The organism is Vibrio sp. 1727, from assembly GCF_033344415.1.
Classification (GTDB): Bacteria; Pseudomonadota; Gammaproteobacteria; order Enterobacterales; family Vibrionaceae; genus Vibrio; species Vibrio alginolyticus.
This window is the reverse complement of sequence record NZ_JAWPOT010000005.1, coordinates 1-97,588: the sequence shown is the minus strand read 5'-3', so window position 1 is coordinate 97,588 and position 97,588 is coordinate 1. Positions and strand designations below refer to the sequence as shown.

74 protein-coding genes and 2 tRNA genes are annotated in these 97,588 nt (G+C 45.1%); 41 read left to right on the top strand and 35 right to left on the bottom strand.

The window, feature by feature from the left end:
- Positions 1-444: 444 nt before the first annotated feature.
- The 8 genes from yacG to nadC all read right to left on the bottom strand — a co-directional run bounded on the left by yacG (position 445) and on the right by nadC (position 7,659).
- A complete protein-coding gene (gene yacG / locus R8O10_RS07420) occupies positions 445-639 on the bottom strand; it encodes a DNA gyrase inhibitor YacG (RefSeq protein WP_017635922.1) in 195 nt (64 codons plus the stop codon).
- Positions 640-797: 158 nt separating this feature from the next.
- Positions 798-1,538 (bottom strand): cell division protein ZapD, encoded by a 741-nt coding sequence (gene zapD / locus R8O10_RS07415; RefSeq protein ID WP_005373086.1) that lies wholly within the window; start codon positions 1,536-1,538, stop codon positions 798-800.
- A gap of 27 nt (positions 1,539-1,565) precedes the next feature.
- Complete coding sequence (coaE, locus tag R8O10_RS07410; RefSeq protein ID WP_137282357.1) at positions 1,566-2,180, bottom strand: dephospho-CoA kinase; 615 nt, start codon at positions 2,178-2,180, stop codon at positions 1,566-1,568.
- Complete coding sequence (locus R8O10_RS07405) at positions 2,181-3,050, bottom strand: prepilin peptidase (RefSeq protein WP_137282356.1); 870 nt, start codon at positions 3,048-3,050, stop codon at positions 2,181-2,183.
- Between the two features lie 64 nt (positions 3,051-3,114).
- Positions 3,115-4,338: a type II secretion system F family protein gene (locus R8O10_RS07400; protein ID WP_239938376.1), complete on the bottom strand. Its 1,224-nt coding sequence runs from the start codon at positions 4,336-4,338 to the stop codon at positions 3,115-3,117.
- 23 nt (positions 4,339-4,361) lie between these two features.
- Positions 4,362-6,047, bottom strand: coding sequence for a type IV-A pilus assembly ATPase PilB (pilB, locus tag R8O10_RS07395; protein WP_318191261.1), 1,686 nt, complete (start codon positions 6,045-6,047; stop codon positions 4,362-4,364).
- A gap of 3 nt (positions 6,048-6,050) precedes the next feature.
- Positions 6,051-6,509, bottom strand: a complete 459-nt coding sequence (locus R8O10_RS07390) for a pilin (protein WP_047102657.1) — start codon at positions 6,507-6,509, stop codon at positions 6,051-6,053.
- 262 nt (positions 6,510-6,771) lie between these two features.
- On the bottom strand, positions 6,772-7,659 hold the full coding sequence (gene nadC / locus R8O10_RS07385) for a carboxylating nicotinate-nucleotide diphosphorylase (RefSeq protein WP_005379983.1): 888 nt from the start codon (positions 7,657-7,659) through the stop codon (positions 6,772-6,774).
- Positions 7,660-7,751: 92 nt separating this feature from the next.
- Here nadC and ampD point away from each other — a divergent pair, with 92 nt between their 5' ends.
- The 5 genes from ampD to lpdA all read left to right on the top strand — a co-directional run bounded on the left by ampD (position 7,752) and on the right by lpdA (position 15,795).
- Positions 7,752-8,303 (top strand): 1,6-anhydro-N-acetylmuramyl-L-alanine amidase AmpD, encoded by a 552-nt coding sequence (gene ampD / locus R8O10_RS07380; RefSeq protein WP_318191260.1) that lies wholly within the window; start codon positions 7,752-7,754, stop codon positions 8,301-8,303.
- Between the two features lie 405 nt (positions 8,304-8,708).
- The gene (gene pdhR, locus R8O10_RS07375) at positions 8,709-9,476 is read left to right on the top strand and encodes a pyruvate dehydrogenase complex transcriptional repressor PdhR (RefSeq protein ID WP_005379989.1); all 768 of its coding nucleotides are present in this window, start codon (positions 8,709-8,711) and stop codon (positions 9,474-9,476) included.
- A 48-nt stretch (positions 9,477-9,524) separates the two neighbouring features.
- Positions 9,525-12,188 (top strand): pyruvate dehydrogenase (acetyl-transferring), homodimeric type, encoded by a 2,664-nt coding sequence (gene aceE, locus R8O10_RS07370; RefSeq protein ID WP_005386612.1) that lies wholly within the window; start codon positions 9,525-9,527, stop codon positions 12,186-12,188.
- Positions 12,189-12,207: 19 nt separating this feature from the next.
- Positions 12,208-14,100, top strand: coding sequence for a pyruvate dehydrogenase complex dihydrolipoyllysine-residue acetyltransferase (gene aceF / locus R8O10_RS07365; protein ID WP_222716602.1), 1,893 nt, complete (start codon positions 12,208-12,210; stop codon positions 14,098-14,100).
- Positions 14,101-14,367: 267 nt separating this feature from the next.
- Positions 14,368-15,795 (top strand): dihydrolipoyl dehydrogenase, encoded by a 1,428-nt coding sequence (gene lpdA, locus R8O10_RS07360; RefSeq protein ID WP_005379993.1) that lies wholly within the window; start codon positions 14,368-14,370, stop codon positions 15,793-15,795.
- 144 nt (positions 15,796-15,939) lie between these two features.
- Here lpdA and opaR read toward each other — a convergent pair whose 3' ends face one another.
- Positions 15,940-16,554 carry a transcriptional regulator OpaR gene (opaR, locus tag R8O10_RS07355; protein WP_005379994.1) on the bottom strand — a complete coding sequence of 205 codons (615 nt, stop codon included), beginning with the start codon at positions 16,552-16,554 and terminating at the stop codon, positions 15,940-15,942.
- Positions 16,555-16,873: 319 nt separating this feature from the next.
- On the opposite strand from opaR, the gene hpt reads away from it, so the two are divergent.
- On the top strand, positions 16,874-17,404 hold the full coding sequence (gene hpt, locus R8O10_RS07350) for a hypoxanthine phosphoribosyltransferase (protein ID WP_005379995.1): 531 nt from the start codon (positions 16,874-16,876) through the stop codon (positions 17,402-17,404).
- Positions 17,405-17,479: 75 nt separating this feature from the next.
- Here hpt and can read toward each other — a convergent pair whose 3' ends face one another.
- A complete protein-coding gene (gene can, locus R8O10_RS07345; protein ID WP_005379996.1) occupies positions 17,480-18,148 on the bottom strand; it encodes a carbonate dehydratase in 669 nt (222 codons plus the stop codon).
- A gap of 281 nt (positions 18,149-18,429) precedes the next feature.
- On the opposite strand from can, the gene R8O10_RS07340 reads away from it, so the two are divergent.
- The 4 genes from R8O10_RS07340 to R8O10_RS07325 all read left to right on the top strand — a co-directional run bounded on the left by R8O10_RS07340 (position 18,430) and on the right by R8O10_RS07325 (position 23,096).
- On the top strand, positions 18,430-20,100 hold the full coding sequence (locus R8O10_RS07340; RefSeq protein WP_005379997.1) for a SulP family inorganic anion transporter: 1,671 nt from the start codon (positions 18,430-18,432) through the stop codon (positions 20,098-20,100).
- A 250-nt stretch (positions 20,101-20,350) separates the two neighbouring features.
- The gene (locus R8O10_RS07335; RefSeq protein ID WP_005380000.1) at positions 20,351-21,268 is read left to right on the top strand and encodes an ABC transporter ATP-binding protein; all 918 of its coding nucleotides are present in this window, start codon (positions 20,351-20,353) and stop codon (positions 21,266-21,268) included.
- Positions 21,269-22,039 (top strand): ABC transporter permease, encoded by a 771-nt coding sequence (locus tag R8O10_RS07330; protein WP_005386598.1) that lies wholly within the window; start codon positions 21,269-21,271, stop codon positions 22,037-22,039.
- A gap of 127 nt (positions 22,040-22,166) precedes the next feature.
- On the top strand, positions 22,167-23,096 hold the full coding sequence (locus tag R8O10_RS07325) for a Kdo(2)-lipid IV(A) acyltransferase (RefSeq protein WP_053304122.1): 930 nt from the start codon (positions 22,167-22,169) through the stop codon (positions 23,094-23,096).
- 53 nt (positions 23,097-23,149) lie between these two features.
- Here the strand turns inward: R8O10_RS07325 and panC are convergent, their stop codons facing one another.
- From panC to sfsA, 7 genes are all read right to left on the bottom strand, one after another.
- A complete protein-coding gene (gene panC / locus R8O10_RS07320; RefSeq protein WP_065274834.1) occupies positions 23,150-24,055 on the bottom strand; it encodes a pantoate--beta-alanine ligase in 906 nt (301 codons plus the stop codon).
- Positions 24,056-24,066: 11 nt separating this feature from the next.
- The gene (panB, locus tag R8O10_RS07315; RefSeq protein ID WP_054574817.1) at positions 24,067-24,861 is read right to left on the bottom strand and encodes a 3-methyl-2-oxobutanoate hydroxymethyltransferase; all 795 of its coding nucleotides are present in this window, start codon (positions 24,859-24,861) and stop codon (positions 24,067-24,069) included.
- 24 nt (positions 24,862-24,885) lie between these two features.
- Positions 24,886-25,371, bottom strand: a complete 486-nt coding sequence (gene folK / locus R8O10_RS07310; RefSeq protein WP_017635910.1) for a 2-amino-4-hydroxy-6-hydroxymethyldihydropteridine diphosphokinase — start codon at positions 25,369-25,371, stop codon at positions 24,886-24,888.
- The gene (gene pcnB / locus R8O10_RS07305) at positions 25,368-26,735 is read right to left on the bottom strand and encodes a polynucleotide adenylyltransferase PcnB (protein WP_005386589.1); all 1,368 of its coding nucleotides are present in this window, start codon (positions 26,733-26,735) and stop codon (positions 25,368-25,370) included. The genes folK and pcnB overlap by 4 nt, the downstream gene beginning before the upstream one ends.
- Before the next feature lie 102 nt (positions 26,736-26,837).
- Entirely contained in the window at positions 26,838-27,701 is an 864-nt protein-coding gene (gene gluQRS / locus R8O10_RS07300) for a tRNA glutamyl-Q(34) synthetase GluQRS (protein ID WP_047102653.1), read from the bottom strand.
- A 95-nt stretch (positions 27,702-27,796) separates the two neighbouring features.
- Positions 27,797-28,243, bottom strand: a complete 447-nt coding sequence (dksA, locus tag R8O10_RS07295) for an RNA polymerase-binding protein DksA (RefSeq protein ID WP_005386584.1) — start codon at positions 28,241-28,243, stop codon at positions 27,797-27,799.
- Between the two features lie 136 nt (positions 28,244-28,379).
- Positions 28,380-29,096 carry a DNA/RNA nuclease SfsA gene (gene sfsA / locus R8O10_RS07290; RefSeq protein ID WP_017635909.1) on the bottom strand — a complete coding sequence of 239 codons (717 nt, stop codon included), beginning with the start codon at positions 29,094-29,096 and terminating at the stop codon, positions 28,380-28,382.
- Between the two features lie 66 nt (positions 29,097-29,162).
- Between sfsA and hrpB the strand changes: the two genes are divergently transcribed.
- The 10 genes from hrpB to R8O10_RS07240 all read left to right on the top strand — a co-directional run bounded on the left by hrpB (position 29,163) and on the right by R8O10_RS07240 (position 45,489).
- A complete protein-coding gene (hrpB, locus tag R8O10_RS07285; protein WP_318191259.1) occupies positions 29,163-31,631 on the top strand; it encodes an ATP-dependent helicase HrpB in 2,469 nt (822 codons plus the stop codon).
- A complete protein-coding gene (gene mrcB, locus R8O10_RS07280; RefSeq protein WP_005380020.1) occupies positions 31,624-33,996 on the top strand; it encodes a penicillin-binding protein 1B in 2,373 nt (790 codons plus the stop codon). Before hrpB ends, mrcB begins: the two co-directional genes overlap by 8 nt.
- 122 nt (positions 33,997-34,118) lie before the next feature.
- A complete protein-coding gene (locus R8O10_RS07275) occupies positions 34,119-36,449 on the top strand; it encodes a patatin-like phospholipase family protein (RefSeq protein WP_047102650.1) in 2,331 nt (776 codons plus the stop codon).
- A 268-nt stretch (positions 36,450-36,717) separates the two neighbouring features.
- Positions 36,718-39,315, top strand: a complete 2,598-nt coding sequence (acnB, locus tag R8O10_RS07270; protein WP_005380009.1) for a bifunctional aconitate hydratase 2/2-methylisocitrate dehydratase — start codon at positions 36,718-36,720, stop codon at positions 39,313-39,315.
- 99 nt (positions 39,316-39,414) lie between these two features.
- Positions 39,415-39,783 (top strand): YacL family protein, encoded by a 369-nt coding sequence (locus tag R8O10_RS07265; protein ID WP_182016242.1) that lies wholly within the window; start codon positions 39,415-39,417, stop codon positions 39,781-39,783.
- Between the two features lie 188 nt (positions 39,784-39,971).
- Positions 39,972-40,310 carry a P-II family nitrogen regulator gene (locus R8O10_RS07260; RefSeq protein ID WP_005386570.1) on the top strand — a complete coding sequence of 113 codons (339 nt, stop codon included), beginning with the start codon at positions 39,972-39,974 and terminating at the stop codon, positions 40,308-40,310.
- Between the two features lie 27 nt (positions 40,311-40,337).
- Entirely contained in the window at positions 40,338-41,567 is a 1,230-nt protein-coding gene (locus R8O10_RS07255; RefSeq protein WP_318191258.1) for an ammonium transporter, read from the top strand.
- A 152-nt stretch (positions 41,568-41,719) separates the two neighbouring features.
- Positions 41,720-42,733 carry a Fe(3+) ABC transporter substrate-binding protein gene (locus R8O10_RS07250; protein ID WP_005386566.1) on the top strand — a complete coding sequence of 338 codons (1,014 nt, stop codon included), beginning with the start codon at positions 41,720-41,722 and terminating at the stop codon, positions 42,731-42,733.
- A 99-nt stretch (positions 42,734-42,832) separates the two neighbouring features.
- Entirely contained in the window at positions 42,833-44,458 is a 1,626-nt protein-coding gene (locus R8O10_RS07245; protein WP_318191257.1) for an iron ABC transporter permease, read from the top strand.
- Entirely contained in the window at positions 44,458-45,489 is a 1,032-nt protein-coding gene (locus tag R8O10_RS07240) for an ABC transporter ATP-binding protein (RefSeq protein WP_318191256.1), read from the top strand. Before R8O10_RS07245 ends, R8O10_RS07240 begins: the two co-directional genes overlap by 1 nt.
- A gap of 157 nt (positions 45,490-45,646) precedes the next feature.
- Here the strand turns inward: R8O10_RS07240 and R8O10_RS07235 are convergent, their stop codons facing one another.
- From R8O10_RS07235 to hemL, 14 genes are all read right to left on the bottom strand, one after another.
- Positions 45,647-47,059: a phosphoglucomutase/phosphomannomutase family protein gene (locus R8O10_RS07235; protein WP_318191255.1), complete on the bottom strand. Its 1,413-nt coding sequence runs from the start codon at positions 47,057-47,059 to the stop codon at positions 45,647-45,649.
- A 125-nt stretch (positions 47,060-47,184) separates the two neighbouring features.
- Positions 47,185-49,593 (bottom strand): GH36-type glycosyl hydrolase domain-containing protein, encoded by a 2,409-nt coding sequence (locus R8O10_RS07230; RefSeq protein WP_318191254.1) that lies wholly within the window; start codon positions 49,591-49,593, stop codon positions 47,185-47,187.
- A gap of 84 nt (positions 49,594-49,677) precedes the next feature.
- Positions 49,678-51,597: a beta-N-acetylhexosaminidase gene (locus tag R8O10_RS07225; RefSeq protein ID WP_318191253.1), complete on the bottom strand. Its 1,920-nt coding sequence runs from the start codon at positions 51,595-51,597 to the stop codon at positions 49,678-49,680.
- A gap of 8 nt (positions 51,598-51,605) precedes the next feature.
- Positions 51,606-52,496 carry an N-acetylglucosamine kinase gene (locus R8O10_RS07220; RefSeq protein WP_005380046.1) on the bottom strand — a complete coding sequence of 297 codons (891 nt, stop codon included), beginning with the start codon at positions 52,494-52,496 and terminating at the stop codon, positions 51,606-51,608.
- 2 nt (positions 52,497-52,498) lie between these two features.
- Positions 52,499-54,238: a glycoside hydrolase family 9 protein gene (locus tag R8O10_RS07215; RefSeq protein WP_171343196.1), complete on the bottom strand. Its 1,740-nt coding sequence runs from the start codon at positions 54,236-54,238 to the stop codon at positions 52,499-52,501.
- A gap of 63 nt (positions 54,239-54,301) precedes the next feature.
- On the bottom strand, positions 54,302-55,297 hold the full coding sequence (locus R8O10_RS07210) for an ABC transporter ATP-binding protein (protein WP_054579087.1): 996 nt from the start codon (positions 55,295-55,297) through the stop codon (positions 54,302-54,304).
- A gap of 47 nt (positions 55,298-55,344) precedes the next feature.
- Positions 55,345-56,328, bottom strand: coding sequence for an ABC transporter ATP-binding protein (locus R8O10_RS07205; RefSeq protein ID WP_005386550.1), 984 nt, complete (start codon positions 56,326-56,328; stop codon positions 55,345-55,347).
- A gap of 2 nt (positions 56,329-56,330) precedes the next feature.
- Complete coding sequence (locus R8O10_RS07200; protein ID WP_047102642.1) at positions 56,331-57,356, bottom strand: ABC transporter permease; 1,026 nt, start codon at positions 57,354-57,356, stop codon at positions 56,331-56,333.
- A gap of 2 nt (positions 57,357-57,358) precedes the next feature.
- On the bottom strand, positions 57,359-58,345 hold the full coding sequence (locus tag R8O10_RS07195) for an ABC transporter permease (RefSeq protein WP_005380038.1): 987 nt from the start codon (positions 58,343-58,345) through the stop codon (positions 57,359-57,361).
- A 170-nt stretch (positions 58,346-58,515) separates the two neighbouring features.
- A complete protein-coding gene (locus tag R8O10_RS07190) occupies positions 58,516-60,198 on the bottom strand; it encodes an ABC transporter substrate-binding protein (RefSeq protein ID WP_005380037.1) in 1,683 nt (560 codons plus the stop codon).
- Positions 60,199-60,980: 782 nt separating this feature from the next.
- Positions 60,981-64,367 (bottom strand): response regulator, encoded by a 3,387-nt coding sequence (locus R8O10_RS07185; RefSeq protein ID WP_318191252.1) that lies wholly within the window; start codon positions 64,365-64,367, stop codon positions 60,981-60,983.
- Between the two features lie 226 nt (positions 64,368-64,593).
- Positions 64,594-65,619, bottom strand: a complete 1,026-nt coding sequence (rsmC, locus tag R8O10_RS07180; protein ID WP_132936916.1) for a 16S rRNA (guanine(1207)-N(2))-methyltransferase RsmC — start codon at positions 65,617-65,619, stop codon at positions 64,594-64,596.
- 76 nt (positions 65,620-65,695) lie between these two features.
- A complete protein-coding gene (locus R8O10_RS07175) occupies positions 65,696-66,781 on the bottom strand; it encodes an AI-2E family transporter (RefSeq protein WP_031779035.1) in 1,086 nt (361 codons plus the stop codon).
- 345 nt (positions 66,782-67,126) lie between these two features.
- Entirely contained in the window at positions 67,127-68,422 is a 1,296-nt protein-coding gene (gene hemL / locus R8O10_RS07170; protein WP_318191251.1) for a glutamate-1-semialdehyde 2,1-aminomutase, read from the bottom strand.
- Positions 68,423-68,668: 246 nt separating this feature from the next.
- Here hemL and erpA point away from each other — a divergent pair, with 246 nt between their 5' ends.
- From erpA to vmeK, 3 genes are all read left to right on the top strand, one after another.
- Entirely contained in the window at positions 68,669-69,010 is a 342-nt protein-coding gene (gene erpA, locus R8O10_RS07165; RefSeq protein ID WP_005380031.1) for an iron-sulfur cluster insertion protein ErpA, read from the top strand.
- Positions 69,011-69,115: 105 nt separating this feature from the next.
- Entirely contained in the window at positions 69,116-70,231 is a 1,116-nt protein-coding gene (locus tag R8O10_RS07160; protein ID WP_104979666.1) for an efflux RND transporter periplasmic adaptor subunit, read from the top strand.
- A 9-nt stretch (positions 70,232-70,240) separates the two neighbouring features.
- Complete coding sequence (gene vmeK, locus R8O10_RS07155; RefSeq protein ID WP_318191250.1) at positions 70,241-73,345, top strand: multidrug efflux RND transporter permease subunit VmeK; 3,105 nt, start codon at positions 70,241-70,243, stop codon at positions 73,343-73,345.
- 64 nt (positions 73,346-73,409) lie between these two features.
- Here the strand turns inward: vmeK and R8O10_RS07150 are convergent, their stop codons facing one another.
- Positions 73,410-74,702, bottom strand: a complete 1,293-nt coding sequence (locus R8O10_RS07150; protein ID WP_005386530.1) for a peptidoglycan DD-metalloendopeptidase family protein — start codon at positions 74,700-74,702, stop codon at positions 73,410-73,412.
- 130 nt (positions 74,703-74,832) lie between these two features.
- On the opposite strand from R8O10_RS07150, the gene tyrS reads away from it, so the two are divergent.
- Together tyrS and R8O10_RS07140 are read left to right on the top strand one after the other, a co-directional pair.
- On the top strand, positions 74,833-76,020 hold the full coding sequence (tyrS, locus tag R8O10_RS07145; RefSeq protein WP_017820416.1) for a tyrosine--tRNA ligase: 1,188 nt from the start codon (positions 74,833-74,835) through the stop codon (positions 76,018-76,020).
- Between the two features lie 418 nt (positions 76,021-76,438).
- Entirely contained in the window at positions 76,439-77,284 is an 846-nt protein-coding gene (locus tag R8O10_RS07140) for a magnesium transporter (RefSeq protein WP_005380062.1), read from the top strand.
- Here R8O10_RS07140 and dacB read toward each other — a convergent pair.
- Positions 77,263-78,684 (bottom strand): serine-type D-Ala-D-Ala carboxypeptidase, encoded by a 1,422-nt coding sequence (gene dacB / locus R8O10_RS07135; protein WP_017820417.1) that lies wholly within the window; start codon positions 78,682-78,684, stop codon positions 77,263-77,265. The genes R8O10_RS07140 and dacB overlap by 22 nt on opposite strands.
- 186 nt (positions 78,685-78,870) lie before the next feature.
- Positions 78,871-79,893 carry a porin gene (locus R8O10_RS07130; protein ID WP_005380064.1) on the bottom strand — a complete coding sequence of 341 codons (1,023 nt, stop codon included), beginning with the start codon at positions 79,891-79,893 and terminating at the stop codon, positions 78,871-78,873.
- A gap of 546 nt (positions 79,894-80,439) precedes the next feature.
- Here R8O10_RS07130 and greA point away from each other — a divergent pair.
- Positions 80,440-80,913: a transcription elongation factor GreA gene (gene greA, locus R8O10_RS07125; protein WP_005380065.1), complete on the top strand. Its 474-nt coding sequence runs from the start codon at positions 80,440-80,442 to the stop codon at positions 80,911-80,913.
- An 84-nt stretch (positions 80,914-80,997) separates the two neighbouring features.
- Here the strand turns inward: greA and yhbY are convergent, their stop codons facing one another.
- Positions 80,998-81,294 (bottom strand): ribosome assembly RNA-binding protein YhbY, encoded by a 297-nt coding sequence (gene yhbY, locus R8O10_RS07120; RefSeq protein WP_005380066.1) that lies wholly within the window; start codon positions 81,292-81,294, stop codon positions 80,998-81,000.
- A gap of 138 nt (positions 81,295-81,432) precedes the next feature.
- Here yhbY and rlmE point away from each other — a divergent pair, with 138 nt between their 5' ends.
- From rlmE to nlpI, 15 genes are all read left to right on the top strand, one after another.
- The gene (rlmE, locus tag R8O10_RS07115) at positions 81,433-82,062 is read left to right on the top strand and encodes a 23S rRNA (uridine(2552)-2'-O)-methyltransferase RlmE (RefSeq protein WP_213907273.1); all 630 of its coding nucleotides are present in this window, start codon (positions 81,433-81,435) and stop codon (positions 82,060-82,062) included.
- A 108-nt stretch (positions 82,063-82,170) separates the two neighbouring features.
- Positions 82,171-84,144 carry an ATP-dependent zinc metalloprotease FtsH gene (gene ftsH / locus R8O10_RS07110; RefSeq protein ID WP_017635895.1) on the top strand — a complete coding sequence of 658 codons (1,974 nt, stop codon included), beginning with the start codon at positions 82,171-82,173 and terminating at the stop codon, positions 84,142-84,144.
- A 52-nt stretch (positions 84,145-84,196) separates the two neighbouring features.
- The gene (folP, locus tag R8O10_RS07105; protein ID WP_017820419.1) at positions 84,197-85,027 is read left to right on the top strand and encodes a dihydropteroate synthase; all 831 of its coding nucleotides are present in this window, start codon (positions 84,197-84,199) and stop codon (positions 85,025-85,027) included.
- A 19-nt stretch (positions 85,028-85,046) separates the two neighbouring features.
- The gene (gene glmM / locus R8O10_RS07100) at positions 85,047-86,387 is read left to right on the top strand and encodes a phosphoglucosamine mutase (RefSeq protein WP_005388992.1); all 1,341 of its coding nucleotides are present in this window, start codon (positions 85,047-85,049) and stop codon (positions 86,385-86,387) included.
- Between the two features lie 220 nt (positions 86,388-86,607).
- Complete coding sequence (gene secG, locus R8O10_RS07095) at positions 86,608-86,946, top strand: preprotein translocase subunit SecG (protein ID WP_005380080.1); 339 nt, start codon at positions 86,608-86,610, stop codon at positions 86,944-86,946.
- Between the two features lie 16 nt (positions 86,947-86,962).
- Positions 86,963-87,046 (top strand) — tRNA-Leu (locus tag R8O10_RS07090).
- A gap of 56 nt (positions 87,047-87,102) precedes the next feature.
- Positions 87,103-87,179: transfer RNA gene (locus tag R8O10_RS07085), tRNA-Met, on the top strand.
- 225 nt (positions 87,180-87,404) lie between these two features.
- Positions 87,405-87,860: a ribosome maturation factor RimP gene (gene rimP, locus R8O10_RS07080; RefSeq protein WP_005386424.1), complete on the top strand. Its 456-nt coding sequence runs from the start codon at positions 87,405-87,407 to the stop codon at positions 87,858-87,860.
- Positions 87,861-87,896: 36 nt separating this feature from the next.
- The gene (gene nusA, locus R8O10_RS07075) at positions 87,897-89,384 is read left to right on the top strand and encodes a transcription termination factor NusA (protein ID WP_005380084.1); all 1,488 of its coding nucleotides are present in this window, start codon (positions 87,897-87,899) and stop codon (positions 89,382-89,384) included.
- A gap of 22 nt (positions 89,385-89,406) precedes the next feature.
- Positions 89,407-92,118, top strand: coding sequence for a translation initiation factor IF-2 (gene infB / locus R8O10_RS07070; protein ID WP_005380086.1), 2,712 nt, complete (start codon positions 89,407-89,409; stop codon positions 92,116-92,118).
- A 114-nt stretch (positions 92,119-92,232) separates the two neighbouring features.
- Entirely contained in the window at positions 92,233-92,628 is a 396-nt protein-coding gene (rbfA, locus tag R8O10_RS07065) for a 30S ribosome-binding factor RbfA (RefSeq protein ID WP_005380087.1), read from the top strand.
- Positions 92,628-93,581 carry a tRNA pseudouridine(55) synthase TruB gene (gene truB / locus R8O10_RS07060; RefSeq protein ID WP_017820421.1) on the top strand — a complete coding sequence of 318 codons (954 nt, stop codon included), beginning with the start codon at positions 92,628-92,630 and terminating at the stop codon, positions 93,579-93,581. The genes rbfA and truB overlap by 1 nt, the downstream gene beginning before the upstream one ends.
- Before the next feature lie 141 nt (positions 93,582-93,722).
- Positions 93,723-93,992, top strand: a complete 270-nt coding sequence (gene rpsO / locus R8O10_RS07055) for a 30S ribosomal protein S15 (protein WP_005380094.1) — start codon at positions 93,723-93,725, stop codon at positions 93,990-93,992.
- Between the two features lie 292 nt (positions 93,993-94,284).
- Positions 94,285-96,420: a polyribonucleotide nucleotidyltransferase gene (gene pnp, locus R8O10_RS07050; RefSeq protein ID WP_054574827.1), complete on the top strand. Its 2,136-nt coding sequence runs from the start codon at positions 94,285-94,287 to the stop codon at positions 96,418-96,420.
- A 178-nt stretch (positions 96,421-96,598) separates the two neighbouring features.
- A complete protein-coding gene (gene nlpI / locus R8O10_RS07045) occupies positions 96,599-97,516 on the top strand; it encodes a lipoprotein NlpI (RefSeq protein ID WP_318191249.1) in 918 nt (305 codons plus the stop codon).
- Positions 97,517-97,588: the final 72 nt, after the last annotated feature.

Here is a 97,588-nt window from a genome sequence, read left to right as displayed (position 1 = left end):
GAGTACCGTGGTTAAAATTCGTCATTCTGGACAGCGACGAAGGAGCGTGATTCAGAATCTACTAGTCGAGCATGCAATTGTTTACGTTGTTAGCTTCATCCTTGCTATGAGTAGATTCCTGATGCCGCTATGGCTCCTCGGAATGACAGGAAATGATGGTCAAAGATTATAGAGTACCGTGGTTAAAATTCGTCATTCTGGACAGCGACGAAGGAGCGTGATTCAGAATCTACTAGTCGAGCATGCAAGTGTTTAAGTTGTTAGCTTCATCCTTACTGTGAGTAGATTCCTGATGTCGCTATGGCTCCTCGGAATGACGGAAAATGATGGTCAAAGATTATATAGCACCGAGGTTCAAATTCGTCATTCTGGACAGCGACGAAGGAGCGTGATTCAGATTCCCCAAGAAGGAACCTAGGGTATTCCTTTACCCTAGGTCTCAATTTAATACTGGTCTTCAGACCAACCATCACTATCGGACATATCGGGTGCTCCTGGGATGGTGTTTTCTTCATCTGCCCATTCACCAAAATCAATCATTTGGCATTGTTTACTGCAGAAAGGGCGATGAGGACTTTGTTCTCCCCATTCTACGTCGGCGCCACATTGTGGACATTGAACGATGGTAACTTTAGACATAGTTGAGCGTCCCATTACTAATTGGTGTTAAAGGGTAGTATACCTAAACGAATTAAAGATGGCTTATTCAACGCGCTATTGCTGCTACGAAATTTTATCAAATATAAGCGCAATAAAGCGTTGAATTTTAGATTATGGAGGCGAGGCGTAGTGTCGTCTTAGCTGCACACAGCAAGTTCAAATTCAATATCTTGTGTGCACGCTTGACCGTTTTCAAACGACATAAACTTGATCGCAAAGCGGTTTTTATGGCCTGAAATCATAGGATACACGCCATATTCCATTGGGATGTGAAGTCTTAGAATGTTGGCTTCATCAGCGTCACTTTGGAAGAAACCTGCACGACCGATTTGAGCTTTGAAATGTCCGGTCTCTCTAGTGAGCTTTAACCATAACGAAAGCGCATCAGATAAGGGCTTTAAGCTTGCTTGCCACTGTTGTGCATCACGCTTTTTACGTTCAATAGGTAGATGAAGCCAGTAGTGTAATGCTGGCAGATCAAAACAGCATGAACCACCCGGTAGATTAAAGCGTTGACGGATAGAGCTTAGGAAGCGATCTTCTTTTAATGCTTGGCCAAAACGTTCAGCACCCATTAGTTGGCTATGAACGACATCTATCTCTTGTAGTAGGGTATTTAATGCGTCTTGATCGACACCATCAACATTGAGCCAATGGCGGTACGACAGCCGCTGCTTCTCAAGATCTTTAGCCAGTTCACTTTTCAGTTGGATTTGTTCGAAGATCTCAACCATATCGAATAACGCACGGAAAAACAGTTGATACTGATGATTTTCGCTAAACCCAGAGGCCAAGTGAGCCTGACGCAGCAGAGACTCTACTCTTAGATAAATACGAGTTTTCTCATTTAACGGATGTTCAAATTTGTGCGTGGTCATCGACATAAGCCTTTGTGAGTTTCGTTCCTATTTTCGCAGATTTTTCTTACACATGGCTAGGTACTTTTCGTGCAAATCTGTGATTTGAAGCAAAAGATCAGGGTCACTTGGATTATTCTTAACCACATCGTCTGCAAGCGCGAGCCTTTGCTCTCTTGATGCTTGAGAGGCAAGGATGGCGCGAACTTGATCTTCACTCACATTGTCTCGTTTCATCGTGCGAGATATCTGTGTATTCGGTTCTACATCGACGACAAGAACGCGATCACACAAACTATCTAGCTTGTTTTCTACGAGCAACGGCACCACAAGTAACGCATACTCTGAAGTGACTTGCTGCAAATCTTCGATCATCTTTTCACGAATTATCGGGTGCAACAGTGCGTTGAGCCATGCTTTTTCATCTGAATTCGAAAAGATTTTTTCTCTCAGCTTTGCGCGATCTAAAGTTTGGTTTTCACGAACTATATCGTGACCAAAATGTTCAATAATCGCGTTTAGGCCGGGAGTACCTGGCTCGACAACTTCTCTTGCTACAATGTCGGCATCGACGATATCGATTTTAAATTGTTGTTTGAACAGATTCGCGACGGTTGTTTTTCCACTAGCGATACCACCTGTTAAACCAATAACCAAAGCCATTTACACTCCTAGAACTGAAGTAAAGTACCAGTTTAAAATCTGGTCGCCCCAAATTAAGCTTATCCAACCAGCAATTGCTAAGTAAGGACCGAAAGGGAAAGCTTTTTCAATTCCCTGCTTTTGCAAGCGTAGTTGAATGATGCCAAATACGATGCCAACCACAGAAGAAAGTAGAATGATCATCGGCAGTGACTGCCAACCTAGCCAAGCTCCTAGTGCCGCTAGTAGTTTAAAATCACCATACCCCATTCCTTCTTTACCAGTAAGTAACTTAAAGCCCCAGTAAACGGACCAGAGACATAGGTAACCAGCAATAGCACCAATGACAGAATCTTGTAGAGTAACAGGACTTATTTCGACTAATGCTAAGGCAATGCCAGCCCAAGTTAATGGTAATGTTAATTGGTCAGGTAACAACATAGTATCGAGATCGATAAATGTTGCAGCGATTAAGATAAAAGTGAAAAAGAGTAGTGCAACGGTAAAGTAACTAAAACCAAAGTGGTAAGCGACAAAGCCTGAGCAGAATGCAGTGAGCAGTTCAATCAGTGGATAGCGTGTGCTAATGGTTGTCTGACAGTTGTGACATTTGCCTTTTAAAAGCAGCCAGCTAATCACAGGAATGTTGTCGCGAATACGTATCGGTGTTGCGCATTTCTGGCAGGAGGAGCGTGGGACGCTCAAGGTCAGCACTTCTTTAGGAGGTTCTATTTTGTATTCAGGAAATGACTCGGCACATTCGCGTCGCCATTCTAGTTCCATGATTTTAGGTAGTCGATAAATAACCACATTGAGGAAGCTACCCACGATAAGACCGAAGATGGTGGCAAACACAACGAATAGCCAAGGGTAGTACTGGAATACTTCCATATTTGTCTCTTGAGCGATGAGTGAAATCAGCAAGATGCTGTTTTAAAGGAGTTAACAGCTCATTCTAGCCCAATACACTCATTAAGTTAAAGATTGGCAAGTACATTGCTGTCACTAATCCGCCAACAACGATACCTAAAAATACGATAATTAGTGGCTCTAGAATTTTACTAAGGTTGTCGACGGTGTTGTCGACTTCAAACTCGTAGATCGTTGCAACTTTATTGAGCATATCGTCAAGTCGACCAGACTCTTCACCGATCATGACCATTTGTAACACTAATTCAGGGAACACATTACAGTTACGCATGGCAACATACATTGGCATACCTGCGGCGGTATCACGGTAAACTTCTTCTATGGCGAGTTGATAGTGTAAGTTTCCTGAGGTTTTTGATGTGGTTTTTAAACTGGTTAGAATTGGAATACCCGCTGTAAAGCTTGTGGCGAGTGTTCGACTAAATTTGGCGATAGCGGCTTTTGATAATACAGGCCCAAGGACCGGAAATTTAAGCACAGAGCGGTTGAGCATTAAGCGAAAAGAATCTGAACGCTTAGAGAGGATTCTCACCGAAATGAATAAACTAATGGAGCCTAGTGCGATAAACGGACTCCAGTTTTGTGTCCAGGCGGAAAGATCTAATACTTGCCTGGTAAACCACGGTAAGTCAGCACCAAAACCAACAAACATTTTTTCAAACTCGGGAATGACTTTGGTGAGCATGATAAACGACACGCCTAACGCTACTAGAACTACCATGGCTGGGTAGATCAGTGCTTTGATCACTTTCGCACGGAGTTGTTCATTTTTTTCTCGGTAGGTGGCTAAGCGCTCGAACACTTCTGCTAAGTTACCGGATTGCTCACCTGTGGCGATAAGATCGGTATAGAGTGGGTCAAAGTGTTCACTTGCAGTGCGCATGGCTTTTGACATGGGCGTCCCCGCTTCAACGGCGCGTGTCACGCTCATCAAAATGGATTTCATCTCTGCTTTTTTATGATTTTCTGAGACCAATTTTAAAGCCTGAACTAAGGGTACACCGGTTATCAACATCGTCGAAATCTGACGGGTAAACACCGTGATGTCTCTGCCTTTCACGCGATGGCTGAGTTTAGTGAGAAACGAGATACTGCTTTTCTTTAACTTCTTGATCTTGATGTGCTGTGCGTCTAGACGCTCGCGTACTTCAATTTCTGTCATCGCGAGGGTTTGTCCAGACGTCTTTTTGCCAGAACTGTTGATGCCTTTCCAGCGGAAGTTTTTAAGTTGTGGTGTAGTGCTTTTCATGGATGTGACTGCTGATTAAAGGATTAAAAATAAAGTACGCGCTGTAGTTCACTAAAACTTGTGATCCCTTGTTTGAGTTTTTCTATGCCCGACATTTGTAACGTGCTCATACCATTTGCGATGGCGAGTTTTTCTAGTTCATGTACCGACGCGCCTTTAATAAGCGCTTCGGAAAGAAATTCATCAAAGCGCATCACTTCATAAATCCCCGTTCGGCCGGAATAACCATGGGTACACTCATTGCATCCATCGGGATTGGCTTTAAAAATGTTGTCGCTTGCTTGAATTCCGAGATGTTGTAGCTGAACGGTAAGCTCTTGTGATTGTTTGCAGTGCGAGCACAGTTTACGGGCTAAGCGCTGGGCAATAATCAAACTAAGGGATGAGGCCAAGTTAAAGCTTTCTACGCCCATGTTTGATAAACGAATAACCGTTTCAGCCGCAGAATTGGTATGCAAGGTTGAAAGTACTAAGTGACCGGTTTGCGATGCTTTTATGGCGATTTCCGCAGTGTCTAAGTCACGAATCTCACCGACCATGACCACATCCGGGTCTTGACGTAAGAAAGAGCGCAGGGCTTCGGCAAAACCAAAACCAATCTTAGGCTGAACTTGAACTTGGTTAATGCCCGATAAGTTAATTTCTACTGGGTCTTCTGCCGTGGAAATGTTGATTTCTGGTTTATTGAGAATACTCAGCCCAGTGTACAGAGAAACGGTTTTCCCGCTCCCAGTTGGGCCTGTCATCAGAATCATGCCTTGTGGGCGACGCAGCGCATCCAAGTACAATTGTTTTTGTTGTTCGCTATAACCAAGCTTGTCGATATCCAATGACGCAGAGCTGCTGTCGAGCAGTCGTAGTACAATTTTCTCTCCAAATAGAGTAGGCAGCGTGGATACACGCATATCAATTGCGGTGTCTTGATTCAACTTGAGCTTAATACGCCCATCTTGTGGTAAACGTCGCTCTGCAATATCAAGCTTAGAGAGGATTTTGATACGAGCGGATAAGCGGCGACTCAAGTGGCTTGGTGGCTGCTGTGTTTCAATTAAGATGCCATCACAGCGTAGGCGCACGCGGTACATCTTTTCATAAGGTTCAAAGTGGATATCGGATGCGCCTTTGCGCACAGCGTCCAACAGAATTTGGTTTATGTAACGGCTAACAGGAGACTCATCTTGGCTCAAGTCTTCAATGTTGTCGATTTCATCTGCGCCCACATCAACCAGGTTGGCTAATTCTTCTTGGTTGATCTCTTTTAGCCCAGACTTTTCTTGCCCAAGTGCGCGGCCATATAAGCGCCGAATCGCAGCGGTCAGCTCGCGAAAATCAGCGAGAACAAGTTCTACTTGCAATCCTGTCGCAAAACGAAAGTCATCTTCTGCTTGTTGGTTCGTGGGGTCGGCAACCGCTAATAATAACGTTGAAGGCGTACGTTGGAGTGGGAGTGCGTTATGCCGAGTGATTAATTCACGTAGACCTAGTTGTTGACAAAGCGAAGCGTACTCGTACTGAGATAACTCGGGCTGATTTAAACCAAAGAGAGAGCTTAAGTGATCAGCGAGTTCGCTTGATGTAAATAATCCAGAACTGAGTAAAGCTTCCGGCATCGAAATGCCAGAAGCTTTGACTTGCTCAAGTAACGATTCTTCTTGGGAAAAGGTGAGTAATCCGACCTGACGAAGAATTGTTGAGAGGTTACTTTGCACGTATTATGCACCAGTGCATGTTTTAGGTAACAATTGTTCAACTGCAGGAATGTCTGATGTACAAGCCCATGCACCTGTATTTGAAGTTCTAGTAAGAACAACGGTATGGCCCGCAACAAGTGTACTAGCATCGTTTCCGGCAGCATCAAAAGTGAATGTTACAGTTCCCGCATCGACGTTCGTGGTATCCTGAGCAAATGCTACGGTACCTAAAGGCATTACAGGTACACCTAGCGCTGTTTCTTGGCCAGCAGCTGGGAATTGTCCTGTTTCTACAGTAAATGCTTCAACATTTGTTTTAGCTCCAGTCAGAGTTGCTAATACCGATGCCACTTCACTTTTCGCAACGTACTTTTGATATTGAGGAAGTGCAATTGCCGCTAAAACACCAATAACGGCCACCACAATCATTAATTCAATCAGAGTAAAACCCTGTTGTTTTTTCTGTTTACTGTTTTTCATTTTTAACCCTTTCCTAAAAATTAATAATGCTCTTGCATTGGCGAAAGATTATGGAGAGTTAAGGTGGGTTGAAAATGGGGAAGGGATGGGCTCTCGAGTGAGATAAAACTCTTTGGTGAAAAGTTGCATATCGCATGCAGAGTTTTGCGAGTAGTACTATTTTTTTAGTGGATAAAAAGAAAGGGCCAATTGGCCCTTTTAAATGATGAGTTACTCACAACTCACTGAGTTAGTTGAAGTAATTGAGATTGTGTTGCTTTTATTATTTGAAGCGCATCGAAAGATCCATCGCTTTTAGATGCTTAGTCAACGCGCCTACCGAAATGTAATCGACACCGGTTTCTGCGTATTCTGCGATGGTCTCTAGCGTAATGTTGCCGGAGTTCTCTAAAGCGGCACGACCTGCGTTAATCGCTACGGCTTCACGCATCATTTCTTTTGTGAAGTTATCGAGCATGATGATGTCGGCACCAGCCTCTATCGCTTGTTTCAACTCTTCTAAGCTTTCCGTTTCGACTTCTACCGGTTTGCCTGGGTTAAGCTCTTTCGCTTTTTGGATGGCTTGAGTGATGCCACCACAAGCAATAATGTGGTTTTCTTTAATGAGGTAAGCGTCGAACACGCCGATGCGATGGTTAAAGCCTCCACCACACGTCACGGCGTATTTTAGTGCGCTACGCAGACCAGGAATGGTTTTGCGTGTGTCGAGTAGACGACACTCAGTATGCGCGATTTTTTCAGCGTACTCTGCGGTAACTGTTGCGCAGCCAGACAGCGTTTGGATGAAGTTCATTGCGTTACGCTCACCAGTCAACAAGTCACGAGCAGGGCCTGTCAGCGTGCAAAGGGTTTGGTTAGGTTCGACTTTATCGCCGTCCTTTACGTGCCATTCAATGCTGACCTTGCCACCGAGCTGTTTAAAAACTTCATCAGCCCATGCTTGACCACAGAACACACCATGCTCACGAGTAATAATCGTTGCGGTATTAACCGCATCGGCAGGGATCAAAGATGCAGTAATGTCGTTATCTGCGTCGACACTGCCACCTAGATCTTCTTTTAAGGTATCAGCGACAGAGCGAGTGATCTCTAAAGGGAGTTGTTGTTTAAGGTATTCTAGGCGTTCTTGAATGTTGTGTGTGTTCTTCATCGCAAATCTTGTCTTGAAAGGGAGATGGCAACGAATGATACTCTCCGGTGTCAATAATTTCAGCAGTTAATTTGCAAAGTAGAGAGGTTGATATGCGCCCAATTATCGAGAATGGCTGGCTGACACAAGCAAAGCATGTTCCGTCACCATTTTTTGATGCCCGCTCTGATATAAACGACATCTCTCTGCTGGTGGTACACAATATCAGTTTGCCTCCTGGGCAGTTTGGTGGACCATATATAGAGGACTTCTTCACTGGCAAGCTAGATCCAAGTGAACATCCATTTTTTGAAGTTATTCACAAAATGGGCGTTTCTGCACATTGCTTGATTAAGAGAAACGGCGAGGTTGTTCAATTTGTTTCTTTTCTCGATAGAGCATGGCATGCCGGTCAATCCAGTTTCGCAGGCAGGGAGCGTTGTAATGACTATTCCATTGGTATCGAGCTTGAAGGGACAGAATTTACTGCCTACACAGAAGCGCAATATCAATCACTTGCAGAGATCACTGAGGTGATTATGCAGTCTTATCCTCAAATCACCCCGCAACGAATTACCGGTCATCAATATATTGCGCCCTTGAGAAAAAGCGATCCTGGTCTAAGCTTTGATTGGGTGAAATATAGACTGCTTATACAGCGTTGATTTGTAGCGAAAGTGTAAATTCAAAAAAGCGAAATAAATAAGGCATACGATCAGGTATGCCTTTTTTTGATACCAGAAATATTAATGATTGTTAAAAGTTAACTACATTTTTACGCTCGTATATGCCGTTTTGGTGAATAAATAGACTGATAATTTTGTCATTTTCTGTATTTCTTTTCCAAAACTGCTAGCACGTCGACTTCCCATTTGTATGCTTTATGTAATTGGTCATACCAATTCTATTGCTGTTTTAACAGTCGATTGTTATCAGAGTGTTGGAAGTAAGCTCGTTCTATGATTTAGGTCAATTTTCGGCTGGACAGTGGCGTTTTAATTATGTTAATTTCTGCACCAACTTAAAATTGGTATTACCAATTACCTGCAAGAGTAGAAGAACAATAAATTATGGCTTATCAAAGGATTCGTCAGCCAAAACTCTCTGATGTTATAGAACAAGAGTTAGAAAGGTTGATAGTGGAAGGAACATTGTCTCCGGGGCAACAACTGCCTCCAGAGCGTGAACTGGCAAAACAGTTCGATGTGTCTCGTCCTTCAGTCCGAGAGGCCATTCAACGCTTGGAAGCGAAGCGTTTGTTGACTCGTCGCCAAGGTGGCGGAACATTCGTAAGTGAGAATATCTGGAAGAGCTTTTCAGATCCCTTGTTGAATTTGTTGTCTAGTCATTCTGAAACCCAGCTTGATGTGCTTGAGTCTCGTCATGCGATGGAAGGAATTTCAGCCTACTTTGCAGCTTTACGTGGTACCGAAGAAGATTTTGCGCGTATTCAAGGTTGCCTTGAGCGCATTAGCCAAGAGCAAGCAAACAACGATATCGAAGCTGAATCTGCGGAAGTAATGCAATTTTTGATCGCTTTGACAGAAGCCGCGCACAACGTGGTTTTGTTGCACATTGTTCGAAGCTTAGCACCTTTGCTTGAGCAAAATATTCTACAAAATTTTAAATTACTACGTCGCCGCCCAGAAGCGGTCGAGAAAGTCAGTAAACACCGAGCCAATATCGTGGATGCGATTGTTTCTGGTCAGCCTGAAAAGGCGCGAGAAATGTCCCACTCGCACTTGGCTTACATCGAAGAAACATTGTTGGATTTGACTCGAGAAGAGTCTCGACGAGAGCGTTCTCTACGTCGAATTCAGCAGGGTAATGACTCGTAAGAGCGTTACTTAAATAAGTAGATCCAACCAACAGAAGGATAGATCGCCATGTCTGATATGAAGCATGACGTAGATGCACTGGAAACTCAAGAATGGCTACAAGCGCTTGAGTCAGTTGTACGTGAAGAAGGTCTAGAGCGTGCTCAATTCCTATTAGAGCAAGTTCTAGATAAAGCACGTCTAGACGGTGTTGATATGCCAACAGGTATCACAACTAACTACATCAACACGATTCCTGCAGACCAAGAACCAGCATACCCAGGTGACACAACACTTGAGCGTCGTATTCGCTCAATTATTCGTTGGAACGCTATCATGATCGTTCTACGTGCATCTAAGAAAGACCTAGAGCTAGGCGGCCACATGGCGTCTTTCCAGTCTTCTGCTGCGTTCTACGAGACATGTTTCAACCACTTCTTCCGTGCGCCAAACGAGAAGGATGGTGGCGACCTAGTTTACTACCAAGGTCACATTTCACCAGGTATCTACTCACGTGCATTCGTTGAAGGTCGTCTAACTGAAGAGCAGCTAGACAACTTCCGTCAAGAAGTAGACGGAAAAGGTATTCCTTCATACCCGCACCCTAAACTGATGCCTGAATTCTGGCAGTTCCCGACAGTATCGATGGGCCTAGGTCCAATCGCTTCTATCTACCAAGCTCGTTTCCTTAAGTACCTAGAAGGCCGTGGTCTTAAAGATACTTCAGAGCAGCGCGTTTACGCGTTCCTAGGTGACGGTGAGATGGATGAGCCAGAATCACGTGGTGCTATCTCTTTCGCTGCGCGTGAGAAACTAGACAACCTATGCTTCCTAATCAACTGTAACCTACAGCGTCTAGATGGCCCTGTAATGGGTAACGGTAAGATCATTCAAGAACTTGAAGGTCTGTTCAAAGGTGCTGGTTGGAACGTAGTGAAGGTAATCTGGGGTAACAACTGGGATTCACTACTAGCTAAAGATACGACTGGTAAGCTTCTACAGCTTATGAATGAAACGATCGACGGCGACTACCAAACATTCAAATCAAAAGATGGCGCGTACGTACGTGAGCACTTCTTTGGTAAGTACCCAGAGACAGCTGCACTTGTTGCTGACATGACTGATGACGAAATCTTCGCACTTAAGCGTGGTGGTCACGAGTCTTCTAAGCTATACGCGGCATACAAAAACGCGGCAGAAACTAAAGGTCGTCCAACAGTAATCCTAGCTAAGACTGTTAAAGGTTACGGCATGGGTGAAGCGGCTGAAGGTAAGAACATCGCGCACCAAGTTAAGAAGATGGACATGACTCACGTACTACACCTACGTGACCGTCTAGGTCTTCAAGACATCCTAACTGACGAAGCAGTGAAAGAACTTCCGTACCTGAAACTTGAAGAAGGTTCAAAAGAGTACGAATACCTACACGCTCGTCGTAAAGCGCTACACGGCTACACGCCACAGCGTCTACCAAAATTCACTCAAGAATTCATCGTTCCTGAGCTAGAAGAATTCAAGCCACTACTAGAAGAACAGAAGCGTGATATCTCTTCTACTATGGCATTCGTACGTGCACTAAACGTTCTACTTAAGAACAAGAACATTGGTAAGAACATCGTTCCTATCATTGCTGACGAAGCACGTACATTCGGTATGGAAGGTCTGTTCCGTCAAATCGGTATCTACAACCCGCACGGTCAAACTTACACACCAGAAGACCGTGGCGTTGTTTCTTACTACAAAGAAGCGACTTCAGGTCAGGTTCTACAAGAAGGTATCAACGAGCTAGGTGCTATGTCTTCATGGGTTGCTGCTGCGACTTCATACTCGACAAACGACCTACCAATGATCCCGTTCTACATCTACTACTCAATGTTCGGCTTCCAACGTGTTGGCGACATGGCGTGGATGGCTGGTGACCAACAAGCACGTGGTTTCCTACTAGGTGCAACTGCGGGTCGTACAACGTTGAACGGTGAAGGTCTACAGCACGAAGACGGCCACTCGCACATTTTGGCGGGTACGGTTCCTAACTGTATTTCTTACGACCCAACATTCGCGTACGAAGTAGCAGTAATCATGCAAGACGGTATCCGTCGCATGTACGGTCCAGAACAAGAAAACGTGTTCTACTACCTAACGCTAATGAACGAAAACTACGCAATGCCAGCAATGCCAGAAGGCGCTGAAGAAGGCATCCGTAAAGGTATCTACAAGCTAGAAACTTACACGGGCGACAAAGCGAAAGTTCAGCTAATGAGCTCTGGTACTATCATGAATGAAGTACGTAAAGCAGCTCAAATCCTAAGCGAAGATTACGGTGTTGCTTCTGATGTTTACTCTGTAACGTCATTCAACGAACTAACTCGCGATGGCCAAGATGCAGAGCGTTTCAACATGCTTCACCCAGAAGCGGAAGCGAAAGTACCTTACATCCAAACAGTAATGGGTACTGAACCTGCTATCGCAGCAACTGACTACATGAAGAACTACGCAGAGCAGGTTCGTGCATACATTCCTGCTGAGTCTTTCAAAGTTCTTGGTACTGATGGCTTCGGTCGTTCAGACAGCCGTGAAAACCTACGTCGTCACTTCGAAGTGAACGCAGGTTACGTAGTAGTAGCAGCGCTAACTGAACTAGCGAAACGTGGCGAAGTTGAGAAATCTGTAGTTGCAGAAGCAATTAAGAAATTCGACATCGACACAGAGAAAACAAACCCGCTATACGCTTAATTAAGAAGGTAGATAAGAAATGGCAATCGAAATTAATGTACCAGACATCGGTGCGGATGAGGTTGAAGTTACTGAGATTCTTGTAAGCGTTGGCGACAAGGTTGAAGAAGAGCAATCTCTGATCACAGTTGAAGGCGATAAAGCTTCTATGGAAGTTCCTGCTTCTCAAGCGGGTATCGTTAAAGAAATCAAAGTTGCAGAAGGCGACAAGGTTTCTACTGGTTCTCTAATCATGATTTTCGAAGCCGAGGGTGCAGCTGACGCTGCACCTGCTCCTGCGGCAGAAGCAGCTCCAGCAGCAGCTCCAGCTCCAGCAGCAGCGGCAGAACTAAAAGAAGTTCACGTACCAGACATCGGTGGTGATGAAGTAGAAGTTACTGAAATCATGGTTGCCGTTGGCGACAGCATCGAAGAAGAGCAATCTCTTCTAACTGTTGAAGGCGACAAAGCTTCTATGGAAGTTCCAGCGCCATTCGCAGGTACTCTAAAAGAGATCAAAGTTGCAGCAGGCGATAAAGTATCGACTGGCTCACTTATCATGGTATTCGAAACAGCAGGTTCAGGCGCTCCAGCAGCACCAGTGGCAGATGAAGCTCCTGCGGCAGCAGCTCCAGCAGCGTCTGCGGCAAAAGAAGTGAACGTTCCAGATATCGGCGGCGACGAAGTTGAAGTTACTGAGATCATGGTTGCGGTTGGCGACACAGTGGAAGAAGAGCAATCTCTAATCACTGTTGAAGGTGACAAAGCTTCTATGGAAGTTCCTGCACCATTCGCTGGCACAGTTAAAGAAATCAAGATTGCAGCTGGCGACAAAGTGTCTACTGGCTCACTAATCATGGTATTCGAAGTGGCGGGTGCAGCACCTGCTCCTGCATCAGCTCCAGCTCAAGCGGCAGCACCTGCAGCTCCGGCTCCTAAAGCAGAAGCTCCAGCGGCAGCAGCTCCAGCAGCGACTGGCGATTTCAAAGAAAACGATGAGTACGCTCACGCGTCTCCAGTTGTTCGTCGTCTAGCGCGTGAATTTGGCGTTAATCTTTCTAAGGTTAAAGGTTCTGGTCGTAAGAGCCGTATCCTAAAAGAAGACGTTCAAGCTTACGTGAAAGATGCGCTTAAGCGTCTTGAGTCTGGCGCAGGTGCAGCAGCATCTGGCAAAGGCGACGGCGCGGCTCTTGGTCTACTACCATGGCCAAAAGTGGACTTCAGCAAGTTTGGTGAGACAGAAGTTCAACCGCTATCTCGCATTAAGAAGATCTCTGGCGCAAACCTACACCGTAACTGGGTAATGATCCCGCACGTTACACAGTGGGATAACGCAGACATCACGGCTCTTGAAGCATTCCGTAAAGAGCAAAACGCGATTGAAGCGAAGAAAGACACTGGCATGAAGATCACACCACTTGTGTTCATCATGAAAGCGGTAGCTAAAGCGCTTGAAGCGTTCCCAGCGTTCAACTCTTCTCTATCAGAAGACGGTGAGAGCCTAATTCTGAAGAAATACGTGAATGTTGGTATCGCGGTAGATACACCAAACGGTCTAGTTGTTCCTGTATTTAAAGACGTGAACAAGAAAGGCATCTACGAGCTATCTGAAGAGCTAATGGCGGTTTCTAAGAAAGCACGTGCTGGTAAGCTAACTGCGGCTGACATGCAAGGTGGCTGTTTCACTATCTCTAGCCTAGGCGGTATCGGCGGTACAGCGTTTACTCCAATCGTAAACGCACCAGAAGTTGGTATCCTAGGTGTGTCTAAGTCAGAAATGAAACCGGTATGGAACGGTAAAGAGTTCGAACCGCGTCTACAACTTCCACTGTCTCTATCATACGACCACCGTGTGATCGATGGTGCTGAAGGTGCGCGCTTCATCACTTACCTAAACTCATGTCTATCTGACATTCGTCGTCTAGTTCTGTAATAGAAATTAGATGAATGAGAGGCGGCAACTTAGCCGCCTCTGCTAATCATAATTACCGACAATTTGGTTATCAGCCTTGCTTCGTTCAGGGTTTTCACAATCGAATTGTTGTCTAGCTCACAGGCTAAATTGATTTACTTTTCACACCATTAACATCTCTGTAAACTGTTAGCGGTCTGAAAATAACTGTTTAAAACAAATCTCTCTTAAACATAAAAAATCGATACCCACTCAGCCTGTTAGGGATAATGACTACAAGAGGTCAAAATGAGCAAAGAAATTAAAGCCCAAGTTGTTGTACTTGGTTCTGGTCCTGCTGGTTACTCCGCTGCATTCCGTTGTGCGGACTTAGGTCTTGAAACTGTACTAGTTGAACGTTACAGCACGCTTGGCGGTGTATGTCTGAACGTGGGTTGTATCCCATCTAAAGCACTGCTTCACGTTTCTAAAGTAATTGAAGAAGCGAAAGCGATGGCTGACCACGGCGTTGTGTTCGGTGAGCCTCAAACAGACATCAGCAAAATCCGCATCTGGAAAGAAAAAGTTGTTAACCAACTAACTGGCGGCCTAAGCGGTATGGCTAAGATGCGTAACGTAACAGTAGTTAACGGTTACGGTAAGTTCACTGGCCCTAACTCTATCCTTGTAGAAGGCGAAGGTGAGCCAACAGTTGTTAACTTTGACAACGCAATCGTTGCGGCTGGTTCTCGTCCAATCAAACTGCCATTTATCCCGCATGAAGACCCACGTATTTGGGACTCTACTGACGCTCTTGAACTAAAAGAAGTGCCAGAAAAACTGCTTATCATGGGCGGTGGTATCATCGGTCTAGAAATGGGTACGGTTTACCACTCTCTAGGTTCTAAAGTTGAAGTTGTTGAAATGTTTGACCAGGTAATTCCTGCAGCAGACAAAGATATCGTGAAAGTATTTACTAAGCGTATCAAAGACAAGTTCAAGCTAATGCTAGAAACGAAAGTAACAGCAGTTGAAGCAAAAGAAGACGGTATCTACGTTTCAATGGAAGGCAAGAAAGCGCCAGCTGAAGCTGAGCGTTACGATGCGGTTCTAGTTGCTATCGGTCGTGTACCAAATGGTAAGCTAATCGACGGTGAAAAAGCGGGTCTAGAAATTGACGAGCGCGGCTTCATCAACGTTGATAAGCAAATGCGTACTAACGTTCCTCACATCTTCGCGATCGGTGATATCGTTGGTCAACCAATGCTTGCTCACAAAGGTGTGCATGAAGGTCACGTAGCTGCTGAAGTTATCTCTGGTAAGAAGCACTACTTCGACCCTAAAGTTATCCCTTCAATTGCGTACACTGAGCCAGAAGTGGCTTGGGTTGGTAAGACTGAAAAAGAAGCGAAAGAAGAAGGCATCAAGTACGAAGTAGCAACATTCCCGTGGGCAGCATCAGGTCGTGCAATCGCATCTGACTGTGCAGATGGTATGACTAAGCTAATCTTCGACAAAGAAACTCACCGCGTAATCGGTGGTGCTATCGTTGGTACTAACGGTGGTGAACTACTTGGTGAAATCGGCCTTGCAATTGAGATGGGCTGTGATGCAGAAGATATCGCTCTGACTATCCACGCTCACCCAACTCTACACGAGTCTGTAGGTCTAGCTGCTGAAGTATTTGAAGGTTCAATCACTGACCTGCCAAACAAAAAAGCAGTTAAGAAGAAGTAAGCTTTTCTGACTGAATAATAGAAGCCGCTGCATTGCAGCGGTTTTTTTATGCTTGTTATATAGAAATATAAATGTGTGCTGATCTGACTGCAGACAATAAAAAGCCCACCAAACGGTGGGCTGACATATATCACGAGTTAAGCTTTAGTGTTCACGGTTGTAAATGCAAAGCATATCTAAGTATGAATTCACTAGATGTTTCAGCTCCGCTTCACCTTTAGCGCGGTTCGCTTGGACAAACAGTGAGTAACAAATACCGTGGAACAGGTTCGCCAAGTGTTCTGAATCGTGCTGGTCACACACTTCGCCACGTTCAATTGCTTTAATGAACATGTTTTGTACCAGCAACTGGTTAGTACGGTTAGTTGAAACAAACAATGGCCATACTTCGTCACGTGTTGAAGCACTCCACTCGAACCATACTTTTAGCCAGTGACAGTCTTGGCTGACAAGCTCAATCATCGCATTAGTAATATTGGCGATGTTTTCACGTGCGTGTAAGTCTAGGTCTATGTTATCCGATAGGAAGTTTGAGAACTGACGTACGACGTGATTGAGAACTTCATCCACCAAGTCTTCGCGTGTAGGGAAGTAGTTAAAAACAGTCGCCACAGAAACTTGAGCAATTTCTGCGATATCTGCGTGACCACCACGACCGATGCCGCGGCGCGCAAATACTTCCAATGCGATTTCCATTAACTGTTGCTTACGCTTAATTGGAGAAAGCCTAGTTCTAGGTCTCTTTGCAATTGAGTCCATATCCATTTTCCTTGCCATTTGAGTTGATATTGGGGGTAACCCCCTAATTGATTATTTTAATAGTTGCTTAAAGCAGTGATGAGTGTAATGGTGCATATGCACAAGGTCAACATCTGTAGAACAATTTATATACAGTAATGTCATTATTATTGATAAATTTAGCTATGAACTTTATAAAACTAAGACCTTCTTCCAAGATTTTTTGGCAACAGGATGCGACTTTCAACCCAATGAACGTGGTGATACACTACACGCCGTAAGATTAGGTGATCGTTTGCGTGCGACTTACCTCAACCCACAAATTTAGATTGAGCACAGTATGAAACATACAATAGAAGTCATGATTTCTGAGCAAGAAGTTCAGGAGCGAGTTCGTGAATTAGGCAAACAAATTACAGAGCGTTATCAAGGTAGTGAAGATCTTGTGTTGGTAGGCTTATTGCGAGGCTCATTTGTATTTATGGCAGACTTGGCACGTGCTATCGAACTGACTCACCAAGTTGATTTTATGACTGCGTCAAGCTACGGCAATACGATGGAAAGCTCACGTGACGTTCGTATCTTGAAAGATTTGGATGATGACATCAAAGGTAAAGATATTCTGCTTGTTGAAGACATCATTGACACTGGTAACACACTAAATAAAATCCGTGAGATTCTTTCGCTACGTGAGCCGAAGTCTATCGCTATTTGTACGCTCCTAGATAAGCCATCTCGTCGTGAAGTGAATGTTCCTGTGGATTGGATTGGTTTCGAAATTCCAGATGAATTTGTCGTTGGGGTGGGTATTGATTACGCGCAGAAATACCGCCACTTACCATACATCGGTAAAGTTGTACCTCAAGAATAATCATTGAGTTCAGCATTAAAAATAAAAAAACGCCCATTTAAGATGGGCGTTTTTTGTTCAACTTTTAGATATGACTTAGCGACAAAGCAGCTTGTTGTCTGTATTTAGAATCGTCGAAAGAGCTTTCTGGTAAGACGCTTCTACGGTTTCCTTAGAGTTAGAACGAATGCCTAAGTACTCTAAGCGACCATCTTCAATTCCGTATACCACACCATGAATTTCAACATCTTGCCCACGCTCCCAAGCGTTTTGCAGGATGGTTGAGTTACCCAAGTTGTACACTTGCTCTGCAACATTAAGCTCGCCTAGTTTATCCGCTCGATCTTGTTGCGGCATTTGATCTAGGTAAGTGCGGTGTTTGAAATAGATATCTCTGATATGTAACAGCCAATTATTAATAAGACCTAGCTTAGGGTTATCAATGGCTGCGTTTACACCACCACATCCATAGTGCCCACAGACAATGATGTGTTTAACCTTAAGAACGTCTACAGCGTACTGGACGACCGATAGACAGTTGAGATCAGTATGGATAACTTGGTTTGCAACATTCCGATGAACAAAGAGTTCACCTGAGTATAGTCCGGTTAGTCGCTCGGCAGGGACGCGGCTATCAGAGCAGCCAATCCAAAGAAAATCAGGCTTTTGACCCTCTGCGAGTTTTGCGAAGTATTCAGGTCGATCAGATTTGATCTCTTGAGACCATTTCGAATTGTTTTCAAATAACTGTTTTATTTCCGGCATTTTGCAAACTACTTCCCTTAAAAGACAAAATCGCTGCCGCTGTTTGTGTGCACATGCAAGCGATCAGTGTTGTAACTATACACAATGTTACAATTTCGATCTCGTTAAATATTCGTCAGATAGGACTCATCTGACTAGTTTTCATTAAGAAAAAAGTAAAATCTGGTGAAACTATTTGTGGTGTGAATTTAGCCTTAATCTATTTATGGTTTAAATTTTCGCCTAGCTCGTTAAAGTAGTGATATTTTACTTTTTAAAATTGAATGCAGGGAAAATCAGCAGTGTTCGGTAGTCGTTTTGAAGATATCAATTTCAAAGGGGATGTGTTTGGCGGGGTAACCACGGCGATTATCTCTCTCCCTCTGGCGTTAGCGTTTGGTGTTGCATCCGGAGCCGGGGCTGAGGCCGGCCTTTGGGGGGCAATAATGGTCGGTTTGTTTGCCTCGTTATTTGGTGGTTCTAATACGTTAATATCAGAACCGACAGGGCCAATGACGGTAATCATGACCGCAGTATTAACCAGTATGATGGCGAAATACCCAGAAACGGGCATGGCTATGACTTTCACAGTTGTCATGATGGCTGGCGCGTTCCAAATCCTATTGGGGACGTTAAAACTGGGTAAATACGTTACCTTGATGCCTTACAGCGTTATTTCTGGGTTTATGTCTGGCATAGGTGTGATTCTTATCATTCTGCAGTTATCGCCTTTGATGGGGCATGCTGCGCCTTCAGGGGGAGTACTCGGAACGTTATCTGCTTTGCCGGAGACCATTTCTAACCTTAAGTTCAGTGAGTTGTTTTTGGGACTACTGACTTTGGGGATTCTTTTTTTCTTCCCTAAGCAATATCGTAAATACGTTCCTGCACAGCTCGTGGCATTGGTCGCGGTGACTTTATTGTCTGTGATTCTCTTTGATACAGAAGATATTCGTCGTATCGGTGAAATTCCTGCTGGGTTACCTTCTCTCGTCGCACCATACATTGACACAGATATGTTTGTCGAGATGGTCATTGATGCATTAGTGCTAGGCACATTAGGTTGTATTGATACTTTGTTAACGGCAGTTATCGGTGACTCATTAACTCGTAAAGAACACGACTCAGATAAAGAGCTGCGAGGTCAAGGGTTAGCTAACATGATCTCAGGCTTGTTTGGTGCGCTGCCGGGGGCGGGGGCTACCATGGGGACGGTAACGAATATCCAAGTTGGGGCTCGTTCGCCATTATCTGGTGTGATTCGTGCACTAATGTTGGCGTTGGTTGTACTGGTTGCTGGCGGGTTAACAGAGCCAATCCCGATGGCTGTGTTAGCAGGCATTGCGGTGTATGTTGGCTTTAACATCCTAGACTGGAGCTTTATTCAGAGGGCACATAAGGTAAGTTTTTCCGGAATGGCGGTGATGTATGGCGTTATGTTGCTTACAGTATTCGTTGATCTTATCGTTGCGGTGGGTTTAGGCGTCTTTATCTCGAACATTATCATCATCGAGCGTTTGAGCCGAGAGCAGGCGCGACAAGTAAAAGCGATCAGCGACGCGGATGAAGATGATGTGCCGCTGACTGACAGCGAGCGTGGCTTGTTGGATCGTGCGAATGGTAAAGTGCTGTTCTTTTATCTTTCCGGTCCGATGATCTTTAGTGTTTCTAAAGCCATTTCACGTCAACACTCTAGTATTTCGGACTATGACGTGATGATTCTCGATCTTACGGATGTACCAATGATTGATGTGACCGTCGGTTTGGCATTAGAGAATGCGATTAAGGATGCTCTCGATGCCAATTGTGCCGTGTATTTATTATGCCCGAATGAGCGAACACGAGAACAGCTAGAGAAATTCCATGTGATTGACCTTGTCCCGGATGAAAATATGTACCAATTCCGTTACGAAGCATTGAATGCGGCGGTGGCACATGTTGAGGCAGACCAGTATCAGCGCATAACGGCGTAATCATTCTGACAGTTAAAAACGCAACAGTTTCCTGTTGCGTTTTTTTATGCTCTATTTTGTCTTACTTAGAGATAACCTTTACGAGGTAAGGGTTATATTTCCAATATTATCGAAAGGTTTATTTGTAATCATCGTTATTCAACGATAAACTGATGGACCTCCAGTACGATACCCAAGGCGATTTTGTAGTAAACCGCTGCTAAATATGAGTCGGTATTAGTAATCACAAACAAACGGCAATCAAGACCTTATGTACGCATTAGAAATTGAACAATTGCGCAAGACGTATGCAGGTGGCTTTGAGGCGTTAAAAGGTATAAGTCTCCAAGTGAAAAAGGGTGACTTCTACGCGCTTCTGGGTCCCAATGGTGCAGGAAAATCGACCACGATTGGCATCATTTCCTCCTTAGTGAATAAAACCTCCGGAACGACGAAAGTTTTCGGTTATGACATTGATACCGACCTCGAATTGGCCAAGCAGAATTTAGGCTTGGTGCCACAGGAGTTCAACTTCAACCAGTTTGAAACCGTTGAGCAAATTGTGATGCAGCAAGCTGGCTATTACGGTGTGTCTAAAGTATTAGCCAAAGAAAGAGCAGAAAAATACCTGAAAAAATTGGATTTATGGGAAAAACGCCAAGAGCGTGCTCGTAACCTATCCGGTGGGATGAAGCGTCGTTTAATGATCGCAAGAGCTTTGATGCACGAGCCGCAGTTACTCATTTTAGATGAACCAACGGCTGGAGTGGATATTGAACTACGCCGCTCAATGTGGGGGTTTCTGAAAGAGATCAACCAAGAGCAAGGAATTACGATTATTTTAACGACACACTACCTAGAAGAAGCGGAGATGCTGTGTCGAAATATCGGCATTATTAATCGTGGTGAGCTGATTGAAAATACCACCATGAAGGCGTTACTAGGTAAGCTAAGCGTCGAGACATTTATCTTGGATATTGAGTCAGAAGTCGAGGTGCCTGAGCTTGAAGGTGTTAATCGACAAAGTATTGTTGATGGCTCTTTAGAGATAGAACTAGATAAAAGCCAAGGATTGAATTCGGTATTCAGTCAGTTAACAGAGCATGGCATTAAAGTTCTCTCAATGCGTAACAAAGCCAACCGACTTGAAGAGTTGTTTGTCAGCATTGTAAGAGAGGGGAGTAATTAAATGTACGGTTTATATTGGACGGCATTTCGCAGCTTGCTGAGCAAAGAAGTTACTCGTTTTACACGTATTTGGGTGCAAACCTTAGTGCCGCCAGCCATTACGATGACGTTGTACTTCATCATTTTCGGCAATCTTATTGGCTCTCGAATTGGTGAGATGAGCGGCTTTAGTTACATGGAGTACATTGTTCCAGGTTTGATCATGATGTCGGTGATCACTAACTCATACTCGAACGTGGCGTCGTCATTCTTTAGTGCAAAGCTACAGAAGAATATTGAAGAACTGCTGGTGGCACCGGTACCAAACTATGTGATTATTGCTGGCTATGTGATGGGCGGCGTGACTCGAGGTTTGTTGGTCGGTGCAATTGTTACTTGTGTGTCACTTTTGTTCGTTGATTTGCAAGTGGAGCACTGGGGCATTATTGTCGCGACTGTCTTCATGACGTCGGTTGTATTTGCTCTCGGTGGCTTGATCAATGCGGTTTACGCAAAAACGTTTGATGATATTTCGATCATCCCTACGTTTGTATTGACTCCTTTAACTTACTTGGGAGGAGTCTTTTATTCGATCAGTCTGCTGCCTGAATTTTGGCAAGGCGTTTCTAAGATCAACCCAATCGTCTACATGGTGAATGCGTTCCGCTACGGCTTTTTAGGTGTCTCGGATGTGGGCATTGTCACTTCATTTAGTGTACTTGCAGTGTTTGTTGTTGCACTGTATGCCATTGCGCATTATCTAGTAACCAAAGGGATTGGGCTAAGAAGCTAAGCCATTCTCATAAAGCAAAGAGCGGCGATTCACGCTGCTCTTTCGCGTGCATAACAATACATACCCATACAATTTTTCGGTTTTTATCATGGTAGGTTTCAATCATTTGTAATAAATGAGTGATCCTATGAATATTGTCCCGCCGCCGCCTTTCTCCTATCAGTTACTTAAGCCCAAATATTGGTCTGTATGGCTGGCATTTGGATCTTTAGCGATTCTTGTTAATGTACTGCCATACGTAGTATTGCGAATCTTAGGTAGAAGCATCGGCTGTATTGCGATGCATGTAATGAAGCGCCGACACAAGATCGCTCTGCGTAATCTCCAGCTGTGTTTCCCTGATTTTACGGATTGGCAATGTAAGGACGTAGTACGAAAAAACTTTCAATATACTGGAATGGCGATCATCGAAACCGGTATCGCTTGGTTTTGGCCAGATTGGCGGATACGTCGGATAACCTCTATTGTTGGAAAAGATCGTTTACTCGCTGAGGAAAAGAATGGACGTGGTGTGTTGGTGGTGTGCAGTCACCATTTAAACTTGGAGATAACCGCTCGTATTTTTAGCCAGTTTGCCCAAGGTTATGGCGTTTATCGCCCAAATTCGAATCCTGCTTATGAGTTTATTCAACATCGAGGTCGAACTCGTTTTGGACATCAAATGATTGATCGAAAAGACGTGAAATCAATGCTCAAAGTTCTGAAGAATGGTCATCGACTTTGGTATTTACCCGACCATGATTATGGCGTTAGCCATTCTGTTTTTGCGCCGTTTTTTGCTGTTGAACAAGCGGCGAGTACCGTCGGGTCTAGTGTTCTCATTGATGCAACAAAGTGCGCGGTTATATCTGGCGTTACAGTGAGTAAAAATCACCATTACACGCTGTACATTGGAAAAGACATTAGCGAGCGTTTCGAGAGACGTAATGCGGTTAAAGCGGCAAGCATCTTGAACCAAGAGCTTGAGAAAATGATAAAACGTGATATTCCAGCGTGGATGTGGCTGCACAAGCGGTTTAAAACTCGCCCTGAAGGGTTAGATTGCGTCTATACGTAGAGTATAAAAAAGGTCGACTAAGAGTCGACCTTTTTACTTTTATGGCTCAGAGCTTACTCTGCGTTCTCTGAGTTTGTATTGTTAGATTCAGCTTCTTCCTTCGTTTCGACAACCATATCTACCGTTTGGTTATCGATAAGACGAGCTTTGCCTAGGAACGCAGACATCAGAATAACAGCTTGTGTCGTTTCTGGTGTGATCACTTGTAATGTACGAGCATCACGAATGAAGATCTCATCAGGGTGCAGACCTGCAGCTCGAAGTTGGTCGCTTGCATCTTCGATGATCGATGCGTAGTCATCGCGGCCACCGCGAATGGCACTACTGATCCAACGCATTGTACGAGCAAGTACAGGAGCGCGTTGACGCTCGTCCAGCGTAAGCAAGCCATTGCGTGAACTCATTGCTAAACCGTCCATTTCACGTACGGTTGGTACACCGATGATTTCAATGTCCATTGCTAGGTCATCAACCATCTTGCGGATAACAGCAAGTTGTTGGAAGTCCTTCTCGCCGAAGCACGCGACATCCGGTTGTACGATGTTAAACAGCTTATTCACAATCGTCGTCACGCCACGGAAATGACCTGGTCGAGACGCGCCTTCGAGAATTGTTGATAGGCCAGGGACATCGACGAAGGTTTGCTTATCCAGACCTTCAGGGTAGATAACTTCTGGTGTTGGCGTAAATACCACATCGACCCCTTCAGAGGTTAACTTGCTTAAGTCTTCCTCTAGCGTGCGTGGGTAATTATTTAAATCGTCAGCACGATCAAACTGCATCGGATTAACAAAGATGCTTACGACAACGATATCAGCGTATTCGCGTGCTTTACGCACTAAAGTTAAGTGGCCTTCGTGAAGGTTGCCCATGGTAGGGACAAACGCCACTTTACGACCTTCACGTTTAAAGGTTTTAAGGTGTTCACGAACTGCTGAGATTTCCGCAAAAGTTTGCATGCATTTATCCTCTAGGCAATGGTATGAGCGTCGTCTGGGAATACACCGTTGGCTACATCTTCAATGTATTTAGTAACGGCTTTGCGCATATCACCTGTTTCAGCAAGAAAGTTTTTGGAGAATTTCGGCATGTAGTTGGCAGAAATACCGAACATATCATGCATCACGAGAATTTGACCATCTGTTACGTTACCTGCACCAATACCGATAACAGGAACGTCAAGCACTTGCGTAATACGTTCAGCAAGCTCAGCTGGTACGCATTCTAGTAAGACGATTTGAGCGCCTGCTTCTTGCAGCGCTAATGCGTCTTTTACCATGCGGTCTGCTTTTTCTTGATCGCGACCTTGGATTTTGTAACCACCAAAAATATTAACAGCTTGAGGAGTTAAACCAAGATGAGCACAAACTGGAACTGATCGTTCAGTGAGCATTTTCACCGTGTCGACAAGCCAGTCACCACCTTCAATTTTTACCATATTGGCACCAGCACGCATCAGTTTAGCCGCACTTTCGCAAGCTTGCTCTGGCGTGGTGTAGCTCATGAATGGCATGTCTGCCATCAACAAACAATTTGGGCTACCAGCACGTACGCAACGAGTATGGTAAGCGATATCATCGACCGTTACTGGCAGAGTATCGTTGTGACCTTGCAAAACCATACCTAGAGAATCACCAACAAGAAGTACTGGCATTTCTTGGCTTTCAAACAGTTGGGCAAAGCTCGCATCATAAGCGGTTGAAGTAGCAAATTTACGACCTTCTTGCTTCCACTTGATTAGGTCGTTGATGGTCATTTTTTTCATGGTTTTATCCTTACTAGGAGTTGGCTATGACTGCCAGATACTGAGGCCGTTTCTATCTACTTGTTCCAGTAGTTCAGAGACCTCGGTCCCATCAGGGAGTTGTAAACTTGGTGCAATTTCCGCAAGAGGGTAGAGTACGAATTCACGCTCTTTCATTCCATAATGAGGAACGATCAGCCTCTCGGAATTAATCACCTCATTGCCATAAAGCACAATGTCGAGGTCCAAGGTTCTTGGTCCCCAGCGTTCGTCTTTACGGACACGCCCTTGTTCTTGCTCTATAGCTTGTGTGCAATTGAGCAATTCAATAGGCGTCAAACTGGTGTTAATAGACACAACCGCATTGATGTAATCCGGTTGGTTTTGTGGCCCCATTGGCGTGCTGCTGTATAGCGAAGAAGCTTGAACAAACTCTGATTTAGGCAGCGTTTTTAATGCTTCAATCGCTTGCTTCGCTTGGCTGACAGGATCCGCCAAGTTACTGCCTACCGCAATGTACGCTGTAATCATGATTTGGGCTTACTCTTTTTCTTGCGATAAGTTTTACGGCGGCGCTGGCCTGTTTTCGGTGATTGACCGTCTAAGTCGGCAGCCATTGCTTGACGCATTTCTCGGCCTGCATTTTGAAAAGTTTCCCACCACTTGGCAAGCTTCTGAGTGTCACCACCTTCAATTTCACCGCGCATTTCAAGAAAATCAAAGCCAGCTCTAAATTTATTGAGCTCCATAAGACGGAATGCACGTTTACCGTTACGTCGTGGAAGACGAAGCTGTAACTGCCAAATCTCGCGAATGGTTGCGGTGTGGCGTCTTGGAATGGCAATTGTGCGAACTTGCTCGTCAAGAATGATGTTGCTCGCTTCCATAATGGCGTCGTAATGGCCTAAGTTGCGCTCTTCCATCAGTTCATCGGCTTTCGCACACAGTGGGTACCACAGCATTGCAGCAAACATAAATGCTGGATTGATGCGTTTCCCATCTTCGATGCGCATGTCGGTAGAATCTAGGACAAGATCCAACATCTGCTCAGTATGAGAGGAGTAATCTTCTGTAAAGTGCGCTGCAATCGTCGGGAATAGTTGCTGGAATAGGTTGTACTCACGCAGTAGGTGGTAGGTTTCTAAGCCATGACCGGATTGCAATAATTTGAGTGACTCTTCAAAAAGACGCGCTGACGGAATGTCACCGAGCAACGGTGCCATGTGTTCGATTGGCGCTGCGGTGTCTTCTTCAATATCAAAGTCTAGTTTTACCGCGAAACGAACCGCACGCAGCATGCGCACAGGGTCTTCACGGTAGCGTGTTTCTGGATCACCAATCAGTCGAATTAGGCGATCTTCTAAATCTTCAATACCACGTGCGTAGTCGTGAATCGAGTAATCTGCGATGTTGTAGTACATCGAGTTAATCGTGAAATCACGGCGCTCAGCATCTTCATCGATGGTGCCGTAGACGTTGTCACGCAGCAGCATACCCTCTTTTGATTGCTGAGAAATGCTCTTATTCTTTTGCTCTTGGTGGTGACCACGGAATGTCGCAACCTCAATGATGTCTCGGCCAAACATAATATGAGCCAAGCGGAAGCGGCGACCAATCAAACGGCAGTTACGAAATAGCTGTTTGATCTGTTCCGGCGTTGCGTTGGTCGCAATGTCAAAATCTTTTGGTTTTTGTCCAAGCAGTAAGTCTCGAACCCCGCCACCCACAAGAAAAGCATCGAAACCAGCACCATTTAGGCGGTACAGTACCTTCAGCGCATTATCACTGATCTGCTTACGCGAAATGTTGTGCTCTTCACGAGTTATTACATTGAGAGCGAGCTCTGGAATTGTGGCAGGTTCGCTTGGTGTATAGTCGTTTGTATTCATGTGCATCTGGCAATAACTGGGTTTAATCCAATCTTGCTTTGGTTAGTTTTATACGCCTCTAGGGCCTAATTTGCGGCTAATGATAGCCTACACAATGCCATTTGAGAATCACGGTGTGATCTCGATCTCTGCTGGAAGCTGTTCCAACCGCCAGTTTTCGCAGCCCCAACGAAGAATATCTTCTATGTTGGCCGCCCTTACGGTTTCAGGTATCTCGAAACCTAAAAATGTCATGGCGCGCAATAGAGTAGGTTTTGGTGTATCTATATCAATAGCCGTCGCGTGATTTTGTTTCGACAATTTATTGCCGTTGTTGTCCATCGCCAATGGTAAATGCAAGTAGCTAACTTCAGGCTGACCAAGTATTTGGTACAGGCTAATTTGACGCCCTGTCGGCTCGATTAAGTCTGCACCTCGCACGACTTCTGTGACGCCTTGGTCGATGTCGTCTAATACTACCGCAAGATTATAAGCAAATAATCCATCTCGACGTTTAATAATGAAATCTTCATTAACGAGTTGCTCTGGAATCGTAATGGTTCCCTGCTTTTGGTCGAGGAAATGAGCGACAGGCTTGGTCATTTTTAGGCGAATCGCGCCGTCTTTCAAGTTTTTATCGCGGCAAGTGCCAGGATAAAAACCGCCATGCTCTTTAATTTGCTTACGAGTACATTGGCAATAATAGGCTTCTCCATTTTCGAGCCATTTGTTTATTTGAGCTTGGTAAAGGTCGTGACGTTCGCTCTGGTATACCACTTCTCCATCCCAATGCAGCTGATAGGCCTTGAGTGCCTCTAGGATAAGTTGCGCTGCACCTGGCATTTCTCTTGGTGGGTCTAAGTCCTCAATACGTACTAACCAAGCTCCGTTTTGTGCTTTCGCTTGAAAATAACTGCCAAGAGCGGCAATCAGTGAACCAAAATGCAGTGGACCAGAAGGAGATGGGGCGAATCGACCTACATAGCGTGTCATGCGTGTATCTCGAATTTAGTAAACAAATAGGGTGCGAAGATAGCCAAAACAAAAAGGGAGCCTGAGCTCCCTTCAACAATCATAATGCTGGGTGATTAACCTTGCATTTGCTTCTCTTTGATTTCTGCAAGTGTTTTACAGTCAATACAAAGGTCAGCGGTTGGACGTGCTTCAAGACGGCGAACGCCAATCTCTACGCCACAAGACTCACAGAAGCCAAAATCGTCTTCTTTGATTTTATCCAAAGTCTTTTCAATCTTCTTGATCAAACGGCGTTCGCGGTCACGGTTACGCAGTTCTAGGCTGAACTCTTCCTCTTGAGAGGCGCGGTCAACTGGATCTGGGAAGTTTGCTGCTTCGTCCTGCATGTGGTGAACAGTACGATCCACTTCAGCTCTTAGCTGGTCGCGCCAAGCTGTTAAGATTTTCGTAAAGTGTTCAACCTGCTCTGGTGACATGTACTCTTCACCAGGTTTTTCCTGATATGGCTCCACGCCGGCAATGGCTAGGATGCCTATCGTTTTCTTCTTTGATTCTGGCATACAGCATCTCCTACTTACACCTAGTCAACTGCTACGCAGTCAATTTAAGGCGGGTATCTATAGCAAAAAGAGGCGGTGCAAGCAAATACTGAATCGCAAAGTTATCGTCAATGTGAAGACGACATCATTTTTTCTCTTAATTGATAAAATCAATAGCGGAAATCAGCTTCATTCCAGTATCGCTCAGTTCAGCTTTGTAGCAGAGAACTTCCACTCCAGCGTCTTGTGCTTGTTTGAGTAATAGTGAATATTTCGCGTCTATATGGTGCGCCGCGGATACTTTTTCAATACCTGAATGTAAAACAGTGAATAAAAGTATGGCTCTACTTCCATTTTGTGCCATTTCTGTGAGCTCTCTCAGGTGTTTTTGTCCCCGAGTCGTGACCGCATCTGGGAAGTATCCTTGTCCAGTAGAGTCGGTCTCATCAAGAAGAGTGACGCTTTTCACTTCTATATAGCACTTTGGCTTGTCGTCTGCGCTGAGCAAGATATCAATTCGGCTATTTTCATTGCCGTATTTCACCTCAGTTTGAAGTGTGTCATAACCACAAAGCTCTGAAATGACATTATTTTCAATAGCCTCTACGGCTAATTGATTGGCACGCGCGGTGTTGATACAAATACGGTGGCCTTGTTCGGTCTCACTCAACTCCCAACTATTGGGGTATTTTCGTTTCGGGTTGTCGGAAGTAGAAAACCAAACCTTGTTTCCGGGCGTTGCACAACCCGTCATTGCACCTGTATTTGCGCAGTGGATTGTACGGATTTCACCAGTATCGAGCTCGATATCGGCAAGAAAGCGTTTATAACGTTTGAGTAGAGTGGCGGACTCTAAAGCGGGTGTGAAATGCATTTGCTTATTTAGACAAAAAATTTTTTATGTACAATGTTGCCATCATTACACCATAAGGTATTTCCTTTGTCACAATTGCCGATTGAAGCCGTGATGCCTGAGTTGCTGACGGCGGTCAAAAATCAACATCAAGTGATCTTAAAAGCGGCGCCTGGTGCCGGTAAGTCGACTTACTTCCCTTTGCAGTTACTCTTAAATCATTCGGTTGCTGGAAAAATCATCATGCTTGAGCCAAGACGACTCGCGGTGCGTAACATTGCCCGTTATCTTGCTGAGCAATTGGGAGAACAAGTTGGTCAACGCGTGGGTTATCGAGTTCGTGGCGAGGCAAAGGTAAGTTCTGCAACGCAGCTGGAGATCGTGACCGAAGGGATCATGACCAGGATGATCCAAACTGACCCTGAACTGGATGGGGTTGATCTACTGATCTTTGATGAGTTTCATGAACGCAGCATTCATGCCGATACCGCTTTGGCATTCAGTTTAGAAGTTCAAGAGGCATTGCGAGACGATCTCAAGCTGGTGGTAATGTCGGCAACGCTTGACCAACAAGCATTACAATCGTTGTTGCCGGAAGCCAGTTACATTGAATCTGAAGGGCGCAGCTTTGATGTGGCAATGCGCTACCAGCCGTTAGGTGTGAACGAGCATTTACCTACGAGTATGGCAAAAACAATAGAAAGTCTTATGAACAAAGAGTCTGGATCTTTGTTAGCTTTCCTACCGGGTGTTGGTGCCATAAAACAAGTTGAAGAGCGGTTGTCTCATTTAGCGGATGATATCGACGTATGCCCACTTTATGGTCAACTGAGCTTTGCAGATCAACAAAAAGCGATTACGCCAGCAGAACAAGGTAAGCGTAAAGTCGTTCTAGCGACCAACATTGCAGAAACTTCACTAACGATTGAAGGCATTCGCCTCGTCGTTGATTCTGGGTTAGAGCGTATTGCCCGCTTTGATTTGAAAAACGGTTTAACACGCTTAGAGCAAACACGCATTGCACAGTCTTCAGCGATTCAGCGTACAGGACGAGCGGGACGAATAGAAGAGGGCATTTGTGTTCGTCTTTATTCTGAAAACCAGTTCAAGCAGCAACCGCTGGTTCCCCAACCCGAAATTTTGCATTCCGATTTAGCTAGTTTAGTTATGGAGCTTGCCTTTTGGGGAGCGAGTGATATCCACGATCTAAAGTGGCTTGATGTTCCAGCTAATGCGTCATTGGAACAAGCGAAGCAGCTATTGGTGTCATTGGGACTACTGACGGAAAAAGGGCAATTAACGTCCGAAGGAAAACAGGCGCATGAACTAGGCGTTGAGCCTCGTGCGGCTGCGATGCTAATTAAAGCGCAATCTTACAGTGATAAGATGTTAAATGCTGCTTTGGCGGCGGTCGCACTGATTGAAGAGCCAGAGAGGAGTGTTACCAATATCGCTCATAGCTTGCATCGTTGGCTTGTTGGTACTCATCCAAAAAAGTCGATGTTGTTCAAGCGTGCTCAATCTCTAGCGTACAAATTGGATACGGTATTTGACCTGAAAGGCGTGGATGAAGATGCATTACCGCTGGTGTTAAGTTTGGCATTTCCAGATCGCATTGCGCAGCAGCGCACAAATCAATTTGGGCGATTTACTTTGGCTAATGGTCATGGTGCAGAATGTCGTCAGGAAGACATGCTAGGTGGCTGTGAGTATTTGGTTGCCGTTGACTTAATGCGTTCTCATTCTAACTCAAGTCAAATTCATTCGGCATGTGAATTGGATGTCAATATATTGCGAACGACCTTTGATACGCTATTTTCGTCTGAAGAAGTAGTGGACTGGGATGAAAAAAGAGGCCGTCTAATAGCTGAGCGACAAACAAAACTCGGTCTGCTGGTCGTTGAACGCGAGCCGTTGCCAAGCCCGGGCAAAGAAAAAATGACACAAGCTTTACTCACGTATGTCCGCCGCCAGGGCTTACAGAGTCTAAACTGGACACCGGCAGCGGAGAGCTTGTTGGCTCGGATTCGTTGTGCGGTGGAATGGTTACCTGAGCAGTCATGGCCAGTGTTTGATGAAGCCAGTTTGCTGGATTCATTAGAGGAGTGGTTAGAACCATACATGACGTCTGTCAGCTCGGTTAAAGACCTGAGCAAGATAAACTTGGTCGAAGCGCTTAATGCTCTATTAGGTTGGCCACTCAATCAACAACTGGATGAATGGTTACCTGAGTATTACCAACTACCCACAGGTTCAAAGAAGCGTATCCGTTACCAATATGGCCACGAGCCGATATTATCGGTGCGTATGCAAGAAGTATTTGGGGAGAGTGGTTCCCCAACGGTGGCTCTTGGCCGCAAGCGTTTGGTGCTTGAACTGCTTTCACCGGCACAACGTCCATTGCAAGTAACGTCGGACTTGGCGGCTTTCTGGAACGGAAGCTACAAAGACGTTCAAAAAGAGATGAAAGGGCGCTACCCAAAACACGTTTGGCCAGATGATCCTGCCAATCATGTAGCAACAACGAAAACAAAAAGACAATTGAATAATGACTGACAGCAAGAAGCCTAGCGCGAAAAAAGCGCCAGCGAAGAAAAGTACAACCAATAAAGGAACCGCAAAACAGACTCGACGTACGCCGAGTAAAAAACCGACTAACGAGAAACGTTCGTGGTTGAAAGTTCTGTGGTCGTTTAGCTGGAAAGCTGGCGTTGCACTTGCCGCTGTTTTGCTGTTTGTTGGGATTTACTTAGATAGTGTGGTGAAAGAACGCTTTGAAGGCCAGCTGTTTGAGCTGCCAACGGTGGTTTATGCCCGTATCTTGAATCTAAGCCCTGGTGAGAATATCACCATCCAAGAACTGCGCAACGAGCTAGATGTGTTGAATTACCGTAAAGTGAGTCAACCTCGTTACCCAGGCGAATATTCCTCTTCTTCCACTCGGATTGAATTGATTCGTCGTCCATTCGAGTTTGCCGATGGTCCCGAGCCGGATCGTCACATTATGCTGCATTTCTCTGATTCCGGCTTGCAACGTATTCAGTCTTTAGAATCTCGAGGAGACCTTGGTTACTTGCGCCTAGAACCGAAGATGTTGGGCATGCTGGAGAAAGACCGTGATGAACAGCGCCTTTTCTTACGTCGTGATCAGTTCCCAGAAATTTTAGTGGATGCGCTGCTTGCGACCGAAGACCGGGATTTTTATCAACATGACGGGGTGTCACCGCTCGCGATTGCACGTGCATTGGTTGCGAACATTAAGGCGGGTCGTACTGTTCAAGGCGGTAGTACGTTGACTCAGCAATTGGCAAAAAACCTATTTTTGACTCGTGATAAAACACTGTGGCGTAAAGTTCGAGAAGCTTATATCGCGCTAATTTTGGATTACCGTTACAGCAAAGATCGTATCTTAGAAGCCTACCTAAACGAAGTGTACCTAGGTCAAAGTGGAGGTGAAGCGATCCACGGGTTTGGCTTGGCGTCGCGTTACTATTTTGGGCAGCCAATTCAGGAGTTGCGAATCGATCAACTGGCGATGTTAGTTGGGATGGTAAAAGGACCGTCTTACTACAACCCAATTCGTTACCCTGAGAGAACGAAAGAGCGTCGTGATCTCGTTCTGCGCCTGTTAATGCAGCAAAACATGTTGACTTCAGAGCAGTATGAACAAGCTGTAAGCCGTCCACTCGATACGCAAAGCAAGCCACGTATTGCGAGCCGTCAGCCAGCTTATTTCCAACAATTGAGTATTGAATTAAAAGAAAAAGTTGGGGAGCGATTTAAGGCAGAGACCGGACTGCGCGTATTTACGTCTCTGGACCCAGTATCGCAAAGCAAAATGGAACAAGCTATCGCGAAAAAGATCCCAGAACTAGCTAAACGGGGTGGTAAAGAGTTAGAAGCCGCAGCTGTGGCCGTTGATCGCCATAGTGGTGAAATCCGTGCGATGGTAGGTGGTAAACGTGTCGGTTATGAAGGCTTTAACCGCGCGCTCAATGCCAGTCGTCCGATTGGTTCTTTGGTGAAACCAGCGATTTACTTAACGGCTCTAGAACAACCGGATAAATACAACCTAGGCACGACGCTACACGACACGCCGTTAAGTCTGAAGAGCAGTAAAGGTAACGTGTGGACGCCGCGCAACTACGATAGAAAATATCGTGGTGATGTGCCACTTTACATTGCTTTAGCGAAATCACTTAACGTACCAACCGTGCGCTTAGGTATGGCACTTGGCATTCCTGAAGTGTCCAATACTTTAGAGCGTTTGGGCGTGAACAAAGACGAAATTCGCCCAGTGCCTTCGATGTTTTTGGGTTCGTTTTCTTTGACGCCATTCGAAGTTGCACAGATGTATCAGACTCTGACGAATTCAGGTAAGCGTGCAAAACTGACCGCTCTGCGCTCAGTCATGGATATGGAAGGTAATGTGCTGTATCAATCCTTGCCTCGTTCATCAAGAGCCGTGGATGAACAAGCTGCATGGCTAACGACCTACGCGATGAAACAAGGGGTTGCTCAAGGCACTGGCCGCTTCTTACAAAGCCAGTTTGGTTGGGCTGCATTGGCAGGAAAAACGGGTACCAGTAATGACAACCGCGATAGTTGGTTTGTCGGTGTTGATGGTCGTGAGGTGACGACAATTTGGCTAGGCCGCGACGATAATAAACCCGTGAATCTAACGGGGTCGAGTGGTGCATTACGAGTGTACGCAGAGTACTTGAAGCAGCGTATTCCTGAGCGCTTAGAGCTCCCATGGCCAAGAGAAATCACCACATTAGGGTTCAAGCCTACATCTGATGGAGGTTTAGAAATGAACTGCCGTAGTGATTACAAACTGCCGGTTTGGGATAAAACCGGTCAGATAAAGCAACAGTGTGAGAAGAAATCAAACTGGTTAAATAGCATATTTGATTGGTAGCATCGCCAAATCAACAACATTAGCTTGTTTATCTGATTAATTCTTAGTACATATTAGGGCGTGTTAGTACAGTACTGCTAGCACGCCCTACTTGATCAGATATTCAATAAAGGAAGAAGTGAATGTTCAAAAAGCTGTTATCAAGCCCATCGGTTCGCAACTTTGCGCTTTGGGTTAGTACCTTTTTGATGATCACTCCTTCTGTTTCCCTCGCAAACTCTCTAACAAAAACGGATGACTTGGAACCTCGACCAAAGGTGGCGGTTGTGCTCGCTGGTGGCGGAGCGAAAGGGGCGGCACACATTGGGGTTTTAAAAGCATTGGAAGAAATGCAGATCCCTGTCGATATTGTGACCGGTACCAGTATGGGCGCCTATGTAGGTGGGCTCTATGCCACGGGGATGAGTGCTGATGAAATTGAGAGTTTTATCTACACCGTCGATTGGGGCAGCGGTTATCGAGATCGTGTTGACCGTAGCCAACGTCGAGTTCGTGACAAAGAGTATGAAGACCGCTATCAAATTAATACCGACCTCGGCTTAAGGTTCGGTGAGGTACGAGCACCAACGGGTGTGGTGCAAGGCCAGAACATGTTGCGAGTATTGCGTGAGACTACAGGGAACTTAGGGCGATTCGATTCTTTTGATGATCTTGCCATTCCTTATCGTTCTGTTGCGACAGATATTCTTGCCTTAGAAGAAGTCGTACTGGGCAATGGTTACCTTGTGGACGCCATGATGGCTAGCATGTCTGTACCAGGAGCGCTTCCTCCCTATAAGCTCAATGGCCATATGCTTGTCGATGGCGGCGTCGTCAATAACATGCCTGTCGATGTGGCTCGCGCCATGGGGGCTGATGTCGTTATTGCCGTCGATATTAGCACCGACTACAAAACCGAAGATGAATTTACGGGGCTGTTTACTGTCGCGGACCAACTCTCTAACTATCTCGTTCGTCGTAGTACACAACAGCAAGTGGACGAGCTTGAACCTCAAGATATCTATATTCGTCCCAATGTGGGCACCATGGAAACCGTCGAGTTCGACAAAATGCCTTGGGCTTTTCAAGCTGGGTACGATATTACCAAGCAATTAAAAGACAAGCTGAAAGAGTTACGCTTGTCCAACGCGGACTATCAAAAATACATCGACCGCAAACAAGAAGTTCGTAAAACTTTGATTTATGGCGATCAGCGTGTGGTTGATGACATTGTGATTGTAAATAACACGCACTACAGCGATGTGTTGCTGACGAATCGTATTGAATTAGAAACCGGACGTCGTATTTCAACGGCCGAAATTGAGAAAGCCGTTGAAAACCTCTACGCGTTAGATCGGTTCGAGCTCATCACTTATCACTTTGAAGAGGTTGATGGTGAGACATTGTTGGTTTTTGATGTTAACGAGAAGTCGTGGGGGCCTAATTATCTCAACTTCCGATTTTTTCTTGAAGATGACTTCGATACAGATAGCCAGTACGGCATAGGGATATCAACCAACTTTACCAACTTGAACTCTCATGGCGCGGAGTTGGCGTTCAACGTAGAAATGGGCACGGATAAGCTGATTGAAGCTGAGTTGTATTCCCCTGTTTTATCTAGCCAAGAACTTTTTGTATCGGGGCGTATTTCCTATGGCAGTGAGAGCCGAAACTTACCTTTAACAGAGCCTCAAGCACCAGATTTAGAGTCAGTAAATGACTTTTTTCCGGTCACTTACGATGATTTTACAACAGAGTTAGCGATAGGTATCCAACCCACATTGTGGCAAGAGCTTCGATTTGGCGCTCGCTACTCAACCGGAGATATTGAGCTTTCTACTTTGGCTTCTGCTGGTAAATTGGATTTTGAACGTCGTGGCCTGTTTGCCAATTATCGCCTAGATACACTCGATGATTTCGCATTTCCGACTCGTGGGCTTTTAGTCGATCTCGAATATTTAGTGTCTCATGATCAAAGTCCTCAAGGCGTTAGCCTTTTAGAAACTGACAAAATTATTGAAGATACCGTTTATGAAATCTCTGCACGATTTAAAGGTGCAGTGAGTCATCAGCGTCATACTTTAGTCGGACATGCTGAATATAGTTTTGTAGAGAGTAAAAACTCATCTTTACCGCTTGATCCCAGAGAGTTGGGCGGCTTTTTAAGCCTATCTGGAATCCCAAGAAATAGCCTGATCGGACAGAACTTATTTTTCAGCAGTTTGGTGTACCGATATAAGTGGTTTGATAATGATTTCGGATTGTTTGAAGCTCCAGTCTACCTGGGCGCATCGGTCGAATATGGCGGTGTTTGGTCTGATAATGATCTGAAACTAAACGAAGCGCCGCTTTACAATGCTGGCTCCATCTTCTTTGGTGTTGACTCACCAATAGGACCAATAATGTTGGCATACGGTCGTACCGAGCAAGATTTGGATGCTGTGTATTTGATCGTAGGAACATCGTTTAATTAATCGGGTATGAGAAAGCAAAAACTTGGCATATTTGGTCAAAATTAGCAGAACTTTAGTCGTAAGTTGCTATGTTGGTCAAAATGATAAGATTTTAATTTAAGGTTAAATTTGCTATTATTTTGCCCACAGTTTGGCCTCTACGGCGCTGTTTCTCAATCATAATTGAATGAAAACAAGGGCAATGGAGAGCCAAGTTTCCAAGGATGTTCACTCCTTTACTTTAACAATAGTAATAATAGAGGAGGAACCGCAATGAGAGGAAAAAGTCGTGCTTGAAGCCTACCGTAAACACGTCGAAGAGCGTGCTGCTGAAGGAGTTGTTCCTAAACCGCTAGACGCAGAACAAGTTGCTGGACTTGTAGAACTTCTGAAAAATCCCCCGCAAGGTGAAGAAGAAGTCATTCTTGACCTACTTGAAAACCGTATCCCTCCAGGTGTTGATGAAGCTGCTTATGTAAAAGCGGGTTTCCTAACAGCAGTAGCAAAAGGTGAAGTTAAATCACCATTAGTGAGTCGTGAAAAAGCGGCTGAACTGCTAGGCACTATGCAAGGTGGTTACAACATCGAACCGCTAGTTGAGCTATTGGATGATGAAGCACTGGCAGAGATCGCAGTAAAAGCGCTGTCTCATACGCTGCTGATGTTTGATGCTTTCTATGACGTAGAAGAGAAAGCGAAAGCAGGCAATGCGCATGCACAGAAAGTACTTCAATCATGGGCTGATGCTGAGTGGTTCCTTTCTAAGCCTAAGCTTGAAGAAAAAGTCACTCTAACCGTATTTAAAGTAACAGGTGAAACGAACACGGATGACCTTTCACCTGCACCTGACGCTTGGTCTCGCCCTGATATCCCAGTACACGCACTGGCGATGCTTAAAAACGAGCGTGAAGGAATAAACCCTGATCAACCGGGTACTATTGGCCCGATCAAGCAAATTGAAGAGTTAAAAGACAAAGGCCATCAATTGGTTTACGTTGGTGATGTTGTTGGTACTGGCTCTTCACGTAAATCTGCAACCAACTCAGTGCTTTGGTTTATGGGTGATGATATCCCTTACGTTCCAAACAAACGAGCTGGTGGGTATGTGCTTGGTGGCAAAATTGCCCCTATCTTCTTTAACACAATGGAAGATGCTGGCGCACTACCAATCGAAGTTGACGTAACTAAGCTCAACATGGGCGATGTTATCGATGTTTACCCATATGAAGGTAAAGTTTGCAACCACGAAACTGGTGAGGTTCTAGCTGAGTTCTCGCTAAAAACAGAAGTACTGATTGATGAAGTTCGTGCTGGTGGTCGTATCCCATTGATCATCGGTCGTGGTTTGACAGACAAAGCGCGTCAATCGCTAGGTCTTGAGCCTTCGGACGTATTCCGCAAACCAGGTGAAATCGCAGATTCTGGCAAGGGTTACACGCTTGCACAGAAAATGGTTGGTAAAGCATGTGGCGTAGAAGGCATCCGTCCTGGAACCTACTGTGAGCCGAAAATGACGACAGTAGGTTCGCAAGATACTACTGGCCCTATGACTCGTGATGAACTTAAAGACTTGGCGTGTCTCGGCTTCTCTGCTGATCTTGTCATGCAGTCTTTCTGTCACACATCGGCTTATCCAAAACCAGTAGACGTTAACACTCACCATACACTTCCGGACTTTATTATGAACCGCGGTGGTGTATCTCTTCGTCCTGGTGACGGTATTATCCACTCATGGCTAAACCGTATGCTACTACCGGATACTGTCGGTACGGGTGGTGACTCACATACTCGTTTCCCTCTGGGTATTTCATTCCCAGCCGGCTCGGGCTTGGTTGCCTTTGCAGCTGCGACAGGCGTTATGCCGCTAGACATGCCAGAGTCAATCTTGGTTCGTTTTAAAGGTGAGATGCAACCGGGTATTACACTGCGTGATCTTGTTCATGCCATCCCTTACTACGCGATTCAGCAAGGTCTACTAACGGTAGAAAAAGCGGGCAAGATCAACGAATTTTCTGGCCGTATCCTTGAGATTGAAGGCTTAGAAACGCTAACGGTTGAGCAAGCATTTGAGCTTTCTGATGCATCTGCAGAGCGTTCGGCGGCAGGTTGTACTGTGAAATTGTCTCAAGAGTCGATCGAAGAGTACTTAAACTCTAACATCGTGATGCTGAAGTGGATGATCTCTGAAGGCTACGGTGATCGCCGTACTATCGAGCGCCGCATTACAGCAATGCAAGAGTGGCTAGCAAACCCTGAGCTGATGCAAGCAGATAAAGACGCTGAATACGCACATGTGATTGAAATCGATATGGCTGAAATCAATGAGCCAGTACTATGTGCACCGAATGACCCAGATGACGCTCGTTTGTTGTCTGAAGTACAAGGCACAGCGATTGATGAAGTGTTCATCGGTTCTTGTATGACGAACATCGGTCACTTCCGCGCAGCAGGTAAATTGCTTGATAAGTTCAATGGCCAGTTAGCAACGCGCCTTTGGGTAGCGCCACCAACAAAGATGGATAAAGACCAACTGATTGAAGAAGGCTACTACGGTATCTTCGGACGTGCAGGGGTTCGTATTGAAACGCCAGGGTGTTCACTTTGTATGGGTAACCAAGCACGTGTTGCAGATAAATCAACAGTAATGTCGACTTCAACGCGTAACTTCCCGAACCGTCTGGGTACTGGTGCGAATGTTTACCTATCGTCAGCTGAGCTAGCTGCAGTAGGTGCAATCCTAGGTAAGATTCCAACCAAAGAAGAATACCTAGAATACGCGAAGCAAATCGACGCTACGGCAACGGATACGTACCGCTACTTGAACTTCCATAAAATGGATCAATACACCAAGAAAGCGGACGAAGTGATCTTCCAAGAACCAGCATAATCAGAAATGCACAATTCAAAAGCACCTCACATGAGGTGCTTTTTTTATGGGAGCAATTCGCTATACTCGCACCAAATTGATACGAAATAGGCAATCTCGGTGGAATTTGAATTCATTCGTAACACGTTGATGGGCGAGTACTACGTAAAATGTAGCATGGGACATGAGATTGTAGGGCGCTGGTTGCAAGAAGAAATTGGCAAAGATCCGATGAAGATTGCACAAGTTGAAAAGCTAATTGAGCGGTCATTTTTAGCGCCTTCTCAGGAGCATAACCTAACAGGCACGGAAATTAGCTTGATGATTCAGGGCGACGAAGTTCTTGTACAAGAAAACGCATTAGCCCATGAATATGATGTCGAGATGGAAAGTGAGTTCGACTTCTACAATGCAGAAAGTACAGCAAGTTGTGGGATAGAGGATTTCATGACACTTATCGAACAATGGAAAGACTTTTTGAACATTTAATGCACAGTTTTGGGTAACTTCTCTGCCGTTGCTTTAAATTTGTGAAAAGGGCGCACCGATATGGTGCGCTCTTTTTGTTTATAGATATGTAAATTGAGGTTAGCTTTTATTATTCAATGACTTAAAAACTTGGCACGTAGATTGGATTATAAGAAGTGTTTCAGGATGAAAGCTTCGGAGATAACTCAATGAAAATAATCAATGCCATTATTAAGCCGTTTAAATTAGACGATGTACGAGAAGCATTGGCTGATGTCGGTATCGAAGGGATGACAGTATCAGAAGTTAAAGGGTTCGGTCGTCAAAAAGGTCACACGGAATTGTACCGCGGTGCAGAGTATCAAGTTGATTTCCTACCAAAGGTGAAAATTGAAATCGCGACTCACGCAGACAATGTAGATCGCGTTGTTGAAGCAATTACAAAAGCTGCGCAAACCGGAAAAATCGGCGACGGTAAAATTTTTGTTTACGATCTGAACCAAGCGGTGCGTATCCGAACTGGCGAAATGGACGCAGAAGCACTTTAAGAATTCAAAGGATTGGAGATACTTATTATGGAATTAGCAACAACAGTAACCGAGTTACGTTACGCACTTGACACCTTTTTCTTCCTCATTTCCGGTGCGTTGGTAATGTGGATGGCAGCAGGCTTTGCGATGCTAGAGGCTGGCCTTGTGCGCTCTAAAAACACAACAGAAATTCTTACGAAGAACATCTGTTTGTACGCCATCGCATGTACGATGTTTCTGATTGTCGGTTATAACATCATGTATGTCGATAATGGAGAAGGAGGCTGGTTACCTTCATTTGGTACGCTAATTGGTACCCAAGGTGAAGGGGCCGACCACTCTTTAGAGTCTGACTTCTTCTTCCAAGTTGTCTTCGTTGCAACTGCCATGTCCGTCGTTTCTGGTGCGGTAGCTGAGCGCATGAAGCTTTGGTCTTTCTTGATTTTCTCTGCGATTTTAACTGCGTTTATCTATCCAATGGAAGGTTACTGGACATGGGGTGGAGGCTTCCTAGCAGAAGCTGGATTTAGTGACTTTGCGGGTTCTGGTATCGTACATATGGCAGGTGCTTCTGCTGCTCTAGCTGGTGTGTTACTGCTTGGCGCGCGTAAGGGTAAGTACGGTAAAAATGGTGAAATTTATCCGATTCCAGGTTCTAACATGCCTTTGGCAACGTTGGGTACTTTTATCCTTTGGTTTGGTTGGTTTGGATTTAACGGTGGCTCTCAGTTGATGGTTTCAGATTTTGAGAATGCGACAGCGGTTGGTCAGATCTTTCTAAACACTAACGCAGCAGCGGCTGCCGGTGCAATTGCGGCGCTATTCGTTTGTAAAACTACTTGGGGTAAAGCCGATTTAACGATGATTCTCAATGGCGCGCTAGCTGGCTTGGTTGCCATCACTGCAGACCCTCTATCGCCATCACCACTGTACGCGGTTGCGATTGGTGCAGTGTCGGGTGCACTAGTTGTATTCAGTATCATTGCTCTAGATAAACTTAAAATTGACGATCCAGTAGGTGCTATCTCAGTTCACGGTGTGTGTGGTTTCTTCGGCCTAATGGTAGTGCCACTGAGCAACGGTGATGCAACGTTTGGTGCACAGCTTTTAGGTGCCGTAGTTATCTTTGCTTGGGTATTTGGTGCCAGCCTAATTGTGTGGGCAATCTTGAAAGCAACCGTTGGGATTCGCGTTACAGAAGATGAAGAAATGGAAGGTATGGACATGCATGATTGTGGTGTTGGTGCTTACCCAGAGTTTGTTACGGTGAAATAATCATTAGCTTGTAATAAATGGTTACACACTTAACACAATAAAACCTGCTCCGATGAGCAGGTTTTTTAATATTCGTCATTGTCTTCTTATTGAACATACATATAATAACGCAACTGATAAACGTTATCATTAGCATGGTAAAGGATTAAACAATGAAAAAACTGCTAACTCTTTCAGCACTAACTTGCGCTACTCTAGCTCCAACAGCAATGGCTGCTGAAGAAGTGAACGTCTACTCTTACCGTCAACCTTTCCTAGTTGAACCTATGTTCAATGAGTTCACTAAAGAAACTGGCATCAAAGTAAACGTAAAATTTGCTAAAAAAGGCTTAGCAGAAAAGCTAGCTCAAGAAGGTGAGTACAGCCCTGCTGACGTTATTCTTACGACAGACATCAGCCGTCTAGCTGAACTGACAAACAAAGGTTTAGTTCAGAAAGTCGATAGCAAAATCATTGAAGAAAACGTACCTGCTCAATACCAAGATAAAGAGAATGAGTGGTTTGCTCTAACTCTACGTTCTCGTAGCGTTTATTCATCACGTGATCGCGTAGGTAAACTAGGCGCAGATTTCAACTACGCAGACTTAGCTAAGCCAGAGTTCAAAGGTAAAATTTGTACTCGTAGCGGTAAGCACCCGTACAACGTTTCTCTAGTTTCAGCAATGATTGCTCACAATGGCGAAGCAGAAACCAAAGAGTGGTTGGAAGGCGTGAAAGCAAACCTTGCTCGCAAACCACAAGGCAACGATCGTGCACAAGTTAAAGCGATCAAAGAAGGCCTATGTGATGTTTCTCTAGGTAACAGCTACTACCTAGGTAAAATGGTTAACGACAAAGAGCAAAAAGCTTGGGCTGATGCAGTTTACATCAACTTCCCTAACCAAGAGACTACAGGCACTCACGTGAATATCTCTGGTATGGCGATGGCGAAGTACTCTCCAAACAAAGACAATGCTGTGAAGCTAATGGAATTCCTAACGGGTGACAAAGCGCAGCAAATGTACGCAGAAGTTAACTATGAGTACCCAGTTAAAGAAGGCGTGAAGCGTTCTGAGCTTGTGGAATCTTGGGGTGACTTTAAAGCAGACAAGCTTTCTCTAGACGATATTGCAGCCAACCACGAAGCGGCAATTAAGCTATTAGACGAAGTGAAATTTGACCTTTAATTCCTTGTGGGGGTATAACAGTACCCCCATTTGATTAAAGGATATGAGATGTATTTGCAACAGCATTTGTATTTCATACAGCCTGGCAGTAATTAGGCGATGAAAGATAAACACTCTTTATGGAAAACCAGTAGTGGGGTAATAACTCTGCTACTGGTTTTGCCGATCTTAGCGATCTTCTACACCGCGATTGGTGAAACGGATGATTTGTTTGCTCATTTAATGGCAACGGTCATGCCGACTTATATTTTTAACACGGTTGCGCTAACTGTTGGCGTAATGGTGCTGTCCTTAATTCTTGGTATTCCAAGCGCTTGGATAATGGCCATGTGTAAACTGCCGACCGAAAAATGGTTGCAGTGGGCATTGGTACTACCTCTTGCAATGCCAGGTTATATCATTGGTTATATTTTTACTGATTGGTTTGATTTTGCAGGCCCGATTCAGATCTTTTTGCGTGATGTAACCGGATGGGGACCTGGCGAGTATTGGTTCCCTGACATTCGTACGTTGCCTGGTGCGACCTTTGTGTTGGCTTTGGTGTTGTATCCTTACGTGTATTTATTGTGCCGGGCTGCGTTTATGGAGCAAAATGTCTCTTTATTGCAAAGCGCGCGTTTGCTCAAGTGCTCTCCATGGGAAAGTTTTTGGCGCATCTCGATGCCGTTAGTAAGACCCTCTATCGCAGTGGGTTTATCATTGGTCGCAATGGAGACCATTGGTGACTTTGGTACGGTAAGTTACTTCGCGGTGAATACGTTAACCACAGCGGTCTACGATACTTGGTTGGGGTACTCTAATCTTAATGCGGCAGCCAAGATTTCTGCCATGATGCTCGTCATTGTAGTACTGCTTCTTAGTGCCGAACGATACAGCCGCCGTAAACAAAAGCTTTTTCAAAGCCAATTTAACAGTCACGAAGATTTTCGTTACGAGTTGACGGGCTGGAAAAAGTGGACCGCACTAGTTTGGTGCTGGGGCTTGGTTTCGGTCGCGTTTATTTTGCCGCTACTACAGCTGATTGATTATGCGATCACTTATTTTGCACAGAGTTGGACCTCAGAGTTTCGTGAATACGCATGGAATAGCTTAGTTGTGTCTGTTATTGCTGCGATTATTGGTGTTGCTGTCGCACTGATCGTTAACTTTACCCATCGAGTCAATGGTAAACGAGAAAGCTTGGCATTTATGCGTCTTTCTTCTATGGGCTATGCAGTACCAGGAACGGTACTAGCCATCGGTGTGATGGTCGCTGTGCTGTTTATGGATCATCGTGTCAACGACGTTGCTAAAGCCATGGAGTGGAGAAGGCCGGGACTTATCTTTTCTGGTTCCATGTTCGCACTAGTATTTGCCATGGTTGTGCGCTTTTCCGCGGTAGCGATTGGTAGTATCGAAAGTAATTTAAATAAAATTTCTCCGTCGTTAGATATGGCATCGCGCACTATGGGTTGTAAGCCCAATGCCATGCTGTGGCGCGTGCACTTTCCGCTGGTTAAGCGCGGTGCACTGATTGCGGCTTTATTAGTGTTTATCGAGTCAATGAAAGAGCTCAATGCGGCTTTGTTACTTCGTCCGTTTAACTTTGAAACACTAGCCACATACGTTTATAACTTCGCCTCGGATGAGCATTTAGAATTGGCCGCTTTACCAGCGGTCCTGTTGGTTCTTGTTGGGTTGATCCCGCTTGTTGTTGTTAACCGTTCACTGGAGCAAAATCACTGATGAGCTGTGCATTATCAATTAAAAACCTAACGTGCCAATATGATGATCAAACCGTACTCGAATCATTGTCTCTTGAGGTAGAACAAGGGCAGATTGTCTGTTTGCTAGGAGCTAGTGGCTGTGGGAAAACAACACTATTAAAGGCCGTTGCGGGATTATTGCCGTTAACGTCAGGCGAAATGAGTCTAAATTGCGTCACAATTGATGATGGGGAAAACTGGTTGCCGCCAGAACAGCGTAATATAGGGATGATTTTCCAAGATTACGCACTTTTTCCTCACTTGACGGTGGAGCAAAACATTGCCTTTGGCTTAAAGCAGTGCTCGACAAAAGAGAAAAATGCCAAAGTTCAAGAGATGTTAGAACTCGTGCATCTTCAAGGTTATGGCGATCGTTATCCTCATCAATTGTCTGGTGGACAGCAGCAGCGTGTTGCGATTGCTCGCTCATTAGCTTACAGCCCAGACTTACTGTTACTGGATGAACCGTTTTCTAATATTGATACGCAAGTTCGCCATGAGTTGATAAGTGAGATCCGTAAGATTTTTAAGGCCCAAGGTGTGACTGCCATTTTTGTTACGCATAGCCGTGAAGAGGCTTTTGCTTTCGCCGATAAAATGGCAGTGATGAACAATGGAGTCGTCGAGCAATATGGCACAGCATCTGAGCTTTACTACCAACCTTCAAGTAAATTTGTCGCTGATTTCTTAGGTGGTGGCAGTTACCTTGCTGCTAAACGAGTTTCGAATTCAGAATATGAAACCCACTTGGGCGTGGTTGAAGCCACGGCTCAACAAGATATTCCAGTACAGGCGGAGTGCTCTTTACTGCTAAGACCGCAGCATGTACAAATTCAATCCGATGAAGATAGTTCGGTAACCGTATTGGAACAGCATTTTATGGGTGATCACTGCCGTTATGTGATTAACGCGAATGGTGACCGTTTGTTAGCTACAGCTTCGCAAGCATTAAATATAGGTGAGTCCGTCGCGGTGAAAATTGAAACGCAAGGCGTCCTGGCATTTGCTTAACGCTCCTGAGTATCTTTGCTATCTCGTTTACGACTTTCCAACATACAATAAAAAAGCCCGGCTGTGGAGCCGGGCAAGTGCTCTTCTCCTGTTGATGAGCGCCTTTTCAGACAGCGTTGACTCTCATCATAGTGCTCGAAGCGGGCACAAGGTTCAGTTATAAAGACAAGAAGTCTTTAAACTGTTGAAGAACACGTTCCGCAGTGTCCTTATCTTGCATCTCTGCAAAAATTCGTAGCAGTGGCTCAGTGCCAGAGAAGCGAGCGATGATCCAACCGCCGTTTTTGAAGTAGACTTTCGCACCATCTTCATAGCTGACTTTTTCGATTTCAAACTCAAACTCAGGCAACTGCTTTTCAACATAAATCTTGTTGAACAGTACGTCTTTTTGCGCTGGTTTGAACTTGCAATCGCCTTCTGCCATGTAGGCATAGCCGTACTTGCCGTAGATTTCATCCAGCAACTCAGACAGCTTCTTGCCGGTTACTGAAATCATTTCTACCAATAGACTTGATGCGAATACGCCGTCTTTACCTTTGATGTGGCCGCGAATGGTTAGGCCGCCAGAGCTTTCCCCGCCAATCAGTGAGTCATCCGCTTCCATTTTGGAGCTGATGTGCTTAAAGCCTACAGGAACCTCAAAGCATTTCTCGCCATGATCTTCGGCGACTTTATCGAGAAGGTGGGTGGTTGCGATGTTACGTACCACGGAGCCTTTCCAGCCTTTGTATTCAAGTAGGTAGTAGTAAAGCAGCAGTAGCACTTCATTTGGATGAATGAAGTTACCTTTTTCGTCGATAATACCAAGACGGTCCGCATCGCCATCAGTACCGATGCCAATATCGTAACCTTGCTCTTTCACTAGGTGCATCAAACGGTAGAGTGTTGCAGCGCTTGGCGAAGGCATTAACCCACCGAAATCTGGGTTTTTGCCATCGTTAATCACATCAACGTCACAGCGGCCGTTGATTAATACGGTTTGCAGTGCGTTTTTCGCGACACCAAACATTGGGTCGATCAAAACACGTAAATTCGCCTTCTTGATCGCTTCGATGTCGATAAAGTCGATGATTGAGTCAACGAATTCGTTCATCGGATTGATGATTTCAATCAGCTTATCTTCAACCGCTTGTTCAAAGTCGACGCTTTTTACATCTTGCGCAGTGAGCGCGTCTATTTGTGATTCGATTTTTTGGGTGATGATTTCATCTGCGTCACGACCGCCTTCAATGAAGACTTTAATGCCGTTGTAATCGGCAGGGTTGTGTGATGCGGTAATACATGCCGAGTATGCGCAGCCCATTTCTTTCGCTTTAAACATTACGATAGGTGTTGGGACAAATTTGTCGATAAAGCTAACCATAATGCCGTTTGCTGCTAGAACTTCAGCGAACCAACGACCTGCTTTATCGGAAAGAAAACGACGGTCATAGCCAATCACAAAACCGCGATCAGCAACCGATTCGTTATTCGTGATGTTTGCAACTGCTTGGGCAACCAAGCGTACGTTATCTTTGGTGAACTCCTCACCGATAAATGCACGCCAACCGCCTGTACCAAATTTGATCATGATTCGATCCTCGATAAGAGCGGCATCCCACCGCCTCTTAAATCTTTGCTAGCGAACCGATGCACACATCAAACTCAAGTGCATCGGATAAATCAAAAGGGGAAAAGCTCTCCCTCAAAAGATGATTAACCTAGAGTAACGATAACTTCGTTTACTGAACCTTCCGCTTGAACTGGTACAGAGGCACCATTCACTGCTTCACCGTTCACAGTAATCGACTTAACGCCTTTGCTTACTAAGTCTGGGTTAACGACTTTGATGTTGTACGTTGCACCTAGCCATTGACGAGTCACTTCGAAACCAGGCCAGTTCGTTGGGATACATGGATCGATAGTTAGGCCATCGAAGCCTGTACGCACACCAAGGATAAAGTTGGTAACAGCGAAGTAAGCCCAGCCAGATGTACCTGTTAACCATGGGTGGTTTGCACGACCGTGGTCTTGGTGGTCACGACCCATGATGAACTGCACATAGGAGTACGGTTCTGCGATACGTTTTTCGATGATGTCGTTCTGGTTGTATGGGTTTAGCGCATCGTAGAACTTCATTGCACGATCACCACGACCCAGTTTCGCTTCAGCTACCCAAGCCCATGGGTTTGGATGCGAGAATATCGCACCGTTCTCTTTTACGCCTTGGTAAACACGAGTTACGAAGCCGATATCATCATTCGGTGTTGCAAAAGATGGTGAGTTTAGGTGGAGGCCGTATTCAGAGAATAGGTTCTCATCGACAGCGTCCATCGCTTTTTCGCCGCGCTCTTGAGATACCGCACCAGAAAGTACCGCAAGTGTGTTTGACTCTAGGTGTACACGACCTTCTTTTTGTTGCGCTGTACCGATCTTTTCGCCGTTTTTCGTTAGGCCACGGATATACCAGCCGCCTTCTTCGTCCCAAAGGTGTGTTTCACACGCTTCACGCACGTTTGCTGCCATCTCGGTGTATTTTTCAACGTCGGCTTCCTTACCTAGGTATTTCGCTAGGTCGATGAACTCCTGCAGTGCCCAGAAATGTAGGAACGACACCATTGAAGATTCGCCGCCACCTAGGTTCAGACAGTCGTTCCAGTCTGCACGCAGACCTTTACAGATACCGGTTTGACCTACGTATTCAGCCGAGAAGTCTAGCGCGGCTTTCATGTGGTCATAAACCGTTGCATCGCCACCGTCGGCGTAAGGGAGCACTTCGTCGAAGAAGCTGTGCTCACCGGTTTCCATCACGTACTTACAGATGGTTGGAACTAGCCATAGGTGATCATCAGAACAGGTGTCTTCGATGCCGTGAATTTTGTCTTCATCAGAAGGTGTTGGAACTACGGTTGGAGATTTAGATGGTTTAACATCCGCTTTTTCTGGATCAAACCAATCTGGATCGAATAGGTGTAGACCGTAGCCCGCTTTTACTTGGCCGCGCAGTAGGTCAACGATACGTTTGCGCGTCATTGCTGGGTTAGCGTGAGGAACTGAGATTGCATCTTGCGCTGTATCGCGGTAACCAAGACCAGTACGGCCTCCCACCTCGATGAATGAAGCAAAGCGAGACCACACCACACACGTTTCCGCTTGGTATAACGTCCAAGCGTTGATCATGGTATCTAGACCTTCGTTTGGTGATTTCACTTGGAACTTGCCACAACGCTCATCCCAGTGTGCTTTGATACCCGCAAATGCGTTGTCGACTTCTGCAAGGTCTTGGTACTTAGCACGCAGACGCTCTCCGTTGCCTTTACCGATACCGAGAATGTAAGCAAAGCGAACTTCTTCACCCGGCTGAATAGTAAATTGCTTATGCAAAGAGCCACAGTGGTTGTAACAAGTTTGCGCTGTATTGAAACACTTACCTTGTTCTACCGCTAACGGGTTTGCTTCGTCACGGTATAGGCCTAGGAAGCTGTCACGTTGGCCGTCGTATGAATCTGGGGCAAATGTTGAAGCTAGGTAGTAGAAGCCTTCGAAATCGTTGGTGTTGTAGTACAGGTCGTACTCGATCACGCCTTCGTTGTAAGCCGTACCTGCCGAGTACAGAGACATCTGATGGTTTTGGTTATCAGATTGAATGTGGCTGAATGAGAACTCAACAAATGAGAATGCACTGATCGTACGTGGTTTGTCAGAGGTGTTTTTAATCACTACATCCCAGATTTCAGCGTCTTCGCCTTTTGGCACGAACAGAGTTTTTGTTGCGGTAATACCGCTGTATTCACATTTGAACTTAGAGTAAGACAAGCCGTGACGAACTTCGTAGTTTGCTTCGTCTAGGCTCTTCGCAACTGGTTGCCAAGAGATTGACCAGTAATCACCTGTCTCATCATCACGCAAGTAAACGTAGTGTCCTGGGCGATCGAATGTCGCATTTGGACGGAATTTAGTAACACGGTTGTATTCTGGAGAGTTGTAGAACGAGTAGCCACCCGCGTTGTGCGAGATAACCGTACAGAACTTCTCAGTACCTAGATAGTTGGTCCATGGTGCTGGTACGTCAGGGCGAGTGATGACGTATTCGCGATTCTCGTTATCGAAATAGCCGTATTTCATTTGTGTCTTTCCTTTTTACGAAGCTGCATCAGCAGCCAAAATTTAAAAACTCTTCAAGCGTGATGTTTCGACATCAGTTTTGTATTACTTCCACGGTTTACGGTAATTCACTCCCTGCAAATCAAGCAGAGGTAGATGGCCTTTCAAGCGTGATAAATAGTCGGTCCAATCTCGGTGTTGTTTGTCTGTCCAACATGCTTCTGCCATTGCAGTTAAACGAGGGAAGAGCATGTAGTCCATGCGAGGTTGGTTATTGATAATTTCGCACCATAATGCTGTTTGAATGCCCCAAATGCGCTTACGTATTGGGTCGTCAGCAGGCACTTCAGCGAGCGGCTCGTAGTTGTAAGCTTTTTCTAGTGGCAGTGGGTTTGCCCAGTCCACGCCCGGTTCTTCAGGTGCGTAGTCTTGGGTCATATCTAGGTAAGTGGTTTGTGCTGGTTGCAGCACCACATCAAAGCCTTGGCGAGCACAGTTCAAGGCCGCTTCTTCGCTTAGCCATGAGTAGATCACCGTATCTTTACTGACTTTGTCGCCGTGTTGAGCTTCTTCCCAGCCCAGCATGCGTTTGCCCAATTTACGAAGTTTGTCTTCGGCATAACGCAAGAAGTGTCCTTGCAAATCTTTGTAGTCGCTGTAACCCAGTTGTTCCATTAGTGCTTGGCATGCTGGGCTTTTTGACCATACGCCGTTAGGTACTTCGTCGGCACCAATATGAACGTAAGGCGCAGGAAAAAGCGCAGAGACTTCTTCTAGCACTTTGTCGATAAATTCATAGCTCCCCGGCAGAGCTGGGTTAATGACGTTGTCGTTGTAATGCTGAATACTGCGGTATTCGGTGGTATCTTCCGCTTCTACCAATAGGTGTGGTAACGACTTGATGGCGGCTCGGCAATGACCAGGTACATCAATTTCAGGAATGATGGTGATGCCGCGTTGCGATGCAAATTCGATAACGTCTTTGATGTCTTCTTGTGTGTAGAAGCCGCCGTAACGTTCATCAAAGTGCGTGTACTGTGGTTCATTGATCTCATCCAATCCGCGCCAAGCACCAATATCGGTCAGTTGAGGCAGTGATTTGATTTCAATTCGCCACCCCTCATCGTCGGTAAGATGCCAATGGAACGTATTGAACTTGTAATGAGCCAGTTGGTTGATCAAGCGTTTGACTTGCTTAACGGAGTGAAAATGACGAGCACAATCCAGCATCATACCGCGGTAACGAAAACGTGGCCTGTCCTTGATTGAACAGCAAACTACTTCCATTGAGTTAGGTTGATCGCCAACTTTGATTAGTTGTAATAACGTTGCACAAGCATGGGTAAAACCAGACGAAGATCCTGCTTCAATTTTGATTGACTCTTCGGCTGCTTTCAGTTTGTAAGCGCCTTCATCCAAGGTTGGGTTGCCTTTGAAGATGAGCTGACTGCCATTGTCTGATGCGAACTCAAATTGGTGAATGCGCTTAAGCTCATCAAGTAGCCATTCTTTAGCTGAATTGGCCAGGCTTGAATAAACCGCGACGCCAGCATGATGATCAAAGCTAAAATAGTGATCGCTGACCTCAATATGGTTTGGTTTTGGCAGCAAGGGCTGTGCATGGGTTAAACTTGCAGGAATCTCACTGCGTTCACGGTATGGTGAAGCTAATACGATAGGCGTGACATCCACTTGTGCGCGCTGTGGGTTTCCATCAACGACAAAGTTGATCATCGCTTCGTTAAAGCCATCCGAGTAATAACGGAATGGGTTCGAACCAATACTGAATTCACAGTAATAGTGATGGTTGGCAGCCAGTACCACCCCTTCTGGCTTAAGTGTGCAAAAACTACCAATTTGAGTCAGTTGACCATTTGAAACGCTGTCTGGAAGAATGTAACGATCGAAAGCGAAAGTTAAGCTCCAGCTGTTTAGGTCTTGGTCGCTCAAGTTATGAAAGGTGAGGCCAAAGCGGCAGTTTTGTTTCTGCTCAGAAAGGACTACGAGATCAACACGATATTCCATATCTACTCCTACGCCGCACTGAGCGAGTAAAGGTTATGTTCTGGTTTGCCAGCAAACATAATTGCGCCTTCAATCGCGTCAAACTGTGGCTCAACAATCCATTGCTGAACTGGTGGTGAAAGCCAACGTACAATGCGTTCAGCTATGCTGCCCATTAAACAAATACGTGTTGCGCCGCGCTTGTTTAATGCCACGAGAAACATTTCTATATCCGCTGCGGTTTGCTTCAGCATTTCAATGGCCAGTGCATCGCCTTGTTCCGCATGTTGGAAAATAGCCGGAGAAAACTGCCCATAATCACGAGGAAGCGCCTGTTTTGACCACGCCACCACGTTGTCGACCTCATTTTCGAAATGCGTCATAACGTGTTGTGCTAGGGGCGTTTTTTCTCTGATGCCATCTTCAGCTAACAAAACTTGCTGAACTAGGCGTAGCCCCATCACTGCACCGCCACCTTGATCCGAAATAGGGAACTCACGACCACCGACAACATGTTGCTCCAATCCGTTAAGGTAGATGCCACAAGAACCGGTTCCCGCAATCATGATTGCGCCATCTTCGCCATTGTGCGCACCAACGCACGCACCGTAAGCATCGGTATTCAGAGTCATACTGGCAAATGGATGAGGAAGAGACATGAAGGCTTGCCAAGATGCTTTGTGCTCTGCGCCAGCAAGGGCTAAGCCGACGTGCATCGACGCGAAATCTTGTTGTGTCAGACCGCCTTGCTCGGTAGCCGAAGTGATGGATTCAAGAATCGAAGCCATTGCTATTTCAGCACCTAGCATGATGTTGGCACTGCCGCTTTTGGCCTCGCCAAGAAAATTACCTTGTGAATCTTTAATCCTGGCTCGACATGACGTGCCGCCACCATCGATACCGACAAAATACATTCCCATGATTATTCTTCCTTCATATTTTTAGAGGTCGCCAACTGAGAAACATGCTGAGCTTGACTCATTATCGCGAGTAAGTACCAAGCGCCATGCGGGATCCATTGTTCGCCCCAGCGCCAGTTTTGTAACACGTCTTCTTTTTGTGCAGGTGGGTTAAATGCAATGTCTTCCTCGTCTTCAAAGCCGCCAGTGATTCCGTTACACACGCCACCTTTTGCGTTGAAGAAACCATATTGAGGGAGGTAATCAGGGTTGTTACGACCATGGCCATCTAGCATGCACATGTCGTATGGGTTTAAGCCTACAACCCAGTTCAATGCATCTTGAGCAAACACAGAAAGTTGTTGCTGTACTTCTTGCGACGCTATATGCGGTTGAGCAAGGTACGCCATGGTCGCGAGTGAGCCCAGTCGAGCATTCTCGCCTTGCCACCAATAGCCGGATTCATTGTTGTGTGCGACAAAAAATGCCTCGCGTTTTGACTCATTTACGCCTTTAACATATTGGCGAGGGTAACCGAATGGGTTGATCACTTTATTCGATATTGTGACCTCAAACTCACACGCTAGGTTGACGATACGTTTTACCGATTCCGCTCGTGCTGAGTCGTCTTCAATTGATAGATATTCGCATAGGGCAATAACTGGTAGACCAGCTTCGGCTGCGTGAAAATATGGACGGCTGCCGTCTTGGTTTGCTGACCAAAAGTGTTGAATCTGCTCATCGCTCATTTGGCGTGCAACTAAACGTTGCGTCCACAAACGGCTCTCTTCCAAGTAGCGAGTTTCTTTGGTTGCTTTAAACAGTTCTACACAAGCCAGTAGCGCACAGTATTCGTCGATAATGTTTTCTTCCCCATCATTGAGGTACTGCGTATTATGCTCTTTTAAGTGCCAGTAACCATTTTCGGCAGCGTTGCGGTATTTTTGTTGATCGTATTCACCGTGAACACTTAAACGCGACGCTGCCGCTAGCGCTGCAATGGCGACACCGCCACCTTGTCGAAAGCCTGCTTGATAGTCGTCAAATTTGTGACCAAGTTGAGTTTCGTACGCGCAAATCTCGCGTTGCGCAGTATCTTTGCTCCACTTGTCAAAGACCGTCATGTAGAAAAAGCCTTTTTCGTTTTGCATACGCACAAGAAAGTCTGCACCGAACAGGGCTTCTTCAATCAGACGTGTACGTGTGAAAGCTGCAATGTCTTCGCTTCCTTCAAGCAATGAAACCCCTTTTAGGATGTTCCAAACCACCATTGGGGTTTGTTGAGGATTCAAATAATTCGCGTATGAAAGGTGACTTAAATACTTGCTAACGTCTCCTGATGCGTCGTACCAGCCGCCGTGTACATCAACCTTTTTATTGGAGTTTAGTACTGGAAGTTGTCGATCTTGTTGATCGAAGATCCCGCCGCAACGTTGCGATTTGAAGTAGTGGATCACATCTGACAAAGTTTGATCCAACAGAATGTGTTCGCCAACGATGAAAGAGGAAGAGCGCGTATCTTCTACTTGCAAGAAATAGTCACCTGACGTTGTGAAAGAGGAAAAGTCGATGAGGTAGAAATAGCCCTGATGCCAGTTCGCCACTTTACCTTGTTCTTCAACCGCAAAAGTTGCCACGGTTTGCTCGCTAGTGGCACAAATCAATTGAGCAGTGTAAGAAGACAAGTGTGGTTGTTCGGTCTGGATAATGGCTTTCTTTGGGCCCAGACGTTCATAACCAATGTGGTTAGTCAGTAGCAGCATTCAATGTCTCCGGGAAACGATAAAAACAGGAATGGGCCAGGCTGAACCTGACCCTCGTTATGATTAATCTTCAAATAAGTAACAGCGGACAAAGTGGTTGTCGGACAGTTGAGTGACGCCCGGTAGTCGTTCGCGACATTTGTCGGTAGCGTGTACACAACGTCCAGCAAATGGACAGCCGACAGATTCTGGTGTCCAAAGTGGGATTTCCCCTTTGTTGCCTTTCAGTTTCTCGTGAATAGACTTCGATGGATCTGGAACCGCAGATACCAACAGTTGCGTATATGGGTGTTGAGGATCGTGAATGATTTCTTCAGTATCGCCCCATTCAACCATGTGACCTACGTACATGACCGCGAGATCTTCAGCAATGTAACGCGCTGTTGCGATGTCGTGAGTGATGTAAAGCAGAGACATTTGTTTCTCGAACTTCATCTCTTCCATCAAGTTCAGAACACCGGCACGGATTGATACATCGAGCATCGATGTTGGCTCATCCGCCAATACCACTTCTGCACCAACTGCGATGTTACGAGCTAGGTTTACACGTTGACGCTGACCGCCAGATAGCTGGTGCGGGAACTTTTGCGCCGTTTCTTTTGGTGGAATAAGACCAACTTGTTCAAGTAGGTCGTACACACGCTCTTCCAGTTCTTTCTTGTTGCTAGGTGAGACCTTTTTGTGGATTAGCAGTGGTCGAGCAATATGGTGGAAGATATTGTGCGTTGGGTTTAGCGAGCCAAACGGGTCTTGCCACACCATTTGTACACCTTCACGGTAGGTCATTAAATCGTGACGAGAGGTGATGTCTTGGATATCACGACCTTTGTATTCAATGATGCCATCGGTTGGTGCGTACATTTTTGCAATCATTTTTGCAGTAGTAGACTTACCTGAACCAGATTCACCTACCACTGACAAGCCGCGGCTCTTGTACATTTTGAAAGAGACGTCGTTGATTGCGCGCATCTTAGATTGTTTGATTGAGTTACTGTTTAAAGGGAAGTCCTTAACGACATTTTTACCCTCAATCAGCAGTTCGCCGAATTGTTTGCTCATAATTCTCTCCAGTGTAATTTTTGTTCTTAGCTAGCGTTTTTTTGTTGTTAAACCTTAGCTTGAGCAATGGTGTCGCCGTACAAATGGCAATTTGAGAGGCGACCTGGTTCAATTTGACGTAATTGGGTTGGTACACGTGTACATGCTTCATGTACGCGGTCGCAACGAGCTTGGAAGCGGCAGCCCTGTGGTACTTCTAGCAAGTTCAACGGGTTACCTGGAATACCAGTCAATTTGGTCTTTGGTCCAGTTAGTGGAGGGAAAGAGCTACCCAAACCTTTGGTGTAAGGGTGGTAAGGACTTTCCAGAATTTGCTTAGAAGGCGCGACTTCAATCAACTCACCTGAGTACATGATGCCGATACGATCCGAGAACTCGACCATCAATGACAAGTCATGTGTGATGAACAGAATTGAGAAACCAAACTCTTCTTTAAGCGCGTAAATTTTTTGTAGAATCTCACGTTGAACTACCACGTCTAGTGCCGTTGTAGGTTCATCCATGATGATCATTTTTGGGTTCAGAGCCAAAGCGATAGCAATAACCAGGCGTTGACGCATACCGCCAGAGAATTGGTGTGGGTAATCGCTTAGTCGGCTAGGGTGGATATCAACGATTTCCAATAGACCTTCAGCGCGTGTTTTTGCTTGAGCGCGAGTCATATTGGTATGACGCATGATGACGTCACAGAACTGCTCTTCCATGGTTAGAACAGGGTTCAAAGCGTTCATCGCACTCTGGAATACCATCGACATTTCACTCCAGCGGAACGCTTGCATGCGATCATCGCTGTACTGAAGGATATCTTCACCGTTGAAGATAACCTCACCACCTGTGATAAACGCTGGCGGCTTATGAAGGCGCATTAGTGAGAAGGCAACAGTGGATTTACCACAGCCAGATTCACCAGCCAGACCGAATACTTCACCGGGTGCAATGTCGAAGCTCACGTTGTTACAGGCGCGGACATCGCCCGCGTCTGTGATGTAGTCTACGCATAGGTTACGGATGGAAATTAGTGGTGCAGTCATGATTATTTATCTCCGCTCCATAGTGCATTTTGTGGTGCCAGTTCAGGCTCACGCTCTTTCTTGTCTTTTGCTGCTAGTTTTTTCCAGCGTTTCATGCCTTTGTGAGAACGAAGTTGAGGGTTCGCAATTTCGTCAACGGCAAAGTTCAACAGAGCAAGACCAGTAACCAGTAATGTTAGGGCAATACAAGGTGCTAGTACTTCCCACCATGCGCCAATCAGCATGGCTGATGAGGTTTGCACGTTGTAAAGCATGATGCCCCAACTGATCGTGTTGGCATCACCCAAACCTAGGAACGAAATGACCGCTTCAGTGTTGATCGCCAGCATTACTGAGCCAATGAAGCTCGCACCGACAATTGGGATAAGGTTTGGTAAAATCTCAACAAAGATGATGCGGAATGAAGACTCTCCCAATACTTCGGCAGCTTTAACGAACTCTTTCTCGCGTAGTGCCATAGTTTGAGAGCGGACAACACGTGCACCCCATGCCCAAGAAGTACCAGCGATAATCAAGGCAATGGTGAGTGGGCCTGCTTCACCGATAAAGGCCGCCAACACGAATAGCAATGGATACTGCGGAATTACTAACATGATGTTCATCGCGGCACTCAATACGTCATCCACTTTACCGCCGAAGTAACCTGCCGATATACCAATGACTGTTGCTAAGAAACACACGATGATGCCAGCACCAAAGCCTACACCCAGTGATACTCGTGCACCGTAAGCCACCTGCGACCAGATATCGCGACCCATTCGGCTAGTACCTAATACGTGGTCGGCCTTTTTAGACATAAGCAGTGTACGACGATCGTCTGCTAGGTTTTTAGCGACCCAACCATCAGGGTTGTTTTGTGCCTGTTTTACAACAAAGCTTGGGTATTCGTGTGGGTTACCGGTTCGCTTGTCTGGCGCATGCTTTGTAAGTAAAGGAGCGGCAATCGCAACGAACACGAACAGCGTAACAATGCCAAGACCAATGCGAGCAAATGCGTTACCTAAAATAAGTTTGAATAGTTCTTTCATGATTATTTGCCTCCCGTACGTAGGCGAGGGTCTAGAATCATGTACAGCATGTCAGCCATTAAGTTGAAGCACAGCATGAACATCGTCATGATAATTAACTGACCTTGAAGTACTTGGTAGTCACGAGCGTGAATTGCGTTCAATAGAACAGTACCTAGGCCTGGGTAGTTGAAAATCATCTCGATGATTAATTGACCTCCAATGGCCATACCTAAAGACATAGACAGTGCGGTAACACTTGGAAGTAGTGCGTTACGTGCGGCGTAATTAAAGACGACGCGGTTTTCACTCAGCCCTTTACCTTTAGCCATCGTGATATAGTCTTCGGCGAGAAGGTTGATCATGTTGTTACGCATGTTAACTAGGAAGCCACCAATTTGAACGATGGTTGCACAGAATAGAGGTAGTACAGCGTGGTAACCCACGTTCTTGATGAACTCCCAGCTTGTCCAATCAGGAATAGTACCTGGCGTGTAAGCATAGCCAGATGGGAACCATTTCAGGCCAATCGCAAAGGTAAACAGCGCTAACATTGCGATAACCATTTGTGGAATAGCTTGAATGATCAATGTGCCAGGCGTTACGAATGCATCGTACTTACTACCGCGCTTCCAGGCGGCAAAAATACCAAGGACAGAAGCGATGGAGAAAGAAAGTACAACCGCAGTACCAGCTAGAAATAGTGACCAGCCAAATGCACTACCTAGTAAAGAATTAACTGAAAGTGGGTAGAACTGGATTGAGGTGCCCAATTCCCAACTTAGAATGTTTTTAATGTACGAGAAGTACTGAATGTAAATTGGCCCATCAACGAAACCGAGCAGTTCTTTCATTGCTGCGATTCGTTCTGGAGTCACCTGTACTGAAGCATTAGCAAACATCATGGTAACTGGGTCACCAGGCATTGCTCGCGGAATAATAAAGTTTAACGTCGCTGCAACTAAGAGCGCGACAAGATAGAACGACAAACGTCTTAAAAAATAACCCATAACTCACACCTTACTCACCCAGATTTTTTCCCTGTTTCTGGTTTCAGGTCGCTCCTAGCGAAATTTAGAGCGAAAAATCCCCTGACGACGAGCGCCACATATTGGTTTCGTTAACAAGGGATTTTTATAGGCGGCACACGGGATGTATGCCGCTTGAAATGAACTTCTACTTATTTAACTGGTTTTAGGTCCAGTACGTGAAGTAGACGCTCTGGGATACCTGCCCAAATGTTTGGACGGCCCTTAGGGTTTTCTTCGTTCCACCAACCAGTGAAGCGAGTTGTGTTGTATTGGTACATGTACGCGCCAGATAGCACAGGAATAGTTACTTGGTCCTGAGCAATGATCTTCTGAATGCCATGAGCGATCTCTAGCTGTTCTTGCTTATCTGCTGTCTTGTAGAAGCTGTTAAGAAGACCGTCTAGCTTATCGTTCTTGTAGAAGTGCATTGCAAAGCGAGGCATGCCGTCACCAGCTTGTAGCTTCGAGTTGTAGCCACTATCCCAGTACAAGTGTGGATCTGCACCGTGGAAGTAGTTGGTGTAAGCAACGTCGTAAGTACCTTCTAGCATTGCTTGGTTGTATACCGAGAAGTCTGGTGTACGAGCACGAGCTTTAATGCCCACTTCTGCTAGTTGCTCAACGGCTAGTTGTACTGTGTTGTTGAAGTCAGTCCAACCGTTTGGTGATTGAATTAGGAGCTCGAAAGACTTGCCAGATGGTGTATCCACAAAGCCATCTTTGTTTACATCTTTGAAGCCAGCTTTAGCTAGAAGCTTTTTCGCACCTTCCGCGTTGTATGTGTTGTAGCCCTTGTACTTGTTGTGCGTCTCTTCATCAGACCAAGCTTCGAATGCGTAGCCAAGGCCAGATGCGAAGTCGTTCACTGTACCGCCGCCGTAGAAAGCGATATCAATGATAGTTTGACGGTCTAGCGCCATAGAGAACGCACGACGGAAGTCAACGTTAGTTAGTGCTTCGTTTTTCGCAGCGTCTGGGTTTTTGAAGTTCACTACAAATGCTTGAGTACCCGCTGGTGGGTACCAGTAGTGGTGATTCGGACTTGCTGCAGCGTACGTACGGTCGATGTCTGGTACGAATGAAGACGTCCAGTCCATTTCGCCGTTAACGATTTTGCCCAAGAATTGGTCGTTGTTCGCGATTTGTGGCACACGCAGACAATCTACATCTAGGTTGTCAGCATCCCAATAATTCGGGTTCTCACACTGGATATATAGCTGCGGTGTGAAAGTGTCGATTTCAGTAAATGGACCACTGCCTACTGGATTTTCGTTTGTGAATGTTGCTGGATCTTTTACTTTGCTCCATACGTGCTTAGGTACGACTGGTACTTTCGCAATTTCGTAAGGAACGTTTGAGTTTGCTTCGCTTAGACGGAATTTAACTTGGTAGTCGTTAACTTTTTCTACGCCAGTCACCCAAGAGTTGATACCAGATTGGTCTAGCTCTGGCTTCTCTTTAACTAGGTTGAAAGAATAAACAACATCATCAGCGGTAAACGCTTTGCCATCAGACCATTTTACGCCCTTACGGATATCGAAGGTTACGCTCATCAGGTCATCAGCCATGGTAAAGTTTTCTGCTAGACGAAATACAGGCGTGTTACCGTGCATTTCGTTAAAAACAACGAGCGGCTCGTAAATAAAGTCGGTTGTTGTGTGCAGGTTAGTTGCACCCAAGAAAGGGTTAAAGTTACGAACGAAAGTTGTAAACTCTTTAGGGTGGATAGTCAGTTCACTGCGTTCAGCCGCAGTAGCTACCGATGCAAAACCTGTAGTAGCCGTTGCAATAATTGCTGTTGCTAGTGCTGTTTTTTTAATATTGGCAAGCATAGCTGTTCCTTACTATTTGCTTTCATTTCACTAAATGGAATTGAATGTCATCAATTGATAAACACTCTCTAAGACCTACCTCTTGTACATGCCTTACTCATTACAACATTGAGTTTCGCCAAGAGTGGCCTGTAGGCCTTAGGTAGGAGTAAGAAAACACCTTATCCATAAAATAATCAAACTTGATTCCCGTTAAAAACGTTAAAATCTCTGAGCTCTCCGTTATAAACGTTATTTTGGCTAATTTTAACCAGCATTGGGCCAAAAAATAAACGTTGATATGCGTCGCAGTTTATATCCTTGTTAATAATAAGTGTTGGTGATTACTAACCTGCTGGTCCTTTTTAAATATACGTTTCCTGCTTGTTTTCTAGGTTCGGAGATCTCGCTCACATGCAGAAATGGTGTTAATTAATCAGCTAAAAATTAATCTGCCGTTCTGTTGTGATTAAGTTCGCAATCTCTATCAATAGTTCGTCAAAATCCGCTTGTTATCTGAAAAATGGCCTTTTTTATCGACAGTTTTCTTCCGTTTGTTGTCCTTTTTTTATTATATGAATGAAGTTTTTTCGGTTGCTCGAACTTACCTAGTTAAGACAAGTTAAATGGATAAGGTCGTACGTTTTGAAGACCAACAATAGATAGCGTTGTCTAACCGAATGTTCGTTATTGGAAATATGGTAATGGGGTAGGAAGAGGCGGTCTCTTTTATCTCTAGGAAGGGAATACTCGAATAACAAAAAAGCCCAGCATGCACGCTGGGCTAGTTTTTTTGATAAATATTAGCTGGTCAATAGTCGCTGTAGTTTATCTCGTTGTGCTTCTATGTATGCTCTCTCGGGGCTCTGTTCTTTGCAGTGTTCGAGAATGAACTCTATCGAGCTTAGCACCGTTCTCCAACGTGGTGTTTTGGGTAATGTTTCTATACGCATGTATTTATCTAAGGTGCGTGTTTGTAAAGTACTTCGGTCTAGATAAACGCGCCACAAGCCACTTTGCTCTGCAAATGCGAATTTACTTTCACCCGTTACAGATTCCCAATACTCTAAAGCATGTGTCATTGCGTCGACTAGAACTTCCCGCATAAGTTCTTGCTTGTCCTTTTTATTACCGAGTGCTTTGTCTGCAAGGCGCGTAAATTCTCCGCCAAGCTCTTTTAGCTTTTGCAATTGGTCTTTGTCACCATCAAATGCATAACTTGAAAGCACTTCTACGGCGGTTTCTAGATTATGTATGCGAGCGGCACTGGCTCCACCGCCGACATTAAAGATGTACATGATATCTAACCCTGAACCTTCAGGGAGCTTAAGAATGTCTGCTTCGATGTTCTGACGAATATCTTCAATATAGATATCAATCTTGCCACAGTAATGAGGTTGTTTGACGGTTAGATATTTAGGGGCAATCAGCTCATCAGCAGATGAGCGCTTTAGCTGTTCTAAGCTGCGCTTGAATAGCTTACAAGCAGCTTCGTTAGCAAAGCGAATACGCTTGTCTTCACGTAGACAGATGATAGCTTCAGGAGCCGATTCTAGCTGTTCCAACAAACGACCTTGAGTCTCAAGTAAGCTTGCTTCAACGACTGCTCGCTGTCTAAGTTCAGACTCTAGCACTTTGTTTTCCATATGGCGCATTTCTGCTTTACTTGCCGTTAAATGCGCTTGGATACGTGCCGCCAACTCTTGTTTATTAAATGGTTTCGATAAATAGTCGTTGGCTCCTGCTTCAAAACCTCTTACACGATCTTCTGTTTGACTGAGTGCGGTGAGCATAATGATTGGCAACTCGGCATGATCATAGGTTTCACGTAGTTCACTACAAACTTGGTAGCCGCTCATGCCTGGCATCATGATATCCAATAACAGAAGTTCCGGCTTCTCTTGCTCGACGAGCGCTAACGTTTCTGGCCCATCGGAGACGGTACGCACACGATAGCCCTCTAAACGTAAAAAGCTTTCAAGCACGCGTAAGTTTACTGGTTCATCGTCAGCAACATACAGTAACGGGCCGTCTGGGTTCTCTGGAAGTGATAAGTCTTCACTGTTCTCTACATTAACTTCAGGGATTTGGAAGTGTCCGTGCGCAGCTAGAGTCTGGGTTGCTTGGATTTCTTCTTCACTGGCGAGCGGTAAAGTGAAACTGAAGGTAGTTCCGACCATTGGTTGGCTACTGACGTATAACGAGCCTCCCATTAATTCGATCAATTGACGGCTAATGGAGAGCCCAAGCCCTGCACCTTGACGATAACGGCTCGCGTCTTGCCCTGCTTGGATGAGTGGTTCAAAAATATGTTCAAGTTGTTCTGCGGGAATTCCTTGTCCAGTATCCACGACTTGTACGCGTACATGATCATCTACCACATTAGCGGAGATAACAATTTTACCTTCTGAGGTGTATTTAATCGCATTGCCAATCAGGTTATATAGCACTTGTTCAAGGCGTTGCGGGTCAGCCGACACTGCTTTTAAATCCGCAGGGACTTGGTTGATGATGCGGATGGTTTTACTTCCGAGTAAATGGCTAGAAAGCTCTAAAACCAATCGTGTTGCACTGCCCAAACTCACTGCTGATTTCTGGATATCCATGCTTCCATAACGCATTTTATGATAATCCAACAAGTCATCGACTAGATTAGCGAGACGCTGACCACTTTTAATGATGATATCAAGCTGATATTTCTGGCTAGCGGGGATCGCACCATTGGCGCCGGACGCTAAGGTTTCAGCAATCCCGACCATGCCGTGTAACGGTGTACGAAGTTCATGAGAAGTCGTGGCTAAGAATTCATCTTTTAATTTATCGGCCAATTGCAGTTCTTCATTCTGTTTTTGAATGATCTGTATGTTGCTTTCTAGTTCTTCATTTTGCTTCTTAATGGTTTGAATCTTATCTCGAATAGAGCGGTGCATTCGTTCAAAGCTTAACGCAAGCCTACCAATTTCATCTTTACGAACCGTATTAAAAGACGTGTCATCAAGATCCCCTGCAGAGACCTTTTCGGCAACCCAAGTCAATTTCAGCAACGGAGAAGTGATAAAGTTTGATAAATAGTGAGAAGCTATCACCACAAGGATAATGGCGATCAACATAGCGATAACGAATAGTTTTTCGAGTTGATGGATACGAGCGAAAGCTTCGTTTTCTGGTAACTGTACGACGAGCGCCCAAATCACACCACGAGTTTCAATCGGTGCATAAGCCGCGATTATTTCTTCACCTAAGCCGTTCGTGTAAGTGCCGACACCAAACGCACCAGAGAGTGCTTTATCGATCACTTCTAAACTGTTCTTAATGTCGTCTTGTTTCGTGTTGATTGTGCGAGGTTGGTGATCATTTCCAACCAGCAAGGTGTTAATGGATGACTCTCGATTAGCGTCTGCGGCTAACTTAGTGATGCCATTATTTGGCAAGCGGAACATGGCATAGCTGTGTAGATAACCTTGCTGAACAATTGGTGCACCTAGCCAAGCGACTGATTTACCCCCTTCCAGTTCGAAGTCAGACACAATCACAGGAGTGTAGTCTTCGTTTACTTTTCGACGTTCAGTCACATCATCGGCGAGACGCTTGAAAGTTTTGCCAAGTGCCGAGTCTTTGTAGGGGCCTGATAACAAGTTCGTTCCGTAGTTATCGTCTTTGTTGATCGAGTAGGTGACGTTACCATTGATGTCGACCAGCAAAATGTCATTAAAATCAGAGCGCTTGAGGAGCTCCAAGTAGGCCCAATGATAGCGTTTATGCAAAAGTCGGTAACGTTCACTTCCTACATAGTTGGATGACTCGGGTAACGTTGAGGTTTTGATTTGGTCTCCGCTGCCCTCGATGTAGCGCTGTTGGGCGTTTTTACGAGACTCTTCAATATCATTGCCTAAACGACTAAAAGCATTGACGAGACCGTAGAATCGGCCACCACTGGCGTAAGCCAACTCTGAGCGCACAAAGCCCATGACTTCGGTTTCTCGTGCCTCAAAGTAGTCGATGATTTGCTGCTGTTTTGTATCTCGAACAGACAGTAAGTGCGAGGTGCTTTGTTCTTGCAGATCTTTACTGTGGGACTGCAAGAAAAAGATCGCAGTAATGGTAAGAGGTGTGATACTGAGCACCAGAAATGCGGTCATCAGTGTACTCTGAAGGCGCTTAAATTTCTGTTTTTTGTAGAATTTAAACATGGATAAGATTACAACTCATAATGGGCAGTTCTAAAACATACTTCGCTGCCGAGGTTCTCGTTAAAAACGGATAAGATGTTCAACTAGATAGAATTAACAAAATTAACGAGTTTTTTTTCTTTGACAAGAAAGTTAGTTGTAAAGCGTGCAGGGTGACGCAGTTTTTCTTATGAGTGTTGAATTTATGAGAAAAAATCGCGCAGGTTTGTGCCTGCGCGGGGGGAAGTTATGATTTTTTCGCGTAGTAGATAGAAAATTTATTGGTCTTATTTAGCGTCTCGCAATTATTAAACGCCCGCTCGATAATTGGTGGGTATTTTAAGAAGCTATTCGCGACAATCACCATTTCGCCGTCTTTGGTTAGATATTGTGGTGCCTGACCCAACAAGGTTTCCGCTGCGTTGTAATTTGTGTCTAAACCACTGTGGAATGGCGGGTTGCTGACGATAAAGCGGTAGTCTTTTGCGGTATCCGAGTATATATCTGATGCAAATACGCGTCCGGATAAACCATTCGCTTCTAATGTGGCTTGGCTAGAAGTGATCGCATAAGCATTAATGTCACACATCTCAATCGCGATCTCTGGATTCGCTTTCGCCATAAACGCACCGAGTACACCTGCACCACAACCAAAGTCGAGCACTTTGCCCGACAGCTTAGGTAAGGTTTCAAGCAGCAATCGGCTACCTAAGTCGAACTCGCCATGGCTGAATACGCCAGGTAGGCTCTTAACCGCTAGCGACTGCTCACCGAGCGTAACAGTGTAAGACTTAAACCAATCTGCTTGGTTGAAAGGTTTTGGTTCATTGAGGCAATTACCCCAGTAAAATGAGCAGCGACGAGCAGAGTCGTACTTGTTCACAGGGCCGTATTCTTGGAACATCTTCTCGATGCTCTTGATGCCGGAGCGGTTTTCACCAACGATGACGATTTCGGTGTTAATGCCCAGTTTCGCCATCAACATCGCCAGCAAGTATTCTGCTTCGGCTTTTGCTTTTGGCCAGTATAAAAGGACCATGTCTGCTTTTGTTTCAGCATCAAACACAGAGCCAAAATGACTTTTCACTTTGTCAGAGGTTTGAATTTGGCGGTAGTAGCTATAGTTGGAAGTAAACACTTCAACAGACTCACAATGAGCCACTAACTCAAGAGGAAATAGGTCTTCAACTTCACCAGCGACTAAAACGTGTTTTCCGTTGAAGTATTCAAGTTGGCGCTGAGCTATTTGGCTAGGAGCGATATAAGCAGACATAAATTTGGTTCATCAGAAATAATTTGGGGCAGATTTTCGCACAATCTGCCCCAAGCTTGAAGTGATTAAGCGGTGACTAGCTGTTGTCTTGTTGGTTAAGGAAGTCTTTGAATTCTTCCTCGTAGATATTAAACAGTACCATGGTCACGGCAAAAATAAGTGGGCCGTAGATAAGACCAATCAAACCAAACAGATGCAGACCACCCAGTAATGAGAAGAAAATCATAAGGGTATTCATGCCGGCGCTGCCTTGCATTAGCAACGGACGTAATAGGTTATCTATAGAGCCAACGATAACTACACTCCACACCGTCAAGAAGATAGCCCAAGTCATATCGCCTGTTAAGAACAAGTACGCTGCTGCAGGAATCCAGATTAGCGCGGTTCCTACCACTGGAATGAATGATGCAAAGCCCATCATTGTTCCCCAAAATAACCCAGGGAAACCGGCGAGCCACATACCGATACCGCCAGCCAAACCTTGAGCAATCGCTGTCATGAATGAGCCCATTACGGCTGATTTAGAAACTTGCTCTATCTCTGTCAATATGCGGTCTTCTTGGCTACGTGAGAGTGGCAGGATATGACGAATCGCAGAGATAATTTTGTCGTGGTCACGAAGCAGAAAAAACAGCACAAACAGCATCAGGAAGAAGTTCATTAGGAAGTTGGTTGCGTCTCCTAAAATCTTTGCGCTGATAGCGACTAAGTTAGAGCCAAACGATGTGGCAAATTGCCCAATTTTCTCAGCGATGGCTTTGGGCTCGATTTTATCAAAAGGTAAGTACTCATTAACAATCGCTAAGCCTTTGATAACGAAAGGATGTTGGAATATATCTTGGATACCACCATTGGTAACCCAATTATATGTATTTTGTGAGAAAACAGAGCCTTGCTGAACAATGGCGGCAAACACAAATAAAAGCGGGATAACAATAATAAACGTCAAGACGACACATGACAGCAGTGCCGCCATATTGGGGTGCTTGGGAATTTTCTGCTCAAACCATTCGTGTATCGGAAACATGAGCAAAGAAATGATAAAAGCCATCACAATTGAATTGATATATGGCTCAACCAATAAGTAGCAAGCAAAAGCAGCGGCGAGTAAAGCAACCATTAGTACTCGGTGACTCGACGTTATTTTTACATTATTTGGCATGGTATTAGTCCAACTTACAGGTGACGTTTACGGTTTATGCCTTCAATGATGGCGTGTAACCTTTATTACTTTGCACTCTTAACTCTTTCAAGCTTATGACAATGCCGAATTAGAGCAGGGCGATGTACCTTGCTATAATGACTACAAATCAGTCGGTTATCAATCAAGAGATGAGCTATGGGTTGTTGCAACGGTGATAAAAAGTGTCAAACTGAGAAAAAAGCTAAGCGAATACCGTGGTTTGGCATTGTCGTTGGGGTATTAGCGATATTGGTTATTTTGAATTGGCAATAAAAAAGGACCGTTACGGTCCTTTTCTAAATGCGTTATCGCCGTTTTTAGCGATTACTTCGCTTCTTCTGCAAGAACAGCAAAACAGCGGTCAGCCGCTTCTAGTGTGGCATCAATCTCTTTTGAACCATGAGCGAGTGAAGTAAAGCTCGCTTCAAACGCAGATGGCGCAAGGTAGACACCGTGTTTTAGCATTAAGTGGAAGAAACGCTTGAAGCGTTCTATATCGCACTTCGTTACGTCTTCGTAGCAAGTTACTTTTTCTTGGTCAGTGAAGAAGAAGCCGAACATACCGCCCACTTGTTTAACAACTAGCGGAATACCGTGTTTTTCTGCTAGAGACTTAAAACCTTCAGCAAGTTGTTTCGTTTTAGAAGCTAGGCGCTTTTCGTTGCCTTCTTCTTTTAGAAGGTTCAAACATGCGTAGCCTGCTGCCATTGCGACAGGGTTACCGGAAAGGGTACCAGCTTGGTAAACTGGGCCTGTAGGTGCAACGTATTGCATCACTTCTTTACGGCCACCGAAAGCACCTACTGGCATACCGCCACCAATCACTTTACCCAGTGTCGTTAGGTCGGGTTTGATGTTGTAGTGTGCTTGCGCGCCGCCTAGAGCAACACGGAAGCCTGTCATTACTTCATCAAAAATTAGTAGCGCGCCTTCTTGATCACAGATGTCACGTAGCCCTTCGTGGAAGCCTTCCACTGGTGGAATACAGTTCATGTTGCCTGCTACTGGCTCAACGATGATACAAGCAATTTCGCCTTTGTTAGCAGCAAATAGCTCGCGTACAGAATCTAGGTCGTTGAATGTTGCTGTTAGCGTGTGCTTAGCAAAATCTGCAGGAACGCCAGGAGAGCTTGGTTGGCCTAGAGTTAGTGCACCAGAACCTGCTTTTACTAGCAAGCTGTCAGCATGGCCGTGGTAACAACCTTCAAATTTCATGATCTTGTCGCGACCGGTGAAGCCACGTGCAAGGCGAATCGCGCTCATCGTAGCTTCAGTACCAGAACTTACCATGCGGATTTGCTCCATTGATGGAACAAGCTCAGAAACTAATTCTGCCATCGCGATTTCAAGTTCTGTTGGCGCACCGAAGCTAAGACCGCGTTGCGCTGCATCAATTACTGCTTCGCGGATAACTGCGTGGTTGTGGCCAAGAATCATTGGACCCCAAGAGCCAACGTAATCAATATACGCTTTACCATCGGCATCAAAAATCAGTGGACCGTCTGCTCGTTCGATAAATAGCGGAGAACCGCCAACGCCGTTGAATGCACGAACTGGTGAATTGACACCGCCAGGGATGGTTTGCTGAGCTTTTTGATACAGCTCTGATGATTTGGTCATGGGGTTATCCTCTTTTGATTGCTCGGACCAAGTGGAGCGCATTGTACCTAGCTATAATCAAGTTAGAAACGTTTTGCTTAATTTATGTGTTGTTTCGCAGTGTAATCTTATATATCCGCATCTGTTATAAAGAATCGGCGGCGAATACTTGAACGAGTTTGTCAGGTATTGGATAATCGTCTTAATTAGCACAAATTTGACGTCTTGCTTCAGGCTTGACGCATTACACGAGTGAGAGAGGTCTTCGTGAGCGAAGTAAACGTACCATTATCTTTTTCTGACGCAGCAGCATCTCGCGTTAAAGCATTGATTGCTGAAGAAGAAAACCCAGCATTGAAACTGCGCGTATACATTACTGGCGGCGGCTGCAGCGGCTTCCAATACGGCTTTACTTTTGATGAAAATGTAAACGAAGGCGATACGACAATCGTAAACAGTGGTGTAACACTGGTTGTAGACCCTATGAGTCTGCAATATCTCGTAGGCGGTATTGTTGACTACACAGAAGGGTTGGAAGGAGCGCGCTTCTTCGTAAATAACCCCAATGCAACGACAACATGTGGTTGTGGTGCATCGTTCAGTGTGTAATTAACACCCAACAGGCAGCTAATGGCTGCCTGTGCTTTATGTAGAAGGATGTCACGTAAAGCGCACGCTCGCAGATATGCAGAGAAATAATAAAAAGGACTTTATATGTCTGGACTTTCTTTTGGACGCCGAATTGTCGAGCGCCCTTGGCTAGTATCTCTTATCCTCGTCTTACTTCTTATTGCATGGCTAACCATCGGCCAACTCAAAGCACAAGATGATCATCCTAACTCTTCAACATCCACGAACACGACACCACTTGCAAAGGTGATGTTTGATACTTTTCTTGCCGAACCTACCAGTAAAACCATTGAATTGTATGGACGAACAGCGCCCAATCGTCAAGCGCGTCTTGGCGCCGAAGTTGCCGGTAAAATAGTCAGTCTTAACATAAAGAAAGGCCAAGCGGTCAAACAGGGACAAGTGATCGCAAACATCGATAAGCGCGACCTTGGCATTCAACTTAAACGGGCCCAGGCGATGCTGTTGGTTAAAGAAAAAGAGTTTAATGCAGCTAAATCGCTAAAAAGTCGAGGACTGCAAGGTGAGGTTGCGTTTGCGACAGCGCAAGCAGCGTTGGTAGATGCACGTGCGAATTTGAGTAACGTGCAAACGGCTTTAAGAAATACTGAGGTTAAAGCGCCATTTGATGGCATCGTAGATCACCACTTTGTTGAGTTAGGTGATTTTGTCGGGATTGGCGATCCTATTGCGACGGTCATTGATTTGGATACTTTAGTGATTGAAGCCGATGTCAGTGAACGGCATATACAATACCTTAAGGAAGGCCTAGAAGCCGACGTAAGAACCATTAACCAACAGCATCATCAAGGTCGTGTACGCTACATTGGACGTGTTTCTTCTGCTTCTACTAATACGTTTCCAATTGAAATCGAAATTGATAATCAAGACGCAAGAATTCCTGCTGGTATGAGCGCAGAAGTACAGCTGCCTTTGAGTGAAGTGTTGGCAGTAAAGATTACGGCTGCCATGTTAGCACTAGATGAAGAAGGTAACTTAGGTGTCAAGACACTGCGTAATGAGCATGTTGAGTTTGTTCCAATTCAACTCGTTAAGGCCGAGGATGATGGTGTGTGGCTCTCTGGGTTAGGAGAGCGTGTAGACATTATCGTGCTGGGACAAGGTTTTGTGCGAGATGGTGATCAAGTACTGGCCAATAAAGTTGATGACGTAGTTATTGAAGCGGCTAATGAGCAGTAAGGAGCACCTATGTACACTCTGATTGATGCTGCGTTATCTCGCGCTCGCACTATGCTGACATTGTTGGTGATGATATTAATTGCAGGTGTCATTACTTACGTCACAATCCCCAAGGAATCGAGCCCTGATATTACCATTCCGATCATTTATGTTTCTGTTGGACATCAAGGCATTTCTCCTGTCGATGCCGAGCGTTTATTGGTTCGTCCAATAGAGCAAGAGCTGCGCTCTATTGAAGGCGTAAAAGAGATGACCTCTGTGGCATCAGAAGGTCATGCTTCGGTGACGCTGGAGTTTAGTGTCGGAGTGGATCTTGATAAAGCGATGGCAGATGTGCGTGATGCGGTTGATCTTGCAAAGCCAAAATTACCAGAGGACAGTGATGAGCCGACGGTAAACGAAGTCACGTTTGCATCTGAAGAGCCTGTTTTGACCGTTGTGCTCTATGGCACCGTACCAGAGCGAACCATTGTTCAGATTGCCAGAACGTTACGTGATCGTTTGGAAAGTTTCCGTCAGGTTCTTGAGGTTGAAATCGCAGGAGATCGCGAAGACATCGTGGAGATAGTTGTCGATCCGCTATTGATGGAAAGCTACGGTCTCGATCAAGCGGATATCTATAATTTAATTGCCTTGAATAACCGAGTTGTGGCTGCGGGGTTTGTCGATACTGGGTATGGACGCTTTTCGGTAAAAGTCCCATCGGTTTTTGATTCACTGAAAGATGTGCTTGAACTACCGATCAAGGTGAACGGCAAAGAGGTGATCACTTTTGGCGATGTGGCGACAGTACGGCGTGCATTTCGCGATCCTGAAAGTTTTGCTCGTTTAGATGGCGAATCTGCCATCGTTTTGGACGTTAAAAAACGGGCAGGGGAAAACATCATTGAAACGGTTGAGCTGGTAAAAGAAGTACTGGATCAGGGACAGAAGCGCGCCGAGTGGCCCGACAATTTGCAAGTTAAATACACTTGGGATCAATCCGACGATGTCAAATTGATGCTCAGTGATCTACAAAACAATATCTTATCCGCAATTATCCTCGTAGTTATCGTCATTATTGCCATATTGGGGGTTAGGACCGCGCTTCTCGTGGGGATTTCTATTCCAGGATCGTTCTTGACTGGGTTGTTGGTGTTATCGGTATTTGGGCTGACGGTCAATATCGTCGTACTGTTTGCCTTAATTATGGCAGTAGGCATGTTGGTGGATGGTGCCATTGTGGTGACAGAGTTTGCAGATCGGCGCATGCAAGAAGGAACGCCACGTAAAGAAGCCTATCGAGATGCAGCAAAGCGAATGGCCTGGCCTATTACTGCATCCACAGCAACCACATTGGCTGCGTTTGCTCCGTTACTTTTCTGGCCAGACATCACTGGTGAGTTCATGAAGTACTTACCACTTACTTTAATTGCTACTTTGGCCGCTTCGCTGATGATGGCTTTATTGTTCGTTCCTGTCATCGGTGGGATCATTGGCAAGCCTCAAGTCGTCAATCAGAAAGCTCAGCGAGAAATGGTTGAGCTGCATAACGGCAACTTTGAAAAAGCGACAGGCATTACCAAGCTTTATTACCAGACTCTGTCGGTAGCGATTCGTCATCCATGGAAGGTCTTACTCAGCGCGATACTGCTAGCGGCAGGTGTCGGCTTCACTTACAACAAAGCTGGCTTGGGTGCAGAGTTTTTCCCTGAAGTGGACCCTGCCTTTTTTACCGTTAAAGTTCGTTCTTATGGTGACCTGTCTATTCACGAAAAAGATGTTGTTATGCGCGAAATCGAGAAGGTGATGCTCGGTCATGACGAGTTTGAAAGTGTCTACACGCGCACAGGATCGAGCGATAATGGGGACGAGATTGGCCAGATTCAAATAACGCCTGTGGATTGGCAATATCGACGCAAAGTGAAAACCATTATTGAGGAACTAAAAGAGACGACAGACCGCTTTTATGGTGTTGAACTTGAGTATAAATTCCCGGACGCAGGACCGCCTGTCGAGCATGATCTCGTGATTGAAGTATCATCACGAAACTTGAGTGTTAGTGCGTTAGATGAAGCGGCCAAAAAAGTACGACATTGGGCTGATGGTAATCCTGCACTGACCAACTTGAGTGATACCACTAATAAGGAAGGGATTGATTGGCAAATTGATATCCAGCGAGATGACGCTTCTCGCTTTGCAGCGGATGCTACCTTAGTCGGGAATACCGTCCAGTTTGTTACGAACGGCTTGAAAATAGGCGATTATTTGCCTGATGATGCGAATGAAGAAGTCGATATTTTGGTGCGCTATCCGCAAGATAAGCGCGACATAGGTCGATTTGATCAACTGAGAGTGAAAACGGCAGCTGGTCTGGTACCGATTACGAATTTTGCTCAAATCAAACCAGATCATAAGCAAGACACTATTCGTCGGGTCGACGGTCATCGAGTTATCAATATTAAAGCGGATATGGTGGAAGGTTACAATTTGGCGCTTGAGTTACCTAAGATTGCCGCTGGAATGGAACAGCTCGACTTACCAGAAGGCATTGAATATAAGATTCGGGGTCAAAATGAAGAGCAGGAAAACTCATCAGCATTCTTGCAAAATGCTTTTATTGTCGCGCTTGGTGTGATGGCTTTGATTTTAATTACGCAGTTTAATAGCTTTTATCAAGCTTTCTTAATCCTTAGTGCAGTGCTGTTTTCTACCGTTGGTGTCTTCGCTGGATTACTTATTTTCCAAAAGCCATTTGGCATCATTATGTCGGGAATTGGAGTGATTGCGTTGGCTGGTATCGTGGTAAACAACAATATTGTTTTAATCGATACTTATAATCAGATGCGTAAACGTGGCTTAGAAAAATCTGAGGCTATTTTGCGTACGGGTATGCAGCGTTTAAGACCCGTTTTACTTACGACGGTGACCACCATATTAGGCTTATTGCCAATGGTGTTAGAAATGAACATCGACTTAGTTAATCAGAAAGTGGAGTTTGGCGCACCAAGCACTCAATGGTGGTCTCAGCTTGCGACCGCTGTCGCGGGTGGTTTGGCGTTTGCGACTTTGCTAACGTTAGTTCTGACACCGTGTTTGCTTATGCTCGGGAGAGAGCATCACTCCGAACAGTAAGCTTTATCGTGATGATATCGACAAAACAAAAAGGGCAGCTTCGCTGCCCTTTTCAATACCTGGCTTACTTCATTGCTAGCAGTTTGCTGTAGCGTTCAAGCTTGTCCATGCTAATTTTCGCGTTTGCCATGAAAGTTTGTCTCGCTTTGCCTGTCAGGGATTTAGATTGTGGCAAATTCACCGTGCGCGGGTTTTTATGGACACCATTCACAAGGAACTCATAGTGCAGGTGAGGGCCAGTTACACGGCCAGTTCCGCCAAGCGTACCAATGGTTTGGCCTTGCTTAACGCGTTGACCAGCTCGTACAGTACGTTTGGTTAAGTGCAGGTACTTGGTAATGTAAGTATTACTATGTTTAATGAAAACGTAGTTACCATTAAATTTGTTGTAAGACGATTTTTGAACGACGCCATCACCAGCCGCCCAAATCGGGGTGCCCACTGGTGCTGCATAGTCCGTGCCTCTATGAGGACGAACGCGTCCCGTCACTGGATGTAAGCGGCGTGGGTTGAAGTTAGACGAAACTCGACGGAAATCCAACGGCGCGCGTAAGAATGCTTTTTTCATTGCACGCCCATTTTCGTCGTAATACTTGCCACTTTTCTGATCCAATATTGCGGTAAAGGTATCGCCTTGGTTTTTAAAGATCGCAGCAATGATTTTTCCACGGCCGATTACTTCTCCTTCTACCACTTCCTCTTGGTAAAGTACTCGGAAGCTATCGTTTTTACGAATATCTAAAGCAAAGTCGATGTCCCAACCAAATATGCCAGCCAGTTCCATGATTTGGTTACCATTTAATCCAGAAGATATTCCTGCATTCCAAAAGTTTGATTTGATGGTGGCTTCTGCGTAGTTGTACTGGAAGTCGACTTCTTTCTTATCAACTTCAGAAACGTACTTGCCGTCTTTTAATGTGATACGAAAAGTCTCGAACGCGCTTAATGTTCTTCTTAGCTGCACCAAGTCGTTATTTTCGTCAAAACCAAATTGCAATCGGTCACCAGGTCGAAGCCGAGTTAACTGTTTTTCCACTTCTTTGTCTGATGAGACCAGTTCATGTAATAGACGAGCAGAAAGTCCTACGCGACTAAATAAGATGGCAGCACTCTCGCCATTTTTTACTTTGTATGTTTCCCAGCGCAGCACGGCAGGAACCGCAGGCGATGAACTATTTAGTGCACTGAGTTCGAGGGAAACTGGCACAGGATAATGTTGACCAACTTTTAATCGGCTCTGCTGCGGGTCTAGGTCTTGCGGATCAGGTAAAAAGAAGAGCGCGAAGATAATCAGCGCACTAAAAAAACCGATCAATACTTTGTGCAAGAGTGGAAGTCGGACAAAAATCGAATGCATGAGGTACTTGATTGCTAAATTAAACGGAAAAAGTGACAACTACCTAGTCTAACGTGTTTCAAAATGCATCGCTATTCAAGTAATATGTTCAGCTATTATATTTTTGCCAAATCTGTGGGAGTGAACAAGAATGGCGAGCATTGAAGCTGCACTAGCCGAGATTAAGCGCGGTGTTGAAGAGCTGATTCCAGAAGAAGAGCTAATCGCAAAACTAAAAGAAGACCGTCCTCTACGTATTAAATTGGGCGCTGATCCAACAGCACCTGACATTCACCTAGGCCATACGGTTATTTTCAATAAGCTTCGCTTGTTCCAAGAACTAGGTCATGAAGTGACGTTCCTAATCGGTGACTTCACTGCAATGGTTGGTGACCCAACAGGTAAAAACACAACTCGTCCACCGCTAAGTCGCGAAGACGTATTGCGTAACGCTGAAACGTACAAAGAGCAAGTGTTCAAAATTCTCGATCCTGCAAAGACTAAAATTCAGTTTAACTCTGAGTGGCTGTCTGAACTGGGCGCAGAAGGTATGATTCGCCTTGCGGCAAACCAAACCGTTGCTCGTATGCTAGAGCGTGACGACTTTAAAAAGCGTTACGCGGGTGGTCAGCCAATTGCTATTCATGAGTTCATGTACCCACTTCTACAAGGCTGGGACTCAGTAGCAATGGAAACGGATGTTGAATTAGGTGGTACAGACCAGAAGTTCAACCTTCTAATGGGTCGTGAACTGCAAAAGTCTCACGGTCAAAAACCTCAGGTTGTACTGATGATGCCGCTTCTAGTGGGCCTTGATGGCGAGAAGAAGATGTCTAAGTCAGCAAACAACTACATCGGTATCAGCGAAGCGCCAAGCGAAATGTTTGGTAAAATCATGTCTATTTCTGATGACCTAATGTGGAGCTACTACGAGCTGCTCTCTTTCCGTCCTCTGGAAGAGATTGCTCAATTCAAAGCTGATGTAGAAGCGGGCAAAAATCCTCGTGACATCAAAGTATTGCTAGCAAAAGAAATTATTGCTCGTTTCCACAGTGAAGCCGATGCCGATGCAGCAGAGCAAGAATTCGTAAACCGTTTTGCGAAGAACCAAATTCCTGATGAAATGCCAGAGTTTGACTTTGACGCAGGTCGCCCAGTGAGTAATCTGTTGAAAGAAGCAGGCTTATGTCCATCATCGTCAGATGCGATGCGCATGGTTAAGCAGGGCGCTGTGAAGATTGATGGTGAAAAAATTGCGGACAGCAAATTTGCTCCAGAAGCGGGTACTTACGTGTTCCAAGTAGGCAAACGTAAATTTGCTCGTATTACTATTCAGTAATTCATAATGACTGCAAATGAAAGCGTCCGAAGGGCGCTTTTTTTGTATGAAAATTTAGCAAAAACGGCAAAGTAAAACTTCCATACCTGATGAACTTTGCTACTATACTTGCGCTGCCAATAATGGCAGCGCTATCGGAGATTTACATGAACAATACCGACCATCCTCCCAGTCGTTGGGTGAGTAAGATTAAGGGAGCGAAATAACCCGCTTCGGTATTGGCGATCTCCGCCTTACCTAAGTGGTGAGGCATCTTTTCTAATTTTCTTCTCGTTATTTCCTTCATACATTCTGAATAGACAGTGCATTCGCATTGGTTTTCTCTGTGCATCTTAATTGTTGTCTGACTTTTAGCGTGCAAGAGTGGCTTTTCATGCTTTGTCGATGGTCGTTACCAATGCCAATCGGGAGATTCGCCATGACGGTAATGAACAACACTTTTATTGAAACAACACCAAACTTTTCTGAAGTAGAAATTGGTGCAGCTCGCAATGCATTCTTGCAGTACGAGCAAGAGCAACAAGTCCATTTGCTTACGGTTATGCCGATTGATGAGGCTGTAGGTATTTTACAGCATTGCTCTGTCGGCTATGTGAATAGTCTTATTGCTCAACTTGAGCAAGCAGGTCATGACAAACGCGCACGTCATTATGCTCACCAACTGGGTCTGCATATGTCTGAAGTTGATACACCCGATGGTTATTTATCAACTAGTGTTTTAGGGCATGTAAAACAGCGTATTGGATGGATCATTGCGCTGGCTCTTTTAGGGATAGTGTCAGGCTTGATCATCGCTCAGTATGAGGACACCCTTAGTCAGCTTGTTTTACTTGCAGTGTACATGCCAGTGATTGCAGCTGCTGGTGGTAACACAGGAACACAAGCAGCAACTTTGGTGATTCGTGCTCTTGCTACTGGAGAGTTAAAAAAACGCCAATGGTTAGAAGTTTTGTGGAAAGAGAGCCGAGTCGCTCTATTTATTGCGCTAGCGATCGCTATCGTGATGATTGGACGCATTATGTTATTTAGTGCAGGACAATCAACAGGAGGCTTTGAACTGACCGATATCGCACTGGCAATAGCAGTTGCGCTGTTCATTCAAGTCACCATTTCTACAACATTGGGCGGGCTGTTGCCAATTATTGCACGAGCTTGCAAGTTGGACCCAGCCGTATTGGTGAGTCCAGTTCTTGCGTCTATCGTCGATATTTCAGGAATGTGGATTTACTTTAACGTGGTGAACTATTTCTTAGGTATTGCCTGACTAAAGTTCACAATGTCATTGTAAAAAAGCTGCTCAAAATGTGTAATCGGGGCGATGACAGGTGTGTTGTCGTCCCGTTTTTCTGGGAAGTAGTCTGAAACAAACTGAACAAAAATGGTGTTAGGTTGACCATTTTTATCCAAGCCATATCCAGCCATATTGTAAGTCCCGTAGATAGAGCCACTTTTCGCGATCAGCTGTCCTTTAATTGGAAGTTTTCGCATACTTTGTCGGTACTTTAATGTGCCGGATTCACCTGATTTCGGCATGATGGCAATCAATTTGAGTTCGTTTTCATGCTTCCAAATATAGCGCAGCATTTCAGCCATCTTGGTCGCGGAGATCCGGTTATTTCGCGAAAGTCCTGAGCCGTCTTCTAGGCGCGCATTACGAATATCAATACCAGTGTTGGCGAAAATGATCTGCTTGATCGCTTCTGTACCGTTAGTAAAACTGCCTGGCTGAACGAAAAATTTAGCACCAAGTGTTTTGGTTAATGTGTCGGCAATCAAGTTGTCAGAGTTTTTGAGCATATCTTCAAGAATGTCTGGTAAGGCCTTTGATTGATGCATTGCGATGAGCTTTCGCTGCTTTTCTGGCGCCGTACCGACCCTAATCTTTCCTGATACCCCAATGTTGAGCTCCTTGAGCAAAGTCGCCAACCTTTGACTGGTGTATCGCTCAGGGTCTTGAACCGCAAATTTCAGTGGCAATGGTTTGTCTCTTTCAACCAAGCACCCTGTTAGCTTGTAGTTGTTATCGGGATTTGCAACTAAACCTAAGTCACAATGACGACTTTTCTTAATGGTTTTAGAAACTGTTTCTACGGTACTTGTGACACGAATAGGTTGATGCTCTGGTACGTAGACCCGCGTTCCACCATCTTTTTGTGTATAGATAGAGGCTTGTACACAGTTGTTATTGAGTGTGATGGTCGATGCCGGAGCGCTGTAGCAAACTCCCAAGATATCCCACGGCCAGCCCACCGCACGGTTATAGCCAGTGAATGCGCTGTTATCGAGCCATAGGTCACCGTTAATCCGTTTTAAGCCATTTTTCTTAGCTAGAGTGAGAAGTGATTTTAAGTCGTTGGTTTGGAGTGTTGGGTCGCCGACAAAGTAAATCACTGCATCTGAGTTCGACGTTTCCAGCTTGGTTCGAAACCGGAAATTATCACCCAGTTCTAGCTTTGCGGCTAATGCGGTGACGATTTTTAATGTACTCGCTGGTGGGAACAGTTGTTCGGTAGGATGAACACCGTCAAGCTCAGCATTTTCACTGAGTTTTTCCGCAACTAAACTGATGCGGGCGCCTTCAGGCAACACCTCTTGATGAGGGTACGCTTGTGAAAAAGCAGAAAGTAATGAAGAGAATATGAGCAAGGGCCAACGTAAACGCATAATGATACTTTCTAAGGTGAGTTATGTGATTGAGTATACGCAAGTCCTTTCAATATGCTAGGTAACTAAATAAATGCTTCAAATGTCTTCATGAATGAGACACGAGAGAAAGGCGCGCTGCTTAAAATGAAGTATAAAAAATGCCCGCTTAAAGCGGGCATTCGATATTCTAGTCAAAGACCGGAATTAGAAGTCGTAACGTAGACCTAGAGCTAGCTCGTCTTCAGCATCGATCTTAGTTGCAACTGTTTTGCTCGTGTCAGTTGAACCAAACTTGTCACCTGCATCAATCAGGTTGAAGTTGTAAGAAATGTAACCACGGAAGTTAGGCTTGAAGTAGTAAGAAGCATCAACAGCGAAGTTGTTTGCAGAAGTTTCGTTGTTAGTTTCTGCATTGTTGTATGATGTTGTAAATACTGTTTGGCCTAGAGTGTAAGCACCCGCTAGCTCGTAACCAGTGTAATCAACTGTGTTACTGTTGTTTGAATCTTCCATTTTCTCGCCGTCAGTGAATACACCAGCGAAGTAAAGATCAGACATAGTGTAAGATGCAGCTAGCATGTACTCGTTAGCTTTGTCTTGATCTGCGTAACCAGCACCTAGCTCAAGACCAGTGTCAGCTAGAGCGTAGATTGCAGATAGAGAGTAACCGTCTTGTTTGTTGTCGTAGTACTCACCAGTGTTTTTGTTTTCCATACGATCAGCGAAGCGGTAGCTTGCTTTTACGCTTAGGTTTTCAAACTGGCCTTTGTAAGCCATCATGTTGTCTGTACGGTCTGATACAGCTAGTTTGTCTGCTGCAGAGTTACCGTGGTAAGCCATGATATCTGTGAAGTCAGTGATAACGCCTAGTGCACCTTCAGTTTTACCGTATGCGAACTCACCGTAAGCACCGCCAAGACCAGCGTAAGCAAGACGAGTTTCTAGATCGCTCTTGTCGTCGCCGTCTACAGTACCGTTTTGAGCAGTCTCAAATTCACCTTCCCAGAAACCAACACCGTATAGGTTGTCATTGATTTCTTGTTTACCAAGGAAGTTTAGACGGATGCGAGATTTGTCTTGAGCGTCGCCATCTTTCATAGATAGACGTGCTTCAGCACGGCCGCCCATTTCTAGAGAAGTACCGTCTTGGTTGTAAAGTTCAGCTGCGTTTACGCCAGTTGCCATAGCTGCTGCAGATACAGAAAGAGCAATTAGAGTCTTTTTCATCTTATTTGTCCTAGTTAGCTGTCCATAATCATTGTTGTATGGGGGAGAGGTGATCTCTCACAAGTTGTTGGTCCAAAATTGGCTAATTGAGCGATATAGTTCGCACTTGTAAGCCATTGATCTAACAACTCGCTGGACATGTTTTACTGCTAAAGTTTCCGTATGAGTTAGTAAAATGATATAAATCCCACTGATGAACACTGTTCAATTGTGCGTTGTTTTTATTTAAATTACTGTTTTTGATTGAAATTATTGGCAATGACATTGGCCTGACATTGATTAGTTTTTATCTTTTTTGAGGTTTTTGGTGTAATGAACAGTGTTGTTTTTCAATAAATTGAGAAGGTGATTCGCCCTAGAACCGCTCTAAAAGTGAGTTATATCATTATGCCGAAAAGGCATAGTCTTGCTGTCTTTCGAATTAAGATGATTTCGTCCGGGAGTTTGTTTACACTAAACGAAATACATCTTTAAGCGCACTACCCAGTCCTATGACAGGGTGGGCTTTTTTTTGTCCAAAGACCCATTTGGGCTTGAGGTTATAAAATGGAAAAAGTTCCAATGACACTACGTGGCGAGCAAAAGCTACGTGCAGAACTCGATCGTCTACTTAAACTACGTCCTCAGATCTCAGAGGCAATTGCTGAAGCTCGTGAGCTAGGTGATTTAAAAGAGAATGCTGAATATCACGCCGCTCGTGAAGAGCAGGGCATTTGTGAAGCACAAATCCGTGACATTGAATACAAACTGTCAGTTGCTCAAGTTATTGATGTAACGAAGATGGAGAACACGGGTAAAGTTATTTTTGGTTCAACCGTAACCTTGATTGATATCGACACCGAAGAAGAAAAAACGTACCAAATCGTTGGTGATGACGAAGCCGATATCAAAGCAGGTCGCATTTCAGTGAGCTCACCTATTGCTCGTGGCCTGATTGGCAAGATGGAAGGCGATGAAGTTGCTATTCAAACTCCGGGTGGCGCGAAAGACTTCGAAATTGACCGAGTAGAATATATCTAGGTCGTTTGGAGTAGCATTACTGCCCTGATAAAACGCAAAAAGGTCGCCTCAGGCGACCTTTTTTCTTCAGCAACGTAAGTAGAGTTACTTACGAGGGATTTCGATTTTACGCTCTTCAGACTGGCGGTATAGCACTAGCACTTTACCAATAGTCTGAACTTTTTCAGCGCCCGTCTCACGTACGATAGCGTCGATGATTAGCTGTTTTGTTTCACGATCTTCCGAAGCAACTTTTACTTTGATAAGTTCGTGATGGTTAAGAGCGATTTCAATTTCTGCTAGCACGGCTTCTGTAAGTCCATTTGCGCCCATTAGCACAACAGGTTTTAAACTGTGAGCTAGGCCTTTAAGGTGCTGCTTTTGTTTGGTGCTTAGGTTCATTACGCGGCCAATTTTCTTTAAAATAAGGGTTGAAAAAAGCTATTTTAACGCCATCTATTGCTGAAGACTATAATTTATTGAGTAATAGGTAGCGCCTATTAAAACAATAGCTCCAATTTGTGCCTTGTTGGGATTAAAATGAGTAAACAAAAACATTCGGCTAGTTCTGGTCGTTGGTTGAAAGAACACTTTGATGATAAATATGCGAATGAAGCCCGAAAAAAAGGCTACCGCTCACGTGCTTATTTCAAGATCGATGAGATTCAAACGAAAGATAAATTGTTAAAGCCTGGAATGACAGTCGTCGACTTGGGGGCTGCGCCGGGCGGATGGTCTCAATATGCTGCTAAGATAGTAGGGGACAGTGGTCAGATCATCGCGTGTGACTTGCTTCCTATGGACCCGATAGCTGGCGTTAGCTTTTTACAAGGCGACTTTCGTGATGATGCAGTATTGGAAGCTTTGCTAGAAAGGATCCAACCTTCCATGGTAGACGTAGTAATGTCTGATATGGCGCCTAACATCGCGGGAAACAATTCTGTTGATCAACCTCGCGCTATGTATTTAGTTGAATTAGCTTTAGATATGTGTCGACAAGTTCTAGCGCCTAATGGTAGCTTTGTCGTAAAGGTTTTCCAAGGGGAAGGCTTCGATCAGTATGTGAAAGAAGTCCGAGACATGTTTAAAACCGTAAAAATTAGAAAACCAGACTCATCGCGAGCTCGCTCTCGAGAGGTCTTCGTCGTAGCCACTGGTTACAAAGGTTAACCATTTTGCTCTCTTGAGAGCGTGTTAACACTATAGCTACAGTTAATGAACTGTAGTACCCTACCTTTAATTACAATTAGTTATCGAGAGGCTTACACCTTGAGTGACATGGCAAAAAATTTAATTCTGTGGCTTGTTATCGCCGTCGTATTGATGTCGGTATTCCAGAGCTTTGGCCCTGGAGAAAGCAATGGCAGAACCGTGGATTACACCACGTTTGTACAGGAAGTTGGCCAAGGCCAGATTCAAGAAGCAACTTTTAAAGACGGTGAAATTAGCTTTGTTCGTCGTGGCGGCGGTGCCAAAATGGTCACTTACATGCCAGTGTATGACCAAAAGCTTCTAGATGACCTAATTAACCAAAACGTGAAAGTACAAGGCACGCCTCCAGAAGAGCAAAGCTTGCTTGGTACTATCTTCATCTCTTGGTTCCCAATGATCTTACTAATTGGTGTATGGATTTTCTTCATGCGTCAAATGCAAGGCGGCGGTGGTAAAGGCGCCATGTCTTTTGGTAAGAGCAAAGCTCGAATGATGAGCGAAGAACAAATCAAGACAACTTTTGCTGACGTTGCTGGTTGTGACGAAGCAAAAGAAGACGTGAAAGAGCTGGTGGACTACCTACGCGATCCAAGCCGCTTCCAAAAACTGGGCGGTAAGATTCCAACGGGTGTTCTAATGGTTGGTCCTCCTGGTACGGGTAAAACGCTTCTAGCGAAAGCCATTGCCGGTGAGGCGAAAGTACCATTCTTTACTATCTCTGGTTCTGATTTCGTAGAAATGTTCGTTGGTGTTGGTGCATCTCGTGTGCGTGACATGTTTGAACAAGCAAAGAAAGCCGCACCTTGTATCATCTTTATCGATGAGATCGATGCGGTAGGTCGTCAACGTGGCGCAGGTGTTGGTGGTGGTCATGATGAACGTGAACAAACACTAAACCAAATGCTCGTTGAGATGGATGGTTTCGAAGGTAACGAAGGTATTATCGTTATCGCTGCGACTAACCGTCCTGATGTGTTGGACCCTGCGTTACTGCGTCCTGGTCGTTTTGACCGCCAAGTGGTAGTTGGTCTTCCAGATGTACGTGGCCGTGAACAGATCCTAAAAGTTCACATGCGTAAGGTCCCTCTAGCGGGTGATGTAGAGCCTTCTCTCATCGCGCGTGGTACTCCAGGCTTCTCTGGTGCTGACCTAGCAAACTTAGTTAACGAAGCAGCCCTGTTTGCTGCGCGCGGTAACAAGCGCAACGTTTCTATGGTTGAGTTTGAACTGGCGAAAGACAAAATCATGATGGGTGCTGAGCGCCGTTCAATGGTGATGTCTGAGGAAGTTAAAGAGTCAACCGCATACCACGAAGCGGGTCACGCGATTGTTGGTCGCTTGGTTCCTGAACACGATCCAGTGTACAAAGTGTCTATCATTCCACGTGGTCGTGCGTTGGGTGTAACAATGTACCTTCCAGAGCAGGACCGCGTGAGTATGTCTCGCCAACACCTAGAATCAATGATTTCTAGCTTGTACGGTGGTCGTTTAGCAGAAGAACTTATCTACGGTGCTGACAAAGTATCAACCGGTGCTTCTAATGATATCGAGCGCGCAACAGATATTGCTCGTAAGATGGTTACTCAATGGGGTTTCTCTGAAAAGCTTGGCCCTCTGCTGTATGCAGAAGATGAAGGCGAAGTGTTCTTAGGACGTAGTGTAACTCAGACTAAACATGTGTCTGACGATACAGCGAAGTTGATTGATGACGAAGTTCGTCAGATCATTGACCGCAACTACGATCGTGCGAAGAAGATTCTTCAAGAGAACATGGATATCATGCATGCGATGAAAGATGCGCTGATGAAGTATGAAACCATTGATGCTCGCCAGATTGATGACTTAATGGAGCGCAAAGCTGAAATTCGTGAGCCTGCGGGCTGGAGTGATAACTCAGCAAGCAAACCAGAAGACAGCGACAAGCCTCAAGCAAAGCAAGAAGTTAAAGAAGAAGCAACGGAGACTGCGAAAGATGCAGAACAGCCTAGCTCTTCTGAAACAACTTCTAACGAAGCGCCTGAAAAGAAAGACTCTGAATAAAGAGTATCGATAATATTAAACCCCGAGTTATCTCGGGGTTTTTGTGTTTATGATGATGATTACAGCAAATAACAAATCTTTGGACCTTTCGCGTCCACATGTCATGGCCATTCTAAATGTGACACCGGATTCCTTTTCGGATGGCGGTAAATACAACTCAATTGAACTTGCTCTTGCTCAAGTTGATAAAATGATAAAGGCTGGTGTAAGTATTGTTGATGTTGGTGGTGAATCGACAAGACCTGGTGCACCGGATGTGTCTTTGGAAGAAGAGCTTAGGCGTGTTGTCCCAGTAATCAAAGCCATTCGTGAAAAGTATGATGTGTGGATTTCCGTTGACACCAGTAAAGCAGAAGTGATGCGTCAAGCAATTGATGCTGGGGCTGATTTGATCAATGACATCCGCTCGCTGCAAGAGCCAGGTGCTCTGGAAGTCGCAGCAGAAGCAAACCTTCCAATTTGTCTGATGCATATGAAAGGTCAGCCTAGGACCATGCAAGTTGACCCTCATTATGATGATTTAATGGGGGACGTGTCGGCTTTTCTAGAAGAGCGTATCGCGGCGTGTGAAGCAGCAGGGATTGATAAATCTCAACTGATTCTCGATCCTGGGTTTGGCTTTGGCAAAACAATCGAACACAATTATCATATGCTTGCTCATCTTGAAAAGTTTCATGAATTCGGCCTGCCTATTTTGGCTGGCATGTCTCGTAAATCCATGATCTTCAAACTGTTAGACAAGCCAGCGGCAGAGTGTACGAACGCAAGTGTCGTTTGTGCTACGATTGCCGCGATGAAAGGCGCGCAGATCATTCGCGTGCATGACTTTGAAGAGACAATCGAAGCGATGAAAGTTGTTGAGATGACGAAAAACAATATTTAAAAATAATAAAGGAAAGTTTATGTCGAATGAAAGACGTTACTTTGGTACTGACGGTGTGCGCGGTAAAGTAGGACAATACCCAATCACTCCAGACTTCGTACTTAAGCTTGGCTGGGCTGCTGGTCGTGTACTAGCGAAACAAGGCACAAAGAAAGTTATCATAGGTAAAGATACACGTATTTCAGGTTATATGCTTGAATCTGCACTAGAGGCTGGCCTTGCAGCTGCGGGACTTAAAGCAACATTTACTGGTCCCATGCCAACTCCAGCTGTGGCATATTTAACTCAGACTTTCCGTGCCGAGGCTGGTATTGTGATTTCTGCATCACATAACCCATATTACGACAACGGCATTAAATTCTTTTCTTCTGAGGGTACTAAGCTACCTGACGATATCGAATTGGCGATCGAAGCTGAGTTAGATAAAGAAATTGAATGTGTGGAGTCTGCTGAGCTTGGTAAAGCAACCCGCCTAAATGATGCAGCTGGTCGTTACATCGAATTCTGTAAGAGTACTTTCCCATCTGAGTTGAGCCTTGCGAACTTTAAGATCGTAGTAGACTGTGCGCACGGTGCAACGTACCACATCGCTCCAAATGTTTTCAAAGAACTTGGGGCAGAAGTTATCGCTATGGGCGTAGAGCCTAACGGCATCAACATTAATGAAAAAGTGGGCGCAACAGACGTACGAGCTCTTCAACAGCGTGTTGTTGAAGAGCAAGCGCATCTTGGTCTCGCATTTGATGGTGATGGTGACCGCATCATTATGGTCGACCACCTAGGTAACAAAGTTGATGGTGACCAAATTGCTTATATCATCGCTCGTGATGCACTTCGTCGTGGTGAGCTAAAGGGTGGTGTTGTTGGTACACTAATGACTAACTTGGGTATGGAAAATGGTTTAAAGCAGCTAGGCATTCCGTTTGTACGTGCTGCTGTTGGTGACCGTTATGTCATGGAGCAACTGCTAGAAAAAGGTTGGAAAATTGGTGCTGAAAACTCAGGCCATGTGATCTTATTAGATAAAGTCACAACCGGCGATGCGATTGTTGCTGCACTTCAAGTACTTGCTTCTGTAATTGGCAGCGATATGTCTTTATATGAACTATCGCAAGGAATGACATTATATCCTCAGGTTTTAGAAAATGTCCGTTTCTCAGGAGAAAGTAACCCTCTTGAAGCTACAGCTGTATTAAACGCTGTCGCTGAAGTAGAGGCGACACTTGGTGATAAAGGGCGTGTACTGCTGCGTAAGTCTGGCACTGAGCCTTTGATCCGCGTTATGGTGGAAGGCGAAGATGGTGAACTAGTTCAACACTCAGCATTGAAAATCGCTGAGGCTGTTAAAGCAAGTTGTTAATCATTGCGTTAAAGCATGTCTTGAATGAAAAGGGCATCTTTTGCCCTTTTTTTGAGCGCTTAACGCATTGGCATTGATTTTTTACTAATTTTCCCTTGTCAGCGTTACTGGCTTTCGCTAGTATTGCTCCGCCTCCCGTTAGGAGGTCGCTAGCCTTGTTCATTATGATTTGTTCTTTTGAACGGCGCTGGCTCAACAATTTGGAACATAGGTGGAAAAAATGTTTTCAGTTCTACTTGTGATTTACCTGTTGGCAGCGCTTGGTGTGATTGGCCTTGTGTTGATTCAACAAGGTAAAGGCGCAGATATGGGAGCCTCGTTCGGTGCTGGTGCTTCAAACACAGTGTTTGGTGCTGGCGGCTCAGGTAATTTCTTAACCCGAACAACTGCTATTTTAGCAACCGTATTCTTTATCGTTAGCTTGTTACTTGGTCGTATGTCTACGCACCAGACTGAATCACAATGGGTAGACCCAACGTTAGGTCAACCAGTTGTTGAACAAGTTAAGGACGCAGCGAGTGAAGTTCCTGCCCCTGCGGGTGATGAAATTCCTCAATAAGCTGTAAGGTTTTGATGCCGAGATGGTGAAATTGGTAGACACGCTAGCATGAGGTGCTAGTGCCTTAGGTGTGAGGGTTCGAGTCCCTCTCTCGGCACCATGTATTTACAAACTTGTAAATCACTTGTTTGCGAGTATAATGCTCAGCAAGTCGGACGCGGGGTGGAGCAGCTTGGTAGCTCGTCGGGCTCATAACCCGAAGGTCGTCGGTTCAAATCCGGCCCCCGCAACCAATCTCTTTCTTTAAAAGGAAATCGTAGATTGGCAAGTTTGCGTAGTGCTAACCACACTACGAGTTAAGAAAAGCAATTGTTGGCTATTCTTAACGTATCAGGGTCCAGCAGCATAAAACCCCGACTATCGGGGTTTTTTGTTATCTGAGCTTTTTGAAATAGCTCAGATACTGCTTGGTTTTTTGATTGGGCTCTGAGCCCTTTTTTTGTTTCTGGAGTGGTTAAATGACTGGTTTAGAAAGACAACTTACTGAAATGCTTGACGCGCCAGTAGCGGCATCAGGTTATGAGTTAGTTGGATTAGAATTCATTCGTGCAGGCGCGCACTCAACGTTACGTATCTACATTGACCATGAAAATGGTATTAACGTAGACGACTGTGCAGAAGTTAGCCACCAAGTTAGTGCAGTTTTAGACGTTGAAGATCCAATTTCTGTTGCTTACAGCCTAGAAGTGTCTTCTCCAGGTTTAGAAAGACCACTTTTTAAAGCAGCACATTACGAGCAATTTATTGGTCACGAGGTCAGCATCGTATTGAAAATGGCTGTAGCAAACCGTCGTAAGTGGAAAGGTATTATCCACGGTGTTGATGGCGAAACAGTGACAATTACTGTAGACGGTCAGCAAGAAGAGTTTGCTCTAAGTAACATTTCCAAAGCTAACCTGATCCCTAAATTTTAGTTCCCTAAAAAAGTTTAAGCTTAGAGGCTAAATACAATGAGTAAAGAAATTTTAGCGGTAGCAGAAGCGGTATCGAACGAAAAAGCGGTACCTCGTGAGCGTATCTTTGAGGCTCTTGAGATTGCTCTAGCAACTTCTACAAAGAAGAAATACGAAATCGAAATCGACGTACGTGTTGCCATTGACCGTAAAACCGGTGAGTTTGTAACTTACCGCCGTTGGTTAGTTGTTGATGACGTTGAGAACCCTACAAAAGAGATCTCACTAGAAGCAGCGCAATACGAAGATGATTCAATCGAGCTTGGCGACTACGTAGAAGACGAAATCGAATCAGTAACGTTTGACCGTATTACGACTCAAACTGCTAAGCAAGTTATCGTACAAAAAGTTCGTGAAGCTGAGCGCGCACAAATCGTTGAACAGTTCATCGACAATGAAGGTGATCTAATCACTGGTGTCGTGAAAAAAGTAAACCGTGACACAATCGTGCTTGATCTTGGTAATAACGCTGAAGCGGTAATCCTGCGTGATGACCAACTTCCTCGTGAAAACTTCCGTCCAGGCGACCGCGTACGTGGCCTTCTTTACAAAGTCGCGCCTGAAGCACGTGGTTTCCAATTGTTCATCACTCGTTCTAAGCCAGAAATGTTGGCAGAACTGTTCCGTGTTGAAGTGCCTGAAATCGCAGAAGATATTATCGAGCTGAAAGGCGCAGCACGTGATCCTGGTTCTCGCGCTAAGATCGCTGTCAAAACAAATGACAAACGTATCGACCCTGTAGGTGCGTGTGTTGGTATGCGTGGTGCACGTGTACAAGCTGTTTCTGGCGAACTTGGTGGTGAGCGTATCGATATCGTTCTTTGGGATGATAACCCAGCTCAATTCGTTATTAACGCAATGGCGCCAGCTGATGTTGCTTCTATCATCGTTGATGAGGATGCACACTCAATGGACATCGCAGTTGAAGCTGACAACCTAGCGCAAGCTATTGGTCGTAACGGTCAAAACGTGCGTCTAGCATCTCAACTAACCGGTTGGGAACTGAATGTTATGACAGTTGCTGATCTTCAGAAGAAACACGCTGAAGAATCACAAGCATCTATTGAAAACTTCATGAAGTACCTAGATATTGAAGAAGACTTCGCTCAACTTCTTGTTGAAGAAGGTTTCTCAACGCTAGAAGAAATCGCATACGTGCCAGTTAACGAGCTACTAGAAATCGATGGTTTGAATGAAGAACTAATCGAAGAGCTTCGTGGACGTGCAAAAGATGCACTAACGACGATCGCACTAGCACAAGAAGAGTCTTTTGAAGGTCTAGAACCAGCTGAGGACCTACTTGCACTTGAAGGTCTTGAGCGTGAGATGGCATTTAAATTGGCAGCGAAAGGTGTAGCGACACTGGAAGATCTTGCTGACCAAGGTATTGACGATTTAGAAGGTATCGAAGGCCTGACCGAGGAACGTGCAGGTGAGCTAATTATGGCCGCACGTAACATCTGTTGGTTCGGCGAAGAAGCATAATTTTCGGCAAGGAGGAAGCGGCATGACACAATTAACAGTTAAAGCACTGAGTGATGAGATTGGTACGCCAGTCGACCGCTTGATTGAACAACTTGCTGACGCTGGCATTAAAAAGGCGAGCTCTGACAATGTTACTGATGAAGAGAAGCAGAAGCTTCTCTCTCATTTAAAGAAAGAACACGGTGATAAATCAGGTGATTCAGAGCCGACTCGCCTTACGCTTCAGCGTAAAACTCGTAGTACACTTAGTGTGAACGCGGGTGGTGGTAAGAGTAAGAATGTTCAGGTTGAGGTGCGCAAAAAACGTACATACGTGAAGCGCAGCACAATTGAAGATGAAGCGAAACGTGAAGCTGAAGAAGCAGCACAACGTGAAGCAGAAGAAGCAGCAAAACGTGCAGCAGAAGAAGCTGCAAAACGTGAAGCTGAAGAAGCTGCAAAACGTGAAGCTGAAGAAGCTGCAAAACGTGAAGCGGAAGAAAAAGCGAAACGTGAAGCTGAAGAAAAAGCGAAGCGAGACGTAGATACGAATGCACAACGTAATGCTGAAGAAAAAGCAAAGCGTGATGCTGAAGAGAAAATTAAGCAAGAAGCAGCGCGAAAAGAGGCCGACGAGCTTAAACGTCGTCAGGAAGAAGAAGCTAAGCGTAAGGCTGAAGAGGAAAGTCAGCGCAAGCTTGAAGAAGCTCGCGAATTGGCTGAAAAGAATAAAGAGCGTTGGTCTGCTGCAGAAGAGAAAAAGGGTGATATGGAAGATACAGATTACCATGTAACGACTTCACAATACGCACGTGAAGCCGAAGATGAAGCAGATCGCAAAGTAGAAGGCGGTCGTCGTAAGAAGAAAAAAGCAGCTTCGGGTAAAGACGACCAAGCTCGCGGTGGCCGTAACAACCAACGTGGCGGTAGAGGTCGTAAGGGCAAACTTGCTAAGCCGACTTCAATGCAGCACGGGTTTGATAAGTCAGCAACGGTTGCTAAGCAAGACGTTGTAATTGGCGAAACGATCGTTCTATCAGAACTTGCTAACAAGATGTCGGTTAAAGCGACAGAAGTTATCAAAGTAATGATGAAGATGGGCGCTATGGCGACTATCAACCAAGTGATCGACCAAGAAACAGCACAACTTGTTGCTGAAGAAATGGGCCATAAAGTAGTTCTTCGTAAAGAGAACGAACTGGAAGAAGCGGTACTATCTGACCGTGACACTAACGCGGAAGCAGTTCCACGTGCTCCAGTTGTTACTATCATGGGTCACGTTGACCACGGTAAAACGTCAACACTTGACTACATCCGTCGCACACACGTTGCTTCTGGCGAAGCGGGTGGTATTACTCAGCACATTGGTGCGTACCACGTTGAAACAGACAACGGCATGATCACGTTCCTTGATACTCCTGGACACGCAGCGTTTACTGCAATGCGTGCTCGTGGTGCTCAAGCAACAGATATCGTTGTTCTTGTAGTTGCAGCAGACGATGGCGTAATGCCACAAACAGTAGAAGCGATTCAGCACGCGAAAGCGGCAGGCGTTCCTCTAATTGTTGCTGTGAACAAGATCGATAAAGAAGACGCGAACCCAGATAACGTTAAGAACGAGCTTGCTCAATACGACGTTATTCCTGAAGAGTGGGGCGGTGAGAACATGTTCGTTCACATCTCTGCTAAACAGGGTACAAACATCGATGGTCTTCTAGAAGCAATCCTTCTTCAGTCTGAAGTTCTTGAACTTACAGCTGTAGCTGAGGGCATGGCATCTGGTGTTGTTGTTGAATCTCGCCTAGATAAAGGTCGTGGTCCAGTTGCAACAGTACTTGTTCAATCAGGTACACTAAACAAAGGCGACATCGTTCTTTGTGGTCAAGAATACGGCCGTGTTCGTGCAATGCGTGATGAGCTAGGTAAAGAAATTACTTCGGCTGGCCCATCTATCCCTGTAGAGATCCTAGGTCTTTCAGGTGTACCATCTTCAGGTGATGAAGCAACAGTAGTTCGTGACGAGCGTAAAGCGCGTGAAGTAGCTAACTACCGTGCTGGTAAGTTCCGTGAAGTGAAACTTGCTCGTCAGCAGAAATCTAAACTAGAGAACATGTTCTCTAACATGACTGCTGGTGAAGTTGCTGAACTTAACGTTGTACTTAAAGCAGACGTTCAAGGTTCTGTAGAAGCAATCGCTGACTCACTAGTTAAGCTATCTACTGACGAAGTTAAAGTGAACATCGTTGGTTCTGGTGTAGGTGGTATTACGGAAACTGACGTAGTACTAGCGGAAGCTTCAAACGCAATCATCCTTGGCTTTAACGTTCGTGCAGATGCTTCTGCTCGCCGTGCTGTTGAAGCCGCAGCTGTTGACTTACGTTACTACTCAATCATTTACCAATTGATTGATGAAGTGAAACAAGCAATGGGCGGTATGCTTGCTCCAGAATTCAAGCAAGAGATCATTGGTCTTGCTGAAGTTCGTGACGTGTTTAAGTCACCGAAACTGGGCGCTATCGCTGGTTGTATGGTTACAGAAGGTGTGATCAAGCGTAACAACCCAATCCGTGTACTACGTGATAACGTTGTTATTTACGAAGGTGAACTAGAGTCACTACGTCGTTTCAAAGATGACGTTCAAGAAGTTAAGAATGGCTACGAATGTGGTATCGGCGTTAAGAACTACAATGATGTTCGCGTTGGTGACCAAATCGAAGTCTTCGAAATCGTTGAAATTAAACGTACTCTAGACTAATTGACTAAAATTACTAATATTGTCTTTGAAAGATAAGTAGTAATTGGTTGTTGAATACACCATGGGGGGCTGGCTTTGACCAACCCCCCATTCTTTCTATATAAGAGTAAAGATATGTCAAAAGAATTTAGCCGCACGCAGCGCGTTGCACAGCAGCTGCAAAAAGAACTAGCGATGATCCTTCAACGTGAAGTTCGTGACTCTCGCCTTGGCATGGTGACGATCTCAGACGTAGAAGTCTCTCGTGACCTAGCTTACGCAAAAGTATTTGTGACCTTCCTGTGTGTGGGTGAGCAAACACCTGAATCATGTCTAGCAGCGCTACGTGAGCACGAAGTGCACATTCGCATGATGTTAGGTAAGCGTATTCGTCTACGTTTAACGCCAGAAATCCGCTTCCACTATGACAATACGCTGGTTGAAGGTATGCGTATGTCTAACCTAGTGTCTGAAGTCGTTAGTTCAGACAAACAAAAGCAAAAAGATTCTGGTCGTGAGGACGAAGAATAATGGCTCGTCGTCGTAAAGGTCGTCCAATTAATGGCGTTATACTGTTGGACAAACCAACAGGTATCTCTTCCAATGATGCACTGCAAAAAGTAAAGCGAATCTACTTTGCTGAGAAAGCAGGCCACACTGGAGCCTTGGACCCATTAGCGACAGGCATGCTGCCAATTTGCTTGGGTGAAGCGACAAAATTTTCTCAGTTTCTTCTTGATTCTGATAAACGCTACCGTGTGATCGCAAAGCTGGGTGAACGTACCAATACGTCTGACTCGGATGGTGAAGTTGTAGAGACGCGTCCAGTCGATGTTACGTTAGACAAGCTAGAAGCGTGCATCGATCAGTTCCGTGGTGAATCTGATCAAGTGCCTTCCATGTTCTCTGCGTTGAAGTATCAAGGTAAACCCTTGTATGAATACGCTCGTAAAGGCATCGAAGTTCCGCGTGAATCTCGTAAGATCACGGTATATGAGATTGTTCTTCACCGTTTTGAAGGCGATGAAGTAGAGATGGAAGTGCACTGCTCTAAAGGTACCTATATTCGTACTATCGTTGATGATCTGGGCGAAATGTTAGGTTGTGGTGCGCACGTAACTATGCTTCGTCGTACTGGTGTTGCTAAATACCCTTACGAGAATATGGTAACACTTGAGCAACTAAATGAGTTGCTAGAGCAAGCTCACCGCGAGGAACGAGCGCCTCGAGAACTACTGGACCCACTGCTTTTGCCAATGGATACAGCGGTAGAAGACTTACCAGAAGTCAACTTGGTGCCTGAACTGGCGGATATGGTCCAACATGGGCAGCCCGTTCAAGTATTTGGTGCTCCGACAGAGGGCTCACTTCGCCTTACTATGGGTGAAGAACGCTTGTTTATTGGCGTTGGCGAAATGAACGAAGATGGCAAAATCGCTCCTAAGCGATTGGTCGTGTTCCGAGATGACGTTGCATCCAAGTAAATGATTGAAAATACCGACCTGAGTGTCGGTATTTTTATATTGCACGAGATAGGAAATTTCCCTATAATCCGCGCTTCGCGTAGCGGCTGAATCAGAGATTGGCTGCTACAACTTTAAACCTACTCTTATTAGGAGAGAATTATGTCTCTGAATGCAGAAACTAAAGCAGCAATCGTTGCAGAATACGCACAAGGCGAAGGCGACACTGGTTCACCAGAAGTTCAAGTAGCTCTACTTACAGCTTCTATCAACCACCTACAAGGTCACTTCAAAGCGCACAAAGGCGATCACCACAGCCGTCGTGGTCTTCTACGCATGGTTTCTCGTCGTCGTAAGCTTCTAGATTACCTAAAAGGTAAAAACCTAGCTCGCTACCAAGACCTAATCAAACGTCTAGGCCTACGTCGCTAATCAGCGACTGCATAGCAGTTTGTCTAAAAAGGGGCTTTATGCCCCTTTTTTGTTGCCTAAATTTAGCCAAATTAGACTTATGCCGTTATAATACTGGCGGCTAAACCTTGTAAGAGGTTTTCTCAAAAGCTCATAGCATTACAGTCAACCACGTCGACCAAAAGGTCGCGACTATTCAAAAGGAACTTCCGAGTTTCTTTTTACTAGTCGCGATTCGTAATGCCTTGAGTGTCAATTAACACATCTAAGATTTCTTTAAGCACTAAAGGAAGATTAGAAACAAGGAATAACAATGTTCGAAAAACCAGTTGTTAAAACGTTCCAGTACGGTAACCACACAGTTACTTTAGAAACTGGCGTTATTGCACGTCAAGCTACAGCAGCAGTTATGGTCACAATGGATGATACGTCTGTATTCGTATCTGTTGTAGGTAAAAAAGAAGCCGTTGCAGGTCAAGACTTCTTCCCACTAACGGTTAACTACCAAGAGCGTACTTACGCTGCGGGTAAAATCCCAGGCGGCTTCTTCAAACGTGAAGGTCGTCCTTCTGAAGGCGAAACGCTAACAGCTCGTCTAATCGACCGTCCAATCCGTCCGCTATTCCCAGACGCGTTTAAAAACGAAGTTCAGGTTATCGCGACAGTAATGTCTGTAAACCCAGATGTTCAGCCAGATATCGTTACAATGATCGGTACTTCTGCTGCTCTTGCTATCTCTGGCATTCCATTCAACGGCCCTATCGGTGCGGCGCGTGTTGGTCATATCGATGGTCAGCTTGTACTTAACCCTAGCCAAACTGAACTAGAAACTTCTAAGCTTGACCTTGTTGTTGCAGGTACAGAGTCAGCAGTATTGATGGTTGAGTCAGAAGCGGACAACCTAACTGAAGAAGAAATGCTAGCGGCGGTTGTTTATGGTCATGACCAACAACAAGTTGCTATTAAAGCTATCAACGAATTCAAAGCAGAAGTTGCAACTCCTGCTTGGGATTGGGTTGCTCCTGAAGAGAACACAGCGCTTAAAAATAAGATTGCTGATCTAGCAGAAGCTAAACTTGTTGAAGCCTACCAAATTACTGAGAAAATGGCTCGTTACGACCGCATCCATGAGATCGCTGCGGAAGTAAATGAAGTTCTTCTTGCTGAAGATCCTGAAGCAGATACAAAAGAAATCCACACTATCTTCCATGATCTAGAGAAGACAGTAGTACGTAGCCGTATTATTGCAGGTAACCCTCGTATCGATGGCCGTGAAAAAGACATGGTTCGTGCACTAGATGTACGTACTGGTGTTCTTCCTCGTACTCACGGTAGCGCGCTATTCACTCGTGGTGAAACTCAGGCGATCGTTACGGCAACGCTAGGTACTCAGCGTGATGCTCAAATCATCGATGAGCTAACTGGTGAGCGTAAAGATCACTTCCTACTGCACTACAACTTCCCTCCATACTGTGTAGGTGAAACTGGTTTTGTAGGTTCTCCTAAGCGTCGTGAAATCGGCCACGGTAAACTGGCGAAGCGTGGTATTGCTGCAGTAATGCCTTCTGTTGATGAGTTCCCATACACAGTACGTGTTGTATCGGAAATCACTGAATCTAACGGTTCATCTTCAATGGCTTCAGTATGTGGTACTTCTCTTGCGCTTATGGACGCAGGTGTACCAATCAAAGCATCTGTTGCTGGTATTGCAATGGGTCTTGTTAAAGAAGGTGACGATTTCGTTGTACTTTCTGACATCCTTGGCGATGAAGACCACCTAGGTGACATGGACTTTAAAGTAGCAGGTACTAACACTGGTATCACTGCACTTCAAATGGACATCAAGATCGAAGGCATCACTAAAGAAATCATGCAAATTGCGCTTAACCAAGCTCAAGGCGCACGTAAGCACATCCTATCTGTAATGGATGAAGCAATCTCTGGTGCTCGTGAAGACATCTCTGAATTTGCTCCGCGTATTCACACGATGAAGATCAGCGCTGAGAAGATCAAAGACGTTATCGGTAAAGGTGGTGCAGTTATCCGTGCTCTAACTGAAGAGACTGGTACAACTATCGAAATCGAAGACGACGGTACTATCAAGATTGCGGCAACTGAAGGCACTGCTGCGAAAGAAGCTATCCGCCGTATCGAAGAGATCACTGCTGAAGTTGAAGTGGGCCGTATCTACACAGGTAAAGTTGCACGTCTAGCAGACTTCGGTGCATTCGTAACGGTTCTTCCAGGCAAAGATGGTCTTGTACACATTTCTCAAATCGCAGAAAAACGCGTAGAGAAAGTGTCTGACTACCTAGCTGAAGGTCAAGAAGTTCAAGTTAAAGTTCTTGAAATCGACCGCCAAGGCCGTGTACGTCTAAGCATGAAAGAAGCGGTAGAAAAGCCAGCTGAAGAAGCTGCTGCTGAAGCACCGGCTGCTAAAGACGAGTAAGACAAAATGAGACTTTCAGCCTTTTATTAGATTAAGGGCCTGAAAGCATGTTATAAAAGGGGAGCATTTTCGCTCCCCTTTTTTGGTTTGTTTCGATGTATTAACCTCAAACGAGGTTATCGCCTATATTGCATTAAGAGAAACAAATCTTGAGCGGTCCAAACAGGAGTATCAATTAGTGAAATGGTTTCAAACCGCAATTTTATGTGTTGCTATCGCGCTGACCGGTTGTGCAAATACTTCTCAACAATCAGCACAAAAGTGGTTATATCCACCGATGGCGGTGCCACTTCAGCCTAGTGTTCAACAAGAAGTACAAATCGCGCGTCTCTCGCAGTTGCTACAACGTCCCGACCTTAGTGATGAAGTGCGCGCTAAAATGCATTATGAGCGCGGTAGCTACTACGACAGCGTTGGTTTGCGTGATCTTGCCCGTTTGGACTTTAACCAGTCTTTGCAGTTGAATCCTGCTCAGCCGGACATCTTCAATCTTTTGGGAGTATACTTTACCCAAGTAGGAGAGTTTGATGCGGCATATGAAGCGTTTGACTCGACCATAGAGTTGGCTCCTGATAATACCTATGCTGAGCGCAACCGTGCGATTGCACTGTATTATGGTGGCCGAATCGATCTCGCTTTAGAAGATATGACCAAGCACTATCAAGAAATCCCAACGGATCCTTTTCGTTCATTATGGCTGTACATCATCGAAGCTGAGCAAAATCCAGAGCAAGCAAAAGCCAATCTTCAACAGCGTTATTTACGAGATCGTAGTGAAGAGTGGGGATGGGTTCTTGTTGCCATCATGCTACGAGACGTCTCGGACGAAGACGCGCTTAAAGCAATTATGGATGGAACGAGAGAGAACTATCGCCTAGCTGAACGATTGACGGAAACGTATTTCTACCTTGGAAAGCGTAATCAGCTTGAAGGTGATATCGCAAGTGCCATCTCACTTTATAAGCTCGCGATTTCGTTCAACGTTTACGATTATGTTGAGCATCGCTACTCTTTCTTGGAATTGGCGCAAATCTACGATCAATTACAGCAAGACAGATTGGCCAAGCTAAAGGCTGCTAAGAAGCAGGAAATTTGACCCGTCCTGATATGGGTTGACACTTTTTAACTAAAACGCTCGATGTACTTCATCGGGCGTTTTGTATTTTAA

Bases quoted from the DNA above. Each gene is read 5' to 3' on its own strand.
- hpt (WP_005379995.1), top strand. From the start codon at position 16,874: ATGAAACATACAATAGAAGTCATGATTTCTGAGCAAGAAGTTCAGGAG.
- folK (WP_017635910.1), bottom strand. From the start codon at position 25,371: ATGATTACAGCGTACATTGCGGTAGGCAGTAACTTGGCGGATCCTGTC.
- nusA (WP_005380084.1), top strand. From the start codon at position 87,897: ATGAGTAAAGAAATTTTAGCGGTAGCAGAAGCGGTATCGAACGAAAAA.
- aceE (WP_005386612.1), top strand. From the start codon at position 9,525: ATGTCTGATATGAAGCATGACGTAGATGCACTGGAAACTCAAGAATGG.
- R8O10_RS07150 (WP_005386530.1), bottom strand. From the start codon at position 74,702: ATGCATTCGATTTTTGTCCGACTTCCACTCTTGCACAAAGTATTGATC.
- R8O10_RS07255 (WP_318191258.1), top strand. From the start codon at position 40,338: ATGGAATTAGCAACAACAGTAACCGAGTTACGTTACGCACTTGACACC.
- truB (WP_017820421.1), top strand. From the start codon at position 92,628: ATGGCTCGTCGTCGTAAAGGTCGTCCAATTAATGGCGTTATACTGTTG.
- rpsO (WP_005380094.1), top strand. From the start codon at position 93,723: ATGTCTCTGAATGCAGAAACTAAAGCAGCAATCGTTGCAGAATACGCA.
- rbfA (WP_005380087.1), top strand. From the start codon at position 92,233: ATGTCAAAAGAATTTAGCCGCACGCAGCGCGTTGCACAGCAGCTGCAA.
- coaE (WP_137282357.1), bottom strand. From the start codon at position 2,180: ATGGCTTTGGTTATTGGTTTAACAGGTGGTATCGCTAGTGGAAAAACA.
- R8O10_RS07140 (WP_005380062.1), top strand. From the start codon at position 76,439: ATGACGGTAATGAACAACACTTTTATTGAAACAACACCAAACTTTTCT.
- R8O10_RS07130 (WP_005380064.1), bottom strand. From the start codon at position 79,893: ATGAAAAAGACTCTAATTGCTCTTTCTGTATCTGCAGCAGCTATGGCA.
- R8O10_RS07200 (WP_047102642.1), bottom strand. From the start codon at position 57,356: ATGAAAGAACTATTCAAACTTATTTTAGGTAACGCATTTGCTCGCATT.
- can (WP_005379996.1), bottom strand. From the start codon at position 18,148: ATGCCGGAAATAAAACAGTTATTTGAAAACAATTCGAAATGGTCTCAA.
- glmM (WP_005388992.1), top strand. From the start codon at position 85,047: ATGTCGAATGAAAGACGTTACTTTGGTACTGACGGTGTGCGCGGTAAA.
- R8O10_RS07215 (WP_171343196.1), bottom strand. From the start codon at position 54,238: ATGCTGCTACTGACTAACCACATTGGTTATGAACGTCTGGGCCCAAAG.
- R8O10_RS07240 (WP_318191256.1), top strand. From the start codon at position 44,458: ATGAGCTGTGCATTATCAATTAAAAACCTAACGTGCCAATATGATGAT.
- R8O10_RS07230 (WP_318191254.1), bottom strand. From the start codon at position 49,593: ATGAAATACGGCTATTTCGATAACGAGAATCGCGAATACGTCATCACT.
- aceF (WP_222716602.1), top strand. From the start codon at position 12,208: ATGGCAATCGAAATTAATGTACCAGACATCGGTGCGGATGAGGTTGAA.
- R8O10_RS07185 (WP_318191252.1), bottom strand. From the start codon at position 64,367: ATGTTTAAATTCTACAAAAAACAGAAATTTAAGCGCCTTCAGAGTACA.
- gluQRS (WP_047102653.1), bottom strand. From the start codon at position 27,701: ATGACACGCTATGTAGGTCGATTCGCCCCATCTCCTTCTGGTCCACTG.
- sfsA (WP_017635909.1), bottom strand. From the start codon at position 29,096: ATGCATTTCACACCCGCTTTAGAGTCCGCCACTCTACTCAAACGTTAT.
- lpdA (WP_005379993.1), top strand. From the start codon at position 14,368: ATGAGCAAAGAAATTAAAGCCCAAGTTGTTGTACTTGGTTCTGGTCCT.
- vmeK (WP_318191250.1), top strand. From the start codon at position 70,241: ATGTACACTCTGATTGATGCTGCGTTATCTCGCGCTCGCACTATGCTG.
- pnp (WP_054574827.1), top strand. From the start codon at position 94,285: ATGTTCGAAAAACCAGTTGTTAAAACGTTCCAGTACGGTAACCACACA.
- R8O10_RS07210 (WP_054579087.1), bottom strand. From the start codon at position 55,297: ATGAGCAAACAATTCGGCGAACTGCTGATTGAGGGTAAAAATGTCGTT.
- pdhR (WP_005379989.1), top strand. From the start codon at position 8,709: ATGGCTTATCAAAGGATTCGTCAGCCAAAACTCTCTGATGTTATAGAA.
- dksA (WP_005386584.1), bottom strand. From the start codon at position 28,243: ATGCCAGAATCAAAGAAGAAAACGATAGGCATCCTAGCCATTGCCGGC.
- R8O10_RS07330 (WP_005386598.1), top strand. From the start codon at position 21,269: ATGTACGGTTTATATTGGACGGCATTTCGCAGCTTGCTGAGCAAAGAA.
- R8O10_RS07400 (WP_239938376.1), bottom strand. From the start codon at position 4,338: ATGAAAAGCACTACACCACAACTTAAAAACTTCCGCTGGAAAGGCATC.
- tyrS (WP_017820416.1), top strand. From the start codon at position 74,833: ATGGCGAGCATTGAAGCTGCACTAGCCGAGATTAAGCGCGGTGTTGAA.
- R8O10_RS07225 (WP_318191253.1), bottom strand. From the start codon at position 51,597: ATGGAATATCGTGTTGATCTCGTAGTCCTTTCTGAGCAGAAACAAAAC.
- rlmE (WP_213907273.1), top strand. From the start codon at position 81,433: ATGAGTAAACAAAAACATTCGGCTAGTTCTGGTCGTTGGTTGAAAGAA.
- R8O10_RS07335 (WP_005380000.1), top strand. From the start codon at position 20,351: ATGTACGCATTAGAAATTGAACAATTGCGCAAGACGTATGCAGGTGGC.
- ftsH (WP_017635895.1), top strand. From the start codon at position 82,171: ATGGCAAAAAATTTAATTCTGTGGCTTGTTATCGCCGTCGTATTGATG.
- R8O10_RS07405 (WP_137282356.1), bottom strand. From the start codon at position 3,050: ATGGAAGTATTCCAGTACTACCCTTGGCTATTCGTTGTGTTTGCCACC.
- ampD (WP_318191260.1), top strand. From the start codon at position 7,752: ATGCGCCCAATTATCGAGAATGGCTGGCTGACACAAGCAAAGCATGTT.
- mrcB (WP_005380020.1), top strand. From the start codon at position 31,624: ATGACTGACAGCAAGAAGCCTAGCGCGAAAAAAGCGCCAGCGAAGAAA.
- infB (WP_005380086.1), top strand. From the start codon at position 89,407: ATGACACAATTAACAGTTAAAGCACTGAGTGATGAGATTGGTACGCCA.
- R8O10_RS07175 (WP_031779035.1), bottom strand. From the start codon at position 66,781: ATGCCAAATAATGTAAAAATAACGTCGAGTCACCGAGTACTAATGGTT.
- rimP (WP_005386424.1), top strand. From the start codon at position 87,405: ATGACTGGTTTAGAAAGACAACTTACTGAAATGCTTGACGCGCCAGTA.
- yhbY (WP_005380066.1), bottom strand. From the start codon at position 81,294: ATGAACCTAAGCACCAAACAAAAGCAGCACCTTAAAGGCCTAGCTCAC.
- pcnB (WP_005386589.1), bottom strand. From the start codon at position 26,735: ATGCACATGAATACAAACGACTATACACCAAGCGAACCTGCCACAATT.
- panC (WP_065274834.1), bottom strand. From the start codon at position 24,055: ATGCAAACTTTTGCGGAAATCTCAGCAGTTCGTGAACACCTTAAAACC.
- dacB (WP_017820417.1), bottom strand. From the start codon at position 78,684: ATGCGTTTACGTTGGCCCTTGCTCATATTCTCTTCATTACTTTCTGCT.
- R8O10_RS07390 (WP_047102657.1), bottom strand. From the start codon at position 6,509: ATGAAAAACAGTAAACAGAAAAAACAACAGGGTTTTACTCTGATTGAA.
- secG (WP_005380080.1), top strand. From the start codon at position 86,608: ATGTTTTCAGTTCTACTTGTGATTTACCTGTTGGCAGCGCTTGGTGTG.
- yacG (WP_017635922.1), bottom strand. From the start codon at position 639: ATGTCTAAAGTTACCATCGTTCAATGTCCACAATGTGGCGCCGACGTA.
- R8O10_RS07205 (WP_005386550.1), bottom strand. From the start codon at position 56,328: ATGACTGCACCACTAATTTCCATCCGTAACCTATGCGTAGACTACATC.
- R8O10_RS07245 (WP_318191257.1), top strand. From the start codon at position 42,833: ATGAAAGATAAACACTCTTTATGGAAAACCAGTAGTGGGGTAATAACT.
- R8O10_RS07275 (WP_047102650.1), top strand. From the start codon at position 34,119: ATGTTCAAAAAGCTGTTATCAAGCCCATCGGTTCGCAACTTTGCGCTT.
- hemL (WP_318191251.1), bottom strand. From the start codon at position 68,422: ATGACCAAATCATCAGAGCTGTATCAAAAAGCTCAGCAAACCATCCCT.
- R8O10_RS07325 (WP_053304122.1), top strand. From the start codon at position 22,167: ATGAATATTGTCCCGCCGCCGCCTTTCTCCTATCAGTTACTTAAGCCC.
- opaR (WP_005379994.1), bottom strand. From the start codon at position 16,554: ATGGACTCAATTGCAAAGAGACCTAGAACTAGGCTTTCTCCAATTAAG.
- rsmC (WP_132936916.1), bottom strand. From the start codon at position 65,619: ATGTCTGCTTATATCGCTCCTAGCCAAATAGCTCAGCGCCAACTTGAA.
- R8O10_RS07260 (WP_005386570.1), top strand. From the start codon at position 39,972: ATGAAAATAATCAATGCCATTATTAAGCCGTTTAAATTAGACGATGTA.
- folP (WP_017820419.1), top strand. From the start codon at position 84,197: ATGATGATTACAGCAAATAACAAATCTTTGGACCTTTCGCGTCCACAT.
- R8O10_RS07250 (WP_005386566.1), top strand. From the start codon at position 41,720: ATGAAAAAACTGCTAACTCTTTCAGCACTAACTTGCGCTACTCTAGCT.
- R8O10_RS07235 (WP_318191255.1), bottom strand. From the start codon at position 47,059: ATGATCAAATTTGGTACAGGCGGTTGGCGTGCATTTATCGGTGAGGAG.
- R8O10_RS07190 (WP_005380037.1), bottom strand. From the start codon at position 60,198: ATGCTTGCCAATATTAAAAAAACAGCACTAGCAACAGCAATTATTGCA.
- R8O10_RS07220 (WP_005380046.1), bottom strand. From the start codon at position 52,496: ATGGGAATGTATTTTGTCGGTATCGATGGTGGCGGCACGTCATGTCGA.
- zapD (WP_005373086.1), bottom strand. From the start codon at position 1,538: ATGACCACGCACAAATTTGAACATCCGTTAAATGAGAAAACTCGTATT.
- greA (WP_005380065.1), top strand. From the start codon at position 80,440: ATGGAAAAAGTTCCAATGACACTACGTGGCGAGCAAAAGCTACGTGCA.
- panB (WP_054574817.1), bottom strand. From the start codon at position 24,861: ATGAAAAAAATGACCATCAACGACCTAATCAAGTGGAAGCAAGAAGGT.
- nadC (WP_005379983.1), bottom strand. From the start codon at position 7,659: ATGAAGAACACACACAACATTCAAGAACGCCTAGAATACCTTAAACAA.
- R8O10_RS07160 (WP_104979666.1), top strand. From the start codon at position 69,116: ATGTCTGGACTTTCTTTTGGACGCCGAATTGTCGAGCGCCCTTGGCTA.
- R8O10_RS07195 (WP_005380038.1), bottom strand. From the start codon at position 58,345: ATGGGTTATTTTTTAAGACGTTTGTCGTTCTATCTTGTCGCGCTCTTA.